Source organism: Novosphingobium indicum (assembly GCF_014645195.1).
Taxonomy (GTDB): Bacteria; Pseudomonadota; Alphaproteobacteria; order Sphingomonadales; family Sphingomonadaceae; genus Novosphingobium; species Novosphingobium indicum.
Map to the genome: position 1 here is coordinate 1 of NZ_BMLK01000008.1, position 108,438 is coordinate 108,438.

Sequence of the window (108,438 nt, forward strand, 5' to 3'; positions counted from 1 at the left end):
GGGCGTCGGCGCGACCAGCCCGGCGGACTACGACTACCAGGGCGGCTTCGCCTCGGCCCTGATGCTTAAGGACCTCGGGCTCGCCATCGCCGGAGCCGAGGACAGCGGCGCGACCGTGCCGATGGGCGAACACGCGCTAGAAATCTACAAGGCCTTCGTCGAAGCGGGCAATGGCGGCAAGGACTTCGGCGCGATCTTCACGACGCTTTGAGGGCGTCTCAGATCACAATAAGCCCGCTCGTGTCGAGCGAAGTCGAGACACGTTGATCCCGTGCTAGCGTGTCTCGACTTCGCTCGACACGAACGGTTAGGCTTGCGTACTGTCTTTGGTTGCTCGCCGCCGCTCGATCTCGAAACCTGGCAGTTTCATTCCTTTGGTGCGACTGGTCAGATGCCAGTTCCGGCATAGCTCGCAGCGATAGGGGCGAAGCGGGAAGGGCGCTTTGGCGGCGACTTCCTGCGCGGCCTTCTCGCTCGCGTACCGGGCTTTTCGTCGGCAGATGCCGGGTCGGGTGCGCATGTCAGCCCATCAGCTTCGCGCCCATCAGCATGAGCATCTTCACGTCGATGGCATAGCCCTCGCTGCGCCACTTTGCGATGTGGTCCTCGATGCTTTCAAGCGGCACGCGGTGGACGACGATCTCCTCGCTGTCGACACCGCCACCGTCTCCGACCTTGGTCAGGTCGTGGGCCTGGAACAGGGTGAAGCTCTCGCTGACCATGCCGGGGGAAGAATAGAACTGCCCGATCTTTTCCATCCGGCCTGCGTGGTAGCCGGTTTCTTCTTCCAGTTCGCGGGTCGCGGCAACGCTCGCGTCTTCGCCGGCGGTATCATCGTGGTCGCCAACCAGACCGGCGGGCAGTTCGATGCAGCGCTTGCCCAGCGGAACACGGTACTGGTCGACGAGAATGACGTTATTGTCCGCATCGACCGCAAGGATCACGGCGGCATGGATGCCGCGCGCGCGGCCGACGTATTCCCACCGCCCGCGTTTCTTGGCGGTGATGAAGCGGCCTTCCCACATCACCTCTTCGGGCTTGTCGGAATCGTAGTGATCGGCCTGCGGCATTTCGGTTGTCATACCTCGATGAGTCTGTCGGGAAGTTCGTTCACATCGTCGTCGGCGCGCGGGAAATGCGGGGCGATGATCGCGCCGACCTTCTCGACGGCGGCGGACATGCCCTCGGCAACGCGGCCTTCGCGAACATGGGTGAGCATTGCCGCCATGGCGTCGCCCCAGACTTCGGGCTCGACCTTGGTGGCGATGGCCTCGTCGGCAACGATTTCCGCGCGGTGTTCGCGCATCGAGAGATAGATCAGCACACCGGTGCGTCCGACGGTGCGGCGTTCGGCGCCGATCTTGAAAGCACGGATAGCGCGGTCATGCACGCGTGCCGTCTTAACCGGCGGTGGGATCAGCCAGAACTTGAGCGGCTGCCAGAACTGCAGCAGGAAGACCGCGCCGAACTTGAGCGCGACCAGCCCGGCGCCCAGCGACAGGATCGCACGCGGCGTCCATTCGTGGCCCCAGCCGGCGAAGAACTGGTCGTAGAGGCCCATGTAGAACGCGGGTGCCACGACCAGTGCGCACAGCACAAGCAGCGAGGCCGCCGCCGACCAGACAAGCTGGATGTCGGTGTAGCCGTCCGAGCGGTCGGCGAGGATCGTCACGATCTCGCCGGCGCTTTGCAGCTCGGCCTTGGCCACGGCCTCGCTGATGCGCGCGTGGTCTTCCTGCGAAAGATAGGAGGGGGAGGGCATTCTCGTCTCCTCTACCAGCTGCCGCTCGCGCCGCCGCCGCCGAAGCTGCCGCCGCCGCCCGAGAAACCGCCACCGCCGAAACCACCGCCACCAAACCCGCCTCCGCCGCCCCAGTGATCGTCGTTGCCGCCGAAGCCGCCGGGCATCCAGATGATCGGTCCGGCGCCATAGCGACGCCGCCGGCCACCCGAGCGGGCCTCGTTGATCATCGGCATGACCACGAAGAACAGGATGATAAGGATGAAGACGACGGTGCCGAGCGAGATACCGCCGCCACTCTGACGTTGATCGTCGGCCTGCGCGGCGATCTTCTGCGCCTCTTCGGGGGGCAGCATGAGTTGCTGGATGATGGCGTTGGCACCGGCCTCGATGCCGCCGGCCATGTCGCCCTTCTTGAAGCGCGGCAGGATTTCCTTGTTGATGATCAGGAAGCTCATGCCGTCGGTCAGGATCGGTTCGAGCCCATAGCCGGCCTCGATGCGGACCTTGCGCTCATTGGGCGCGACGATCAGCAGGGCGCCATTGTCCTCGCCTTTTTGCCCAATGCCCCACTTGCGACCGAGCTGGTAGCCGTAGTCGGAAATCTCGTATCCCTGCAGGCTGGGCACTGTTGCCACCACGAGCTGACGGTTGGACTGCTGCTCGAGCGCTGCCAGCTTCTGTTTCAGCCGGGCTTCCTCGGCATCGGGAATGATATTGGCCGCATCCACGACGCGGCCGGTCAACTTGGGAAATTCAGGCGCCGCCCATGCCGCCGGTGCCCCTGCAAGCAGGGAGCACAGGGCCAGCAGGAGCGATGCAATCAGGGTCCGGAAACGGCTCACCGGATTACATCTTGCCTTCGAGGCTCGGCGCGACTTCCGCGCCCGGCGTCACTGCCTTGTAGGGAACCAGCGTTTCGGCCCCGCGCAGGCGCGCGCCAATCATCGTCGGGAAAGTGCGGACCTCGGTGTTGTAGTCCTGCACGGCCGCATTGTAGTCGCGAATGGAAATGCGGATGCGGTTTTCCTGCCCTTCGAGCTGGCTTTGCAGCATCTGGTAATTGGTGATCGACTTGAGGTCGGGATAGGCCTCGAAGCTGGCCATCAGACGGCCCAGGCCCTGCGAAAGCTGGCCCTGCGCGGCGGCGAACTGCTCCATCTTTGCGGGGTCGTTGAGGTCGTCACCGGTGATCTGGATCGAAGTGGCCTTGGCACGCGCTTCGATGACGCCGGTCAGGATTTCCTTTTCCTGCTCGGCTGCGCCCTTGGCGACGGCGGCGAGGTTTGGAACGAGGTTGGCGCGTTCCTGGAATGCGGCCTCCACGTCGGCCCACTTGGCCTTGGCGGCCTCCTGCTTGGTGGGGACGGAATTGAAACCGCAAGCGGTAAGGCTCATCGCCGCAAGCGTCACGAGCGCAAAACGGCCGAGGCGCGAAACGAGACCGCGCGACGTGTTCGAAGCTGACATGCTGTTTTCCTACTTCTCACCGGTCGCATCCGGCGACCCTCCGACCGTCAATGTAGCGGTGTACAGTGTCGGTTCAAGGACTTGCCCTTTTTCAGGGTGCCTTGCATTGAATTAGCTGTTTCTAACGGGCGCACGCAGGAGAGCCGGATGCTTCAGGAATTCAAGAAATTCATCGCCAAGGGCAATGTCATGGACCTTGCAGTCGGTGTGATCATTGGCGCGGCTTTCGGTGCTATTGTCAAATCGCTGACCGATGAAGTGATCATGCCCGTAGCTGGCGCGATCTTCGGCGGGTCGGACTTTTCGAACAACTTCATCCTGCTCAGCCTGCCCGACGGCTATACCGGCCCGACGGACGACTACGCGGCGCTCAAGGAAGCGGGGGCAGCGATGATCGGATACGGCTCATTCATCACGGCGGTCATCAATTTCCTGATTCTGGCCTTCATCGTCTTCCTGATGGTGCGCTACTTCAATCGCATGATGGAACGCTTTGAAAAGAAGCAGGAAGAAGCCGCACCTGCGCCTGCGGGCCCGAGCGAGATCGATCTGCTCACGGAAATCCGCGACGAATTGAAGAAGCGGGGCTGATTTGCCGGGGGAGCGTGTTTCTTGAAGCGCGCTCACTTCACATTCAGGCACGATCGCCTATATGGGACAGTGCCGGTTCGCCGGCTATGACGATAAATTGCGACGTGCAATAGGCGCAGCGGACCCGGGGGCGGTACCCGGCGGCTCCACCATCACCCGTTCCGCATGGAACGCCCTGTTGTCGCAGGGGTGATGACGGGGCCGAACTAGGATCGACGTGTGTTGAAAAGCGTTGTTTTCGTCCGGGCTGAGTAACCCGTTCAAGGCTCAAAACTCATAAGTGCCAACGACAACGAAGCACTCGCTCTCGCTGCGTAATTCTAGGGGCTAACGCCCTGAAGTTACAAAGCTAAAGCGCGGTTGGACCCACCGGGCAACAGAAGCGGATTCCAGGGGCCCGGGGTGAGCCTGGCAACAGAATCACCCCACTTCGCATCATCGATATTGTAGCATGGCTCGCGGGGACAAACCGTCATCGCAGCGAAAGCTGGGATCGCTCTCGTTTGCCGGAAAATCTCGAGGGCAATCTGCCGAGGTTCTGCAATGCCGGCAACGATACCAGCCTGCGCTGGGATGACGAATGAAACTCAGGCCGCTTCTTTGCGATCTGCCTCTGAATCGGCGGTGACCGCCAGAGCCTGTTGTTTCGCGGCTTTCTCGTACTTGATGCAATCGAGGATCTTGGCGCCGGCCATGAACACGGCGCCCGTACAGGCCAAAAACAGCAGCTTGCCACCCCAGCCGGGGAATCGCGTCAGATAGACGCTGCCACGCTCTATGGCGCCCAGAGCGAGAGCGTAAATGATCATGTACGCTTCCCAGTGGGTCTTGATCGTAAACAGGCGACCGATTTTTCGAAGCATTCTCATCCTCTTATCGTGACCTGCACCTAGCAACGTCCATGCCAACCCAGCGTTCCCGCCGATTTGGATGCTTAACGTTTCAGGCAGTGTAAGTCATTCCGACGCATGATGTAAGCTTGGGCTACACAGCTCGCCGCGAACCTGCTGTTGCCAATCGCGCGGGCATGCGTCATAGGGCAGCCATTCCTTCCCCAGGGCAGTTTTGGTTATCGTAAGTGCGTCGTGCGCCATTATCGGGTGTACGCGTCCGGAAAAGTGCGAGGAAAGATGACTGACAGGGTTGAACGTTCGGGCCTTCAGGTTGATGCCGGTCTGGCAAAGTTCGTGGAGGAGCAGGTTCTGCCGCCCATCGGGCAGGAGGCCGGGGTCTTCTGGAGCGGCTTTGCGGCGGTGGTGAATGACTTCGCCCCGAAGAACCGCGCTCTGCTGGACAAGCGCGACAATCTGCAGGCGAAGATCGACTCCTGGCATCTGGAGTATGCGAGCAAGCCTATCGATCAGGGCGAATATCAGGCGTTCCTGAAGGACATCGGCTATCTGGTGCCCGAGCCCGATGCCTTCACGATCTCCACGCAGAACGTCGATGCCGAGATCGCGACGATGGCCGGCCCGCAGCTCGTGGTGCCTGTGCTCAACGCCCGCTTCCTGCTCAACGCGGCCAATGCGCGCTGGGGCAGCCTTTACGATGCCTATTACGGCACCGACGCGCTTGACGCTGCACCGGCACAAGGCAAGGGCTACGATCCGATCCGCGGCGCAGCGGTTATCGCCGAAGGGCGCAAGTTCCTCGATCAGGCTTTGCCGCTGGCTTCCGGCAGCTGGGCCGACGTCGAGAGCGCCGAGGTGACGCTGGCCGATCCTTCGCAGTTTGTGGGCACCACCGAAAAGGGCCGGCTGTTCAAGTCGAACGGGCTCCACATCGAAGTCGTGGTCGATCCCTCCAGCCAGGTCGGCAGCACCGACAAGGCGGGCATCGCCGACATCAATCTGGAAGCGGCGATCACCACCATCGTCGATCTGGAAGACTCGATCGCCGCCGTCGACGCCGAGGACAAGACACTGGCCTATGCCAACTGGCTGGGCGTGATCCGCGGCGACCTGACCGACACCTTCGAGAAGGGCGGCCAGACGATGACCCGCGCGCTAGCTGGCGACAAGACGGTAACGCTGGCGGGTGGCAGCACGCTCAGCCTGCCGGGCCGCAGCCTGCTGTTCGTGCGCAATGTCGGGCACTTGATGACCAACCCGGCGATCCTGCTGGCCGATGGCAGCGAGATTCCCGAGGGCATCATGGACGCCGTGATCACCAGCGCCATTTCGACGCAGGACGTGAAAGGCCTGACCAGGTACGGCAACAGCCGCGAGGGCAGCATCTACATCGTCAAGCCGAAGATGCACGGCCCGGAAGAATGTGCCTTTACCAACGACTTGTTCGACGCCGTTGAGGATTTGCTGCAACTGCCGCGCAACACCATCAAGGTCGGTGTGATGGATGAGGAGCGCCGCACCTCCGCCAACCTGGGTGCCTGCATCGCGGCGGTGAAGGATCGCATCGTCTTCATCAACACCGGCTTCCTCGACCGCACCGGGGATGAGATCCACACCTCGATGCGCGCCGGCCCGATGATGCGCAAGGGCGACATCAAGGGCTCGACCTGGATCGCCGCCTACGAGAAGCGCAATGTCGCTATCGGGCTGCAGCACGGCCTCTCGGGCAAGGCGCAGATCGGCAAGGGCATGTGGGCCGCGCCCGACAAGATGGGCGACATGATGGTGCAGAAGATCGGCCATCCCAAGACCGGGGCAAACACCGCATGGGTGCCGTCGCCCACGGCCGCGACGCTGCATGCCACGCACTACCACCAGGTCGATGTTTTCGGCCTGCGCGACGAAATCGCCGCAGAGCCGGTGCCGGGCGTCGACCTGCTCCTCACCGTGCCGCTGGCGGACGGGACGAACTGGTCCGAAGCTGAAGTGCGCGAGGAACTCGACAACAACGCGCAGGGTCTGCTCGGCTATGTCGTGCGCTGGATCGATCAGGGCGTCGGCTGCTCCAAGGTGCCCGACATCAACGACGTGGGCCTGATGGAAGACCGCGCCACGCTGCGTATCTCCAGCCAGCACATGGCCAACTGGCTGCTCCACGGCGTCTGCACGACCGAGCAGGTCATGGATTCGCTCAAACGCATGGCCGCCAAGGTCGATGCCCAGAACGCCGGCGATCCGCTCTATGAGCCGATGGAGGGTAACTGGGACACCAGCTATGCCTTCAAGGCGGCTTGCGATCTGGTGTTCAAGGGCGCCGAACAGCCCAGCGGTTACACCGAACCGCTGCTCCACGCCTGGCGCCGAAAGAAGAAGGCATCTCTGGTCGACGCCTGAGCCTGACGAAAGGAACCGGGCGCTCTTCATAGAGGGAGCGTCCGGTCTCCTTCGAGTTTTCCTAGACGAACAGGATGTCCGACGAACTCACGATTTCGTCGTAGAACTTCACGGTCGAGCCGCCGTATCGCAACGTGCTGTGATCGCCATCGTAGGCGAGCGTGTAGGTGCCCCCGCTCGTCAGCAGAATTCTGTCCAGACCGGATTCGAAATCGAAGACCTTGTCCTGACCATCGTCGTCATCGAAGACGAAGGTGTCGGCCCAGCCTTCCGCGTCATCGGCATCCGCCGGATTGTCTCCATAGAGTACATCGTTGCCGTCGCCGCCGATGATCGTGTCGCTGCCGTCACCGCCATAGATGCGGTCGTCCTGACCGCCGCCATCGAGTGTGTCATCGCCGCTGCCGCCGACCAGCTTGTCGTTTGAGCCCTGACCCAGGAGGATGTCGTCGCCGTCCTCTCCATAGAGCCGATCCGCGTTTGCGCCGCCCTTGATTGCGTCGTTACCGCCCCGGCCGTGGGCAACGTCGGCACCGCCCCCCATGTTGACGGTATCGTCGTTGTCCGAGCCGATGAAGCGGCTTTCCGGGTAAGGGTCCGTGGGTATCTCCGGAATGCACACCATGCCCGGCGGGCAGGTTCCAGCATCTGGATAGGCCATGGCAATACTCCCACATGACGTCGTCGACCGGAAGCGGCCGGACCACGGCGAGCCTATCGAAGCGCGGGAGAATCCGGAAAACCGGACACATCGAAAATGAAGCGAAAGTACCTAGGGGAGGATTGCGCGCAGCGAGCAATCAGGACAGCGCGCGGGCTATCGTCACGAATTCCCCGACGCTCAGCGTCTCGGCGCGCCGTTGCGGATCGATGCCGAGGCTTTCCAGCGCGTTCAGCGCACCGGGCACGCCTTTCAGGCTCTGCCGCAGCATCTTCCGGCGCTGGCCAAAGGCGGCTTCGGTCACGCGTTCGAGGACGCGCATGGATACGCCTTCGGGCGCTGCACCGGGCACGACATGGACCACGGCGGACATGACCTTGGGCGGTGGGGTAAAGGCGCTGCGGTGCACCTTCATCGCGAGCCGGGCCTGCGAACGCCACTGCGCGAGCACGGCAAGGCGGCCATAGGCGGAAATATTCGCCGTCGCGACGATGCGGCGGGCCACTTCCTCCTGGAACATCAGCGTGAGCGAGCGCCACTGCGGCGGCCAGTCCTCACCCGAAAGCCAGCCGGTGAACAGCGCGGTGCCTACGTTGTACGGCAGATTGGCGACGATGTGATAGGGCCCGTTGAACAGGGTAGCGGGCGCGATCTTCATCGCATCGCCCTCGATCACCTTGAGCTGGCCGGGAAAGGCTTCTTCCACTTCGGCAAGCGCGGGCAGGCAGCGCCGGTCCATCTCGATGGCTGTAACCTTGGCGCCTGCGCGCAGCAGCGCGCGGGTCAGCCCGCCGGGGCCGGGGCCGACTTCGAGTACGTGCTCACCCTCGAGCGAGCCGGGGATGGCGGCGATCCGGTCGAGCAGTTGCTCGTCGAACAGGAAGTTCTGGCCCAGCGCCTTGCTGGCGGAAAGGCCGTGCCTGGCGATGACTTCGCGCAAGGGGGGCAGGGTGGTCATAAAGAGTTCACGCGGAGGCGCGGAGGCGCGAAGCAGAATCGGATCGCGCAAGGGTGCAAAGGCGCAAAGGGCTGGCCTTCGCGGCGAAGCCGCTTTGCTTTCACGGGCCTGCGCTTTACTCCGCGTCGAGATATGAAAAGCGCCTGCGGCGCGGCGTGACGTCTTTGCGCCTTTGCGCCTTTGCGCGATCCTCCTTCCACCTTACCTTCTCCGCGTCTCCGCGCCTCCGCGTGAACCATATAGACTTTCACGCTGCCGTCCGCCTCGCTGCACATTCACCCGCCATGCGGATCGCGGCAATCATCGCACCGGGGCTGGCGACGTTCTTGCCGGCAATGGGGAAGGCGGTGCCGTGATCGGGAGAGGTGCGCACGATGGGCAGGCCCAGCGTGACATTGACGCCCTGATCGAAATCGAGCGTCTTGATCGGGATAAGCGCCTGATCGTGATACATGCAAAGCGCCACATCGTAGCGGTCGCGTTCGTGAGCGGCGAAGAGCGCATCGGCCGGATGCGGGCCTGTCGCAGCAATGCCTTGGGCCTGCAGTGCGGCAATGGCGGGGGCTATGATGTCGCTGTCCTCGCGCCCCATGCGCCCGTCCTCGCCCGCGTGCGGGTTGAGGCCGGTCACGGCCAGGCGCGGCTTTGACAAACCGAAATCGCGGGCAAGGGCGCTGGCCACGATCCGCGCCTTGTGCTCGATCAGATCACGCGTGATCAAGCCGGGCACGGCGCTTAGCGGTTCGTGGACCGTCAGAGGTACGGTGCGCAGCGAAGGACCAGCCAGCATCATCACGGCATCTTCGTGCGGCAGCCCGCAAGCGTCGGCGACGAACTCGGTCTGGCCGGGCTGGGTGAAGCCGACGGTCGCCAGTCTGGACTTGGCGATAGGGCCGGTGACGATTGCGCCCGCGTCTCCCGCCAGGGCCAGAGCGGCTGCTAGTGTGAGCGAATGCAGCGTGAGTTCCGCACCGTTTCGGTCCGGCGTGCCGAAAGAGGGCGTGCAGTCCCGGTCTCCCAGTACCGGCAGACCTGAGGAAAACGCAGCGGATGCCTCATCGGGGGCGGTTATGGGAATGATCGGTACGGACAGCCCGCGCGTCTGTGCTGCAGCGGTCACAACACTGGCACCGCCCACCACGAAGAACGGCGCCAGCCCGGCGATTTCCCGCTGCGCCCACGCTTCCGCGATCAGTTCAGGAGCAATGCCGGCCGGATCGCCCAGCGAAACGGCAAGCGGGGCCGCCATGACCATGTCAGGTGCCCCGCCGCGGATCAGTTGTATTCGATGATCGCGTCACGCCGCAGGTCGCGCAGGTACATCTGCGCGCGCTTGTTGATGCGGTCGTCTTCCATCTGCGCCTGCAGCTGCTCGAAGCTCGGGCCAATGTCGGCCTGCGGATCGTCGCGGCCGCACAGCATGAGGATGCGCACCCCGTCTTCGAGCGAACCGAACGGCGGGAGCGTCTCGCCCGGCGAAAGCTTGAGGATCGAATTCTGGATCGGTCCGGGCAGATCGCGCGCCTTGACCTGATCGTTGGTCACGACCTGCGCGCCGACCTGCGAGGCCACGCGTTCCACGTCGCCGCAGCCCTTGGCCGTATTGATGGCGCTGGCAAAGTCTTCGGCTTTCTGGCCGGCCTGCGCCTCGGAGATGCCCTTGGGAAAGGCCAGCGAAATCTGCTTGAGCGACAGCACCGCATCGCGCGGATCGGCAGTGAGAACCTGGCGCTTGTCGATCAGGTAGAGGATGTCGAAGCCGCCTGGGACCTCGATTGGACCTACCAGCTGGCCGGTTTGCATCTCCCGCGCGACCGAGGCGAGTTCGCCCGGAAGCTGGGCAAGGCGGATCCAGCCCAGGTCGCCGCCGACCGCTGCCGTCGAAGCCTGCGAATACTGGCGGGCATAGGCCACGAAGCTGCCGCCCTGACGGAGTTGGTCGACGATCTGCGATGCGTTCTCGTAGACTTTCTGGCGGGTCTCGGGCGTTGCCGCCAGATAGATTTCGCCAAGCCTGTATTCGTCGGTACCCTTCGCGGCCTTGAGGCGCGCGAGGATCTCATTCACTTCGTCTTCCGAGACGTTGATGAACGGCGCGATATTGCGCTGCATGAGGCGGCGCCAGGACAGTTCGCCGCGGATCTGGCGCTTGAGCGAAGCCGGCGAGGAACCGATCCGCTTGAGATAGGCGTCCATTGCACTGGTGTTCTGGTTGAAGTTCTGCGCGGCGACGCGGGCATAGGACTGATCGACTTCGGCTTGCGCAACCTCGATGTCGGAAGCCTTGGCTTCCTGAATCTGGAGGGTTTCGTCGATGAGGTTGCGCAGCACTTGCAGGCGCAGGCGCTTCATCTCGTCCTCTTCGACCTTGCCCTTGTTGGCGGCAATGATCAGCGCGAGACGCTGGTCCACGTCGGTGCCGGTGATGACGTCGCCGTTAACCACGGCGGTCGCCCGGCGCACGTTGGGATTGTCGTTGCCGAAGATCTTCACATCGTCGGGAATGACGATCTGGCCCTGCGGCGCGCTCTGGGCCAGGGCCGCAGGTGCTGCGAGAACGCCGGCCAGTGCGGCCAGGCTCCCGATCGACGTCAATACGCGCTTGAAGGACCTGTTGCTAATGACTGCTTGCACCGTGATCACAATCCCGTTTTCGACCGGCGTCGCCGGACATATTCATCGGCAGGAAACATCTTGCGCAAAATCCTGCCGCATTCGTGCCTGCTCTTGCCGCGCCGCGGCTTAACCCAAAATGAGCGCTCCCGATAGCGGCTTTGGACCGGCCTGCCAACGGGCGCGGGGCTGCGGATCGGCAGCAATCCCCGGTTGAGCGCCAATTAGCGCAGGCCGATGTTCTTGAGGCTGAAGCGGATCTGGAACGAGTTGCCCTTTTGCGCGTCGCCCGTCGCCTGATAGTCGCGTCGCCAGGTGAGGGCGATCTGCAGGCAGTCGTCCTCATAGGCGGCACCGATGCGCGTGCGCAGCGGCTGGAAACCGTCCGAGCCATAGATCGGGTCTTCCTGCCGGTCGGTCAGGTTGACCACCGCCGAGCCGAACAGCGACCAGTAGTTGGCGAAGGCGAAACGGCCCGCGGCGCGCACTTCCTCGCGGTCCTGAAGATCCTCGATCGAGCGGGAGATGTCGCGGTTGAGTTTGGTGTAGCCGAGTTCGAGGTACGTCCGGGTATTGCCGAATACCGCGTCGAACTCGTTGCGGCGGATCGCGAGGCTGTCCTTGTCGACGCGAAAGCGATGGATCACGTTGATGAAGTCGCGGTAGCGCACTTCGGTTCGGCCAACGATATCGGATGCCTTGCCGGAAAGGCCGGTGCCGTCGGGCAGCAGCGTCGGCTTGTCGTTGAGCCGGATCGACTGGCCGATGGTCGTCTTGATCCGCCAGCGCGGGGCTTCGAACTTCCAGTCGAAGCCGTAGGTGAAGCGGACGCCGTCCTCGATGCGGTCGTAGCCGGGGAAGCGGTTCAGCGAGAAGAGATTGCTGCTGGCCAGTTCGATGGCACGCGAATCCTCGTTGGGAATGGCAAGGTTGCGGATCGTCGGGCTGGCGACGAGCTGGACGCGCGGCGTCAGAACCTGCGTGCCGCCGAAGACTTCGCCCACAAGCGGCCATTTCACATCCACGGCCGCAAGTCCGATGGCGCGCGTCTGCCAGCCCGGATCGCCGCGATAGATCACCGTGCTGGTCGCCGCGTTCTCGTCGGAATGGTAGACGTCGCCGCGGGCCAGGGCGGTCAGCGTCACTTCCTGGCCCATGCCGGTGATCCGCCGCAGCGACCACTGGGTGCTCGCAAAGGCGCGCTGGGTATCCTGACCATCGGGCCGCGAGATGCCCAGCGTGTTGACCTGGGTTTCGATCTTGCCGCCCAGCACAGGGTCATCGAAGCGATGGCGGTAGTCGACCACCGGAAAAGCGACCGGAATCAGGCCCTGATCGCGGCCGGCCTGCATCGTCTGCGTGGCATAACCGGCGAACGAAAAGTAGCTGTCCTGATCGATCCGCTCGACCTCTACCAGCGAGCGCAGGCGGTCGTCGCGGGTGATGTCGTAGCGGCGCAGGAACGTACGGTCGGTCGCGCGGCGCAGCGAGGCGGTGACGCTCCAGTTTTCATCGAACTGGAACCGGCCGTTGGCGAACACGTACCCGCGAAAGGCGCTGACGCTGTCGTTGGTGGTAATCGAGTTGGACCCGAAAATCGGGATCTTGTTACTGGCCGTGGCATAGCCGGTAATCTGGTAGGCGCCCTTTTCGGTCAGCGCGCGGTACTGAACCGAGGCCATCGGCGCTGCCTTGGTATAGGCCGAAAGGGCCGCAGTGAGGTCGCGGTTCTCGTCGATCTTCCAGTAGTAGGACTGGCTCAGTTCGATCCCGTTCGACGGGCTGGAGCGCAGGTCCGGAATGAGGAAGCCGGATACGGCGTGTCCGTCGGTGCTCACGGTCAGGCCCAGCAACGGCAGCTGCACGGCGCTGAACAGTTCCAGCCGCGCATTCTTGAAGCGGATGCGCTTTTGGGAATCGCTGTAGATCACGCGCTTTGCAATGATCCGCCAGCTTGGATTTTTGGGGCAGCCGTCGGTATCGACGATATCGCAGCCGGTATAGGCGGCCTGGCTCAGAATGACGTCGCCATTGGCGATCCGCTCGCCCTTGAGCGCTGCAAGCCTGCCGCCTTCGCGGATGACCAGCAGCATGTTTTCCATCATGCCGGTCTTGAGTTCATCGGTCAGCTCGACGCGGTCTGTGAACAGCTGGTTGCCGTCCTGATCGACCAGCCTGACATCGCCCTCGGCGATGATTTTGCCCGTCTGCCGATTCCAGATGACACTGTCTGCGCGCACCGACTGGTCCTCGCGGCGCAGCACGACGTTGCCGTTGGCCGTGACCGTTTCGGCATCTTGCGCGTACTCGACCGTATCGGCTTCGAACGCGATGTGCTCTTCTTCGGCCGTGGCCGGAGGGGGCGCAGGCGGTTCGCCTTCGATCGGCGTATCGTCCACAGGGCGCGCAAGGTCCTGCGCCCAGGCGCCGGACGGCAGCGCGCAGCCCGCAACGCCAATGGCGAGCGCGCTCAGCATGGCGGGGCCCAAGCGGTGAACCGGAGCTTGCGGAGAGGTCTGCGACGCAGGGAGCATGGCTTGCCTATCGCATCGCCTGTGCCTAACTGCAATCCAGTGATGCGGTGAAGCGCACAAGTTGGGCGCCCCGCAGGAAAGTTCCAGGAGATTTCATGCTGATCCAGTTCCTTGACGCGTCGGCCGCTACCCCAGCGCGTCTCGTTGCCCGTCTCGTAAATCAGGATGCCGTGCCCGCCGATCTCGAGCCGGTGCTGGCCGAGGCCGCCAAGATGGCCCGGTTTTCCGGCAAGGCCGGGCAGATGTTCGAAGGGTTCGTGGAGCGCGATGGCAAGGTCATCCGCGTGGCGCTGGCCGGGATCGGCGGTGCGGACGCCAAGGATCGCCGCGCCGCGATCGAGAAGGCCGGCGCTGCCGTCGTCGCCAAGTACCTGACCTCGGGTGAAACTTCTCTGGCGCTGGACGTCACGGGCGCCGGACTCTCGGCGGAAGAAGCCGTTGCCGCGCTGTTGGGTGCTGTGCTGCGTTCCTGGCGCCACGATGTCTATCGCACCAAGCTGGGCGACGACAAGAAGCCGAGCCTGACCGAAATCTCGGTTGTCGGTGCGCCCGAGGGTGCCGAGGCCCTGTGGGGCGTCGAGCAGGCGGTCGCAGCCGGTGTCTCGCTCACCCGTGAACTGGTGACCGAGCCGGCGAATACGATCTACCCCGAGACCTTCGTCGAACGCTGCAAGCCGCGCATGGAAGCGGCCGGCCTCAAGCTGCGCGTGCTCGATGACAAGGAAATGGCCGAGTTGGGCATGGGCTCGCTGCTCGGCGTCGCACAGGGTTCGGTCCGCCCGGCGCGCCTGCTGGTGATGGAATGGAACGGCGGCGGCGATGGCGACAAGCCCATCGCCTTCGTCGGCAAGGGCGTTACCTTCGATACCGGCGGTATCAGCCTCAAGCAGCCCGGCGGCATGGAAGACATGAAGTGGGACATGGGCGGTGCGGGTGCCGTTGCGGGTGCCATGCTTACGGTTGCCCTGCGCAAGGCCAAGGCCAATGTCGTCGGCATCTGCGGCCTCGTCGAGAACATGCCCGATGGCAATGCCCAGCGGCCGGGCGATGTGGTGACCTCGCTGTCAGGCCAGACCATCGAAGTGATCAATACCGACGCCGAAGGCCGTCTGGTGCTGTGCGATGCGCTCACCTGGGTGCAGCGCGAGTATAGCCCGGCCAAGATCGTCGATCTCGCGACCCTGACCGGTGCGATCATCGCGGCTCTGGCGCACGAACATGCCGGCCTGTTCTCGAACAACGACGATCTCGCCGCCGCGCTCTCGGCAGCAGGCGAGGCGACCGGCGATCTGCTGTGGCGCTTCCCGATGGGCCCGGCCTACGACAAGCAGCTCGACAGCGCGATTGCCGACATGAAGAACGTCGGTTCGCGCTTCGGCGGCTCGATCACCGCGGCGCAGTTCCTCAAGCGCTTTATCGAGAACGACACCCCCTGGGCCCACCTCGACATTGCCGGCACCGTATGGTCCGACAAGCCGGGCGCGACCTGGGACAAGGGCGCGACCGGCTTCGGCGTGCGCCTGCTCGACCGCTTCGTGCGCGATACGGCCGAGGCTTGAGACCCGGTAGTCCAGCAAGGGGCAGGGGACGCGGCTGATGCGCGTGGATTTCTACCAGCTCAGCCGCGATCCTGCCGAAGCGGCGCTTCCCCTTATCGCGCGTAACGTGATGAAAGTGGGCGAGCGTCTGCTCGTCGTTGCCGAGGACCCGCAGCAGCGCCAGCGCATCTGTCAGGCGTTGTGGTCGCTTGGCGAGGACACGTTCCTCGCCAACGGCATGGTGGGTGAGGGACAGGAAGATCGCCAGCCGATCCTCCTGTCCGAGGCGACCGAGCCGCTCAACGGCGCAAAGTTCATGGCCATTGCCGATGGTCGCTGGCGCGAAGGCGATACCCCCTTCGAGCGGACGTTCTTCCTGTTCGACGATGCCACCGTGCAGCATGCCCGCGACACCTGGCGGATGCTCCGCAGCCGCGAAGGCGTGGAGCATTTTTACTGGAAGCAGGAAGGCGGGCGCTGGGTTCAGGCCGGCTGAAGCACCGCTTGCCGCGCGGCACAATCCCGGCTAGGGGCGCGCGCGACAATAACACCCCAATTTCGCAAGGAACAAACCATGGCGGTTACCCGCACCTTCTCGATCATCAAGCCCGACGCCACCAAGCGTAACCTGACCGGCGCCGTCACCAAGATGCTGGAAGAAGCCGGCCTGCGCGTCGTGGCTTCCAAGCGCATCCAGATGAGCAAGGAACAGGCCGAGGGCTTCTATGCCGTTCACAAGGAACGTCCGTTCTTCGGTGATCTCGTCTCGTTCATGATCTCGGGCCCGGTCGTGGTTCAGGTCCTTGAGGGCGAAGACGCCGTGAAGCGCAACCGCGACGTGATGGGCGCCACCAATCCGGCCGATGCCGCCGAGGGTACCATCCGCAAGGCCTTTGCCGAATCGATCGAAGCGAACTCGGTTCATGGTTCGGATTCCGAAGAAAATGCCGCGATCGAAATCGCGTTCTTCTTCAAGCCGGAAGAAATTGTCGGCTGAAGCAGGGTTAATTCCTGTTAAATATAGGCAAGGCCACCGGTTTCGGTGGCCTTTTCCTTTTGCGCGAATCGCGGGCCTGCATAGGCTCCCCTTCGGCATGACTGTACCGGGGGCTGTTTGGGAACGTCCCGGTGTTCCAGTTGCATGATCGGGGGAATTGAACGTGATTCGCAGGACGATCCTTGTTGCAGCCGTGATTTCCTTTCTCGGGGCCTTTGCCACCTCCCATGCCTCGCGCATGGGCGAGGCAGTATCGCCCGGGCCAGCGGCAGCGAATCTGGCTGCAACGCCCTGAAGGCTCGCGTTTCAGTCCTCGCAAGACCGCTTGCCTTTGCGGGCACGGTGACTTCCGCACTGGCGGATTTGCATTTGATTCTGCCTGTATCACTGCGATAGACTCGGCCGCAAAGGAGAGCTGAAATGCAGGATATGGGCGAGGAAGGGGAAGCATGTCCCTTCGAATTCAACTTCGATGAAAAGACCTTCAAGGTCGGTGATACGGTCAGCTTTCGCGTGAATGGTAGCCTTGAAGGCTTTCCCTTCGTTGGAACGCTGGTCGAGGTGTATGAAGACCACGTGATGATCGCCGGCGATCCGCAGGAACCGGAAAAGCTCTATCGCGGTACGCGAGAGAGCCGGCCCCTGGTCGATTACGCGGAAATATAAGCGAATAGCGCGGCAGGGTTGATTTCGCGCAACGCGCTTGTCGCATTCCGGGGCTAGGCAGGAATCAAACAATCCCCACTGGGAAAGGACCTTACATGTCGCACAAACCGCACGATCTTGCCGCCGAATTCCCCGAAGACGTCGAACTGCTGCACCGTCTGAAGGGCAAGGGCCATTTTGCGGCCCTTTCCGAGCGCTACACGGAAGTGAACCATGCGATCACCCGTATCGAGGCGGAACTGGATGCCGCTTCGGACGATCGTCTCGAAGAGCTGAAGAAAGAACGTCTCTCGTTGCTCGACCGCATCGCCGAAGTTCTGCGCGAAGCCCGTCACGCGCAGGTGTGATATCCGGCGGGGCTCCGGCCCCGTCACATCGCGTCGAGCAGGGCTGTCAGTTTCCTGGGGGCGACGTTGCGCCAGCTGCGCATGATCCAGTCGCCTAGCGAATCCCAGTCGTTGTCACCCAGATCGAGGCGAATGCCGATCCAGCCGTCGCCGAAGTAGGCCGGCCGGAAATAGCGTTCTTCGTCCTGTTCGATCAGCATCGTCTGTTCGTCCACGCCGCTGATCTTCACGAGCAGTGCGATCCGGCCGTCGCCGTGATGGTCCGACGTGAAATAGGCGAACTTCTTGCCCTTCACGATGCCGAAGCAGGGCATGCCGTGGCTGACGATCTCATCGGCCTCCGGCATCGCCATCGCACGTTCGCGGACCTGTTCAAGCAGCCAGTCGGCGGACGTCTCGCGCGTCACGAGCCGGGCGAGGCAGCGCGAATAGAGCTGGTGTTCGGCAATCAGCACGCGGGCAGCGAGATCTTCCGGCTTGTCTCCTGGCAGGATCGCTACGGGTGTCTGGCCGAGAATCGGGCCTTCGTCGAGTTCCGCCGTCACCAGATGGACCGTGACGCCGCCGTGGCTGTCACCGGCCTCTATGGCCCGCTCGTGCGTGTGCAGTCCGGTGTACTTGGGCAGCAGCGAGGGGTGGATGTTGACCATGCGTCCTTCCCATTTCCTCACGAACTCGGGCGTGAGAATGCGCATATAGCCGGCGAGGGCGACCCACACGGCACCGCTTTCACGGATCGCCGCGTCCATCGCCATGTCGTGTTCGGCGCGCTTCATGCCCTTGTGCGAAAGCGCGAAGGTGGCAACGCCTTCGGCCTCTGCCAGGCGCAGGCCCTTGGCCTCGGGATCGTTGGCGGCAACGAGAACGATCTCGTACGGGCAGTCCTCGGCGCGGCTGGCATAGAGCAGGGCGGCCATGTTGGTGCCGCTGCCCGAGATCATTACCGCAACTTTCGCACGCGCCTGCGCCATTGTCGTCTTTCCGTATCGATGTGTTCGAGAGGAACAGAGCGGCCTGCGGATCGTTGCTATCGGCTATGTCCAACATTCCGCCAGTTACCCCCGGCACGTCCCCCCTATGCGTTCGCTCGCGCGCGGGCAACCGCAGGGTGCAGACCGCATGAGCGGCGCCCCGTTCAGGCCCGGTCCCGAAGACTTGCGCTACTTGCGCCGGCTGGGCTGGACCGTCCTTGTCATGGGCGTGCTGCTGATCATATGGCGCGCGTCGGACCTGCTCTTGCTGGCCTTCGGCTCGGTGCTGGGCGCGGTCGTGTTCCGCAGCGCCGGGCGGATGCTGCAGAAGGCAGGCATCCGTAACTGGAATCTGGCGCTCGGGCTGGGGATCGCACTGGTGCTCTCGGTGCTGGGCGCCATGGGCTATCTGCTAACCGTGCAGTTCGGCAGCGAGATCGGCGGGATGCTGGGGAACCTCCCGGGCACGCTTGCCACGGTCGAGAACGGTCTTTCGACAACGCCGGTAGGCAAGGCCGTGGTGCAAGCGGCCGAGGCCGCCGCCGGCGGCAGCACGATTGCCGATCGGCTGGGCCAGTTCTTCGCGGGGGCCGGAGAGTTCCTCGTAAATCTGGTGATCGTGATCGTCGGCGCCCTGTTCATTGCGGGCGGACCGGGTTCCTACCGTAGGGGTATCATCCTGCTGACTCCTCCGCCTGCGCGCGCGACCATGGACCGTGCGCTCGACAAGGTCACGCTGGCCCTGCGGCTTTGGCTCAAGGCCAAGTTGATTTCCATGGTGCTGATGAGCGTGATCATAGGCGGCTCACTGTGGTGGGCAGGGCTCGATTCATGGGCCGCGCTCGGCTTGCTTGGGGGCCTGAGCGAATTCGTGCCCTATGTCGGCCCCGCCATTGCCATGCTGCCTTCCATCGGGCTTGCCGCGGCGGCGGGCGGCGATCTTTTGTGGCGGACCGTGGTCGCCTATCTCGCCGTCCGCGTGATCGAGGCGTGGATGCTCACGCCGGTGATCAACCGGCAGGTGGTGCATATCCCGCCCGCGCTTACGTTGTTCACGATTCTCGGCGTAGGTGCAGTCTTCGGCGTCTATGGCGTGTTCTTCGCCGGCGCGCTGCTGGTCGTTGCCTTCGTGGGCGTGCGCGAGTTCTACCTGCGCGATACGCTCGGCGAAGAGGGCGTGCCCGCTATCCCTGAACATCCGCTGCCGGACCATCCGGAAAACGAAGGCCGGGAGTAAGTCTGGCGGCGCGTGAGCGCGCTTACGCGATGTGCGTGGCTTCCCACTGCGCCAGTGCGGCCCAGTCGTCGGCAGTGCCTTGCACGGTGCAGCCCTTGTCGCCCGGTTCGATGGCGCCGATCACGAAGACTTCCTCGCCGGCGGCCTGCAATTCGGCCTGAAGCGCCCCTGCATCGTGAGCATTGACCGCGAGAACCATGCCGATGCCGCAGTTGAAAGTGCGGGCCATCTCTGCCGGTTCGATGTTCCCCTGCGCCTGCAGGAACGCCATGAGCCGCGGCTGCGGCCAAGCGCCGGCATCGATGCGCGCATGCAGGCCATCGGGCAGCACGCGCGGCACGTTTTCGAGCAGTCCGCCGCCGGTGATGTGGGCCAGCGCATGAATGCGGCCCGCGCGAATGAAGGGCAGCAGGCTCTTCACATAGATGCGCGTGGGCGCGATCAGCGCGTCGATCAGCAGCGTTTCCTGATCGAACAGGGCAGGGCGGTCGAGCTTCCAGCCCTTGTCGGCGGCCAGACGACGCACCAGCGAATAACCGTTCGAATGCACGCCTGAAGAAGCAAGACCCAGCAGGACGTCACCGGCCGTCACGCGGTCACCGGTCAGCTGCTCGCCCCGTTCCACGGCGCCGACGCAGAAGCCGGCGAGGTCGTAATCACCCTCGGCATACATGCCGGGCATTTCCGCTGTCTCGCCGCCGATCAGCGCGCAGCCGGCCATCTTGCAGCCCTCGGCAATACCAGCGACGACGCGTTCGGCGACGCCGTTCTCCAGCTTGCCGGTGGCAAAGTAGTCGAGGAAGAACAGCGGTTCCGCGCCCTGAACGATCAGGTCGTTCACACACATGGCGACAAGGTCGATGCCGATGTGGTCGTGCCGGTCATGGTCGATAGCGAGCTTGACCTTGGTGCCCACGCCGTCGTTCGCGGCGACGAGCAGCGGGTCCTTGTAGCCTGCGGCGCGCGGGTCGAAGAATCCTCCGAAGCCGCCCAGATCGGCGTCAGCGCCCGGGCGGGCGGTCGATTTCGCGAGCGGCGCGATGGCTTTGACAAGCGCATTTCCGGCGGCAATCGAGACGCCGGCCTGCTCGTAGCTGTAGCTCTTCGGAGAGTTATCGTCGGACATTCGCGCCGCGTAGCGCTTTACTTCTTGGATTTCCATCGCCGTTTGGGCAAAAGGCCCCCGGTTTCGACAATGGCGATCACGATCTCCCCCAAAATCCTGCGGCCCGACCGCAAGGGCCCCCGTAGCGGACAGCGGAAACGCGTGGCCGTGATGCTGGCTGCCGTGGCCGGTCTGGCGCTGGCCGGTATCGGCGGCCCGCGACTCGTCGCCCAGATCGAGGGTGATCGCGGTATCCCGCCGCTTGCCAATTCCGAAGACATCCAGGTCAACGGCATCGACGTCGACGTGACAGCCAAGACGGGCGCCGAAGCACGGCTCGAAGGCTGGAAGCAGGCTGAAAAGCTGGCGTGGAAGAAGCTGGGCGGTCCGGACATGCCGGTCGAATCGATCGATGCCATGGTGGCGTCGATTGTGGTCGAGCGCGAACAGGTCGGTGCGCATCGCTATGTCGCGCGGCTGGGTGTCATTTTCGACAAGACCAAGTCCAGCCAGTTCGTCGGCAAGGATGGCGGCGGCATTCCCCGCTCGGCGCCTATGCTGGTCATTCCGGTGCTCTACTCGGGCGGCGTGCGGCAGGTTTTCGAAGTGCGCGGGCCGTGGCAGCGCGCCTGGGCCGAATTCCAGGCGGCTGCGAGCCCCGTGGATTATGTCCGTCCCATCGGCTCGGGCGGCGAATCGCTGGTGCTCACCGCAGGCCAGACCGGACGCCGCAGCCGCTTGTGGTGGAGCACTGTGCTCGGCCAGTTCGATGCGGCCGATGTGGTGATCCCCGTTGCGCGCCTCGAGCGGCAGTGGCCGGGCGGCCCGATCAAGGGTACCTTCACGGCGCGCTATGGCCTCGACAACAAGTTTCTCGGCAGCTTCACGCTGACCGCCAGCAACGAACAGGAATTGCCGGCCATGCTCGGCAAGGCTGTAGAGCGCGTCGACGGGCTCTATCGTGATGCTCTGGTGCAGGGCATGCTCAAGCCGGACCCGACGCTCAACAGCAGCCGTGTGGCGCTGGACCGTGCCTTTGGGGAACTTCGCAATGCGATGATGCCCAAGGAAGAGCAGGGGCCGGTCGCCGCCGCGCCAACGGCAGGCCCGACTCTGGCGCCGGAAGATGTCAGCGGCACGCCGGTTGAGAATGTCTCGGTACAGTTCGCGACTCCGGATGCCGCCGCCGTCGATGCGGCGCTTGCGGCCGTGCGCGGGGTGCCCGGCGTACAGGGCGCGGCGACTGTCAGCCTCGCGATCGGCGGTACCTCGGTCATGCGCGTGAGCGTTTCGGGCGGCGCGGATCGCATTGCCAACGCCCTGCGTGCGCAAGGCTGGAAGGTTTCCGGCAGCGGCTCTACGTTGAAGATCAGCCGCTAGGAACGTTCCGCCATGAGGCAGATTGCGTTACCCCTGTCCGCTGCCAGCGAGAATCCGCCGCGCATTGTCGTGGGTAGCGCCAATGCTGCGGTCATCGACGCGCTGGCCGAGCCTGAGAACTGGCCTTTCCGTACGGCGATCCTCACCGGGCCGCCGCGTTCGGGCAAGTCGCTGCTCGCCCGCTGGTTCGAGCAGACGGGAAAGGGGGATGTGGCCGACGATGCCGATAGCATGGGCGAGGACGCGCTCTTCCACCGCTGGAACCGCGCGCAGGAAAGCGGTCGCCCGCTGCTGATCGTCGCCAACCGCCGACGCGGTGCCGGGGAGGAGGCGTGGCAGGTGCGTTTACCCGATCTGGTGTCCCGGCTCGGCGCGGCGCTCGACCTCGAAATCGGCGAGCCCGACGACGAGATGCTGATCGCGCTGATGGAGCTGCATGCCGAAGTGCGCGGTATCGTTCTTGACCATTCTGCAACCCGATACCTTGTAGGACGTTGTGAACGTAGCCATCTGGGCGTGGAACGTCTGGTCGCCGCGATCGACCGGCTCAGTCTGGAGCGCAAACAGGCGCCAACAATGGCGATCTGGCGCGACGCACTGATCGAGACTAAGGGCGGCGATCTCAAGGAGCTTTGAGTTCGCATGTGCGCAATAGTTGCATCGCGGGCCGATTGATGGGAGTTTCGGGCAATGTTCGGTAATCTTGTCCGCTATCTGGATTCCATCGTTGCGCGCGATCCCGCGCCGCGTTCGCGCTGGGAAGTGCTGCTCTATCCCGGTGTCTGGGCGCTGTTCTGGCACCGCATCGCGCATGGCCTGTTCAAGGCGCGGCTGTTCTTTCTGGCGCGGGTGGTCAACCACATCTCACGCTTTCTGACGGCTATCGACATCCATCCGGGTGCCACGATCGGCAAGAATTTCTTCATCGACCACGGCTTCACCGTGATCGGAGAAACGGCCGAGATCGGCGACAACGTCACCATCTACCAGTGCGTGACCCTGGGCGGCTCGAATCCGACCAACGGCGTTGGCGGCAAGCGTCACCCGACGCTGGAGGACAACGTGATCGTCGGTTCGGGGGCGCAGATCATCGGGCCTGTCACCATCGGCAAGCGGGCCCGCGTGGGCGCCAGCGCGGTCGTGACGGAGAATGTGCCCGAAGGCGCGACGATGATCGGCGTCAAGGCCCGCTCCACGCTCGTTTCCGCCGAGACTTGGGCCAAGCAGTTCATGCCTTACGGCACGCCGTGCAAAGAGCCGTGCGAACCGGCGCCGAACCAGCGCGTCGACGAGCTGGATGAGCAGATCGCGCTCCTGCGTCAGCAGGTCGAGGCATTGATTGCCGCTCAGTCCGAGCGCGAGGAAGCCCAGTCCGACGGTCCGGCTTGCAAGGGCGTCTGATCTGAATGGCGGCAGGCCCGACCGGTTCCGCGAATTCCGCTTCGTCCAGCGTTGTAGCCTTTCCCGGACGAGGCCCGCAGCAGGTGGGCTTCGACCGGTTCGAACTCCAGCGCATTCTCAATCTTTATGGCCGCATGGTCGCTGCCGGGTTCTGGCGCGACTACGCGATGGACTTCGGCAAGGACGCGGCCAATTTCGCCGTCTTCCGCCGCGCCGCCGAACGGCCTCAGGCCCGCATAGAAAAGCGCCCGAGCCTGCGCAGCAAGCAGGGCATGTGGACGCTGTTCGGCGAATCCGGCCAGATTCTCAAGCGCGGGCACGAGCTTGCTGGTGTGCTCAGCCCGCTTGAGCGCAAGTTGCTGAAGGTCGTCGAAGGGTAGAGGCTAGCGCGGCGCAGCGAGCCGTCGCCAGGCGAGATGCTTGCTGCTTCATTTCATGACGGCCTTGCCGGCTTCCTCCAGCCGCGCAATTCGCGCTCGGCGTTCGTCTGGCGAAGTGGGCGCAAACCCCGGCAAGTCGTCCGTTGCCCCCCAATTGTGTACGGGACCGAGTGCGAGCCTTTTCAGCGCCGTTTCCGCCACATCCTGTGGTGCAGCCAGGCCGGTCGGCAGAGGAAGGCCCTTTTCCGCAAGGGCGCGCCGAAATGCCGGTGTGTCGGTCCGGCCCAGCATCAGATTGAGAACATCGACGCCGTAGGGCTTCAGTTCGGACCAGAGGCTTTCGCCGAAGCTGAGCAGAAATGATTTTGCCCCAGAATAGACGGCGAGCGATTTCATGCCCCCGTAACTCACGCCGGTGCCAAGCAGAATGATGCCGCCGTGTCCCCGCTCACGCATATGGCGACCGAAGTGGTGGCAAAGCTTCAAAGGCGTGGCGACGTTGAGCGCGACAAGATCGAGCCAGGCAGGCATATCAGCATCGAGGAATTCCTGGCCGTTGAGGTCGGCGCCCGCATTGGCCACGAACAGGCCGACCTCTCGGGAACCTACTGCCTGCACGATGATGTCACAGGCATCCTCGGCCGTAAGGTCGGTGGCGATCGTCAGGCTTTCCACTCCGTGCTCGCGTTCGATTTCGGTCGCGAGGTCGTTCAGCGGCTCTATCCGTCGCGCAACCAGAATGGGGCGTATACCTTCGGCAGCGATGCGGCGGGCAAAGGCAGCCCCGGTTCCTTCGGATGCGCCAGCAATCAGAGCCCAAGGCCCATATCGATCGATGAACATGGTGTCCCTTCAGAAGCAATTGCGCGCGGATTGCCACTCTCTGCAGGTGGAGCCAATGACCGGGGATTGCTAATCGGCATGACGATGCCAGCGATGCTGCATGCTCTTTGATCGTGCCGCAAAACGCCTGAGAGTCGCTACTGAAGCTGATGCAGGGCTTGAGCCTCAGGCGAAAGTGTGGCGGGCGGACAGAAGATCGCTTTGAGCCTGCGTCACCTTATTGATGATCTGCAGCAGGCACCATGCCGATGCGATGCACAGGGCGAGCGAAAGCAGCCCGAACAAATCCTGCTTGTCATGTGCTGGTGAAAACGCCGTGATGAAGGACAGGGTATTGGCCGCGATAAACGTCGTCCACCACGGGGCCATTTCGGGAGCGTCCCGCACGGCCCCAGATTCGAGAGAGTGGCTGCGTCGCCAGAGTTCGCGCATTGCGCGAAATGGTTCGATCAGGTTGGCGATGGGGATGAAATACCATCCGACAGCCCATCCTGGCGAGTACTTCAGGTCGGGGCATTTCATCGCGACCAGGTTCGCGTGCGCCCGGTATATCCACATTACAATCGGGATGGTGGCGGCAATTTGCAGGAACCAGTTAAGCAGTCCGACGACGAGGCCCACCATACTCAGCGCGTCCAGGTTGCCGGTATCTTCATAGTTCAGTTGCCCCGCCATCAGGCCAAAGACTTGAAGGATCTTGAACGCAGATACGCCGATGTATGCATAGATGACATAGGTCGCGAAGGCGCGGCGCGCCTCCAGGACTCGCAAGCATTTCCAAAGCGTGGTTTCTGGCATGTCCCTCCTGCGCGATGGCTGGTTGTCGTTGCCAGCGGCGTCGTCTTAAATGGCGTTTCTAACTGTTAATGCTGCGATTTCATCAGCATCCGCAGCGCATGGTGCGATTGTTCCATGCCGTTCTCGAACACATGATCTCCCGTTCGCTCGCGGATGCGCGGCCAGGCCTTGGCGAAGCCTTCGGCGGTGCGTTCGTTTTCGGGCAGCAGGATGCCCTCATTCATGGTGATGAAGGCACTCTGGAAGACGCCGCCGCCGGCTGCGACAATGGCGTCCGTGGGTGCGTCTTCGGACACGAGGAAGATCGCTGCGGGGACCACGTTTTCCGGCTCGAAGGCCTTGTAGGCTTCCTCGGGGAAGATGTCGGCGGTCATGCGCGTGCCGGCGGTGGGAGCGATGCAGTTGACGCGCACGTTGTACTTGGCGCCTTCCAGCCGCAGCGTGCGGGCGAGCCCGAGCACGCCGGCCTTGGCCGCGCCGTAGTTGGCCTGTCCGAAGTTCCCGCCGAGCCCTGTGGAGGACGTGGTCATCAGCACGCGGCCATAGGTCTGATCGCGCATGATGTTCCACACCGCCTTGGTCGCATAGGCGCTGCCGAGCAGGTGGACGCGCAGGACCAGGTCGAAGTCGGCCGGGTCCATCTTGGCGAACGTGCGGTCGCGCAGGATGCCGGCATTGTTGATGAGGATATGAATGCCGCCCCATTTCTCCATTGCGCGCGCGGCCATCGCCTCCATCTGCGCGAAGTCGGAAACGTCGCCGCCATCCGCCATCGCCTCGCCGCCTGCGGCATGGATTTCCTCGATCACGGCCAGCGCAGCGTCGGAATGGCCGGTGCCGTCGCGCGCGCTGCCTAGGTCGTTCACGACCACTCTGGCGCCGCGCCGGGCCAGTTCCAGCGCATAGGCACGGCCCAGACCGTTTCCGGCCCCGGTAACGATGGCAACCTGCCCGTCGAGGGAAATGGACATGAGGGACTCCCGTAAGTGTTATTGGCGGGATGGCAGGTTGCGGCGGGCCGTTCAATCGAGAGTTTTGCGCAATGCCGTGCGGTCCCGTGTCAGCCAAATCCGGCGGACATCCCGAGACAGCGACTTGCCCCGGCGCGCCTCCCGAGTCATAGGCGCTGCTAACGAATCTGCCCGCTCCCTAGCGAAAGGCCCTGCGATGAAAGTCCGCGTCCACGTCAGCCTCAAGCCCGGTGTTCTCGATCCGCAGGGTCGGGCCATCCACCATTCGCTCGAGGGACTGGGCTTCACCGGTGTCAATGATGTGCGTGCCGGCCGCCTGTTCGAGCTCGATGTGGCGGACAGCACCAGCGACGAAACGCTCGACGACATGTGCCGCAAGCTGCTCGCCAACATGGTGATCGAGAACTACCGCATCGAGAAGGTGGCCGCCTGATGGCCTTCCGCTCCGCCGTCATCACCTTTCCCGGCTCCAACTGCGACCGCGACATGGCGGATGCGCTGGAGAAGGTTTCGGGCACCGCGCCGCACCGCGTGTGGCACGGCGACCACGACCTGCCCGAGGGGCTGGACTTCATCGCGCTCCCCGGTGGCTTTTCCTATGGAGACTACCTGCGCTGCGGCGCCATCGCCTCGCGCTCGCCGGTGATGCAGGCAGTGATCGCCGCCGCCGAAAAGGGTGTACCGGTGCTGGGCGTGTGCAACGGTTTTCAGGTGCTGACCGAAAGCGGCCTGCTGCCCGGCGCGCTGCTTCGCAATTCGGTGATCCGCTTCGTCTGCCGCGACGCCACGCTCAAGGTCGAGAACGCCCAGTCGCTGTTCACCAGCGGCTACGAGGCAGGGCAGGAAATCGTGATCCCGGTGGCGCATCACGATGGCAATTACTTCGCCGACGACGAGACGCTCGACCGGCTCGAAGGCGAGGGCCGGGTTGCCTTCCGCTACGCGGAGAACGTCAACGGCTCGGCCCGCGCGATTGCCGGCGTGCTCAATGCCGCGGGCAATGTGCTGGGCATGATGCCGCATCCCGAACGCGCCATCGAAACGACGCATGGCGGCACCGATGGCCGCGCGCTGTTCGAAAGCGCGATCAAGGGACTGGTCGGCGCCTGAGCAGCCCCTCGCAGTGAGCAGGAAGGCCGGGCTCTTGTCCGGCCTGATTTGCTTTTGCGGCGAAAGCCCCGTATCCGGCGGCCAGGCCACAGACAGGAAGGTGCGATGAACAACTAAGTAGCCAGCGCGGATTTCCTCCCCATGCTTGCTTGGTGTTCTCATGTCATACCTGACTCTCGATGGCGTTGCCTGTGCAACGCCGGATGGCTCTCTTCTCTTTTCCGATCTCAATCTTTCGCTGGCGCATGAAAGTGTCGGGCTTGTCGGCCGCAACGGGTCTGGCAAGTCGACCTTGCTGCAGGCGATTGCCATGCAAGGCCCTGTAGCACAGGGAACTATCACCTGCCGGGGCAGGGTCGGCTTCCTACGCCAGTTGCCGCCGGTCGGTACGCAGACTGTCGGCGATACGCTAGGTGGAGGGGCGTTAGCCTGCCTGCGGCGCATCGAAAGCGGCACTGCCGCCGATGCCGATTACGAGCAGGCGGACTGGACACTGCCCGCGCGCCTCGATGCCGCCACCGCTTCGGTCGGGCTGCCACCGCTCGACGTGGAACGGCCGCTCGCCGCGCTTAGCGGCGGGGAGCGCATGCGCGTGATGCTGGCGGGGCTGCTGCTCGACCACACCGATGTCCTGCTTCTCGATGAGCCGACCAACAATCTGGACGATGCAGGCCGCGATGCGGTGCTCGATCTGCTGCAGCGCTGGCATGGGCCGGTACTGGTCGCCAGCCATGACCGTGCCTTGCTCGAGCATGTCGACCGTATCGTCGAATTGACCCGGACCGGCATTCATGTCGTCGGTGGGGGCTGGAGCGTGTTCGAACAGCAGCGGAGCGCCGAGCGGGCGCGCGCGCTCGACGCGCTCGACAAGGCGGAATCGGCGGTGAAAAGCGCGCGGCGCGACCGGCAGCGCGAGGCGGAAAAGCAGGCCCAGCGCGACAAGCGCGGGCGGGCCGTAGCTGCCCGGAAATCGGAACCGAAGATCCTCCTACATGCGCGCCAGCAGCGGGCGGAGCAGACCGCGGCGCGTTACCGCGCCGTCGGCAATGACAGCGTGGCGCAGGCAGGGGATGCGCTTGCGCAGGCACAGGCGGAGGTCGAGCGGGTGGTGCCGATCCGGATTGCCATGCCTTCCTGCGGATTGCCGACACGCCATGTGCTGGTCGAGGCGCGGCACGTGATGTGCGAACGTGAAGGACGAAGGTTGTTCGGCCTGCTCGACCTGACCATTCGCGGCCCCGAACGGATTGCGCTCACCGGGCCCAATGGTTCGGGCAAGACGAGCCTGATCCGCCTGCTGCTGGGCGACGAGCCGCCGCAAGAGGGAGCCATCACCGCCGACCGCGGTGACATGGCTTTGCTGGACCAGCATATCTCGTTGCTGGAACGCTCGGAAACCGCGCTGGGGGCCATGCGCCGTCTCAATCCGGAGATTACTGCGGCGCAGGCTCACGATGCTCTGGCGTCCTATGGATTCCGCAATCGCTGGGGAGACCGCACCGTGGAGAGCCTTTCAGGTGGTGAGCGCGTCCGTCTGGCACTGGCCTGCCTGTTCTCCCGGCCAAGGCCGCCGCGTATGCTGATCCTCGACGAGCCGACCAACCATCTCGACGTGGAAGCGACGATGCTGCTCGAAGAAGCGCTTCAGGCCTATGACGGTGCGCTGCTGTGCGTCAGCCACGACCGAGGGTTTCGCGATGCGCTTAAGCTGGAGCGGGAAGTCAGCCTTTCGGCGGAAACCTAGGCGGCGCTCTGCTTGGCGAGGTAATGCGGGTTGCGGAACAAGTCCTCGGCGTCTTTGGCCGCCATCGGGCGTCCGAAGAAGTAGCCCTGGATCTTCCGGCAGCCGAGCTGGCGGATGAGTTCCACTTCCTTCTCGGTCTCCGCGCCTTCGGCCGTGGTCGACATTTCGAGGCTGTCCGCCATGGCGACAACGGCGCGGATGATGGCGAGGCTTTCGACGTTGCCGGTCGCGGCGCTCTGCACGAAGGAGCGGTCGACCTTGATCGTCGAGAACCGCAGCTTGCGCAGGTACCCGAGCGAGGAATAGCCGGTGCCGAAGTCGTCCAGCGCGATGCCGCAGCCCAGCGCCATGATCTGCTCGAGCGCGGCCTGTGCCTGGCTGGCATCGCGCAGGAAGATGCTTTCGGTGACCTCGATTTCGAGGCGGCGCGGCGAAAGACCGCTTTGCGTGAGGGCGCTGATGACGCTCGCGGAGAAATTGGGGTCGAGCAGCTGCTCGCCCGAGGCGTTGACCGCAACGCGCACGTGCTCGGGCCAGTTCATCGCCTCGCGGCAGGCCTGATGCAGAACCCATTCGCCGATCGGAACGATCAGGCGCGTGTCCTCGGCCAGCGGGATGAACTTTCCGGGGCTGACGAAGCCGTGTTCCTTGCTGTTCCAGCGCAGCAGCGCCTCGAAGCTGACCACGCCTTCCGTATGCGCATCGACGACAGGCTGGTAGACGAGCTGGAATTCGTTGTTGTCCAGCGCCTGTCGCAACGAGAATTCCAGCTGGCGGCGCTCCTCGGCATGAGCATGCAGCGCGGGCTCATAGGTGAAGTGCGCGTTGCCGCCGGTGTCTTTGGCCCGGTAGAGTGCAAGGTCGGCATTGCGCATCAGCGTTTCGACCGTGGCGCCGTCGCGCGGGCCGAAGGCCGAACCGACCGAGGCGCCGACGTAGAGCGTGTGATGCTCGACCTCGTAGGGCTGTGAGAGCCGCCGGATCACCTGCTGCGCCACCGCCTTGACGTGCTCCAGATCCGAGGCGTCGCGGATGACGATGGCGAACTCGTCGCCGCCGAGGCGGCCGCACAGTTCGTTCTCGGTCATCTGCTCCTTGAGACGCTCGGAGACGCGGGCCAGCAACTGGTCGCCGACGAGATGGCCGAGGGTATCGTTAACGGCCTTGAAGCGATCGAGGTCGATCATCAGGAAGGCGCAGCGTGTACGCCACTTTTCCGCGTAATCGAGCGCGTCGCCGAGCGCTTCGGTGAGCATCATGCGGTTGGGCAGACCGGTCAGCGTGTCGTAGCGCGCCATCCACGCGATCTTGTCAGAGTTCTCACGCGCCTCGGTCACGTCCGAGCCGACGCCGCGGAAGCCGTCGAAGATGCCGTCTTCATCGAAGCGCGGCGTGCCCGAAAGCTCCCACCAGCGCGATTCGCCATTGATGGTCACCCGCACCAGCAGGTTTGAGAAGTTCTCGCGGCGCTTCAGCTTCTCGGCGAGGTCGTGAAGGCTCGAAGGGAACTGCCCGGTTTCCCAGGCAGGGCCGGAAATGAGCTGAATGAACGACTTGCCGTCGGCTTCCTTGGCGTTGCAGCCAAGCGCGAAGGCAAAGCGGGGGGAAACCGAACGCACGCGGCGGTTGGTATCGGTCTGCCACAGCCAGTCGGCCTCACCTTCCTCGAATTCGCGCAGGAGCAGCGAGACGACCTCGTTCTTTTCCAGAATGCCGGCTTCCGCGATCTTCGTCGCGATGTAGCGCTTGGCGCCTTCCACCGCGCCGACGAGGATCGTGCCGGTAAACACGACAGTGATCGCAGCCATGTCGTAGGTATGGGTGAACAGGAAATAGACGATCGTGGAGCCGCCGACGATTCCGCAGAACAGCAGGGTGCCCATCGGGACAGCCGGCAGCAGGATGGCCGATGCCGTCATCAGCATGGCAAGGACCGTCCAGATCTTCACCTGCGTCGCCGCATCGACGAACAGGCCGAAACAGCCGAGCGGGACCGCCCAGACGAGACCGCTGAAGATCGAGGCGACCATCTGTGCCTGCACTTCGCCGCGCGACATGCGGCGGCGGTCGGCATCCGCGAGCGAGCGGTCGATGCGCTGGCCATGCCACAAGGTCAGTGCGACCACGGTGATCCAGCCGGCCATGAACACGACGGGAACCTGTTCCATCGTCAGTGTGACGATTGCGAGCATCGCCGCGACTTGTGTGGCAATGCGCGAGAACGTGCCGCTGCGCAGGCTTGAATATTGCAGGCCCCGCAGCCGTGCCCAGTCGCCGTTGTCCGGGTCGCTCAACCCGAGTACGGCCATGACCGGAAGCTTCCTTGGGAGGGCTTTGTTCTGAAGAGACCTTACTTGCACCCGGTCTCCATACCCTCAGGAGGGTTATTACCGGGTAAAGCCGCGATGGCCTTTGGCGGATTATTTTGCGGCGAATGCTGCGCGGAAGCGACTTATTCGACGGTGACGCTCTTGGCGAGATTGCGGGGCTGGTCGACGTCGGTGCCTTTCACGCAGGCCACGTGATAGGCGAGGAGCTGCACCGGTACGGCATAGACGAGCGGGGCAATCAGCGGATGGACCTTCGGCATTTCGATCGTTGCGATGCAGCCTTCACCCGCTTCGGCGATGCCCTCCGCGTCGGAGATCAGAACGACCTTGCCGCCGCGTGCGCGCACTTCCTGCATGTTCGAAACGGTCTTTTCGAACAGTGGTCCGGATGGGGCCAGCACGATCACCGGAACGGCTTCGTCGATGAGCGCGATGGGGCCATGCTTCATTTCGCCCGAGGCATAGCCCTCGGCGTGAATGTAGCTGATTTCCTTGAGCTTTAGCGCTCCCTCGAGAGCGAGCGGGAAGTCCGGTCCACGGCCCAAATAAAGCACGTCGCGCGCTGGCGCGATCAGGTGCGCCATGTCCGCGATTTCCTCGTCGTGGCCCAGCGCGGCATTGAGGCACGCCGGCGTCTCGACGAGGTGCTTCACCACGGTCATTTCCTCGGCCCGGTCCATGCGGCCGCGCAGCACGGCAAGCCGCGCGGCGAGGGCGGCGAGTACGGCAAGCTGGCAGGTGAAAGCCTTTGTCGAGGCAACGCCGATTTCCGGTCCGGCGTGGGTCGGCAGCAGCAGGTCCGCCTCGCGCGCCATCGTGCTGGTCGGCACGTTGACCACGACCGCAATGGTCTGTCCCTCCGCCTTGCAGTGGCGCAGGGCGGCCAGCGTATCCGCCGTTTCGCCGGACTGGGAAATGAACAGGGCAAGGCCGCCCGGCTCGAGCACCGGATCGCGGTATCGGAATTCGGAAGCGACATCGATATCGACCGGGAGCCGCGCGAACTGCTCGATCCAGTACTTTGCGACCATACCGGCGTAGTAGCTGGTGCCGCATGCGACGATGGTGATCCGCTGGACCTTGGACAGGTCGAAATCGATCTGAGGCAGGGCCACCGACTGGTCGACCTGCCGCACGTAGCTGTGCAGCGTCTGGGCGACCACGGTCGGCTGCTCGAAGATCTCCTTCTGCATGAAGTGGCGATAATTGCCCTTCTCGATGGCGACTGCAGAGGCACCCGAGGCGACGATTTCGCGCTCCACCGGATTGTTGTCGACATCGAAGATCTGCGCGCCGTCGCGGGTGATGACGACCCAGTCGCCTTCGTCGAGGTAGGTGATCTTCTGGGTCAGCGGCGCGAGCGCCAGCGCATCGGAGCCAAGGTAGGTTTCGCCGTCACCATAGCCGACGACCAGCGGCGAGCCGAGACGGGCGCCGATCAGCATGTCGGGAAAGCGGCGGAAGGCAATGGCCAGCGCGAAGGCACCGCGCAGCTGGGGCAGGGCTACCTTCACCGCGTCCTGCGGCGAAAGCCCGGCCTCGATCTGTTCGGAGACGAGGTGCGCGACGACTTCGGTATCGGTCTGGCTTTCGAATGTGCGTCCCCGGCCTTCCAGACCCTCCCGCAGGCTGCGGAAGTTCTCGATGATGCCGTTGTGGACGAGGGCCAATTCGCCGGTCGCGTGGGGATGGGCATTGGCCGCGGTCGGTGCGCCGTGGGTGGCCCAACGGGTGTGGGCGATGCCGGTCAGGCCCTGGGCCGGGTCCGTGATCAGTTCCTTGACGAGGTTGATCAGTTTGCCTTCGGCGCGGCGGCGCACGAGCTGGCCGTCATGGACAGTGCAGACACCGGCGCTGTCATAGCCCCGATATTCCATGCGCCTCAGGCCGTCGACCAGCCTGTCCGCGACTTCTTCCTTGCCGACGATGCCGATAATTCCACACATGTGCCGTGTTCGCTGCCTTAACCGTGTTGACCAAGCAATTGCAGGCTCAAGCCTGCCGAAACAAGCTTGAGAAGTGGTTTAGACGCGCAGCAGGCGTGCACGCTTGTGGAAAGTCCGATCAGTCGCCGTCGAGAAGGTCTCCGAAGCTGCCGAGGATCGAGCCTTCACCGCGCCGCTGTCCGCCGGGCAGGGCCGCCGAGAGCATGCGGCCGGCGAGGCGAGAGAAGGGCAGCGACTGGATCCAGACCTTGCCCGGTCCGCGCAGCCGCGCGAAGAACACGCCTTCGCCGCCGAAGATCATCGACTTCACCGACCCGGCGCGAACCAGATCGAAATCGATCCCCGAAGTGAAAGCAGCGACGCAGCCGGTATCGATGTGCAGTTCCTCGCCGGCGCGCAGTTCGCGCTCGACCACCATGCCGCCCATCTGCACGAAGACCCAGCCATCGCCCTCGAGCTTCTGCATGATAAAGCCTTCGCCGCCGAACAGGCCGGTCATGATCTTCTGCTGGAAGTGGATGCCGATGGACACGCCGCGCGCCGCGGCCAGAAAGGCGTCCTTCTGGCAGATCAGGCGTCCGCCCACGTCGTCGAGCTTGATCGGCAGGATCGAACCGGGGATCGGCGCTGCAAAAGCCACGCGGGCTTTTCCATGGCCATGATGGGTGAAGACCGTGGTGAACAGGCTCTCGCCCGTGACGAGGCGCTTGCCCGCGCCCAGCAGCTTGCCCATGAAGCCGCTGCCTTCGCCGCCCGACCCGTCGCCGAACACGGTCGACATCTCGATGCTCGAATCCTTCCAGACCATCGCCCCGGCCTCGGCGACGGCGCTTTCGCCGGGATCAAGCTCGATCTCGACGAACTGGAGTTCCTGCCCCTTGATCTCGAAATCGACATCGTCGGCAATCGAGGAACTGCGGGTATGGCTCCAGGGGCTGTTGGACATCGGGTCACTCCGTATTGCGCGAAAAGGGATGAACGCTGTGATCACTGCGGTGTGTGACGGTGTGATTTCCACGCTGTGACTTGTCAAACCGCGCTGGTCGGATATTCTTGTCGCTTGAACGAACACCGTCTGACGAGCGAGGCCCATGAAGAGGGTCCGGCCCAGACCTAGGCAGTATCGGTGTTCCGGGGAGAGGAAATTCGTCGATGTTCAAGAGAAGTGCGTTTGCAGGAGTAGTGGGCCTGTTGTTGGCCGGAACGGCTCATGCAGCGCCTGTAGCCGACACATCTTCGTCCGCGATCCCCGAAACCGCTGCACTCGCGATGGCTTTTGGCCACGACGCGAAACCGCAGGCCGGCCTGGATGTCGGTGCGCAGGTGGACAAGGGCTTCGATCTGATCCGTAGCGGCAAGCAGGCGAGGGCCGTGAAGGTCTTCGATACGGTCATCGCCTCGGCAGACCGCTATCTCGCCAGCGATCCGCGTACGCCGCTGTGCAATTCGGATCGCACCGCTCCCGATGCCGCTGCCGACAGCGTGGTGCTCGTCGACGGCGCCCTATGCGATGCGCATTTCGGCAAGGGCTTTGCGCTGATCGATCTCGGCCGGGGCGACCTTGCCGAAGCGGAACTGCGCAAGGCGACGGAGATGGCGCCGGGTAATGCGCATTTCGCCAACGAGTACGCCGAACTTTTCAAGTCGCGGCGCCAGTGGCAGGAAAGCTACGATCTTTTCGCGCATGCCTGGGCCATCGCCAGCAAGGACAAGGATGGGCCGGACGCGTCGCTGGCTGCACGGGCGCTGCGCGGGATGGGCTACAACAAGATCGAGATGGGCGATCTCGATGCGGCGGAAAACCTGTTCCGCCAGTCGCAGGAATACGATCCCGGCAGCGAAGCCGCGAAAGTCGAGCTCGGCTACATCGCGCGCAAGAAAGCTATTGGTTCGTAAGAGACGGCCTCAGAGCCTAGGCTTCGAAATCAGATCAAGGCCCCGCTAACCCTGAGCTTGTCGAAGGGTGCCGATGCAGCGTGATACCGGCGTCCTTCGACAAGCTCAGGACGAACGGCGCCTGGGCCTTGGTCCCTACTTCTTCGCTTCGGCTTTCTTCTTTTTCATCGCGTCGTGAAAGCGGTCGGCCCAGCCGGGCTTGACCAGCTGTTCGCCGCGCACGAGCCGCAGTTCGCCATCGGCCACATCGCGGGTTACGGCGCTGCCGGCGGCGACGATAGCATCGGCTCCGATCTTGACCGGTGCGATTAGAGCGCTGTTCGAGCCGATGAAGGCACGCTCGCCGATCACGGTCTTGTGTTTGAAATAGCCGTCGTAGTTGCAGGTGATGGTGCCCGCGCCGATGTTGGCGTTGGCACCCACGCTGGCATCGCCCAGGTAGGTCAGGTGGTTGGCCTTGGCGCCTTCACCCAGCACGGCGTTCTTCATCTCGACGAAGTTGCCGATCCTGGCGCCTTCCTTGAGCACCGCACCTGGCCGCAGACGGGCGTATGGGCCGATCGATGTGCCGGTTTCCAATGTCGCGCCTTCGAGGTGCGAGAAGGCATGGATCGTCACATTGTCGGCTATCGATACCCCGGTGCCGAACACTACATTGGGTTCGATGGTGACATCGCGGCCGAGCTGCGTGTCCCAGGCGAAGAAGACGGTTTCCGGCGCGATCAGCGTCACTCCGTCCGCCATGGCCTGCACGCGGCGCTTCTTCTGCCAGCGGGCCTCGGCCTCGGCGAGTTCGCCGCGGCTGTTGATGCCGCCCACTTCGTCTGGATCGTCGGTGACGATCACCGCGCAGTCGCGGCCTTCGAGCGTGGCGATATTGACGATGTCGACGAGGTAGTATTCGCCCTGCGCATTGTCGTTGCCGACCTTGCCGAGCAGATCGAACAGGTCCGCCGACTTCACCGCCATGAGGCCCGAGTTGCACAGACGGCAGGCGCGCTGTTCCTCGTCGGCGTCCTTGTATTCGACCATCATCGCGATCCGGCCGTCATCGTGAGCAAGGACGCGACCGTACTGCAGCGGGTCTTCCGGTTCGAAGCCGAGCACGACCACGGCGGGCGCGTCGGGCGCGTGCAACCGCTCGATCATCGCGCGCATCGTCTCGGTGCGCACGAAAGGCACGTCGCCGTAGAGGATCAGTACGTCGCCGTCGAAGCCGGCCAGCGCCTGTTCCGCCTGCTGCACCGCATGGCCGGTGCCGAGCTGCGGTTCCTGCACGGCGATGGTGGCGCGGTCTCGCAGCGCCTTTTCAAGCTGCTCGCGTCCATGCCCGGCGACCACGACCTCCCGCTCCGGCGTCAGCTTCCGGGCGCTGTCGAGCAAGTGTTCCAACATCGGCCTGCCGGCGATGGGGTGGAGCACCTTGTGCAGGTCGCTCTTCATGCGGGTGCCCTTGCCGGCGGCGAGGACGACTAGGGCGAGAGGCTTACTGGCAGAAGTCATGGGGACCATCTGCCAGCAAAATGTTGCGGTTTCCACACCAAGACTGCACTGGGGCGATCATGACTGCATTTCCTTTCGACATCGTCGGTTTCGACCTCGACGGAACCCTTCTCGACAGCCACGGCGACCTGGCCCACGCGGTGAACCACGCCCTTGCGATCGAGGGCCGCCCGGCGATCCCCGCCGGGGATGTGCGCGATCTGATCGGAGGCGGTGCCAAGAAGATGTTGGCCAAGGCGCTGGAACTGACGGGCGGGGCCGTTCCCGATGCCCGCTTCGACGAACTGCACCAGTCGCTGCTGACGTTCTACGAGAACAATATCGCGGTAGAGACGCAGCTGTTCCCGGGCGGCGAAGAGATGCTCGACGGACTGGCCGAGCGCGGCGTGAAGCTGGCCGTGGTGACCAACAAGCTGGAGCGCTTCGCGGAAAAGATCTTCGCCGAGCTGGGCCTGACCGATCGCTTCTTCACGATCATCGGCGGCGATACGCTGGGCCCAGGCCGCGCCAAGCCACGCCCCGATCTGCTGCACCTGATGCTGGAGCGCTCGGGCGGGGGCACGGCGGCTTATGTCGGCGATACGACCTACGACACCGGCGCTGCCGCAGCTGCGGGATTGCCCTGCGTGGCCGTGAGTTTCGGCTTCAACGACAAGGCTCCGGCGGATCTGGGCGCGGCGAGCGTGATCGACCATTTCGATGAATTGATCCCGGCGCTGCAGCGGCTGGGGTAATCGGAACGACATGGACGATCGTCGTTCGCGAGACGGTGATCTCCCTTTGGAACATTATTGGTATCCGAAAGTTGTAGGATTGGCTGTTCGTCGAACACGACGGCAGAGCCGTTTTCTCGAGGGAGAGCACTTATGTTTCGTTGGGCCATTATCTTCGCCGTCGTCGCTCTTATAGCGGCTCTTTTGGGCTTTGGCGGCGTCGCAGGGCTTTCTGCCGGACTGGCAAAGATTTTCCTGATTGTCGCGGTTGTCATCCTCGTCCTTGGTTTCCTGTTCGGACGCGGTCCTCGGGTGCGCTAGACGGAATCGCCATTCGAGTTTGTCTTGAATTGACCAGGTGTTGTGCGAAGGGCTCTGCTGACAAGCAGGGCCCTTCGAACTGCGTTACCGGGTTCGCACAAATCTTCATTTGCCCCCCACCGCCCCACCGATAACCGTCTCAGGCAAGTGCGATGCCTTGCCTCGCGCGGACGGTCATGCCAGCCCTGAGCCAATAGGTTTTAGTGAGACAAGACATGCCGACACCGGGAGAGAAACTGCGCAGCCTGATCGAGAACGGCGAGCACTTCGTGTGCGGCGATGTGTTTTCGGCGCTGACCGGGCGCATCGTTGAGCATGTCGGCTTTCCCGCGGCCTATCTCGGCGGTCACGCCTGTTCCGCATTCCACTACGCGGTGCCTGACAACGGCGTGTACAGCCAGGTCGAGCAGATCGAGCAGGCCGCGCGCATAGCGCACGTCATGTCGATCCCGCTGATCGCCGATGCCGATACGCTGGGCGAGACAGTGGCCGATGCCTATCACTTCACGCGCCGCTATATTCAGCAGGGCATTGCCGGCTTCCATGTCGAGGACGAGCGCAATCCCAAGCACTCCAAGCACGTCAACGGACTGTGGTCGATCGAGGACCAGCAGGCGCGTATCGATGCCGCCCGACGGGCGCAGCGCGACAGCGGGCAGGACTTCGTGATCATCGCCCGCTGCGACGAACTCTACACCAGCGAAATGGGCGGTGGCGGCACCGGCAGCATGGACGAGGCTGTCAAGCGCGGCCATGCCTACATGGAAGCGGGCGCCGACGTGCTGTTCTACCCGCCGCGTCCCGACTGGGTGCCCGAAGTGGTGAAGGCGCTGGGATCGAAGATCCCGGTCGCGACCATGGGCTTCACGCTGCCCGATACCGCCTTCAACATGGCCACGGGCGGCTGGGTGACGGCCGCCGCGAACCACCTCAAGCTCATGCGCGAGCTCAAGGAGGAAGGCCGCATGCTATCGGGCAATTTCAACTTCCCCGAGAAGTACGAACTGATCGATCACCCGCTCTACGATGGGCTGATCGAGGAGTGGGCCGAAAAGACCGGACGTCCCACGCGCCCGAACCACGCGCCCTGATGGCCGCGCGTATTTGACCGCAGGGGCAATGCTTCTGGCGTTTCACGCGAAGCGACTTGCAGGCACCGCCCTGCAATTATCCTCTCCCCGCCATGACCGGCCCGCAGCCGGCGAGGGGTGCGGGGGCCTACGACAATCTCGAGCCGCGCCCGCCGGCCGAACTCGTCGCGGAATACGAGGACGCCGGTGTTGGCCGCATTCTCCTCGGTGTGCCTGATCTGGAGAACGAGGATGCCTTCGCCATGCTGGAAGACATTGCCGGCGGGATCGGTTTGGGCTGAAAGGTGTCGCTCAGGGCGATCAGGCCAGGTCGGCCTTGTCCGGATACTTGCCCAGCGACAGAAACAGTACGCTCGCGATGGTGAACAGCGGGAAGATGCCCCACAGCACCGCTTCGTAGGTTCCGGTCACATCGTAGATGGCGTTCGCGATCAGCGGCGAGAAGCCGGAGCCGACAGCCGAGAGCGCGCCGATCACGCCGAACAGCGAACCGAACACTCGGTGCGAGAAATAGCGCGTCGTCAGATAGGCGCAGGCATCGTATTCGGCGCCGCTGGCGAGCCCCAGCAGGAAACACGCCGCCATGGCCGCGCCGGGTGACTGATCGGTCGCCAGCAGGACACCCGCCGACAGCATGGCCGCCATGCCGCATCCGGTCGCAACGAGCCGGCCGTCGACAAGGTCGAGCAGGAAGCCGCCCAGCACGCGCCCGGTGATGGTCCCGATACCCAGCAGGCCGGCGATTTCGGCGGCGCGGACCAGCGCGAAGCCTTCCTGCATGAGAATGGGCACGGCGTTGATACCGAGGCCGGTCGCCCCGACCGAATAGATCAGCGCGGACAAGGCCAGACGGATGAAGCGGGGCGAGCGGAACTCGTTCGTGGCCCGCGGCGCAGCGGCGGAGGCATGGGGAGAGGGCTGTTCCTGCCGGGATTTTTCGCCATCCCGGTCGAACAGGAAATAGATCAGCGGATAGGCGATGACGAAGCTCAGCGCGGCAAGGCCGACATAGCCGCCGCGCCAGCCGAACTCCTCGACCAGCTTTGCCGTCAGGACCGGGACGATTGCCGAAGTGATGCCGGTTCCCGAAAGTGCGATGGACATGGCAAGGCCACGGTTCTTGTCGAAGCGCGTGGCGATGGCGGCTGTCCAGACCGTCGGGAAGATGAGCAACAGGGCCAGGGCCAGCACCACGTAGAGCGCCAGCCACGAGATCAGGCTGGGCCCTGCCGTGGAGAGCAGGCCGAGCGCTACGGAAAAGACCGGAATGCCGATCAGTGCAATCCGCCGGGGGCCATACCGGTCGAGGGCCCGCCCGGCTACTGGTGCCATGAGCAGTGTCACGATCGAGGTGACCAGCGGACCTGCCGAAATCTGCGAGCGCGACCAGCCGAATTCCCGCTCGAGCGGTTCGATCATGACACCCAGAGCATAGGAATGGATTGCCACCAGCACCATGCCGAACAGGCACGCGGGCATGATACCACCGAACTGCCGCCATTCCTGCCATGCTATCAGCTGTTTGCTCTCGCCTGTCTTCGTCTTCATGTTCTCGTGGGTTCCGGGGGGCTTGTATCGGGGGCTTCAGGATCAATCGCGAGACCCTAGGTGCCAACATCTTCTATGTATACAATTGTTCTGCAGGCCGCTGAGTGGATCCGCCGAAACCATTGTATTCGGCGGTTTGTGCCTACTTCTGCGCCGGTGTGGATACACCCTCCGGCAGGACCAGCACTTCCAACCCGCTGTTCGGTGTCAGGTAGCGCCGCGCCATGACTTCCAGATCCGCCGGGGTCAGTGCCAGAATGCGCTGCTCCGCCTGTTCGTAGCGGTCGATCCGCTCTGCTTCGGACTGGGCGCGGTCGACCAGCGAAAGCCAGCCGGAGTTGCTCTTGAGTGCGTTGTGCAGCGATTCCAGCAAAGGCTGCCGGGCGCGCTGGAACACGTCGGCACTGACCGGGGCGGTGTTGAGATCCTGCACTACCGTGTGGATCGCCTCGCGCGTTGCGGGAACATCGCGGACGTCGACCGAGGCGTTGACCGAGAACGTGCCGTATCCCTTCCAGTGGCGCGACAGCCAGCTGTTGGCGGAGGGGGAATAGGCCTTGCCCAGAGCTTCGCGCAGGCGGTCGGTCAGCTGCACGCGCATCACGCGTTCGAGCATTTCCAGCGTCAGCGCCGCAACCGGATCGCTGTCATCGCGCGTGGGCCAGGTGATTCGCAGCAAGGCCTGGTCGGCGGGGCCGGTATGGTGGATCACGCGCGGTGAGCGGTCGGCCGTGAAAGTGCGCTGCGGCTGGTCGTCGTAGCTGCGGAAGGTCGGCTCGCGAGGGGGCAGGGCGCCCAGCGTCTTCGCGACAAGCGCAATGGCCCGATCTTCGTCGATATCGCCGACGATGCCCACTTCGATGGCGCCGTGGGCAAGCCGGTCGCCGATGTCGTCGCGCAGCTTGTCGTAGCCGAGCTGGCGATAGTCCTGGAGCGACTGCAGGCTGAAACGCGCATCGTCGTCCGAGATGATGGCGCCAAGATCCGCCTGCAGGGCCGATTGCGGCGTGGCGCGCAGGCGGGCGAAGTAGTTCGTCACCGACTGGCGGTACTGCACTTCGCCTTCGCGGCGATATCCGGGGTCGGTGATCAGCGCCGTCAGCAGATCGAGCTGCAGCGGCAGGTCTCGCGGCGTGGTCCGGGCCCGTTGGGTGAACGTGGCTGCCCCGCGCGAAAGACCGAAGCTGAGCGTGCGCCCCGCGAGAATGGTGTCGAGCGCATCGCGGCTGTGTTTGCCGAGACCGCCTTCATCGAGATAGGGCGCCATCTCGCTCGCGAGGGGATTGGCCCTGGTGTCGAGCATGTCCCCGCCGTCGATGGCGAGGCTGACCAGCACCTTGTCCTTGGCAATGTCGGTGTGCTTCAGGTTCAGCATCACTCCATTGGCGAAACGCACTTCGCGGATGCCGAGGTGTGGATCTCGCGTGTCGCTCACGACCTTACCGGGCTGGCCGAAGTCGGTGTAGCCGAAAGTCATGGAGCCCTCGTCGGCGGCCTTGGCAACGGGCTCCTGCATCAGGTCCTGCCAGGCCTTGCGCAGAGCCTCGCTGCCCCCTTCCGGCGCCTTGCGTCCCTCGAAACGGATGAGCGGTTGATCCAGTGGCACGGCCTCGTGCTTCATGGCCTCCAGAACGGCATCGGGGGTAATCTGCGGCGCGAAGTTCTCGAAGCGCTGCTGCACCGAGGCGGGCGTGGAGGGAATGGTCTCGTCCGCCACCAGCGCCATGGCAGCGCCGGCGAGGGCACGATTGCTGCGGGTGTCGGCGGAGGCCGCGGCATCGGCGATCGACGTGCGGATTTCCGCGAGCTGTTCAGTGACTTCGCCCTTGGTGAAGCCGTAGGCAAGCGCGCGCCGGTATTCGCGCACCGCTGCCTGAAGCCCGCGCTGCCAGTGGCCATCCACAGCATCGATGATCAGCCGCGAGGAACGCCCCGCTTCGAAGATGTTGCCGGTGCCGAACCCTGCGCCCCGAAAGGGGGGCTCGGCGGTGCGGGCAAGGCGCCGCAGCCGGCGGTTGATGATGGCATAGCCGATGTTGCGCAGGAGGTTCTGCTGGCGCTCGACCACGGAATCGGGCTGATCGAGATAGGGGCCGTTGCGCAGGACGGTCACGCGTTCGGAAAGGGCGGGGTCGATGTAGACTTCGGTCCGTCCACTGTCGTCGCTGGCGACGGGACCGGCACCGGGTTGCGCTTCGGCGTCAGGGCCGGACCAGTCGTTGAAATGGCGGATGATGCCTGCTTCGACCGCGCCGACGTCGAAGTCGCCGATGACGATGAGCGTGACGTTCCCCGGCACGTATTCGCGGGTGTAGAAGGCGCGCAGCGACGCGCTGGTGGCTGCGTTGAGCGTTTCGGTCGTGCCGATGGGAAAGCGCCGGGCATAGCGGGCCTGGGGGTAGAAGAACTGCGTCGAATCGAGGCTGTTGCGATAGTCCCATGTGTTGCGGTCGCGCATTTCCGAGAGGATCACGCCGCGCTCGCGGTCGACGGCGCCCTGGGTAATCGTGAGGTTGCTCGCGGTTTCGCGCATCAGCATCAGTGCGGTGTCCAGCAGGATGTGATCGGAGCGCGGCAGGTCCAGCTTGTAGACGGTCCGCTCGAAGCTGGTCGAGGCGTTGGTATCGGCGCCGAAGGCGAGCCCGTCGCGCTCCAGCAGCTTGACCATTTCGCCTTCGGGCACACGCTTGGAGCCGTTGAAGGCCATGTGCTCGACGAAATGGGCATATCCCAGTTCACTGTCGGTCTCGTCGAGCGATCCCGCGTTCACGACCATGCGCACCACGGCGGTGCCGGCAGGCGTCGCGTTGTGGCGCACGATGTAGCGCATGCCATTGTCCAGCCTTCCGAAGCGGAAGTCCGGATCGACGGGAATGTCGCTGTTCTCGAAAGCCCAGGAACTGTCTTGGGGAACTTGCTTCGCGGCCAGCGGCGTGGGGGCCAGCGCCACGAGGACGGCAATCAGAAAACCTCTCATTGCCGAACACCTGCCCGAGAGGGATCAGGATAACAACCGTGTAATGCCACCTCCCCATCGCTTCGCGACAGGGAGGATTATGCAGTGCTTATTTGCCGCGCAGCTTGCGGTGCTTGGACAAGTCGAAGACCTCGCTCGGCCCGTTATCGTCCTGCAGCAGGCCGAGACGGCGCGCGACTTCCTGATAGGCTTCTTCCTCGCCGCCCAGATCGCGGCGGAAACGGTCCTTGTCGAGCTTTTCGCCAGTGACCATGTCCCACAGGCGGCAGCCGTCGGGGCTGATTTCGTCGGCGAGGATCACGCGGCTGAAATCGCCGTCCCAGATGCGGCCGAATTCGAGCTTGAAGTCGATCAGGCGAATGTTGATCGCCGCGAACATGCCGCACAGGAAGTCGTTCACGCGGATCGCCATGTCGGCGATGTCCTGCATCTCGTCGTGCCCGGCCCAGCCGAAGCAGCGGATGTGCTCTTCGGCAACCAGCGGATCGCCCAGCGCATCGTCCTTGTAGCAGTATTCGATCAGCGTGTGCGGCAGCATGTCGCCTTCGGGAATGCCGAGCCGCTTGGAAATCGAACCGGCGGCGACGTTGCGCACCACCACCTCGATCGGGATGATCTCGACCTGCCGCACGAGCTGCTCGCGCATGTTCAGGCGGCGGATGAAGTGGTTGGGCACGCCGATGTGGTTAAGGCGCGTGAAGACGTACTCGCTGATGCGGTTGTTGATCACGCCCTTGCCCTGGATCGTGCCCTTTTTCTGCGCGTTGAACGCAGTGGCATCGTCCTTGAAGTACTGGATCAGCGTACCGGGTTCCGGACCCTCGTAGAGGATCTTGGCCTTGCCTTCGTAGATCTGGCGGCGACGGGACATGGGTTTCGTCCTTCAAACGTCAAAAAGAGCAAACCCCGGCCCAGTCGAGTCGCGGGCGACTGCACGGGCCGGGGCAATTGGGCGGGCATATAGTGCAAGCCGGGTCAAAAGCAAACTGCGCGCACTGCTCTTGGTGGACACCAGCCGATTGTGCAAGGTGCCCCCGGACAAAAGGAGACAGAGTGTGGGAGAGAATGCGCCGGATACCGTCGAGGACTGGATTGCGCGGGTCGTGGGGCACCCGGCCGTCTCGGACTGGGTGACCGTCGGTCAGGAGATGATCACCGGCTTCGCCGACGTGACGCGCGACTGGAATTTCCTGCATGTCGATGAAGAAGCAGCCAGCGCCGCCGGCATGGACCGGACCATCGCGCATGGCTTCCTGACGCTCTCGCTGATGTCGCCGATGCGGATGAATGCCGGGCTCCTGCCGTGCCCCGGCCTCAAGATGGCGATGAACTACGGTCTGGATGCCGTGCGCTTTCTGGCGCCGGTCTATGCGGGCGATCGTATCCGGGGGCATTTCACCACCGAGGAGATTGTCGAGGCGCAGCCCGGCCGGTATCGCGAGCGGCTCAAGGCCAGCTTGGAGATCGAGGGGCAGGAAAAGCCTGCGCTCGTTGCGACCTGGCTGGCGCTGTACGTGACCTGAGGAGCCGCAGTTCGCATGACCGTTACCGTCCGCGCCCTGACCGGAAAGCAGATAAAGGCCGCGATGGACGATCTCGCGGCGCTGCGCATGACGGTCTTCGCCGAGTGGCCCTATCTCTACGATGGCGATGCTGCCTATGAGGTGGAATACCTGCGCGAGTTTCTTGAGGCGCCCGATGGCATTCTGGTTGCGGCCTGCGATGGGGACCGGATCGTCGGTGCAGCAACGGCCTCACCCATGCACGCGCAGAAAGCCGAGTTCCGCCAGCCCTTCGAAGCGCGGGGCATCGATATCGCGCGGCTCTTCTATTTCGGCGAATCCGTGCTCCTTCCGGAGTATCGCGGGCAGGGGGTCGGCCATGCCTTCTTCGACCATCGCGAGGCGCAGGCACGCAAGTGCGGGGCGGAAGCGGCGACGTTTGCAGCGGTCATTCGTCCCGAGGATCATCCCTACCGCCCGGCGGATTATGTTCCGCTCGACGCCTTCTGGCGAAAGCGCGGTTACGCGCCGGCGGAAGGGTTTGTGACCACGTTCGAGTGGAAGGATCACCGCGACGCGGAGGAAACCTCCAAACCCATGCAGTACTGGATGCGGCGTTTCTAATTGCGTTCCTGCAACAGCGCCTCGACAAGGTTTTGCGCGGCTTCGCTGACCTGGTGCCACGTCACTTCGAAGCCTTCCGGTCCGCCGAAGTAGGGATCCTCCACGTCCTGCCCCGCCATTCCGGGAATGTGGTCGAGCAGCAGCGATAGCCGCGCGCGGGATTGCGCCGGTTCGATCCTGCGCAGATCTGCAAGGTTCGACTGGTCGAGCGCAATGATCCTGTCGAAGCGCGTAAAGTCCTTCGGGCCGACCTGCCGGGCGCGATAGGCGCCGATATCGATGCCATGGCGCAGCGCCTCGGCGCGCGAGCGCGGATCCGGGCACTTGCCGATGTGCCATGAGCCGGTTCCGGCGGAATCGACAATGACATCGAGGTCCGCTTCTTGTGCATGATGCCGCAAGGCGGCTTCGGCGAGCGGCGAGCGACAGATGTTGCCGAGGCATACGAACAGGACGGAAGGAGAGGGGATCTGATCGGGCATGCCAGCACATCTAGACGCCGGTGATCCCTGCGTCACCTGCCCGAAGGGGCGAGTGCGCTTGTAGCGTAAAAGCCGCCCTGCAAATCACGGTAAATTTTACGTTATCCCAGTTTGATAAGAGAGCGGAGACGTTCGCCAGACCAATATCACGCAGGGTTTCCTTAAGGATTGGAGGGTAGTTCAGGTGTTGAACACCCTCCATCCGGGCGGGTGGGGCTGGTTAACCGATGCGCAAGATCATGAGAATCCTAAGTGGTATTCGTCGTGACACGGCGGGTAATATCTTGCCGATCGCCGCGGTCGGCGCCGTCGTCGCGTCGATTATCGTCGGCTCTGCGGTCGACCTCAGCCGCGCCTATCGCGTGAAGAACCAGCTTCAGGCGGCCTGCGACGCGGGCGTCCTTGCCGGTCGCCGGACGGTCTTGACCAATGGGTTCGATAAGCCAGCCAAGGACGCGGCCGAAGACTACTTCGAAACCAACTTCGCAAGCAGCAACAACGAAACCCGCTCGACGGCGACGTTCGTGGCGAGTTCCGACGATAACGGGAATACCGTCAAGGGCGTCGCCAAGACGGTGCTCGACACGGCTATCATGCGCCTGTTCGGGTTCAACAACTTCGCGCTGGAGGCCACCTGCACCTCGTCTATGGGGGTGGGCAATTCCGACGTCGTCATGGTGCTCGACAACACCGGGTCGATGGGCAGCAACCTGAGCTACAGCGAGACGCGCCTCGAAGCCCTGCAGGGCGCGATGAAGAATTTCTACACGACGCTCTCGAATGCGACGAACGGCACCAGCGCGCGCATCCGGTATGGCTTCGTGCCCTACAGCACGTCGGTCAATGTAGGCCGCATGCTGTATGATCTCAATCCAGACTACATCGCGGACAAGTTCTATTATTCGTCGCGTAAAGCGGTCTACACGACCGAGACCAATACCACCGAAACGGCGGCCGGAACCACGTATGGCGGTCCCGATTATATCAACTACCAGACCGTCGGCTCGTGGCAGGATTACCAGTCGGGCTACTACCCGCAGTCCAGTTGCGAAAACAACAAGATCCCGGTGACCAGCACCTATGCGGACTATGGTTCATCTTCGACGTCCACATCGACATCGACGAACGGATCGGGTCAGAAAGTCAACACGACAACCACAACCCAGCGACAGGTCCAGATCACCGGCGTACGGTGTACGGGGTACACAGCGTACTATTACGGCTGGCCCTACACGGCCTACAAGATGCAGGTGACGTACAAGTCGCGTGACAAGGTGACCTACAAGAACGACCTGTTCAATATCACCACGACCGAGACCAAGAAGTTCGATCACTTCGACTACAAACCGGCGGTCGAGTACGATACCAGCACCTACAAGACCTTCACCTCCGTCTCGGCTCCGACGGGCGATACCCCAAAAGGGGCTGCGACGGTGACGCCGGTGTATTCGACCTGGAATGGTTGCATACATGAGCGCAAGACGGTGGCGCAGTCCAGCTTCAGCTATTCATCGGTCTACGGGATATCGCCGACGGGTGCGCGCGACCTCGACATCGACTCCGCTCCCGATGTCTACGACGAGGACACGAAGTGGGCGCCGATGTGGCCGGAGGTTGTCTATACACGCGAGGTGATCGAACGAGATAGTTGGGGGCAGCCTAAAACAGATAAGTGGGGCCGGGTTATCGCTAAGGATACTTACGGCACCGGTGACTACGGAACCCGTCCATCCTCGCCCTGTCCGGCGGCTGCGCAGGGTCTGAAGGAAATGACCCAGAGCCAGTTCAACACTTATGCCAATTCGCTGTCGGCTACGGGCAACACCTATCTCGACATCGGCATGATCTGGGGCGGGCGCCTGCTTTCGCCCGACGGCATCTTCTCCAGCACCGTCAATTCGCCGCCGGCGAATGGTGGCGAAGTGTCCCGCCACATCGTGTTCATGACCGACGGCGTGATGGAGCCGAACAAGTCGGTGAACCAGGCGTGGGGTCTGGAATGGTGGGATCGAAAGGTCACCTCCGACGGCAGCAGCGGCGATACCGCGCGCCACACGTCGCGCTTCCTCGCCTCGTGCGAAGCGATCAAGGACAAGGGCATCCGGATCTGGGTGATTGCCTTTACGTCCGGCCTCTCTGACGACCTCAAGGCTTGCGCATCCGACAATAGCTCCTTTACCGCAGCCGACTCGAGCCAGCTCAATGCGGCGTTCCAGGAGATCGCCAAGCAGGTCGGCGAGCTGAGAATTACGCAATGATCGCGGAATCGCTCCGGGTCGGGTGGCAGCGCGCGCGGGCGGTGCTGCGGCAGTGCCGCGACGATCGGCGGGGCGTGACCATCGTCGAGTTCGCTATGGCGGCCCCGGTGCTGATCATCCTTCTGCTCGGTATCTTCGACCTTGCGCAGATGGCCTACGTCAGTGCCGCGCTGCACGGCGCGGTTCAGCGCGCGGCGCGTGACAGTGCCATTGAATCGGCGGATACCGCGACGCAGGACAAGTTCATCGAGACTCTCGTTCGACGCGCCGCTCCGGCCGCCACGGTAACGACCAAGCGCAAGAGCTACTACGACTTTGCCAATATCGAGCAGCCGGAAGCCTGGAACGACGCCAACAACAACGGTGTCTGCGACAATTCCGAGAGCTACACCGACGAGAACAAGAACGGTCACTGGGATGCGGACGTCGGCAAGAGCGGCAACGGCGGTGCGAACGACGTCGTCGTTTACACGGTTGATGTCACGTACAAGCCGCTTTTTCCGATCCCCTGGGTGGATGGCAGTGGAAATAACCGTACGCTCAGTGCCAGCGCCGTTCGAAAGAACCAGCCGTTTGCGCTTCAGGGCAGCAAGGGTTCTGCAGCGGGAACATGCAGTTGAGCGCGGGCGGACTGACACCTAGCCGTATCCGGCAGGTATTGTGCCGCCGGGCGATCTGCACCGGCAGGTTCGCCCGCAGGCTGCGCCACGACAACAGCGGTGTATCGCTGCTGGAACTGGCTCTGTCGCTGCCCTTCCTGCTGACCCTTGGCCTCTACGGCACCGAAATGGCCTATATGGCCACCGTGAACATGCAGGTCGGCGAGATCGCGATCTCTGTGGCCGACAATGCCTCGCGTCTTGGCCAGACCGACAACAGCTCGGTGACGCCGACAGTCACCGAAGCGCAGATCGATTCCGTGATGATCGGCGCGCTCTTCGAAGGCGATGCCTTCGACTTCAAGAAGAATGGACGCATCATTCTTTCGAGCCTGGAAAAGGATTCTATCACCGGCAAGCAGTACATCCACTGGCAGCGTTGCACCGGCGATCTCGATCGCGATTCCACCTACGGCCCGGCAGGTACCGGTCTCTCGGTACTCACGCTGCCGGGCATGGGGCCGGCCAGCAACAAGATAACGGCCAACAGCAGTTCGGCGGTGATGTTCGTGGAGGTGTTCTACGATTATCAGCCGCTGTTCGGTACGATGTTCGCAGGCGACACCGTGTTTCACCGCGAAGCCGCCTTCATCATCAGAGACGATCGCAACCTGACATCCGGCGTTACCGGATCGGGCGGCAATTCCTCCTGCAGCTGATCGCAGAGGCGGTGCGCTAGGGCGATCAATCCGCCTCTTTGCGGTTCGGGGTCTTTGCTACCGCTGTCGCTGCCTTCATCCTGCCTCTCAATACGATAAACGGGAGAGGAGGCAGCCATGCTCGAAGCGGATACGATCATTGCCGATGCCGAGGCGCGCGTCGGCATGGCGGACAGCGACGCCGGGATAGGCGGCAACCTGCAAAGGCTGGTCTTTGCGCTCAATCGGGATTTTCCGATGTCCGAGCAGGGCGAGGCCTCGGTCCGCGATGCCCTGCTGCGCGACACGCTCAATCGGCTGGAAGCCCTGAAGTGGCTCCGCGACTATCCCGAGATCGCCGAGGAGCCGATTGCTGAGCCGGTATTCCTGATGGGGCTGCCGCGGTCGGGCACGACCTATTTCCAGTACCTTTTCGACCGCGACCCGCGATTCCGGCTGATCCGGACATGGGAATCGGTCATGCCGTCACCGCCTCCGGGTTATGATGCGAAATCGGTGGAGAAACGCCGGGCCCTGTTCTCGAAGATGCAGAAGCAGCGCCCCCACTTCGAGGGCTTCGAGGCCCTCCATCTCTATGACGAGGACGGGTCGGACGAATGTCACGCCTTCATGGAGCAGAGCTTCGGCGCGGCCGGCCTGCACAACCTCTACCGCGTTCCCGGCTATTTCGACTACCTGCTGGATGAGGCCGATCTGGTCGAGGCCTACCGCATCCACAAACGCCAGTTGCAGTTGCTCCAGTGGCGATCACAGCCCAAACCGTGGGCTCTCAAGTACCCCAACCACGTCGCCGGGCTCGATGCGATCCTGCAGGTCTATCCCGATGCGCGCATGGTTATGACTCACCGCGATCCGGTGCAAACGCTGGCCTCGATCGCCAAGATGACGTTCAATCTGCGCTCGATGCGGGCCGCCGGTCCGCTCGACAAACACGAGGTCGGGCGGGACATGCTGCACTTCGTCGGGCGCCATATCGACCGGATCATGGCCTTCGATGCTGGCCCCGATGGCGGAAAAGTCGTGCATGTCGACTACTATGCGCTGGTGGCTGATCCGGTGGGCGAGATGCGTGCGATCCACCGCGGGATCGGCATCGACACACCCGATGCGGTGGCTGGCGCGGTTGCGGATTGGCATGCCGCCAATCCCAAGAATGCCCGCGGCCGCAACGAGTACACGCTGGCCGAATACGGTATCGATGAAGACGCAGCGCTCGCCCGGTTCGCGCCCTACATGGAGCGGTTTGCGATCCCGCGTGAGGCTGACGGACTGGCGCGGCTGGGGGCTGCATGACCCGCCCCGGGCGGGGTGTTTGACCGGCGTCGATGTACGCCAGCGGAAAACCTTTAAGACATGCGCTGACAAGTCGCGGCGCGGCTGTGGCCGTACCATGAGCGTAACAGTCCGCACTCTTTTCAAGCTAAGGATCCGCGAATGGCCAGCATCCCGTCCTCGTCGCTGGAGGCAGCTCCGCCCGTAAAGACCGCCGCGGCGTGGCGGGGGGACGAGCTCGAAAAGACGGGCGAGTGGATCTACCTCCTTTCCGACGACCAGGTGGCCGAACTCGAGGCGCTGGGCGAGCGGTTCCTGGCCGAAAACCCGGATCTGCGCACGGTGCAGGCCGAGGACTATCCGCTTGTCGCCTGCGCCGATGCGGTCAAGGAATGGGGCAGCGATGTCGACTTCGGGCGGGGTTTCGTGCTTGTTCGCGGGCTGCGCACGCATCTCTACTCGGACGCGCTGTCCTCGGCGATCTACTACATTCTCGGCCTGCACATGGGCGATCCCATCCGGCAGAACGAGATGGGCGACCTGATCGACCACGTCTACGCGACGTCGGACAAGACCATGGACGATCCTACCGCGCTGTCCGCCAAGGTGCGCGACAAGCTGGTCTATCACTCCGATAGCTCTGACGTCGTGGCGCTGATGTGCCTGCGTCCGGCGAAAGAAGGCGGCCTGTCCTGCCTCGTGTCCGGCGCGCAGATCTACAACGAGATTCTCGAGCGCCGGCCCGATCTCGCGCCGCTGCTGCTCGAACCGTTCCACTGGGACTGGCGCCGGCAGGATCACAACGCACCGGCCGATACCTATACTTCGCCCATCGTCAGCCTCGTCGACGGGGTGTTCTCGATGTACGCGGGCTCGCTCTACATCCTCACCGCGCAGGAATACGAGGGCGTGCCCAAACTGACGCCCGAACAGATCGAGGTTCTCGAGCTCTTCGACACGATCACATATGAAGAGGGTATGGCCATCGCGATGGACTTCCGTCCCGGTGACATCCAGTGGCTTTCGAACTACGCCGCGCTCCATGCCCGCACGACCTTCTGGGACTGGCCGGAACCGCAGCGGCGCCGCCACTTGCTGCGCCTGTGGCTGAGCCGCGAAACCGACCGGCCGGTTGCGCCCGGCTTTGGCAAGAACGGCGTGGTGCAGCATCGCTCCGCGCCGCGCGGCGGGGCCGAGGAGCATCCCGAAGGCCACTTCGATATCTACTCGGTCTCGGTGCCGCGCCTGCTTTCTTGAGGCCGCGTTGGCGCTGCTCGCTCAGAGCAGCGCCAGTACCTCGTCGGTCGTTTTCACATCCGCGAAATTGAGCCGCAGGTTGAGCAGCGCGGCGTTGTGTTCGGCGTCTGTCACGGCCGCGCAGGCATCGGCTACGACGATCACCTTGTAGCCGCGCATGTTTCCTTCGCGGGCCGTCGATTCCACGCAGACATTGGTGAGGGTGCCGACGAGCACAAGCATCTCGATGCCGTGCAGTTCGAGCACTTTGGCCAGGGCTCCGGCGGGGCAGGAAAAGGCGCCGTAGCGGAACTTGTCCAGCACCAGATCGTCATGCCCCTTGGCCATGACCGGGTGAATACCCTGCGAATCCGCGCCCGCCTGGAGGGCTTCCACCGCGCGCAGGACGAAGGGATCGGACATGTCGTATTGCCATTCCGGCATCGCCACATGCGGTGCATCGCCCACGGTCTGGCGTGTCCAGATCACCCGCGCGCCAGCATCGCGCATGGCCTTGGCCAGAAGGTTGATCGGCGCCATGACGTCACGGGCATGTTCGTTGCCGAAGACCTCGTCCTCGGCAACGAACACCGACTGCATGTCCACCACGACGAAGGCCGTACGTGCCGGATCGATGCGGTCGAAGGTGTTGTAGCCTTTGCCGCGTTCCACTGCCCAGTCGGGCAGGTCGATGCGATGCATCAGGCGTCCTCGAAGGCAATGGACAGCGAGAGATCGCGCCATTGCTCGATCTGCGCCGAGACGAAGGCGTGCTGGTCCGTGGCGTAGTGCAGGGCATCCTCGCCGAGGAAGAGATTAAGCGGCGGTTCGGGCGCATCGAGCGCCGTCAGGATCGCCATCGCGGCCCGGTCGGGATCGCCCTTTTCCTTGCCGGCGTTCTCGGTGAGGCTGCGGCGCGCGAAATGGGCAACGCTGTCGTAGTCGGCGATGTCCTTCTCGGCGAGGCGCAGGCCGGCAGCCGCAAACTCGGTCCGCATGCCGCCGGGGGCGACATTGGTGACGCGGATGTTCATCGGCGCCACTTCCTGCGCGAGCGTCTGGCCAAGGCATTCCAGCGCATACTTGCTGGCGCCGTAGGTTGCAGTGCCGGCCCAGGGAGCGTGGCCGCTGACCGAGGTCACGTTGACGATGTGCCCGGCCCGTCGTGCGCGCATGACCGGCAGGATGGCCTGCATCATGCGCATCGCGCCGAAGACGTTGATGTCGAACAGCGCCTTTGCGTCCTCGATGGAGACTTCCTCGATCGCCCCGATCAGACCGTAGCCGGCATTGTTGACGAGGTAGTCGATACTGCCGGTAAGCTCTTCTGCGCGGGTGACGGCGTCGTGAACAGAACCCTCGTCGCGCAGGTCGACCTGGATCAGGTGGGCACGGCCTGGCGCCATGCCCGTGAACCCGGCATCCTCGGCCTGTCGTGAGGTGCCGACGACCGTGTCGCCGCGTGCGAGCGCTGCCTTGGCGAGGGCCCGGCCCAGACCTGCACCGATTCCCGTGATGAGCCAGCTTTTCATTATCGTACCCTCCGTTGTTGCACGGAGCCTAGGGCCTGGGCCGGTTCGCTCTCTTGGCACTGACGACCGCAAATCTTGTGTCAGGGCGCACGGGGGCGTCTCGCGCTTGACCGGAGGACGGCGCCCATGCTGCACCGTTGTTTCAACTGTATAAAGACGGGGCGCGCACTTGGCTGTTCACATCGTCGGGTCCATTAATATCGACATCATTACCTCGCTCGACCGGCTGCCTTTGCCGGGCGAAACTGTGCTGGCGGATGCCACGGCACGGCTGCCGGGCGGCAAGGGTGCCAATCAGGCCGTGGCGGCAGCACGCATGGGCGCGCAGACGCGCATGATCGGCGCGGTCGGTGACGGCGATGCCGGGCGCTGGATGGTGCAGCGACTCGCGGCCGACGACATCGACGTATCGGGTGTGGAAACGCTGGCGGGCGAGGAAACCGGCACTGCCTATATCGCCGTCGATGCCGAGGGCGAAAATCAGATCATCGTGGTTTCCGGCGCCAACGCGAGGCTGAAAGCGCCGGCCCCGGTGAATGAGGGCGTGTTGCTTTCGCAACTGGAAGTGCCCGTCGCGGCGCTGCTCCCGGTCTTCGCGCAGTCTAAGGCGGTGCGCATTCTCAACACGGCGCCGGCGCTGTCCGAGGCGAAGGCGCTGTTCGAGCACGTCGATATTCTCGTGCTCAACGAGCATGAGCTGGGCGTCTATGTGCCTTCCGACAGCGGAACAGTGGATTGCGAAGACTACATTGTCCGCGCACGCCGTCTGCTGGCCCGCGAGGATCAGGCCGTGGTCGTGACGCTGGGCGCGAATGGCGCTATTGCCGTGCGCAAGGACCGGCATCGCCACGTAGCGGCTGTACCGGTCATCCCCGTGGACACGATCGGCGCGGGCGACTGCTTCTGCGGCGCGCTGGCCGCGCTGCTGGATGAGGGGCGCTGCCTCGAGGATGCCCTGTCCTGCGCCAGTGCCGCTGCTGCGCTGTGCACTCTGGGGCAGGGGGCGGCGCCTTCGATGCCGACGCGGGCGGCGGTGCTGGACCTGCTTTCGGGACCGGCAACAGAACATGCGCCGCAAATCAAGAACCGGGAGAGCGCTTCCCTAAGCTGAAATCACACGCCGCGTTCACGCAAGGGAGTTCCAGATGACCGAGTTCCAGCCTACCCCTTTCGACATCCCGTCAGATACCGGGGGCAAGGACATCGGGATCTTTCTGCCGATCGCCAACGGCGGCTGGATTCTCTCGAAGAACAAGCCGGAGCTAGACGGCTCCTATGCCTATAACCGGCAATGCGCGATCCTGGCCGAAGAGGCCGGTTTCGACTTCGTGATGTCGATGTCGAAGTTTCGCGGTTACGGCGGCGAGACCGATCACTGGAACAGCTCGCTCGATCCGGTGGTGCTGATGGCCGCGCTAGCCGAGGTGACGAGCAAGGTGAAGGTGTGGACCACGATCCACACGATCCTGCAGAACCCCGCGGTGGTCGCCAAGATTCTGGCGACACTCGATCAGGTGTCCAAGGGGCGCTCGGGCCTCAACGTGGTGACCGGCTCCTACAAGGGCGAATTCTCGCAGATGGGCGCATGGCCCGAAGGCGTCGATCACGATGCCCGCTACGACCTCGCCAAGGAGTGGGTCACGGCGGTGAAGCGCCTTTGGACCGAGGATTCGGTCACCATGGACGGCAAGTATTTCACGATGGACGAGTGCGAATCCTGGCCCAAGCCCGAAAAGCGCCCGTTCCTCGTCTGCGCCGGCTCCTCGAAAAAGGGCATGCGTTTCACCTCCGAGGAAATGGACGCGATCTTCCTCAGCGGCGGCGAACCTGCGGAGCTGGCCGAAGCCAGCCGCGCCGCCAAGGACGATGCTGCCGAACTGGACCGCTATGTGCGCACCTATTCGATGATGACCGTGGTCTTCGGCGACACCGACGAAGAGGCCGAGGCCATCGCCAGGCACTACACCGACGGGCTCGACGAGGGCGCGCTCCACGGCATGCTCAAGGCCTACGGTTTCCTCGACGAGGAGATCGGCAAGGAAAACGCCTTCGTGAAGAAGAGCCGCTCCGGCTTTATGGCCGCGCACGTGGTCGGCTCGACCGAAACCGTGATCGAGAAGCTGAGCGAGATCTTCGAAGTCTCGAACACCGACGGCCTGATGATGATCTTCCCGGATTACATGACCGGTATCCCCAAGTTCGGCAAGGAAGTGCTGCCGGTGCTGCGCGAACGCTTTCCCGGCAAGGTCAAGCTGACCGCCCATGGTTGAGGCCGCCGACCTTCCGCATATCGATGCGGGTGCGCTCAAGGACATGCTGCCGCCGGCGAAGACGGCCTTGGTGGTAGTCGATATCCAGACCGATTTCGCCGCGCCCCACGGTCTCGTTGGCAGCTTCGGCGCCGACATGACTACGGTCGAGGCCGCGATCGACCGGATCGAGGAACTGATCGCCGCCGCCCGTAAGGCCGGTGCCCATGTCGCCTTCATGCGTGTCGTCACGCGGCCCGAAACCGACACCGAGGCGCTCAAGACGCTGATGGTGCGCCGGGGCAGCCCGGGCGGCGAAGGGATCTGCCGCGCCGAGGGCGGCGGGGCAGATTACTATCGCGTCACGCCAGAACCGGGCGATATCGAGATAGAGAAGCTTATGTACGACAGCTTCCACGGCACCGATCTCGACGAGCAGCTCAAGGCGCGCGGTATCGACACGCTGGTGATGACCGGCGTCAGCACCGATTGCTGCGTCGATTCCACTGCGCGCACAGCGTTTCACAACGGCTACAACGTCTTCGTCGTGTCCGATGCCTGCGCGGCCTACGAGCCCGATCTGCATTCGGGCACGCTCAACGTCCTGCAGAAGAATCTGGCCCTGCTGGTCACCAGCGACGCCGTCGCCGGGGTCTGGTCTTGAAGCTTTCGGCCGCCACTTTCGTCGCGCGCGATGTCGATGCCCTTGCGGGTTTCTACGGCGCGGCACTGGGGCTGGCCGAGACTGTCGATGATTCCCCGCGCTATCGCGAGTTGGAAGGCGGAGGCGTGCGGGTCGGTTTCGCCTTTACCGGGGCCTACGAACTGCTGGGGCTTCAGGACGATGCCGAGGTTTCGGGCCTGCGCTCCTTCCTGACTTTCGAAGTTCCCGAAGCGGACATGGCTGAGGCGGTCGCACAAGCCGTGGGGCAGGGCGCCGCGCTGGTGAAAGCGCCGTATCGCACGCACTTCGGTGCGTTGCTGGCCGTCCTGCGCGATCCGGAGGGCAATGCGTTTCGCCTCGTCGGAGGCGCGGCATGATCCCCTACACGCCGCCGCGTGCCGCAAAGGACATTCCTGTCATCGATCTGACCGGCACCTTTGTCTCGGACGATGCGCGTGAGGATGCCGCGCGGCTGATCCATCGGGCCTGCCGCGAGACCGGATTTTTCTACGTCTCGGGCCACGGTATCGATCCTCTGCTGGTAGAGAGCCAGCTCGCCGCGGCGCGCCGGTTCTTCGCTCAATCGGACGAGGCCAAGCAGGCCGTGTCCAAGGCGCATTCGCCGCACTGGCGCGGCTATGAGGGCGTGGGTGCGCAAGTGCTCGATGCGGGCTCTGCGGCGGACCACAAGGAAAGCTTCGCCATTGCCATCGATCTCGCCGAGGACGATCCGCTCGTCGTCGCGGGTGTGCCGGGGCAGGGGCCGAACCTCTGGCCAGAGCATTTGCCCGGCTTTCGTGAACAGTTGCTCGCCTATCAGGGGGCCATGATCGACCTCGGTCGGCACCTCATGGGGCTGATCGCGATGTCGGTCGATCTCGACTACGGCTATTTCGCCGCGGGGCTCGATCAGCCGCAGTGCGGTGTGCGCTTGTTGCGCTATCCGCCGCAGCCGCAGGACAGCGCCGACAACGTGCTGGGCGCCGGCGCGCACTCGGACTGGGGCTCGATCACGATCCTGCTGCAGGATGGCAAGGCCGGTCTCGAAGTGCGCAATGCCGCGGGCGACTGGATCCTCGCGACGCCGATCCCGGGCACCTTCGTAATCAACATCGGCCAGATGGTCGAGCGCTTCACGGCAGGCATCTATCGCGCCAACCTGCACCGCGTGCGCAATGGCTCGCCCGATGCCGCGCGTTATTCGATCGCGAGCTTCTTCGAACTCGAACCGCTCTACCGCATGGGCCGCGCGCCGAGCTGCCCGCCCGATCGGGCCTATGAGGCCTTGGCCGACCTGACCGTGAGCGAACACATCGACCAGATGGCGCGCGCTTCCTACGCAGATGCCGGAGCCGATCAGCAATGAGCGAAACCCCGCCTGTTCCCGTCGACCTGCTGGTGCGCCATGCCTGGATCGTGACGATGGACGCGGAGCGCCGCATCTTTCGCGATGGCGCCATCGCCATCAAGGATGACCGCATTGTTGCCCTAGGGTCTTCCGATGAAGTCGAGCGATCGGTTTCTCCCCGCGAAGTGATCGAGGGAGCAGACCGCTTCGTGGTCACGCCAGGCTTCGTGAACGGCCATGTCCACATCACTGGCGAGCCGATCACGCGTGGCTCTGTGCCCGACAATACCGATTGGCGGACCAATGTCTTCGACTGGCTGATCCCGACCTACATGGCGCAGACGCCCGAGGACGAAGCGCTGTCGGCCACGCTCGCGGCACTGGAAATGCTGCGCACGGGCACGACATGTTTTGTCGAGGCGGGAACGATCCTCGACCTGCCGGCCGTCTTCGATGCGCTTGCCGCCACAGGGATTCGCGGACGCATTGGCCAGTGGGTGCAGGACCGGGCCTTTGCGCCGGACGACGATCAGGCAGCTATGACCGCGGGCGCTGTCGCCAAGCTGGAAGACCAGCTTTCGCGCTGGCCCGCTGCGGGCGATCCGCTGCTGGCGGGTTGGCCCTGTCTGGTCGGCCACAACACTGCCACCGATACGCTGTGGCGCGAGGCGACGGCGCTGGCCCGCGAGACCGGCTGCGGCGTGACCGCGCACATGAGCGCCGATCCGGCGGATCCCGATTTCTATCTGGCCGAAACCGGCCAGCGCCCGATCGTCCATCTCGCCGCGCTCGATGCGCTGGGGCCGCATCTCTCGCTGACCCACGGCATCTACCTCGATGCACAGGAAGTGGAACTGCTGGCGCAGAGCGGAACCACCGTCACGCATTGCCCGATGACGGCGATGAAGGGCGCTTACGGGGCCAGCTCGGCAGGGCGCTTCCCGGACATGGTGGCGCAAGGCGTCAACATTCAGCTCGGTACCGACGGCAATAACAACGGCAACGCTTCCGACATGATGCGCGCGATGTTCGCCAGCGCGGGGCTGTTCAAGGATGCGCTGCGCGATGCGGACATGTTCCCCGCCACGCGCGTGCTGGAAATGGCGACGGTCAATGGCGCGAAGGGCGCGCAGCTCTCGCATTGCATCGGTTCGCTCGAACCCGGCAAGAAAGCCGACTTCGTGCTGCACGACCGCAACCGGCCCGAGTGGCGGCCGCTGTTCAATGTCGTCAACCAGCTCGTCTATTCGGCGGATGGCAGAGGCATCCACAGCGTGTGGGTCGATGGCCAGCGCGTGGTCGACAACTATCGTTCGACGCTGATCGACGAAGAAAAGCTCTACGCGCAGATCGAGAAGGCAGGGGCGGCCGTTCTTGCGCGCGCAGGCATGGAGGTTCCCAGCACATGGCCGGTTCTTTGACGTCGCCCGTTCCCGGATACAGGAAGGGCTCGCCTCGCAGCGTCCTGATAGCCTGCACACTGGGCAATGCCGTGAGTGTGACACCGGCTGTCCATGCCGTCTTCGGGCTCTTTCTCGTGCCGCTCTCAGCACAGTTCGACTGGTCGCGCGCGAGCATTTCGGGTGTGCTGGGCATCCTCGCCCTGGTCGGAGCGGTATCCTATCCGATGATCGGGCGTTATGTGGACAAGCATGGCGCACGCGGGATGCTGTTGACCGGCGTGCTGGGCCTTGCCCTCTCGATCAGCGCGCTCGCCGCGACCACTGGCAGCCTGTTCCAGTTTTATGCGACCTTCACGGTTCTGGCGGTTTTCGGGGCGATGGCCGGCACGCCGATTTTCCAGAAAGTGATTGCCGACTGGTTCGAAGAGAACCGGGGTACGGCACTGGGTCTCAGCGCCGGTGGCGGCAATGGTCTGGGCTCGGTTGTGCTGCCAGTGCTGGCCGCGGTTCTGGTGCAGACATGGGGCTGGCGTGCTGGTTATCTGGGCATCAGCGGATTCATGCTGATCGTGGCGCTGCCGCTGCTCTGGCTGCTGCTGCGCGACAAGGCCGGCTCCGGCCATCATTCCGAAACGGCTGTCGCTCGCGAGGGCATGACCCTGGGCGAAGCCCTCCGCACGCCGGCCTTCTGGCTCACGCTGATTGCCGTGGCCGCAGGCGCTGGCGGCACGACGGCCGTGTTCAGCCACGTCGTGCCGATCCTCAGCGATCGCGGCTTCTCCGTCGCGACCGGCACGGCCGTGGTGAGCGTTTTCGCGCTGGTGACGTCGGCCTGGCAGGTTGCCACGGGGCGTATTATGGACCGGATCCAGACGCCGCGCGTAGCGGTGCCGATGTACCTCATGGCCGTGGTCGGCCTCATCCTGATCGAGACCGGCGGCAGCATGCCCGAACTGCTGATTGGCGGCGCGCTGCTGGGTGTGGGGCTCGGCGGCCAGTTCGGCGCCTTGCCCTACTTCGTCGCCCGCTATTTCGGCACACGCCATTTCGGCTCGGTGATCGGAGCGATGTATTCGGCGGTGATCGCCGCGCAGGGCACCACGCCGATCCTGCTCGACGCCGTATTCGACGCACAGCATTCCTATCGGCCGGCACTGCTGGGCGTGGGCGGAGCGCTGGTGGCCGGCGCGCTGCTGCTGATGTTCCTGCCGCGCTATGGCCGTCCGGCGGATACCGCCGAAGGCCTGATGGCCGTCGGCCATTGACACGAAGAACCACACCGATCCTGGGAGCTGCTGGTGGCTGACTATTCCGAACGAGACCTTTCCGGCGCGACTTTCAGCGATCCGGCCAAGGCCCCTTACACCGTCAGCGAGGAAGAGCGTGCGGCGATTGCCGAGGCCATCGATACCAAGGAGCTCGTCGAACTCGCTTTGACGCTGGGCAACATTCCCAGTCGCTCGCGTGAGGAACTTGCGGCGGCCGAATTCGTCCACGACTGGATGGCGAGGGAAGGCTTTTCGCCGCGCAAGGTTGGCGCGACCCCGGAGCGGCCGAATGTGATCGGCGAATATGGCGGCTCGGGACGCGGCGCGAATCTGCTGTTCACGGCGCATCTCGACACCGAGAGCCCGAGCGGCATGCGCGAGCATGACAAGTTCCGCTACCGTGAGAGCACGCTCGCCGATCCCGAGTGGACGCAGTGCTGGCAGGATGAGGAAGGGTGCATTCGCGGCTATCCGGTCACCAACGACCGCGGGCCGATGTCGTGCTTCCTGATCGCCGCCAAGGCGCTGCGCAAGGCGGGGATCGGCCTTGCCGGCAAGTGCTGGCTCACAGCTTGTCCCGGCGAGATCGGCCCCGAACCGATCGAGGAATTTTCCGGCATCGACTGGAATGGCAAGGATATCGGCGCGCACTACCTGTTCCACCACGGCGGGGTCGCACCCGACTATGCGATTGCAGCGGAAGGGACAGACTACGGCCTGACGTGGCAGGGATCGGGCTATGCGCTGTTTCGGGTGCGCATCTTCGGGCAGGGCGTCTTCTCGCCGATCCTCGATGCTCCCGCCGATGCGCGGGCCCATCCCAACCCGATCTATCGTCTGGGACCGGTGATCGACGCGCTTCACGCCTGGGGACTGGCGTTCGAACAGAGCAGCCGGATCGAAACCGAAAGCGGCCCGGTTGCGCCCAAGGTGCAGATCGCCTCGGTGCGCGGGGGCATGCCGATAGATTTCGGCGCGGGCACGGAAGTCTGCGCGCTCTACATCGATGTGTCGCTCAACCCGCGCCAGAAGGCGGCGGATGCCTGGCACGGTATCATGGAGGCCATGCGCGGGGTCGATGTCGAGGGTTTCGATGTCGAGCCAGTGGTTGTGCGCCACGGTTTCGAGGCGCGGCCGGACGAGGTGGCGCCGCTGGTCGGCGCAGTCGATGCGGCTACCCGCCTTGCGCGAGGCGCTCCTCTGGAACCGGCGCACCCGGTCTATTCCAGCATGTGGCGCGATCATAACGTGTTCAACATGCACCGCGTGCCTGCGGTTACCACCGGCATGCCTCGCTGGCGACCGACGCCGGAGGACATGGCTTCCAGTGCGCTGGTCTATGCGCTGACGATGCTGGCGGTGTGCGGACGGGGAGAGGCGCCGGCGCTGTCGGGAGGCAGCACGAGCGTGTATGGAAACGAAACACCGTTTGCGAACAGTTGATCAGGAGCCTTGCCGGTTGGGGCAACGCTGGATAGACGGTCCCCAAGGTCGTCAAATTAAGAAGCGTTCACTGCCGGGACAGGATGCCGCCAACTATGGGTGGGTTCTGGATTGCGAATAACAACCAACGTCTATCCGAAGGAACAGCGGCGCGATGCCTGGCGCTTCGCGCTCAAGCGCCTGTCGCTCACGCTCGATGAAGCGGACGAGGCGACGCTTTATGGCGAACTGATTCATTTCCGTTCCAGTACCAATATCGACTTTATCCGCGTGACCGGCACACCGCAGTCGTGGTCGATCGACTTTCGTGAACAGCCTCAGACTTACTGGCTCGCCATGATTCTCGACGGCACGGCCACCATGCGCGACGGCGCGCAGGAGATCAGGCTGGGCGATGGCGAGATTATCTGCGGGCGCGGGGATTCGCCGGTCCATCTCGCGTTCGCGGGCGACAACCGCAGCCTGATCGTGCAAGTGCCGCACAGCGAACTGTCGATGCGCCTGAAGACACCGATCGGCGGCACACCGCGCAAGATTGCCACCGACACCGGCACCGCCCGCGTCTTCGCCGGCATGCTGCGCTCGCTGGCCGAAACGATCTCTGACATCACCACCGACCAGGCCCGGCCGGTGGAGCTGGCCTTTCCCGAATTCCTCGTCACCAGCCTGCTCGACAACGCCCCGGCCAAGGCGCTCGGCGGCGCGGCGGGCATGCGGGCGGCGCTGCTCGAACGCATCTTCCAGACCATCGAGATCCGCTTGTCGGACCCCGATCTCAACTACCAGCAGGTCGCCGCCGAACACGGCATTTCGCCGCGCTATCTGCAAAAGCTGTTCGAATCGATCAACGATTCCTTCGGGCACTACGTCAAGGTCCGCCGCCTCGAGCGTTGCCGGCTCGATTTGCGCAGCCCGCTTCACGTGCAGAAGTCGATCTCCGACATCCTGTTCGAATGGGGCTTCAACGATTCCGCCTCGTTCAGCCGCGCCTTCCGCGAGCAGTACGGCATATCCCCGCGCGAATACCGCAAGGCGCAGCCGCAGGAACAGGAAGCGGTCGAACTTCTGCGCCGCGGCCGTCCGGCAAAGGGTGAACGAGTTGCTGCCAAAGCCGGGCCTGCAGCCGACGAGAAACCGTCAGACACCGTCGAGGAGCCGGAATACCAGGCTGAACCGGAGAACGAGGATGATGACAGCTGCACCGCGACGACGGTCGATGCCTCGCAATTCACCGATGGCCAGCCGGTCCGCCACCACCATCTCCCGGTCTCGCCGGAGACGGTGCATTGGGGTTACTTCAGCAAGGATCTGAAACCGGCCCTCCACGTTCGCTCGGGAGACTTCGTCACCATCGAGACGCTGACCCATCACGCCAACGACGATCCGGAACGCATGGTCAGTGGCGACGAAGGGGCGGAGAGCGTCTACCACTGGGATGAGAACGGCAAGGCGATCGAACGGCGCGGCGCCGGGCCGATGGATGCCAGCGCGTTCGGACGCGGGCCGGGTGAGGGGTTCGGCGTGCACATCTGCACCGGCCCCATCGCGCTTGAAGGCGCCATGCCCGGCGACCTCATCGAAGTGCGCATTCTCGATCTCAAGCCGCGGCCGAGCGGGAATCCGCGCTTTGCCGGCAAGTGCTTCGGCAGCAATGCGGCGACCTACTGGGGCTTTCACTACCACGATCTGCTGACCGAGCCGAAGATGCGCGAAGTCGTGACGATCTACGAGGTCGAAGCGACCGGCGCGCGCATGCCCACCGCCCATGCGGTCTACTCCTATCGCTGGACCGAGCAGATCGATCCTTCGGGCGTGAAGCATCCCCGCTACGACTATCCCGGCGTTCCGGTCGATCCGGCGACGGTTGAGCGCAACTACGATGTGCTGCGCAACGTGGAGATTCCGATCCGCCCCCACTTCGGCGTGATCGCCGTGGCCCCTGCGCACAATGGCCTGATCGACTCCGTTCCGCCGGCCTCCTACGGCGGCAACCTCGACAACTGGCGAACCGGGCCGGGCGCACGGGTGTTCCTGCCGGTACAGGTGCCGGGCGCCTTGCTGTCGCTGGGCGATCCGCATGCCTCGCAGGGCGACAGCGAACTGTGCGGGACTGCCATCGAATGCTCGATGACGGCGCTGATCCAGATCGTGCACCACAAGGCTGCCGGGCTGATGGACCAGCTCAAGGATGTCGACTACCCACTGATCGAGACCGAGACCGAATGGGTGATCATGGGCTTCAGCCATCCCGACTATCTCAAGGAACTCGGCCAAGACGCGCAGAGCGAAGTCTACAAGCAGAGCTCGATCGATTCCGCCATGCGCGATGCCTTCCGCAAGGCGCGGCGATTCCTGATGACAGCAAAGCAGCTGAGCGAGGACGAGGCGATCTCGCTGCTCTCGGTCGGTGTCGACTTCGGGGTAAGTCAGGTCGTGAACGGCAACTTCGGCGTGCATGCGGTGATCCGCAAGGCGCTGTTCACCAGCTAGCGCTTTGCCATCGCGAGAGTCGCGCGGTCGATGGCTGCGCGCAGCTTCCACGTCCGAGCCATGAAGGGGCCGGGCGTGAGCTCGTTGGTCATTAAGATGGTGACGATCTTGTGGACGGGATCGGCGAAGAAATAGGAGTTGGCCGAGCCAGACCAGCTTCCCGCGCCGACGGGAACCCCGCCGCGCGCTTCCGTTCCGGCATCGCCGATGCCGAGGCCCAGGCCGAACGGGATGTCGAGATCGGGGCCGCCACCGGTGCGCAGGCGCGGTGAGAACATGGCATCGACGCTGGCAGCAGAAAGCACGCGCTGACCGTGCCACACACCCCGGTTCGCCAACATCTGCGCGAAATGGCGGTAATCTTCCAGCGTTCCGGCGAGAGCCCCGCCGCCATCGCGCAGGCGGGCAGGGTCGCGGTATTCTGAGGTTTCCAGCCGGTCGACGGCCTTGAGCCCCTGCGCCGTGGCGCTGTACTCGACGACAAGGCGCGAGGCCTTTTCGTCGCTGACGACGAAGGTCGTATCCGTCATCTCCAGGGGATCGAAAATGTGCGTCTGGAAGTAAGCGTCGAGCGTTTCGCCGCTGACCTTTTCGATCAGGGCGCCGAGCACGGTTGTCGAGAAACCGTAGCTGAAGCGATCGCCTGGCTGGTGGAGAAGCGGTGCCTTGCCCAGCCGCGTGATGAGTTCGTCCAGTGATCCGGCGGGGCTGACTTGCGATTTACCGCTGGTGACCGGGGTCGCGCGACCTACGCCGTGCGTCCGATAGTAGCGATGGACAGGCGTATCGCCCATGAACTCATAGGTGATGCCCGAGGTGTGGGTGAGCAGGTCGAGGATGGTGACGGGGCGTTCTGCCGAAACGGTCCGCACCGGATCGCTGGCTGTGCCATCCCATACCTGCAGGTCAGCCAACTCGGGAAGATAGACACCGATTGGGTCATCGAGTGCTAGCTTGCCCGCTTCCGCGAGTTGCAGGATCGCGACGGTCGTGATCGGTTTCGACATCGAATAGAGCCGGAAGATCGCATCCCGTGCGATCGGCTTGCCTCTCTCGATGTCCGCAAAGCCCGTTGTGATTTCGATGAGGGGCTTTCCGTCCTGCTCAATCAGTACCAGAGCTTGCGGCAGTTCCCCCGCAGCGATCATCGCATCGAGCGTCGCGCGCAGGGTTTCTTCCGCAGACGCTGTAGTCTCGGTGGTGGCAGCAGGCGCGGCACAGGGCAGCAGCGCCGTTGCTGCGAGCAGCCAGGGCAGTAACCTCAGAACGGCTTGTCGCCCGCAATCGTCACGCGATAGCCGGAGCGGGTCTCGGGGAAATAATCCCACACCGCGAAGTGTTGCGTGCAGCGGTTGTCCCAGAACGCGATCGAGTGCGGCTGCCAGCGAAAGCGGACGTGGTAGTTGGCGTTCTTGATGTGCTCATAGAGGAACGCGAGCACGGCATCGCTCTCCTCCTGTGACAGTTCGTTGATCTTCGTCGTGTAGGACGAGTTCACATAGATAAGTTTCTTTCCGGTGACCGGATGGACGCGGATGACCGGGTGCGAATTGCACTCGTAGGTCTTGTCCACGTCGGGGAAGAGCGCCTTGTAGACCGGATTGGCGTCATGGACCGCGGTGAGCGGTTCGAGGAACGCCTTCATCGGCTCGGAAAGGCCGTCGTAAGCGGCATACATGCTCGCGAACAGCGTATCGCCACCGAATTCGGGCAGCGTGTGCATGTAGAGGATCGAGCCCATCGGCGGATCGGGATCGCACGAGAGGTCCGAGTGCCACTTTTCGCCGGCGACAAACTTGCTGTGCTCGTCGGCATGGATGGCGACGACTTCCGGATGATCGTCGAGGCCCTTCACGGCGGAATGCATGTGCAGGTCGCCGAAGGCGCGGCCAAGAGCCTTGTGGGCTTCGTGATCGATTTCCTGATCGCGGAAGAACACCACCTGATGCTTCATCAGCGCATCGTGGATTTCCGCATAGGTCTGATTGCCCAGCGGTTCGCGCAAGTCGACGCCGAAGATTTCCGCGCCGATCCGCTTGGTCATCGGGCGCACATCGATCAGTTCGTAACCCATCGTCATTCTCCGTAGCCGCCTTGCGAGGCAGGTGTGTGCCGGGTGGTTGGGACCGCTTTACCCGGCACACGTTCAGTCAAGTCGGACCGTGGTTCCGGTCGTTAATCGGGATCCTTGACGGTGCCCTTTTCAGGGAAGATCCGCCGTTCGATCTTGCAGTGGATGCCCTGGGTGCCATCGACCACCTGGGTCACGCCGAAGTCGGCGGCGACGCTCATCAGCGAGTAGCCGTCGTGGCGCGAAAGGCCCTGATGCTCGGTGAGCAGGTGAAGCATGTCGAGCGAGGCGCCCTTCATGGCTTCGTCGAGGTCCTCGCCGAAGCCGTGGACGATCCAGCAATCGGGCGTTTCCAGCAGCGGCGACGGGAAGGCGAAGTCCTTGCGCAGGATGATCTGGAACAGCACGTCGAGCGAGGCCTCGATGGCGGTCCCGCTGATCTCGCCGTCGCCCTGGCTGACGTGGGGATCGCCGATCGAGAACAGCCCGCCCTTCACCTGCACCGGATAGTACATCGTTGCGCCGGCGCCGATGCGCCAGTTGTCGATGTTGCCGCCATGCAGACCCGGCGGGATCGTGCTGACACGCTCGTTCACGGCCGGCGCGACACCGGCGGTGCCAAGGTGCGGGCGCGCGGGCAAGGTGATGCCGGGTAGCGCCGGCGAGCGGTCGCATTCGGGGCAATGGGTGATGCGGCCCGGCTCCGTGTAGACGCCGTCCACATCGTAGGCATAAAGCGCGCTGGCCGTATTCGCATTGGGATCAAGCTTGTAGATCGTCACGCGCTCGGTCTTGCCGAATTCCTCGTAGAGGTGGCCCCAGTTGGCCTGCAGGTTCGACCCGTAGTTCATGCGCGGGCGCATCTCGAAATAGCGCACTTCCAGCATGTCGCCGGGTTCGGCACCTTCGACGTAGATCGGCCCGGTCATGATGTGGCAACCCGGCGCGCGCGTGGTCGGATCGACCTCGGTGAAGATGCGCTTGATCTCGTCGTCGAACATCAGGTCCGGATCGTCGCCCGCGTGATGGGTAACTGCCTGCGCCTGGATCAGGTCACCGCTCTTGACGGTCAGCGCCGGTTTGATCTCCGGCGAGAAATAACCCCAATGCACCGTTTCAGGCGTTGCCCTGAGGTGGTGGAGCGCGCTCGGCTGAACGGCCTCCTTGGCGGCATCGGGCTTTAGGCTGATCAGTCCCATCTGAACTCCTGTTGGGCAGGTTGAAAGGTGCGACCCGAAGTCATGCAGCGTCGATGAGGATGCTTGTCATGCTCAGGGACTTGTGTTGGATGAAATGCGGTGCGAATTCGGCCTTCTCGCCTTCGTGGCGGGCGCCGAGAACGTAGAGCAGCGGCAGGAAATGGTCGGAACTGGGCACCGAAAGGCGCGCGGCATCGCCCATCGCCTCGTAATCGATCACCGTTTGCGGCGTATCGCTGGCAATGGCTTCGCACATCGTCGCGTTGAACTGTTCGGCCCAGGGATAGGGCGTTGCTGCCGGGTTGCCCCAGTCCATCGCGGGCAGGTTGTGGACGATGTTGCCGGTGCCCATGATCAGCACGCCTTCATCGCGCAGCGGGCGCAGCATGCGGCCGACTTCCCAGTGCTCGGCGGTCGACTTGCCGACGTCCATGCCGAGCTGGATCACCGGAATGTCCGCTTCGGGATAGGCGTGGACCAGCACCGACCATGTACCGTGATCGAGGCCCCAGTTGGCATCGAGCTTGACCGGCATGGGGGCGAGCAGTTCCTGCACGCGGGCGGCCAGTTCCGGATCGCCGGGGGCCGGGTATTGCATGTCGAACAGGGCCTGCGGAAACGCCCCGAAATCGTGGATCGTGCGCGGCTGCGCCATTGCCGTCACTGCAGTGCCACGCGTCTGCCAGTGGGCCGAGATGCACAGGATCGCCTTGGGCTTGCCGATGCGGGCAGCCATGTCGTTCCACGTCTTCGTGACGGCATTCTTTTCCAGCGCGATCATCGGGCTGCCATGTCCGAAGAAGACAATCGGAAGACGGCTCATCGTAAATGGCTCCATTCGCATTTCCGCAGCGTGCTGACCCGGGGCTCGCGGATGTTATTTCCGTGTTTCGAGGGAAGGCTATGCCGGGGGTGGGCTCCGGTCTTGCGGCGATGCGCACAAGAACTTGTCGCGCTGCAGCAAGACCGAAGCCTGATCCGACCTATTCGCGGGTGAAATTGTCCGGAATCTGGGGGTTGTCGCCGCCCTTGATCCACAGGATGATTTCATTGCCCCAGGGGTCGCGGAAGGCCCAGTTGAAGCCGTTGAATTCCTTCCAGTAGTGATTGCGCCACAGCACGGTCGCACCCAGCTTTTCCGCCGTTTCGAGAATGCGCTCGGGCGTGTCGTCCTCGCTGACCAGAATCCAGACGCGCGCCTTGCGGCCTTCGGTGGCAAGCGTGCGCGGTTCGACGCCTTCCGGATCGGGGTGGGGGCGGGAATTCCGGGCATCGGAAATACCGAAGTGAAGATTGCCGATCTCGCTGTCGGAACCGTCCTTGTTCTTGAAGAAGCCGCCCGGAACCATGCGGTGGAACAGCCCGCCCATCCGCGGATCGTCCTCCCAGCCGAAGACTTCGGCGTAGAATTTGCCGGCCTTGTCCGGGTCGTCCGAGGCGAAGTCGAAGAAAATCAGGCTGTTGGTCATCAGGAACTCCCTTGTCGTTGGACCAAGGCCTAGCCGAGGGAAGGAACTTTGCTCGGCACCGCGCGCACGAATCCTTGATTGCCCGCGCCAGCCCGTTGTCACGCGGACGGCACGTAAAAAGGCGGCGTCCGAACTGGTCGGACGCCGCAGCCGTCGGGAATGAAAAACCGGGTTGGTGCGCTCAGGCCGCGCCGGTCCGCTTGATCTGGGTCACCGGAGCCGAGGGGCCGCGACGGCGGTCCCTCTCGGCCCAGTAGCGATCGACCAGCCAGACATTGAGCAGGCGCTGGGCGCCTTCCTGCCAGGAGTAGCGGCCGCGCGGTGCGTGCTTGGAACGAAGGCCTTGCTGGACCAGTTCGTCGACGTGGAAATCCTGGCCGACGATCTGCTCGACCGCTGCATCGTTCATCTTCATCTTCTGCTCGTAGAGCGGATCGTCCATCGCTTCGGGCATCATCAGCGTGCCGATGGTCAATGCGTGCGACTCCGCCGAACGCGGGTCCATGATGAGGTAGAGCACGGTGTCGTTCAGTACGACCAGCGAGAGGCTGGGCGGGAGATTGACGAAGAGCAGGCGGTTCTGTTCTTCCTCGGTCAGCTTCGGGAAGACCGGGAAGACCGCACGCTGCGTCGCGTTGAAGGCGGCGTTCTTGTGAAGCGTGCCGTTGAGCCGGTAGTAGGCGGCGGAATCCACCGGAACTTCGGGGAAGCTGGCAAGGCCGCTCGGAATGAAGTCGTGCAGCGGGCCCGCGTGCAGACGACTGGCGTGATAGCCGTCGTTGTTGTTTTCCAGCATGACCTTCCAGTTCCATGGGAAGATCGTCGGTTCCTCGGGGCGTGGGCCGCGCAGCGCGGCGAAATCGTAGTTGGCAACAACCGGCTCCAGCGCGGCAAGGCGCGGGGTGAGCGGCTCGGCCTCGGGATCGAGGTTGATGAAGACGAAGCCGTGCCAGATTTCGTGGCGGATTTCGGGCAGGGCGGCGGCCTTCTTGTCGAAGTTGCAGGTGCGGTTCATCGCCGGCGCGCCGACGAGGGCGCCGTCGAGATCGTAGGTCCAGTGGTGATAAGGGCACACGAAAGCGCGGGTATTGCCGTGGCCCTCGGCCACCAGCATCGCGCGGTGCTGACAAACGGCGGAAAGCGCCTTGATCGTTCCGTCGCGCGTCCTGGTGACGATGATCGGCTCGTCCGCGCGGGTGACGGTGAAGAAGTCACCCGGCTCCTCGAGCCATTCCTCGCGGCCGACACAGAGCCATTCGCGCTGGAACAGGGCGTCCATCTCGAAGTGGTGGAATTCCTCGCTGGTGTAGCAGACCGGAGGCAGGGTTTCGGCCTCCAGCGTGTCCAGCCTGGAGCTGGCGAGACTGTCGAAGAACTGATCTGTGAGGATGGTCATTGGGGCCTGCTTCCGTTTTGCGCGAACCGGTGAAATGCGCTTCGTGCGCGACTTGCTATGTCGGTGACGTTAGCGGCATTGTCGGGAAGCGGCTTTGCGCTGGGCGCAGTGTTTTTTGGCACGGGTTCCGGGGCTCATTCCGCCGGGACCAGGTCCCCCACTTCTTCGCCGTTTTCGCTGACTGCGGCGGCTTCCTCGTTCTCCTTCGGCGCGCGCAGGAACAGGATGGCGATGCCGGTGGCGGCAAGAAGCAGCATGGAGAAGATCAGCATGGCCGGCGCGTAGCTGCCGGTCACGTCGGCTATCCGGCCCGCCCCGATCGGGCCGAGCACCGCCAGCGTCGTCGCGGTGGTGGCCATGGCGGTCATGTCGCCTGCGATAGCGGCGCCGAAGTAGCGCAGGATGAGGACATGGGCCGAAAGCCAGGCCATGCCCCAGCCGGTGCCGAACAGAACGGCGGCGACGCAGGCGATGAGCACGACCGGGGTGGACCACAGCAGCGCCATCGCCGCAGCCTGCAGCGCAAGCCCGGCGATCAGGATGCGGCGCGGATCGTGGCGTTCGCACACCGCGCCGGTGATGCCCTTGGCGCCGGTTCCGGCAAAGGCCAGCAGGCTCATGGCGATCGCGCCGGGCGCCGCGCCTTCGCCAAGCGTGGCGATATGGGCGACAAGGGTAGAGTGCGTGGTGGTGACGACCATCTGGACCACAGTCATGATCGTGGCGAGCACCATGAAGGTCGGGCTGCGCAAAGCCTTGCGAACGGTCCAGCCGGTGGCATTTCTTGTCGCCGGATTGGCGTCGCCGCCCGCGACGCCCTTCACCTGTTCGACGGTTTCCACCTTGGTCGCATCGCGCACGCAGATTAGACAGATTAGACCGACGAGGGCGGCGCAGATCGCCATGACCAGCCAGTGCAGCCGCCAGTCGCCGGTCAGGCCGACGATGGTGCCGACGATCAGCGGACCGGCAATGCCGCCTGACGAGCCGATCATGAAGTAGAAGCCGATCATGCGGGCAGAGGTGCGCGGAAACCACGTCGCCAGCAGGTAGACGGCAGGCGAGGGGGCGGCGAGCGTGAAGCCGATGCCCATCAGCGTGGTCGCTACGAAGAAAAAGGTGAGATCGCTGATCATGGATGCGATCAGGAAGCCGGCCGCCAGAACCAGGCACCCCGCGAACATGGTCAAGCGCGTGCCGATCATCTTCATCAGCACCGGTGGGAGCGGGCTGGCGATGCCGCAGGCAAGCCCCAGCAGCGAGAAGCTGAGGCCGGCGGCCGCCTTGGACCAGCTCAGCTCGGCGACCATGGTGTAGAGAACGTATCCCAGCGAGGTGAAGGTCGTGGCCGTTACGAAGAAGAAGGCAAGCGAAGCGGCAAACATGACCTGTGCGTTGCGGGGCATGGTCTCTCCAGCATTGGGGGGCGGACGAATCCGGGAAATGCGTCAGTAAGCAGGCTGTCACGGGGTGGGCGCGCACTCTTGATAGTATGCGCCTGAAGATTTGATCGTGGCCTTTAGGGGCAGGCTTTGCCCCGTACACGCGAAAAGGGCGCGGTGACTTTCGTCACCACGCCCTCCTCCCTGTCTTCCGAAAGCGTTCCGGCGGATCAGAACTTGTAGCCGAAGGACACGATCACCTGCCGCGGCGGGATATAGGTGTCCATCACTTGGGCCGAACCGTAAGGATCGGAGAAGCGCGAGTTGATACCGTTCTTGTCGAACAGGTTGATCACGCGCAGGGTGATGTCGGTGTTGGTGCCTTCCGGCTCGTACTTCGCCATCAGGTTGACCTGGGTGTAGGACGGCGTGAGGTCGATCGCGCCGTCGTTGAACAGACGGTACTGGTACTTGCCGCGATAGATCAGCTGGGCGCGGCCGGTCAGCTCGCCCGGACCGACCTTGCCGTTCCAGGTCGCGGCGATGTTGCCCTGCCAGCGCGGCAGCTTGGGAACGCGGTTGCCCTTGATGTCGGCGCGGGCCGCATCGCGAGCGACCGATGCCGCGTAGAAGTTGTTCCAGAACAGCCAGTCGGGATAGCCCGCCGTGTTCTGCGCCGAGGTGGCAGCGGCCGGGTCGAGCGCCAGATAGTGCGAGGTGAACTCGCCTTCGAGCCACGACAGCGAGGCGTCGAAGCGCAGCCCGTCGGTCGGGGCCCAGATGCCTTCGACCTCGATGCCGTAGACGCGGGCCTTGGGCGCATTGCTGATGCCCTCACCGTAAAGCACGGGATCTTCCTCGAGGAACTGCATGTTCTTGTAGTTATAGAGGAAGCCCGAAGCGTTCAGCTGCAGCGTATCGCCGAGGAAGCGGTTCTTCGTACCGATTTCGAAGGAGTCGACCGTCTCGTCCTTATAGGTCGGCTTGATCGAATCTTCCCAGCCGAAGATGCAGTAGGCACCGCCGCAAGCCGAAGAGGCGCTGTTGATGCCGCCCGGCTTGAAGCCGCGCGTCCAGCTCGCATAGAGCATGTTATCGGGGCTGAACTGGTATTCCAGCGCCACCTTGCCGGTCCATGCATCGGTCTTGCGCGAGCCGGTCGAGGAGGGCTGCAGGAACGCGCCCGAGGTCTGGCTGGAGGCACCGCCCGAAGCGCTGTCGAACATGCCCGAGGCCTTGTCGTGGTTGTAGCGCGCGCCGGCGGTCACCTTAAGCTCGGGCGTCAGTTCGTAGGTGCCCTGGGCGTAGAACGCGTAGAGTTCACGCTTGATCGAGGATAGCTCGGCATAAGTGATGATGCCGACGGCCGGATCGTTCCACGGCGTGTCCAGCGGCAGCACCGGGCGCAGGATCTGGTCGTCCGAGCCGCGATACTCGTTGATGTACTGGCTGTTCTTCGAGTGCAGGTAGACACCGCCGACGACCCAGGAGAGCGGACCGCCATGGTTGGAGGTCAGGTTGACTTCCTGGCTCCAGCTTTCGGTGTCCGCTTCCCACAGCGGAACGTGGTCGTAGGTCGATCCGCCATAGGTGAGGGGGCTGAACGTCAGATCGTAGAACAGGTCGGAGTCGAGGCCGTCCGCGTCCCAGGCCTGCTCGGAATGCAGCTTCTGGTAGCCGGTGATCGACTTGATCACGGCGAACGGCGTCTCGTAGCGCATCACGCCCGAATAGAACTGCGTCTTGACCACCGAGCGGCCCGGATAGTCCTGCGTCAGCACGCGCGGATCGGGCTCGGGATCGAGAATGTTTTTCTGCGCCGGGCCGTTGGTCTCGCTGTTATACTGGATCGTGTTCAGCGTGATCGAGAAGTTCGAGGTGGGCGACCACTTCGCGCCGAGGCGCCAGCCGGTGTTGTCCTCGTCGTCGAGATCGTACTTTTCGAAGCCGGGCACTTCGGTTGCATAGGCGTAGCCGTCGTGCTTCGTGAACTGGAACGCGCCGCGGACCGCCAGCGTGTCGCTGAGCGGAACGTTGAGGGCGGCGCTGCCTTCCTTGTAGTTGTAGTTGCCGATGCCCGCCTTCACGTAGCCGGTCGTCTCGTCGGTGGTCGGTTCGATCGAGACCACGTTGATAGTGCCGCCGGTCGAGCCCTGGCCGAACAGCGTGCCCTGCGGGCCGCGCAGTACTTCTACTTGAGCCACGTCGATGAAGGCCGCGCTCGCGGCGATCGAGTTGAAGATATAGACGCCGTCGATGTGATAGGAGACGCCCGGCTGGGTGTTGGTGTTCTCGGGCGTTTCCGAGCCGATGCCGCGGATCGAGATGATCCGCTCGCCGCCACCGCTGCGAGCGACGACAAGACCCGGAACCGTGCCGTTGAGGCCGGTGATGTCGTTGATGTTGGCCGCTTCGAGCTGGTCGGACGTAACCGCGCTGACGGAAAGCGGCGCGTCCTGCAGGCTGACTTCGCGACGTTCTGCCGTCACGACGATGTCGGTAATGCCGCTGGCGGCTGCTGCGGCTCCGGCAACCGGAGGGGCGGCAGTCTCGGCTTCGTCCGCATGTGCGGTGCCCGATGCGAGCGCGAGAAGGGAAATGCCGGATGCGTATGCGAAGGCTATGTAGGACTTGCGAGTCATGAATGCTCCCCGAACTGGACGTCTGAACGATTCCCGGGCTTTGCGGCTCGTGGTTGTGTGACAGTGGCCGCTTGCAGGGAAACTTGGCCGCAGTGCGGAGCGCGGTCTTGTGCAATTGCGAATAAGTACTTGACTGGAGAGCCCCGGAGGCAGGGCGTGAGGCAAGAGATTGTGGCAGTTTTTCGCCATTTTTCGTGATTTCGGGGAATTTCTTGCTGCTCGCGCCCGTTTGGTTGCACTGCGCAAGACCGGGCCATGGCGCCTCGCGTCAAGGGAGCAGCGTGCTCAGCGACAAGACCTGCGGGGGCAGGGCTGCCACAGGCGGGGCAAGGCCCAAGACCTTGCAGGAGGATGCCCCGCCATGACGACCAGTCCCTTATCCCAGCCGCTCGCAACCCGCATGCTTGGCCGCACCGGTATGGAGATCACCCGCGTCGGTTTTGGCGCCTGGGCCATTGGCGGACCCGACTGGGCGGTCGGCTGGGGGGCGCAGGACGATGCCGATTCCATCCGCGCGATCCGGCATGCGGTCGATCGCGGGGTGAACTGGATCGATACCGCGGCGATCTACGGCCTCGGTCACTCGGAGAAAGTCGTTGCCAGGGCATTGGCGGAAATGCCGGCGGGCCAGCGGCCCTATGTCTTCACCAAGTGCGGGCAGGTCTGGGACCCGGAAGACCGCAACAGCAAGATCCGCGTCGGGCGGCGCGAGTCGATCATGCAGGAATGCGAGGATTCGCTGCGCCGGCTGAATGTCGATGTGATCGACCTGTTCCAGATGCACTGGCCGGCCGAAGACGGCAGCGCGCTCGAGGAATACTGGGAGGCGCTCCTGGACCTGAAGGCGCAGGGCAAAGTGCGGGCCGTCGGGCTTTCCAACCACAGTGCGGATCAGCTCGAGCAGGCCGAGAAGCTGGGGCACGTCGATACGCTGCAACCTCCGCTCTCCGCGATCAAGCGCGGCGCCATCGAGCGCGAGCTGCCGTGGTGCCTCGTCCATGACACCGGTGTGATCGTCTATAGCCCGATGCAGTCGGGTCTGCTGACGGGCGGCTTTTCCGTCGAGCGTGTCGCGGGCCTGCCCGATGACGACTGGCGCTCCAGCCATCCCGACTTCACCGGAGAGGCGCTGCTGCAGAACCTGCAGGTCGCCGAAGCGCTCAAGCCGGTTGCCGAGAAGTACGGCGTGTCGCAGGCTGCGGTCGCGGTGGCCTGGGTCCTCGCGGTGCCGGGCGTGACCGGCGCGATCGTCGGCGCGCGCAGTCCGGCACAGGTCGATGGCTGGGTGGCTGCGGCTGGTCTCGAACTGACCGGAGAAGATCTCTCGCATATTGCAGACGCCATTCGCGCGTCAGGCGCGGGCATCGGCCCCGGTTTCGGTTGAACCGCCCATGCAGCGCCTGATCGCCCGCCTCAATATCGATCCCTATCTGCTGCTGCTGGTCTCGACCGTGGCGCTCGCCTCGGTGCTGCCGGCGCGGGGCGTCTTCGCGGACATTGCCGGCGGTGTGGTCGATGCGGGCATCGCGCTGCTCTTCTTCCTGCACGGGGCGAAGCTGTCGCGCGAAGCGATCCTGGACGGCGCGCGGGCGTGGAAACTGCACCTCTCGGTCGCGTCGCTCACATTCGTGCTGTTCCCGCTGATCGGCCTCGCCATTTCATCGATACCGGGCCTTGGGCCGGAACTGGCCATGGGGCTGATGTTTCTCACGCTGCTGCCATCCACCGTGCAGTCTTCCATCGCCTTCACCGCGATCGCCGGCGGCAATGTGGCGGCGGCGGTGTGCAGTGCATCGTTCTCTAACCTTGCGGGTATATTTCTCACGCCGCTGCTCACAGCCCTGCTGATCACGGGCAAGCAAGGGGGCTTCTCGACCGATCCGGTGGTGGCGATTTCGCTGCAGCTGCTGCTGCCGTTCCTGTTCGGACAGGCCCTTCGGCCATGGATCGGCAGCTTCGTCACGCGGCACAAGAAAGTGCTCGGCTACGTGGATCGCGGATCGATCCTGCTGGTGGTCTACACCGCTTTCGGCGCCGCGGTCCTCGAAGGCCTGTGGAGCGAAGTGACGCCGAGTGAACTGGGACTGATTGCCGGGCTCTCACTCGCCATGCTGGCGCTGGTCCTCATGGCTGCGGTGCTGATGGGCCGGGTACTGGGCTTTTCACGCGAAGACCGCATTGTTCTCGTCTTCTGCGGCTCCAAGAAGAGCCTGGCCACGGGCGTGCCGCTCGCCAGCGTGCTGTTCGCCTCGTCGCAGGTTGGCGCCATCGTGCTGCCGCTGATGTTCTTTCACCAGATCCAGCTGATGGTCTGCGCCGTCCTCGCCCGCCGCTTCGCGAAGGCAGGGTAAGCGGCGGTTTCCCGCGCTGGGAATGATCAATGGAGGAATTGGTCGGGGAGACAGGATTCGAACCTGCGACATCCTGCTCCCAAAGCGAGACGTTATCCAATCAAATCAATAAGAAGCATGTAAACCATGCCACCAATGACGCCAATGGATTCAATCGCTTACAGAACCCGTGTAAACTTGGCGGAGGCTCAAGCCAAGGCCTGATCGTCGACAATTTCGCCGGCGGCGGCGGTGCCTCCACCGGGATCGAGGCCGCGCTTGGCCGCGCGGTAGACCTCGCCATCAATCACGATGAACAGGCGATCCGGATGCACGAGGCCAACCACCCCGGCACCATGCATGCCCGCAACAACATCTGGCAGATCGACCCGGAAGAGGTCGTCCGCGACGTAGCAGCCCGCCTGCGCGAAACCGATCCGTCTCGGCAGGTCGATATCAACCCGGCCACCCGACTGCCGCGCGTCGATCTCGCGTGGTTCTCGCCCGACTGCAAGCATTTCAGCAAGGCTAAGGGCGGGAAGCCGCGCGAGAAGTCGATCCGCGATCTGGCGTGGGTTGTGGTCCTGTGGGCGCAGCGCGTCCGGCCCGACGTGATCCTGCTCGAGAACGTCGAGGAGTTCCGCACCTGGGGCCCGCTCTGCAGCGAGGGCCGCCCGATCAAGGAACGGCAGGGAGAGACGTTCGACAAGTGGCAGCGCGAACTGCGCAAGGCCGGGTACAAGCTCCAGTGGAAGGAACTGCGCGCCTGCGACTACGGCGCGCCCACGATCCGCAAGCGCTTCTTCATGATCGCCCGCTGCGACGGCAAGCCCATCGTCTGGCCCGAACCCACGCACGGCAAGCCCGGCACGCCCGAGGTCGAGAGCGGGAAGCGAAAGCCGTGGCGCACCGCCGCGGAAATCATCGACTGGTCGATTCCCTGCCCGTCGATCTTCGAACGCAAGAAGCCGCTGGCCGAAAAGACCCTGCGCCGCATCGCGCACGGCATCATGAAGTTCGTCGTCAACAACCCGTCGCCGTTCATCGTGCCGCTCACCCACCACGGCAGCGCGGGCCGGTCCTATGGTCTGGACACACCGCTGCCGACCGTCACCGGCGCCAACCGCGGCGAAATGGCGATAGTCTCACCCACGATCGTGGGTTGCGGCGGCAGGCGTGGGCAAAGCGGGCCAGTCGGGCCGCAGCAGCCATTCCCCACGGTCACGACAAAAGCAGATGCATGTGTCGTAGAAGCAGCGCTGGCCCCCATCGTCACCTATGCGCAGCAAGGCGGCGCGAACCGCTCTGTCGAAGATCCGCACCACACCATCTGTGCCAACAACAAGGACCAGAACTGCGTTGCAGCAGCGCATCTGGTCCACATCGGCAACGGCGAGCGCGAGGGTCAGGCTCCGCGCGCCATGGATATCGAGAAGCCGCTAGGCACGGTCGTGGCGGGCGGAACGAAGCATCACCTCGTCACCGCTCTGCTTGAACGGCAGTTCGGCAAGAGCATGGGCGCCGATGCGAGCGAGCCGGCGCCGACCATCACGGCGGGCGGCGGAGGCAAGACTGCGGTCGTCTGCGCCCACTTGGAACAGGCCAACGGCGGCCCGAATAACGAGAACCTCGCCGGTCGCCGTGCGGACGATCCCCTGTCGACCATCGCCGCCAAGGGAAGCCAGCAGCGCCTCGTCACCAGCAACCTCGTGAAGCTGCGCGGAGGTGAGGACAGCCATGCGGCATCTTGTGGCGTCTCGGTGGAGGAACCATTGCACACCGTCTGCGCCGGCGGCACGCACATGGCCGAGGTCCGCGCCTTCCTGATCAAGTACTACGGCAACGAGCAGGACGGCCACGGCCTCGACAACCCGCTCGGCACCGTCACCGTGCAGGACCGCTTCGGCCTCGTAACAGTCACGATCGCGGGCGAGGAATACGTCATCGTCGACATCGGCATGCGCATGCTCACCCCGCGCGAATTGTTCAACGCGCAGGGCTTCCCGCCAGACTACATCATCGACACCGACGCCCACGGCAAGCCGATCACCAAGACCGCCCAGGTCGCCAAGTGCGGCAACAGTGTCTGCCCGCCGCTCTCCGAAGCACTGGCGGGCGCGAATGTCGATTGCAGGATGTCAGAGCTCAAGGAGAGGGCGGCCTAGCGACCCGCCAGAGCCACCTTAATTGCGCGTATCCACAACTTGTGTATGTCGATGCTTTGGAGATTTCAGCGCGCAGTGGCATGAATAAGGGGAACGGTGAGCGGCGCGATTACCCTTGTGGAAGGGGTAAAAGGACTTCCCGGTCGGTGCGCTCACCGTTCCCGCGGTCAGGGTTGAAGCCGACCGCATTCCCAGATCATAGCCGATTCGTGGCGCAAGGGGAGTGACCTTGGCGCAACCTTCCACAGTTCCGTTGGTGTATATCTTGCGGCGATACGCCTCGCGCGATTGTCGAATCTGAGTGCAATAGGACGGTATACCCCCGATTCCCGCTGACTTCCTCTACCTTGTCGACATCGAAACCGACGAACCTCTTGCCATCTTTTCACTTGAGGATTGCCGCTCCGCTCTCGAGGCTAATTCCCTCGAGGCGAGGATCCGTGTTCAGCATGGCGTGGATGACCCAGCCAGCGGCCTCGCGGTTCGGCACCGCTGCCGGCCGAGGTCGTTGCCGATGTGATCCGAAGGATGAGGCGAGCATGAAGGCTGAGGCAGAGTTCGCAATTCTTTCGATTTTCAGCGCATTGGCCCTTGTCCGCTGGGCCTTCGACGTCATTCCGCAGATCTGGTAGTCGCCCGCGCATGCCACTTCTTCTTGCCGCTGCTGCAGGCCTCTGCATCGCCTATGTCCACGATGGCGACACCGTGCGCGCCTGCGACGGCGAACGTATCCGCATCCTCAACATCGATGCACCCGAACTGAGCGATTCCTCGCGATGTTCGGCGCGGTCGAGGCAGCGGCTCGCTGGGTCAAAGAACCCGCCATGGTGCAACTTCGCACTCGGCGAGCGTTCGCGTGACGCCCTCAGGGCCTTCCTCTCGCGCGGGTCGGTGACGATATCCCGTAGCGGTACCGATCGTTACGGCCGGACGCTGGCAACGCTGTCGGTAAATGGCCGCGACGCCGGAGTCTATCTCGTCTCGATAGGGCTCGCGCGCGTCTGGAAATAATCATGCGCCGGACTTGCGCGCCTTGAACCAAGGCTCTGGCGTGCGATCCACTTTCAGTTCGGCATCCCAGACCTGGCAGAGCTCGAACGCCTCCTCCGGAGTGCCGTCTGTCCACTGTATCCAATCTTCCGGCCGTAGGATCGTCGGCATGCGATCGTGCACATCGGCCATCTGCTCGCAGCCGTCGACCATCACCATGGAATAGACCTCGCCCCACTCCTCGCTCTGCCGCCAGATGCCGGCGACGGCGAAGACGGGTTGGTCCGGGAGGGAATACCATGTCCGGGTCATCTTGCCCTTTTCCCCCTCAGCCTCGGCCCATGCTGTAACCGGGATAAGGCATCGGCGCTTCGCAAAGCTGTCGCGCCAAAACGCGGTGTGCAGCTTGTCTTCGCGGGTGTTGTTGACCGGCTTGGGCTTGAGTGGTTTTCCCGTGCGCTTGCTCTTCAGCGACAAGGGGAAGCCCCACGACATCGTGCGGATGCTGTCGCCCTCCACGACCAAGCCAGGGTAGCCCGGATAGACCTCCGATCCGAAATTCGCGCCGGCAGCAGCGTGCCGCTCGAACAGGTGGGCGATTTCATCGACGGCGGCCGACATGCGGTAGAGGTTGCACATGACCGACATGATGGGCGCTTGAGGGCGCGAGTCAATCTTGGGCCGCTTGCGCGTTTGTTCTCTTTGTGTTCTCGGTAGAGAATTACCGAATCAGAGGGAACGATGCGATGGTCGCAAGACGGCTTGATGGTGCCGACGAACATATTCGAAGCCGCCACGCTTCACTTTGCGGTGCAGGTCGAATGCTCTTGCAAGCACACGGTCCGGTTCGAGGCGCACTGCTTGTGGTGGCATTTTTATCGCCGAGGCTGGGATGACCGGTTTGCTCAGGCGCGCCAACGCTTCTGGTGCCGCGTTTGCGGATCGAAGCTGCGCAGAAAGGTCCGGCCGATCCGCATCCAGCCGGTGCCGGAAGGCCAGCACGACTTCGAATTGCCCTGGCCAGACGTACGAACATGGAAGCAGGCTGTGAGGCGCGTGCGATGACGGACAGAGCCAAAATACTCGACGACCTGCGCCGGGAGGTCGACCGGATCTGTGAAGGCAAGGGAGACTGGCAGGACATTACGAAGCCGAAGGACTACCGGGAATTCACGCCTGCACCTCGCACAAACGTCGAAACCACGGATGGGCGAACGCTACCACCTGCTGAGCGAGGTCCGTTCGGTCGATGGCTGGTACGGCAGCCATCGACCGGAATTTTGGGCGCGCTGGCGCGTGCAGCGAAGGCAGACCCGCGCTTCCCCCTCGACGGCGATCCGGAGGCTGTGCGCAATCATCTACGAAAGTGCATGGCCGATGGCGACATGTTCGCCGCTGTCGATGACGCGGAATTGGACTGGATGAGCTACTGAGCCTCCGGCGTCAGATGCCCCAAGCCCTCCAGCGCATCCCGCCACCGATGGTGTTCCCGTCCTGATGGCTCTGCAGGTAGAGCGTGGCGGCCGTCTTTGAGAGCGAGATTTCCTGCGCGGTCGGGTTGCCGTGGTTCGATTGTGTCGTGTTCCGAAATACGCCGAAAATGCCCAGGCACTGCGAGGGGAAGCCGCCGAACGGGAAGGTCACGGTGAAGGGGCCCTGTGTGGTGCGCACGGGAGAGAGAATGCCGCCCATTTCGATAAAGCCATCTGGCGCCACGCGCTTCCAGTTGCCGGAGACGTCGGTGGAATAGGTCTGCGGCGCGAGCCGTGACCAACCGGAAGGCGATGCACCATCAGGATCCGTGGTGTTGTTCTCGACCGTCGAAATCCACTGAACGCCTGCAGTGACCGTCGATGTCAGCACGGCCCCTTTCGGGTAGCCGCCGATGCTCGTGGCAAAGGTGGAGTTGTAGACCGCTGGGCCGCCCGCAGCGAGCCAGCGAAGGCCTGCCGTGATCTGGTTCAGGATGCCGTTGAAATCGGCGCCGCTGGGCGGGATGCCGCCGCTACCCGAGGGCTGGAACGTCTCGGGCGGAAAGCCATCGTAGAGGCTCGCAGGCGCGTCCGAGGTGGTCGGCGTCTGCGCAGCCTGCGGGATGTCCCGGATGTAGCTCGCCCCCGCGTTGTTCGCGAAGGGGATCGGGAAGCGGGTGGGAAGGTCACTCTGTTGCATGTCAGGGCTGCTCTACGGTGAAGGACACACCGACCGGCTTCGGCAGCACACCGGACTGCGAAACGATCGCGTAATCTACTTTCGACAATGCGGCGCCGAAGACATAGGTCATGGTCATGTCGTTGTTGTCGCGCACGTACACGTTCCCATGCTCGGGGAAGAGCGCGCGCAGGATGGCGTTGATGGCTGGAATGGAGCCGTTCGTGATGTTGAGCGCAGCCTTGGCCATGATGAGCCGGCGATAGGCGTCATCGCTGAGCTTGTAGTTCGGCGTGAGGTTGCCCCCGCCGTAAAAGATGCCTTCACCGAACGGGAAGTTCTCGGTCGATTCGGAAAAGCCGAGGTAGTCCTGATCGGAGACGTAGAGGGCTCGGCTGACCCCGACGATGCGCCCCCAGATATCGAGCCCGAACCCTACGGCCGTGTCGACGTTCCAGACGTTGTCGTAGAAGTCGTTAAAGCGCTCCTGCATGTCGACCGCTTCGTTGAGCGCGCCGATCAGGGCAACGAGAATGGGGCTGTTGGCGTACTGCGACAGCAGGACTTGCCGCGCATCGAAAAACAGATGCTCGCCGCCATCGTCCTCGCCGGTGTAGCCCAGCGGCTGACTGACGAAAGGGACCAGCGTTGTCATGCCAGGACCAGAGACACGTTCGCGGCAGTGATCGTCGGCATCTTGTCGATGCCTACAGCGACCTCCGAACCAGTCGGGCTGGCGCTGGTGCCGATGGTGATCGACACGAGCTGGGACCAGCTACCCACCGATGCGACGGCGCCGGCAAAGCGCAGGGCATAGAGCGTGCCGCCGATGCGTGCCGCAGGTCCGCCGTCGCCACCACTGAAGGCAGCGACCACGGCTTCGCGGATCGTCTCCTCCGCATCGGCCGGGACAAGGCCGTTATCGGCAATTGTGACCTTGATGTAGATCGGCAGCGCTGTAGCCCGCTGGAACGTCACGTCGTATTCGGGGTAGGGCAGGGAGTACCCGGAGGCACTATCGCTCACCGTGACCGTCGTGTCGCCGGTATAGGCGCACCCCGGAGGCTTCTTCGACCAGATCGCGGCGGCGACATCGGCGTCCGATCCGCCATAGACCGCGACATAAAGCGAGTTGGGATCGATATCGACACTGCCGATGGCTACTGTGGCTCCGGTGTCGTTCTCCCGAACGTGCGCATCGATCACGCCATCGACCGCCAGTACAGCGCCCCGGATCGCCGGAAGGATGCCCGCGGCGTTACCTGCGACCGAAGCCGCACGCCGGGCTTCGAACTCTGCCGGCGTTTCAACATCGCGCCCGACCGTGCCGTCCGCGTCGTTCGTGATCGCATCCCACCCGGGCACGACCCTGTAGATCGTCGTGAGCGTTCCGGCCGGGCACTCGATAGGCCCGGTCGTGATCGCCTGAAAGCTGGCCGTGACGCTGCCGGTGCTCGGGATCGTGATGCTCGACAGGTTCTGATAGATCGTGCCGTCCGCCGCTTGGGCGAGTGATCCGGCCGGAATGACGGTGCCGTTGGCGCCGGTGCAGGTCGCCTCTACGACGGTCGCCTGTGCGGACAGGCGCTCCAGATAGTAGATGCGCCCGATGCCCTCCTGCATGCGGCCCGACGTGAACGCGGGATCGATCAGGTTCACGTACTGGAGAAGCTGATCGTTCTTCGCGCCAATGATGGCGGCGAGGGCCGCGACCAACTGCCCTTGCGGAGTGGCGTCGGATTCGTTGAGGTTGCCCCCGAACGCGCCCTGAAAGTCGGACCAGAGCCCGGCTTTGACTTCCGATTCTGCCGGGACGCTCAGGCCTGTCGTGGCAAACACGGGAGCAGGGACATTGGTGGTCATAGCGTCGTGGTCCCACGCGAGAACTGTACCTGCCCGCCGATGCTGCGGGGCGTGAGTTCAGAAAGGTAGACCGTGACATCGCGAACATCGGGCACGCGCTTGGCCGCGGTGGAAAGGGCTTCCTTGTACAGCTGCACCGGCACCGGGCGGCCAAGGATCGATGTCGGGTAGGGTATGCCACGCGTCGTGTCGTAGTAGCACTCACCCTCGAACACCCGGCACTCGGAGGCCACGTCCTGCTCAAGGCTATAGGGCTCGCTCGCAACCGCGATGTCGCCGTTTGCGGTGAGGCACAAATCCCAGCTGTCGCGATCAAGGAGAAGGGTGGTGGCCATGTAATCTAGGCTACGACGCTATGAGGCCATGCGCTCTCAGTGCAGTAAGGATGGAGCCGAGCGTCGTCCGCGCCTCGCTGTCGATGGTGGAGCCGCCCGAAGGATCCGTGATGGCGTCCTCCTGCTCGCCCACGACCTTCGTGTCGTTGATGCGGTATTCGGTATCGCTGTCGACCGGGCCAGTAACCGCCACCTTGTCCGTGACGGTGACGTTCATCGTGGGCGCTGTGATCGCGACATTGTTGTCGGCGTCGATCTCGATGATGGTCGTGGCGGCCGTCTTCGGCATGATGCCGCCGTAGTAAACACCATCGGACCAATCGAAGCGGCGCCGGCTCGAAGGGTTCGCCACCGCCTTGGTCTTCTTCACGGTCGAGATGTCGTTGTGGCAGAACATGACCTGCCCGATATCGCCGACGCGCGGTGCGATCCGGATCACACAGGGGCCGGCGCGCATGGCGTGGACGGGCAGGCCGTGGATTATGCCGTGCGCGATCCCGGTGCCCGCGCCATCGATCTGGTTCACGAGAGGCTTCACATCGACCGCGACGTCGTCCCCGTCGACGTGAACCGCCTTGACCTCCACAGGCGTGGACGTGGCCATGCCGTTCATCACCTGGCGAGCGATGAACTCCATCATGGAGTATTCGTCCTGTGTGAACGGCAGGTCGCCGAATCCGGTGACGTTCTCGCTCATGCCTGCTGATCCAGATAGGTGCACTCGACATCGGTCGACCAAAGGCCGCCGGGCACATTGCTCTCGAGGCGGTGAGCGAGTTGGTAGACCTTCCACTGGCCACTTGCCGCGGCAAACTGGCTCTCCAGCTTGACCGGCGCACCGAAGACGAGGTTGGGGTTGTAGAGACAGGAGAACTGAATTCCGCCCTGCGTGAAGCTGGGATAGCCGATCAGACCGCTGTCGGGTGCAATGCGGATCGCCTGCGACCCGCGCGCCTTGTCCTTGGGCCAGACCGCCACGACCCGCGTCGAATCGTCTATGTCGGACTGGCAATCGATATCGCGGCAAATCGATGCGATCTGGGCCTTTGGCGTGCCGGGTTTGTACGGATCGTTGAGCACTGCGCTGATGCCGCCGTTCTCGAAGCTGTAGCCCATTTGCTCGGCGATGCCGGAAAGCACGAGGGCGGCATCGACCGATCCCTTGAAGCTGACCGGTGGCACGGGCTTCATGAGTTCAAATGCCCCGGACTGCGCCGAGACATAGAACGCGACATCGGGCGCCTGCCTGCCGTCCGCCCACGCCTCCATGATCGCGCCGCCGAAGCACATGGCCATGCCGCTGTCTTCATCCCCTGCGCTGACGATGACTTGGTTGTAGCGACGCTGCTCGAAGAAGAACTTCTGCGTGACGGTCAGCTTGTTCATCAGGTCGAGCGTCATGCCGTAGACGGTGATGTCGGCCTGCGAGTAACCTATGCCGGCGCGCACGATGTTGACGCTGCACCGCAGGTTTTCGAGCGTCACCGTGTCGCTTCCGCTCTCGCCGAAATCGCCTTGGCCGAGCATGAACTGCAGGGAAATCTTGCGCTTGGCGAAGGCCATTCAGCCCTCCCAGAGAAGCTGGAAGCGCGCGTCGAGACCCGTGTATTCCGGATCGCTTCGACCCTGCGTGTCAATGAAGGCCAGATCGCCGGGGAAGCCGTTCGCCTTGGAGCGGACTATCCACACACGATCACGGCACAGCGCGCCGGCAAGGACCAGAGCGTCATTCACCCAGGCATCCAGATAGAGGCCGGTTCGCTTCTGGTAGACCTTCAGGCGACACGACTTCTGGCCGAGGCGAATGCTCAGCATCTGCGATGGCTGCGCGGCCAGCGGGACACGGATAGCCGTCATTGCACACCGTCCGTCGAGGCTGCCGAGGTAGCGGGAAGAGTGCTTCCGTTGTTCACGGTGTCGACACTGGCGGCGTCGCGCGTGTTAGAGAACGAGGATGATGCGTCCTGCCTGATCTCTTGCAGGACGATATCGGCCCGGATCATTCCTGCACCCGCCTCGGGGCTGCGATCGATACTCACCCGAGCGATGTTGACGTTGAGATAGACTTGCTCCGGCGTGACGACAGAGTAGAGCTCGGTATCCTTGCGAATGTCCTCAAGGGTGCGCGAAAAGGCGCTGCGCTCTTCGAGCGTGCCACCCTTGCTCAACAGGACGCGGGAAAGGAACGGCAGGGCGACCTTGTCGTAGGTTTCGAAGCCGCCTTCTTCGATGGGATAGTCGGCAATGCGGTACTCGGCGTCGAAACCGACCGAGATCACGCTGTCGGCTTTCAGCGCGAGCTCCTTGGTCCCGGCTTTGTAGATGCCCCACTCGTCATCGCGATATCCGGTGACCGTGATGGTGTCGCCCGACATCTTCGACTGTGCCGCAGTGCCTGGGTTCTCAGCCGAGCGCTTCACGGCCGGGACGCCCTCGGTCTTTGGGACGTCTGGATAGATTGGTCCTGCCATCAGGGAGCAACCCCCTGATCAGCCTTGGCCACGGTGTGCCGGCGGGTCTTTGCCTTCAGGTCGGTGGAAAAGCTGTTCGCGTCCTTGGTCTGCACCGTCATCTGATTGATGTAGATGCCGCCGTTCCCGCCACGTGCGATGTAGCGCTGGGCACGCTGCCAGTCGCCCCGCGTTTCAGCACCAGCTGCGGGACGAAGGAACTTGCTGATCATCGCTCGCGCTGCACCACGCGACGATTTCTCGGCCAGCACATCGTCACCGCCATGATCGCCACCATTCAACTCCCACCAGAGGAAGTCGAGCTGCTGTTTCAGTGTCGGGTTCGGGCCGTACTTGGCCATCAGTGTCTTCTTGCGCGAACCAAGCCACTGGTTGATCCCGTATGCGCCCGAGGTCGGATTGACGGCGCGCTCGTTCAGGTTCGATTCTGCGTGCAGGGCGGCCATGATGCCGAGGCTTTGCGCATGGGCCAAACCCTTGCCTCGAAGGAACTGGTAGATGGTTGCCTCGTTGCCTGCCGTCGATCCAGCGGGGCCCTGACCCATCTTCCTCGGGTCGAGATTGACAGGCATGCCGGTGAAGCCTTTCACCATGTTTTCCGCCATCGTGAACGGGTCCACACCCGCGCCTTTTCCTTGCGGCTTGTCGGCATAGAGAGTGAACAGGCCGCCGAAAGTCTTGTCTTCCCAGACGACCTTGCGGCCTTCGGAGTTGTTGTGCCCCACGGATCCTCCGCCGGGCAGAAGCGAGACCAGCTTGTCGAGGCCATCTGCAACCCGAATGAGCACGGGCACGAGAGCGCTTTGTATCTTAGCGTTGAGGTCCGCAACCTGTTGCTGGAGGTCTTCGGTCTTCTTCGCCAACTCCTCTTGCTGGTCAGCGCTTTCCTCATACTTCGATAGGAGTTTTTCGACCGCATCCTGCCCTTTCATCAGAAAGTAGGTGACGGGTCCGTTCAGGCCGATCTGCTGCATAAGGCTGGCGAACAGTTGCGGGTTCATGCGGTCCTGCGCCGCGGACAGTTTCCGGAGGATATCGCCCGGGTTGCCGCTGCGCAGGTCTCCACCGCTGATGCCAAGACGGGCCAGAGCTCCCGATTGATCGGCACCAAGTGTGCCAAGCTGATAGCTCATCCGCAGGCGCTGGATGGACTGCAGGGCAGCGTCGGCATCGCCATCCTTCCCGCCCACGCCACGCATCGCCTGGCGCCATGACCAGACCTGACGCGTGGTCATGCCCATCGTCTGGCCGAGGCGCTCTGCGGTGGCAGCGCCGGTGGCCATGCCTACAATCAGGTCGGTGATCGATCGCGCGCCCATGAAGGCGAGGCCAAGCCCGACCACCTCGTTGCGAACGGACTTGAGTGCAGCGCCGACCTGCTTGCCTTCGCGCTCCATGCCATCGAAGGTCTTCTTCGATTCCTCGCGCAGACGCTTGGAGCCCTCGCGGACCTTGCGCTCCCCTTCCTCGAAATCCTTAGTTTCGAGCCCGAAAGAGACCAGGAATGCATCTAGAATGTTAACGGACATGGGCACCCCGAGGCTGTAACCTCAGGGTAGATCAAGGGCGCTTGCTATCGTTAAAAGCTTACGGATTGGCTTTCTGGCAGTCGTGCCAATCGTATTCGAATGGGGGGACGTCTGGATCGCTGTAGGCCCAGCAAACCCCTTGAGTTCTCAAATCGTCGAAGGCTTTGTCCCTGGCACGGCACGTCTCATCATTCGGCGTATGGTTGCCGCCCCGGCACTCGCGATCAAGCGCTAATGCACTTTGCTTCTGGGCTGCAATTGCCGAAAACCCCGCTTTTCCCGTCTGACTTTCCGCCTCTCGCTCTTCACCCGGATCTACGAATGTTCCAAGGATCGCGAGGCCAATAAATGCTGCTATGATCAGGCCAAGGCATCCCATGCAGCTTTGAAAACTGTTCTTTCGTGGACCTTGGTAGATTATGATCGGGCGCCGACCCTCATCAGAAGCGTTCATCAATAGCCCTCACAGTGATGGTGCAGGCTATTCTCAGAATTGGCCACTTTCAACCGAAAGTCAGTTAACACTTGGTAGTCTAGTACGCCTAGAAGCGGTCTCGGGACCTTTCCGCCGCCGTTTTGGCTCGGCTTTCGTTCTCGCCTATCACAAGCGCCACTTCGAGCAGGAGATGCACGTCCTCAAGGCTGTAGGAGGTCTGCAATTCGCTCAGGCTGCATCGGCCTGAGGCGATGGCTGATCCGCAGCTGGGGGGGATGTTGACGAATTCTGCAGGCTCGAAATCCGGGCCGCCATCTCCACCATATTGAACAGGACGGCGGCGACGGAAAAACCCAGGTGCAGTTCGAGCGCCTCCCCACGCAGCTTGAGCAACGTGGACACCTCTTCGATGTCGCCGTCGTTGGCCTCGGTCGGCTGCATCAGTGCACGGGTCATTGGGCGGCCCGTCATCGGATCCTTGTCGGCCGGGTTCGGCACGAAGTGTACGCAGGCGAGCATCTCCTCGAGAAGGGGCTCAGCATCTTCGAAATCCATCATCCGGAAGGCGTCGAGGCCCATGGCAAGGATGCCCAACGCCCCCGCTTGCATCGCCTCGTCTGGGACCTCGACGCCAGCCTTCGAAAGCGCGAGCAGAGCGCGAATAGCCCATCGCTCGGCATCGAAGGCACTCTTCTCGAGGATCAGGAACGACTTACCCTTGTCGCGCCCCTCTGCCTCGATTGTAACGACCTTGTGTTTACGCATGCCTCAGCCTCAGATGTATGGCGCCGGGACGACGCGTTCCCACTCGATGGTGTAGCGGCGCGGCTGCGCGGACTTGCGCAGCGCCGGAATGGGCGGGAAGCTGCGCAGGAAACCGCGCGTCATCGCCCACTGCGTCTTTACGCCGGGCACGATCAGGGTGCCGGTCGCAACGACCTTTTCGCGCTTTCCGCGCTCGTAGGTGTGCCAGAAGTCGAAGAAGTCGTTGCTCTCGCTGTCTGCCTGCAGCGTGATGTTCTGCCGCGTCGGCACGGGCACAAATCCGGCACTGAGGCGGCCATCGATGCCCATGGCCGTTTCGACCGGCTCGACATTGTCCATGTCGGTGAGATCGTCAGTCGAGAAACCCTGAATGCGCTGGGCGACCGGAAAGATCAGATCGACCCCGATCAGCAGGATCGCATTGGCGCTGGTGAGAGTGCGGTTGTTCATGTGCCGGGCCCCTTACTGGACAAGGACGCTGGAGAGCGTGATCTGCTGCACCGACTGGCCGTCCGTGTACCAGACGAAGATCGGGGGCGAGCCGCGCGCGGCGCGAACCGTGGGGTTGGCATCGGCCACCTGCACAAACCAACCGCGCTGCTCGACCGTGTCGGCCACATTGCCGCCGGCAGCGTTGTTGATCTCGGCCTTCTGCTGGGCGCTCAGCGTCACCCCGGCGCGGATCGCCCCGAAGTTGACCGCCGTGTCGATCACGCTGCGCAGCGATGCCTCGATCAGTGCGTAGCCGTCCTGATTGTACGGGATCGACCCGACACTGGTCAGGAGCTCCATCAGGGCCAGTTGGAACGCGTTGTTCATCCAGACCTGACAGACCCAGCTGTCGATCCATTCGAAGTCGCCCGTGACCTGGCCGGGATAGAGGAACACGAACTGGTCGTTGGCCGTCGCGTAGGCACCGACGAAGTTGTAGCCGTTCGCCTTGAGGTTCGCGGCGATGGTCTGGTTCGTCACGCCAGCATTCACCGAACCGGAACGGAAGGCGAGGGTGGCGCGCCCGTTCGTGGTGTTGAAGTCGATCGAAGCGATGGCGCCCATGAGGAAAGCGGCTACCGACGCCCCGTTGTTGGGATCGTAGACGCCCGCAACCGAGCCGTAGCCTTCGGCGATCGCGAGTGCGAGGAAGCTGGAGGTGTCGCCGGCGGCCTTCGCGGCGACATTGTCGTCCCAAGCGACATAGAGATAGCGCTGGTTCTGCGCATCGACCCATGCCGAAAGGAGCAGCTTGTCCGCATCGCTGGGCTCGAACGTCGTCATGAAGCTGACGAAGTCCTGAGTGATCGAGATCACCTCCGCCATGGCCGTACCGGGGACCATCTGGTCCGCGCCCTGGCTCAGCACCGCGCCGTTCGCCTCGGTGAGGTTGAGTTCGGTCGCCAGCGTGCCCGAGACGAACGTGAACGTTGCGCTCGCGCCTGTGTCGTCGGAGGTGAAGACGAAGCCGCCCGAGATGGAATCGTAGGTCACTGCGAAGTTCGGCGTGGTGAATGCCGCCTCGATGATGCTGGCAGCGTTGGAGAAGCTGCTCGCGCCGGAAAGGTCGATGGCCGCCGAGGTCTTTTCCGTACCGCCCACGGTGAGGGTCAGGGTTCCGGTCAGGGCCTGCAGTTCGGCCAGCGTGAGATCGGCAACGCTGCCGCCGCGCACGTACCCGGCCACATCGGCCGTGGCGTAGCGCCAGAACAGCAGCGATGCGGGCTTGATGGTCGAACCGTCGTAACCGGCGAAGTAGATCGCGGCGAGAGTGGCTTCCGTGGAAAGCGGGCCGAAGTACACCGACACGTCGGCGGCCGATGCGAATGCCAGCTTCGTGCCGACCGGGATCTGTTCATTGTCGGTGAGCATCAGGCCGATGATGTCGAGCCCGGAGCCGCCAGCAGAGATGACGGCGGGCAGGACGTTCACGATTGCCGATGCAGGAATGCTCGTCATCTTAGGTGACCTCCACCAAGGTTGTAATCAGATTGTCGGCGAATTCCGCAGGCACCGTCACGATCAGGTTTGCGTGCAGGGCAATCGAGATCACCCGGCGCTGCACGTACTGCATCTCACCAGCGATCAGCGGCATGCTGACCGGGTCGGTTGCATAGAGTGGGGCGATGTTGTGCGGGGCGAGGAAATCGACGCCCCAGGCATCGCGCAGCAGGTTCGTGATGACCTGCGCCGTGTCGCCGGCCGTCTCGCCATAGACGTCCAGTTGAAAGTGCACCGCAGTGGATCGTGCGATGTCTTCCTTATCGTCATCTGGCCGGTACGCGTGCGTCGTCTGGGCCATCTGCTCGCGCCGCAGTTCGGTCATGACCACGAGAGTGCCAGCGGCGGGCATCGGCACACGGTTGCCAAGCCCTTGCACTACTTCGGCGCCGGAGGGGGCAACCGCCAGCAGGAAGGCGCGCAGGCCGGTGAACATGGCGCTTTCGGTGATCGCCGGTGTCATGGCATCTGCCCCGTTACTGCGGCCTTGCACCATCCCGAGCCGGGCCAGCCCTCCAGCATGGCGACCACGAGCCATTTCGTCCCGCGCAGCGTGGCAGGGATCTTGGCGTCGGTGCCGAATTCGATGAGATCGCCACCGGTCTGGCTCGGACGGTCGCCGTTGCTCAGTTGGGTATCGGCGAACACGCTGGCTTGCGCATTGCTGATATTGAGCCGGTCGAGATGCTCGATCTCTGACTTCTGTAGCGCCTGCATCTGGATCGAGATCGGCTCAGGATCCGAATATGCCGGAACCTGCTTGCCATCGGGCGCAGTGGTGTAGCCTGTGGATCGCTTTAGCGTTGCAGGCACGTTCTCATTGACGCGGCGCGTGTAGCGGTTGGCCATGTTTCGCAGGTTCATTCGACCTCCGAATCCACACTGTTGAGCATGTGCCCGGTCCACTGCAGGGGCTTGCCTGCCGACGCTGTCACGCCGCCCGCCACGTCGGCACGGGCCTGTTGCACGTCCGCGAAGGTCATCTCCGCACGTCCACCGGCGTCCGGGAAGCGCTGCTTGAGCAAATCGGTGACCGGCGAGTTGGGCGGGCTGTCCGTGTCGATGATCGACTGGCGAAGCTGGTCCGCCATGCCGGTGCCCATGAGCTCGAACGCGGTCTTCGCGTCGTAGTCCGCGGCTTGGAGCACGACGGCGAACCGCTCACCCCATTCCGGCGAGTTCCGCGCGATCATGTTCGTGAAGAACGGCCGTGCCGGGATACCCGCCTCTGGCGCACCGAAGTTGTTGATCGCAGCCACGGTCGGCACGTTGAGGTTCCCGTCCGGGTACTCCGCTCCCTCGAGGAATCCGACGCGGACCTCGTGAGCATTGAGGATGCGATCTCGCAGATTGCTCAGCGCCGCATCCAGTTTATCGCCTCCGCTCACCTGCGCCATACCGCACCTGCCCACGGCTCGGTCACGCGCGCCGGCGCCGCGACATAACTGGCGCTGCGCAGGTTCTTCGTGGCCTGCCAGAACGACAATCCGTAGCTGGTCTGCTGGAACCACGGCGCGGTGCCGGGCTGCATTCCGCTGTCGATGCCGATCGAAACGCCGCCCTCGGTGGCCGAGTTGACCCGGCCGACCATACCGGAAGGCTTGCCATCAGGCTCCAGTGCGCCCGACAGGACCGCGATATGGGCCGTCAACATATTGAGCAGCATCGCCCGCAGGTTGACATCCGACACCGGCGAGGCGTCGGTATTGTCGAGGTAAAGCCCGGCCTCGGCAAAGAACAGGGCGGCCAACGCTTCGTCGACCGCCCCGAACTCAGGATACCGAGTTGTCCAGGCCGAGTAGTTGAACTCGGCTACGGCCATGGATCAACCCTTCTTGCCGGACTTGCCCGCAGTGTCGGTGTCGGTTTCGACGCCCTTGGGAAGATCCTTCTCGGGATCGAGGCCTCCGAGGCCGGTCTTTTCGCCTTCGAGCGCCTGCGCTTCCTTCGAAGCGTCATTCTTGGAGCTGGCAACGAAGATCAGGCCGGAGCGAACCGGGCCGGGACCCTTACCGCTGGTTTCGAGCCAATCCTTGAAGGGCTCTTCCTGATCGGGCGAAAGCGTGGTCAGGCCGACCCCGCTGGTCCGGTCGTAGTTGTCGGGCGAGGCGCCGTTCTTCCACGGGTTGTCGGCATCGTAGCCGACGTTTGCACCGTTGAGGACGATGGTCGCGTCCTTGTGCGTGACCTCCAGTCCGTGCGGGAGTTTGCAACCGACGATCATGGGCATGGTGGGTGCTCCTTCAGATACCCAGCATCTGGGCGATGGCGATAGGGCGGCGGATGATCGAGCCCCAGCTGCCGGCGCTGTTCTTCTGCGACCATGCCGAGGCTTCGGTCACGAGGGCATGCGCGCGCTGCTTTTCGGTGTAGGCCGGATAGGCGGTCTTCACGCCGTCCACGGTGGGCAGCATCAGCTGCATGAGTTCGCCGCTTTCCGTGGTGTACTCCGGCGCCACCTTGATGGTCAGGTTTGGGAAGGCCTTCTTGAGAAGGTCCTCCACGTTCAGACCGAATTCGTTGGTGGTCAGGAGCGCGGGCTGACGAGTGCTCGACATGACGAGGGTCATGGCGTCGGTCATCTCGACATTGCCGCCCATCTGGGCAACGATCTTGGTGTAGAGCGCCTTCACGTCGTTGAAGATTTCCAGCGCCGTGGCGACCAGCCAGGTCACGCCCTGCGAGTTGTCTGCCTTCGTGCCCGGCGAGATCGGTGTGATCAGCGAGGGATCGTTGAGCAGACCGTAGTTCACGAGGCCCGAGACGCCGTAGAAATAGGTCTTGTTGCTGAACTTCGAGAAGGTCAGCGCCAGCGACACGTCCAGTTCGGAAGCGTAGTTGAGACCAGCCGCTCCCCAGCGTTCCAGCTGCTGTTCGCCGTAACGCTTGAAGGCCTGCCAAGTGTAGGGCTGGCGATAGTTCCAGCTGGCGTTCGCATCAACGTTGCCGTTTTCGCTGTAATCGCCGTAGGTCGCGACCTGACCGATCGATTCAGCGACCGGGAAATAGGCAACCTGATCGATCCAGCTGCCCTTCTGGGCCTCGCCGCCCATGATCTCGGCAGCGCGCATCGGCGTGAAGAGAACGCGGACCACTTCCGGATCGATGATCGACACCGCCGAGAGCAGCACGCCGGCGTTGGGCGAGGTGACTAGACCCGGCTGCGCGTCGAGCGCCATCTGCAGGTGCGGATTGGAGTCGAGCGCAAGGTTGTAGTCGCGCTTCCACAGGTCGTAGCGCTGCTTGCCTTCGTTCGTGCCGTCGTGGCCGAAGACCGCATTGCCCGGGAAGAAGACGCCGCGCTCGGCGAGTTCCTGGCGAAGAATTGGATCGCGCATTTTCAGTTACCCCCGAACGCTCATCTTGGCGAGCTCGCCCGCGCCGGCCGTGGATCGGACGACGAAGTCGGTCTCGTAATTGGTGGTGAAAGTGCCGGTCACGGTGTCCGAGGCCGAAGCGTTCGCGCTCATGACGGCCGTGCCCGCATCGGCATCGACGCTGACGATATAGGCGCCGGCCGGAATGCCCGTGCCGCTCACAGGCTGGCCGGCATAGATCTGGCCGCCGGTGTAGCTGATGTTCGCCGAGCCGTTGGTCGTGGTGACCGATCGAGTGACGGTCGCAGCCGAGCCAGTCGCCGCGGAGACAAGCGCGCCATCGGCGTAGTTCGCATAGACCTTCTGGTCGATCACCGCACCCGCAGCGAAGCGACCCCAGACCGGCGCGTCGGACACGAGATCGATGCCCTGACCCGCAACCACAGTGTTCGAGGCGCCGACCAGAAGGCCAGCGATAACGGCGCTCTGATCGCGGTGCACGAAGCCGACGCGAACCGTGGTGACGCCGGGGTGAGCACTAGAGACCTGGCCGTTGGCGGTGTTGGCCCATGCGAAGCGGCCGATGGTCACGCCATCGGGGCCAGCGACCCACATGCCCTCGTCGGGATTGGTCAGGGTGTAATGCGGGTTTGCGCCATAGAAGCCGCCCTCGATGCCGGGGCTCTGCTGCGACGCGACGGAAGTCTGGAAAGCCATTGCCTTAGCTCCGGATCATGTTGGGAAGGTTGGGGACGATCTGGGCGAGCTTGCCGCCGATGACCGGCTGCTTGCGGTCCTGCGCCATTTCGGTGCCGGGCTTGGGCAGCATGGCGACCATGGCCTTGAGCGCGCTAGGATGGACGCCCTTGGTCGAGACACCGGCTTCGTCGAGGGCGAAGCGGTAGATCGCCTCGGCACTGTCCATGCCGATGACTTCGCCGACATGAGGCTTGACGTCAGCCTTGGCGATTTCGATGGCCGCGGTGCGCTTGGCGCCGCGCTTCTCGGCATCGGATATCAGCTTGCGGACCGATGCGCTGTCCATCGCAGGCTTGTCGTCGTCTTCTTCTTCGCCATCTTCGTCCTCGGCGATGTCGTCCTTCTCGGCGTCGGGATCCTCGTCCTGCGCCTGCTTGTCGTCATCGTCATCTTCGTCCTCGGCTTCCTCGATCTTGTCTTCGTCGAGGGCGAGGGGCGTGATCGAGCCGATGATGCTGGCGAGCGCGGCATTGTCGAGCGTCTTGTCGGAAGCGAGGTGCGGCTTCACGATCACGGCGACCTTGTCGGCAAGCGATTTGGGCGCTCCGTCCATGGCGAGCGATGCGGCATCGGCAGCGGCAAGGGCCGGCGCAATGTCGACCTTCGCGTCAGCTGCGAGGAGCGGGCGAATGTGAGCCTGCAGGGCCCCCGAAATCATGAGCGCGGTGCGCGACTTGAGCTTCATCAGTTCATCTCCGACCACAACATCCGGGCCTGCTCGCCCTTCGATTACCAAAGCAACGTGGTTGCCTATGATCTCCCGCATTACACCGTCGTAACGCAAACCTTCTTCGGTCACGCCGGGGGTCATGTCGGCGCGGTATCGATAGCCGCAGGAAAGCTCGCGCTGGCGCCGCGTTTCGATGGCTTCTTGATGCTCGCCGCACCAAACAACGAGGCTGTTGCTGAGGTACTCGCCGTCGAAGCTGGCGTTCGTGCCGGTCGAGCCGATGATCAGATCTTCGGGCAGGTCGTGCGGTACGACCGGCAGGTGCTCTGAGAGCAGAGGGACGTTGTTGAACGTCTCGGCAGCCTTGGCCAGTTCTTCGGGGTGCCGGTAAAGCTGGTAGACGCGGTCCGCTTCCAGTCCCAGCGCCTGCCAGTTCGGAATTTCGCTGCCGTAGTACGGGCAGATGTTCGCCTTCGAGATATTGCTGATCTCGACGTGCATGAACCCGTTCGCATCGCGGCGGCGTACCGATGCGCGGTCCATGGCAAGAAGAACGGTGGTCATTGGCAGTCGCTCCGATCAGCCCCCGAGGCTGTAACCTCAGGGTATCGGAGGGGCGGGACTTACGGTGCTGTTTCGGCCAGGTTCTGGTTGATCAGTCCTTGGGCCCACTGATGCGCGGCTGCGGCGTAGGAGTAGTCGGCGTCGCATCGCTCGAGGTCGGCTTCACTGACCGCCACGAGGGCGCCGGGGGCGGCGCCAGCAGGAACGCCGGCAGCATGATCTTCGTCGGCTCCGGTGGCGGGCAGGGGACGCTCTTGACGTCGTCCGTCCCGCAGGCGGTGAGCAGCAATGTAATCGCGCAGGCCATCGTTATCGGCCAGCAGCACTTCGTATTGCGCTTGGGCGTCATGGGCAGTCTCCTTCGATTTGCGTTCGGCTTCCATGCGTGCCTTGGTCGCGGCAACGGTGCGTGCCAGCCATTCACGGCGGGCATCGGCGAACAGGTCTTTCGTTTCGCGATGATTGGCGGCCTCGCGTTCGGAGTGATCGTGCCACGCCTCCGCCCGGCGACACTGCCACGCGCCCCAGCACAGGGCGGCGATGACCGCGCATTGCCACGGGTAGCGCCGCACCAGCTCCGCCACGAAGCCGATGAACTGCAGGGCGATGGCCTTGGCGCCGGGAACGAAAGCGATGGCGGCAGCTATCCCGCTGGCACCAAGGGCGCCGATGATCCATTCGAGCATCAGGCTTCCCCTTCCGGCATCGAGCGCGCTGCCTGTTGGGCTTTGTCGATCGCGGCTGCAGCAGGACCACCGCCTCCCTCGATCATGATCCCGCTCTTTCCGATGGATATTTTGCGACGGTTGATTGCAAGCCCCTGGGCCATGAGGACAGCGACGATCCCCACCAAGAGCAGCATCAGTGCGCGTCCGAGGATCTGGACCCGCGCAGCCTCTGTGGCGGTCGACCATTCATCCGAGAAGGCGATGATCCACACTACCCATGCCGCGAACACGGTTAGCGCCGCGCCGCCGGCAATGCCCGAGAGCAGGGCGGCCCATGCGCGCCAGTCGTGCGGCGGCCAGTCCGGCCAGCGGATCGTTGGCAGCTTCATGCCGCCCTCCGATACAGCGCCGCTTCATCCGCGCGACGGTTTCGCAGGCCGTTCATCGGCTTGCCGTCGTTGTAGATCCACTTGCCGAACTCGGCGGCTGCCCCGGCATAGTCCCCGGCAACGTGCAACTTGGTCAGCGTCGCCGAACCGATCTCGCCCGTGTTATAGTGAAACGATACCAGCGCATCGAACTGGTTCTGTGTCGTGAGGGCATCACCGATGGCGAGGGAAACACCGCGCTCGAACTTTACCAGATCCCGTTCAAAACGCGCATCCGCCTGCGCCTGCGTCCAGATCGTGCCGGGCCCAATATCCGGGCCGGTAGATCCCCAACCGATGGTCCACGGCTTGCCGTTGCTCGATCCGGGATCGGGATAGGCCTGCAGGCTACCGTCATCGCAGCGCTTCCCGCATCCCTCCCACTTGTGCATCAGGGCGATGCCCGCTGCGGATGTGCGCCGCGCCCCAGTCTTTGGCTTCTCGATACCCAGCGCCTCATCAATCGCATCGTCGAGCAGATCGATGTCGGACCGTGTAAAACCGCGCCCCATAAGAACGCGCGCGGCATCGAAAATCGGCTTGCGCTGAAAGGTAGTCACGAACGGTCCTTCCTGATTTCCACGATCTCGGCTGCGCGCTCGGTCTGCACTCGCTGCCGGGCATCCCCGTATCCCTGCTGCATCGCCTCGAGGTGCTTCACCCGTGCCTCGGCCTCGGCGTGCTTGCGGTTGCAGTCGTCGAGTTCCCTGCGCATCTCGTCGATACGCGCGAAGGCATCATCGAGCCGCCGAGCATCTTCGACCCGCTCGTCCTTGAGACGCTCCACTTCTGCGCGCAGATTGTCGATCACGAAGCGCGTGTCTTCGTCGAGCCGGTCGGCCCTCTTGTCCATTCGGCCCCCGACGTACTCGAATACCCACTTGATGATGCCGAAGCCTCCCCCGGCAGCAGCGCCGGCGCCGATCCACCCCGGCAGGGCCGAGGGGATCATCGACAGGATGGAAGTTGCGTCCGCCATGCCGTTCCACTCAGAGCGTGGAAACGCCGAGCTCATCGGCAAAAAATGTCCGGATGGCGTCGAAGTTCGATGCGATATCGGCATCGGAAAGCGCGCCATCGAAGAGGAACACGCCTCCGATCACCGAGTTGGGATCGTTGAACGTAGTCAGCACGGAATAGGCGCTGCCGATCAGGAAGTTCGCCGCAACCGGAGCGCGGGTTCCAGCAGTTGATTTGCTGATCGTTTCTACGGTGCCGTCATGGCTCCACCAGACCTGGCGCTCCCCGGTCGCCTCGATCCGGCCGGCGAAGATGTTGTAATCTCCGGGCGTCGAGTTCTCCATAACCCAAGCGCTGGATGCAGTTGCGGTGCTGTACTTGCCGTAGACGAGGATCCGTGGATCGGTCCCGCTGAGATCGAGCACAAGACTGTCACCCGAGGCTGCACGGTTCGAGAGAAGAATTTGCCCCCGGTTCGCAGCCTCGGCAGCGGCGGGCATCTTTGCGACGACAATTGCCGTCCAAGCCGCCCCTGGCTCGAATCCGCTGTCGTAGTATTTCGACATCGGGGTGAACGATGCGCCGATGTCGGTGAGTGTCGGCACGCCCGTCTTTTCGAGCAATTCGCCATCAACCCGGTTCAAGCGAGACAGGGTATCCGCGCCGCCGAAAAGAGCATGTAGGGCAAGGCCGGTTACAACAGGCATGACCACCTGCTTCGCGTTGATCGGCTTGCCATGGCCGGTACCCGGCAGTGACACGTCCGCCTGCTTCAGAATCGCACTCATGCGCTAAGCCTTTCCGGATTCGGGAATGTGGAGATGAGAAAGCGGCCGATGCGATAACCGCCGATGTCGCCGGGATGCAGGTTGCCGAGCGCGCCGGCAGCGTACTGGCCATTGGCGTTTTCGTCGGCCCAGCCACCCCAGGTGTCGCACAGGTTCGCGAACTCGCGACCGTACGTGATGCAGGCCTTGTAAAGCGCGTCGCGATAGGCCGGGATCTCGTACCCGCTGCCTGCGGCGGCGTTGAGCAAGGAGGGGCACACGGTTATGACCGCCGCTCCCGGGCAAGCCGCCTGCCAGTTGCTTGCGACGGCATCGGCAGCGGCCGCGCAGGTGTCTGGGGTGTTCGCCACGCCGTTCGATGTGGCGAGGCGGAAATCGTTGGCGACCGTGTTGTCTATGATGACATCGGCGCCGATCTCGGCTGCACAGGGTTGGATGTAGTCGTCGGCCCAGAGCAGATAATCGTTCCCGGCAGCGCCGCCGTTGCCCATCTTGTTGATCACGAAGCCCGAAACCGTCGTGTCGATCGCATGGAAGCCGTAGAGCACCACGGTATCGGTGTTACCCGTCAACGCGATTTTCAGCGTGTGCTGGCCCGAGCCCAGGCCCTCGATATGCACGATGCCAAGATCGCCCGAACCGTCGCCGGTCACCGGGTCGGACCACGTTATCCCGCCATCGGTCGACCACACGAAGGCGCCCAGCGTCTTGCGGTAGAAGATGCGGAAGTCCGTGCCCTCTGCCGTCAGGTCGAGTGTTGCTGTCGTCCCGGTGGCCCAGAGCGCGTGGCCATCCGGTCCGCAGCCGTAAGTGTCGGGCGGGCCGGCATCGACCACGTCCCAAAGCGACCATCCCGCCGAGAAGGACAGGTTGACCTCGGGCCACTGGTTGTCGTCGATCCCATCGCCGGGGCGGACATAGATCCAGCCCGGCCCAGCACAGGTGTAGCCTAGCCGCTCCAGATAGGTGCGCATGCCCGTGGCGATAGGAAGCTGTTCGGACCAGCTGTTACCGGTCAGCACAATACTGAGCAGCGCAGTGCCGCCATTCGCCAACGTCGCTAGTTTGCCGCGCGCCTTCCACAGCGTGCGCCCGTCCGTGACGACAGGCGCGGTGGCAGTAGTCGGGGAATTGCGCAGCGCGAAGTCTTCCGGGGCAACCTTCAACTCCGACTTGATGACCGAAATCATCTGCGGGCCAATTCCGGTCGCATCTAGGTTGCCGTTAAGCAGCCATACCGGAATATTGCCATCGGCGTCGATGACGAGCGGGACGACGTAATTCGGGGGTGCGAAGCTGCGGTCGATGGACCCGTCTACTGCGCCCGCGATGTCACCTGCGATGATGCCGCGGATGTTGGGCCCGATACCGGTTCCATCGAGGAGGCCTTTCAAGAGCCAAATCGGAATATTGCCATCGGCGTCGATGACGAGCGGAACCGCGTAGTTCGGTGGAGAGAAGCTCGCGTCGATGGATGCGGTGAAAAGTGAGGCGAGCCCATCGAGGCCAGAGGCCACATACAGCTTGATTTGATCGCCATTGGGATCAAGCACGGCTGCGGGCGTGCTGGTCCCGTCATTCGTCCACATGTCCAGAGTGGCGCCGTCGTCGGACACAGCCCAGTAACGGTCGCCTTCACCAACTCGGCTTCCCACAGAAGCGGTCGGCACAGTCGCGCCGGTTATGGAGCCGCTGGGATAGGACAGTGTCGGCGCGGTGCTCGAAGTCGAAAGACCTCGATTTGTGATGCGGTAGTCCGCAATCGATCCGTCGTCGCCGATATCGTAGGTCCATGCGAAACCGGAAGGCCCCCCAGACACACCGCCCTCATACGTGCCGGGCGTTCCTCCAGTTCCCGAACCGAGGCCATCATCGCTGAGATAGGTCACACCGAGAGGCAAGGTAGTGGCGTAGGCGTTCGGATAGGCGGGCTCGCCGCTGGTAACGTTCGCGGCAGCCGCTTCGACCACTTCGCGATCCTGAGCTACTTGCGCCGCATCGACCTGGGTCTGCGACGCCGCTGCGAGCGCGTTGTTGCTCAGCTGTACCGCGTCGAGGTCTTCCGACAATGCCACGAAGGAAATCTGCGAGTTGGCCTTGATGTTGATCGCAGCGCCGCCGTCCGACGAATCTATGGGCGTCCTGATGAACTGGCTGGAATCGGATAGGAAAGTTCCGCGTCCGAACTCCCATGCGCTCCCGTCCTGGATCGAATAGCTGTACACCTCGCCATTCGTCAGGGCTTCGATGCCGCGATACCCTTGGACCGCCGGGCCGAGCGAAATTGCCCCCGTCCCTGTGCTGGCGGACGAGATTTTAACAAGATCGACGAGAGTGGACGCCATGCGTGAGGTACCTCCGTAATCTCAGGATACGGGGGACGCAGAGCGCGTGGCATCAATCGAAGCCGGGCACGATCGCTCGCCAGGTGCAGTGGCAATTTATGGCTTGTCCGGGCAGCACCTTGCCGAACCCGTCGCCAAAGTCGTGACCCTCCGACAGCTTGAAGCGCTTGCCGGAAAACGCCTTGTGCGCGGGCCGTGGATGTCTGCCCGCGCCGCTGTGGACCCACTCGCCTTCGGTGATGCCGAGTTCGCGCTCGCGAACGCTGCGCATGGTCGAAGTGGCCATGTTGTTCTGATGCAGGGCGATGTTGGCCGCCCGGCGCTTGGAGATGCCCGTCTGCTTGGTGAGCTCGCTCGTGAGCGTCTTGAGGTCGCGGCCACGGCTGACCGACTGCATGACCAGCGTCTCGACCTTGGAGAGGTGCTGCTCCGCGACCGAGCGTATCAGGCCGACATTCTCAGCCCGGATCGCGGCATAGGCATCGCGCATCGGCTTGGTCATCTTGAAGCGCACCGAGAAGCCACCCTTTCGCAGGTCTGCCTGCAGGGTGCGGTCGCAACGGGCGAACACCGCCTTGGCGAAGTAGTCGGCGAGGTTTTCGGACAGTTCGTCGAAGCGCTTGAGCCATGATCGCGACAGCTGGTTCATGACCTTCTGCATCGCGGATGCCGAGGTCTCATCCTCACCGAACATGACCGTCTCGGGCGTGTTGCGGCGCCACTCGGCGGCAATCTCGCGCGCAATGCTGCGGTGCATTTGATCCACGGCCGCCTTGAGCCGGGCCTCGTACTTCTCGCGGATCGGGGCTGCGGGGCGAATTGGCCGCAGGGTGAGGGGTTTGCCGCGGCGGGGCATCAGAGCGCCTTGAGCGTGGCTGCCACTCCGGGGTGCAGGGGGCCGGGCACGTCGAGCGGATGAGCCCAGACCGCGTCGTCATGCTCGCCGTTCAGTTCCGGATCGAAGGGGGCGGGCAGGTCGGCACGGTAGGTGACGAAACCATCGCGAATGTCGACAGGGTTGCCGAGCAGGACATCGTCGAACCCCGTCTCCTCGCGCAACTCGCGCATCGCCGCCTCGTATGCGTCTTCGCCCTCGTCGATACTGCCGCCCGGCCAGCACCACGTTCCCGGGTGCGATGCGGCGTCACCGCTTCGGCGCAGGAAGAGCATCCGGCCATCGGGCAGGGCGCACATAACGCCGGCGGCATGTGTGGTGCGTTCATCCATTGCGCTGAAGGGATCGCGCTCCTCGCTGGTGCGGCCGCCAGCGTTTGTGTCGATGTCGATATCGTCGACCTCCGGCTCGGGTGCGGGGCCGGTCAGGTCCACGCCATGATACAGCGACGTCTCATCGTTGCGCAGCCGCTCGCGGACCTCCTCGGCATCGACAACGCCCGCATCGATGTAGATGGCATCGGCCTCCGCATCGGACTTGCGGATGTCCGCCTTGTCCTTGTCGCTCATCTCCCAGAGGGATTCGAACTCGAAGGTGATTTCCGGGTCGATCTTACCCCAAAGGGAAAACTGCACCGCGTCCATGATTGTGAGCATGGGCTCGGCAACGACGCGCTGCAGGTATGCCATGATGCGGTCGTAGAAAACGCGGATTTCGCCCTCGGAGGAGGCATTGAGGCCAGATGGCGTGATCCCGAGCAGGATGACGAGCGGAATGCCCGAGACGCTGGACATGTGCTCCTGCGACTGCGCCTGCAACTCGTGCAGACCGGCAATCGGTGCGGAGACGTTCTCGAACTCTTCGGAGTTTTTGTCGACGACGAAGGTGCCGCGGTTGTCGCGCATCTTGTTGAACAGATCGATGCGCGTGAACAGATTGTCGCCCGGGCCGCCCTGCAGGACCTGGCCCATGTCTGTCTTGAGCACCATGACCGAGAAGGCATGCACGAGGTCGGACACGTCCTGCCGGGTGCGCAGCCAGTTGTCGACATAGGGCTTGCAGAGCTGGGTCAGGGCGAGGCCGCCGAAGGCATAGGCGGGCTTGAGCATGTTCGGGACGGAATGGCCCACGAGGGTCAGCATGCGGCTCGCATGTACCGTGCGCCCCGACACATACCAGGTCGATGGCTTGTAGAAGCTCGGCGCGAGCGGGTTCTGGGCGTTGTACGGGCCGGGGTAGCTCCACATCGGCTCGATCATGCCGATGCGCTTGAGCGGACGGGTCGGGCCGATCTTCTCCGCCTTCATGGCAAGCGGCGCGGCCATCTCGATGTCATCGTCCCAATCGCCGAAGTCGAGGAACATCTGCATGCGCCCGAAAAGGCATTCCTTCTCGATGGCTTCCCGGAACAGGTCGCGCACCTTCAGGTCGTCGAGAGCGGATTCGAGCTCCTTGACCTTCTCGTCGTCGCCCTTGATCCGGATCCACTTGCGCGTGCAGTGCTCGGCCCAGATCGAGGCGATGGTGCGATATTCGGCGCGCTGGGACAGTTCGGCGAGATAGGGATAGCCGAGGAAACCAAGGCCCTCGTGGAACATCTGCTCCATCGCGTAGGCATTGAGCACATCGACCGAGGGCAGGGCCGCGTCGAGCGCCATCCCGGCCGGAAGCACGCCGGGCAGCGGTGCGGGGCGCTGGAACACCTTATCCGGCATGACAGCCGGGGCGCCGTGGCGCGATGCCTCCCACATCACCGCATTGCTGATACGCATGTCGGGGGCGGGCTCTTCCACGACCGCGACGGGTGCGGCGGTGCCGTACCAGAACGCGCGCCACGCGGCCTTGATGCGCTCGAACATCAGCGCACCTCGAGGCGCATCTTGGAGACGATTGCCTTGCCAGCGGCATCAAGGTCGATGGGGATGCCGAGCCGTGCCGCCGCCTTGCAGGCCCACAACATCAACCGGGCGCGAACGGTGAACCGGTAGCGGATGGTCGCTTCGATCTTTGCCATGGTCCCTCACTGCGACGGTGTAAGGTCCATGTTAGCGGGCGCGGCCCTATGCTATGCACCGGCCATGGTGGTGAGTCTTGCAGACCTGCTGGATGAAGCGATTGCCGCGGTGGAGCGGGCCGAGATCATGCGGCAGATGCGCGAGGCCGGTATCGAACTGCCGGAGGGCGAGGACGAGCCTACGCCGCCCGAAGCACCTCAGGATTGATCTTCATCGCCCGCGCGCCGGGTAGCTGCGACATCACGAACGCATCGGCCAGGTTTGGCGAGGGGCGCGGGCCGCCTTCGCGGTTCGGCTTGGCGAGGTCCTTCTTGCTCTCGACCTTCACCCGCCCCGCATTGTCGAAGTCGCGCTTCGGCGTGCACAGTTCGTCGATCAGCTTCGACAGGTTCGCCATATCGCCATCGATGAACAGGAGCTCGCCCTGATCGATCTGGCACGGATCGGGCCCCGCGTTCTTCACCGCGTTGTACGTGTTGCGGGCACGGTCGGCCACACCCCACCATGCCTGCGCCTTGATGTTCGAGAACATGTCCTTGTTCGTGCGCGGCGGGTGTGAGCGAGCGTAGACCGCATCGGGCTTGTCCACTGCGCCGCCTGCGTTGAAGCCGGTGTGCCTGACATGGAACTTGCGGTGCGCCTCGTGCTGGGCCGCGTTCAGTTCGTTGATCTTCGCGCCGACACCAGCGCCCACGCCGATGCTGTCGTACACGAGATCGGCCTCGTTCTCCTGACACAGGTTCCACGCCCGCGTTGCCGACTTGAGGAGTTCGTCCTCACCGCCCTTCCACAGATCGGACTGCATGGCGAGCGATCCGTGGGAGAGGATGAGCGCGTTGCGGTCGGGGCCATCGTCGGCCACGTCGAACCCGACGCGCCTGCTCCCGGCCGGTTCGATCCGCAGCACCTTGTGCGCATCAATGCAGGCCATGATCCAAGAGCGCTTGATGACAACCGCGTCGTCGTCGTCACGCGGCACGCCGAGGTAGATGTGCTCGAACTCCTCCTCGTCCTCGGCGCGGGCCGCCGCGATCACGTCGAGCATGGTCTGCGAGAGGAAGGGGTTCTCGGTATAGTTGATCAGCCGCTTGATCGTGCCCGGTGGCGGGTTCACCACGAACCGGCGCCAGGCGAAGTCCGTGGACAGCATCGGGTTGAAGATGACCCAGAACTGCGAGCCCTCCTTGCGGACGGTCGGTTCCAGCACCTTCCACTGCTCCTCGGTCAGCGCGTGCGCTTCTTCGAGCCAGCAGATATCAATGCCCTCAAGCGACTTGATCTCGTTGATGTGCCGCCACAGGCCGTAGAACAGGAACTCGCTGCCCGTGCGCTTGTGGATGATGCGGTTGTCGAGGATCCTGAACTGGTCGCGCAGCCCGAAGCGATCGATCTGCACCACGAGCAGGGCGTAGACGGATTCGTCGATCTTGTTCTGGAACTGGCGGGCGCAGAGCACGCGCACCTTGACGTTGCAGGCGAGGAAGATCGCGAAGCCTGCCGCGTCCCATGACTTCGACGATGCACGGCCGCCGTAGAGCACGCGGTTGCGGATCGGCTCGTTGCGTTCGTTTGTTGCCGCGAGCCAGAAGGGTTGCAGGACGGGATTGAGCGTCGGGCCGCCGTTGTGGCCGATGCCGGGGAGGGTGGTCACGGGCTTCGCTGATCTTCCGGAAGGGCGTTCCTCGCTACGGTGCGGATCGTGTCATAATTTGCCTGCCAAGGCAGGTCGCCGAGGCTGCCTTCGGCGATGGAACGCAGTGCCTTATGAGCATCAGCGAGACGCTCGCGCAATTTCGCGATCTCGTTCACCTCTCCAGTCACGATCTCCCGAGCGTGATCGATGTCATAACTGCTGACTGGCGTCGTTTGCCCGCCGCGCCTGAGAGCAAGAGCCAATGCCTTCTCTTTGACCACGGGGTCCAAGTGCTGATCGTCACCGTCAAAGAAATGGTCGGTCACCCGTCCCTCCCTTCATCGGCTTTGCCCATCCCGCCGTAGAAGTCCTTCAAGCTCGGCGGGGACATGCTGCCGTCGCTGGATCGGTGGTCGAGGTTCTCCTTGAAGGCGTTCACGTCGACATGCTTGCCGATGAGCTCGAGCCGCTTCACGCGGTCGGACAGCTTGAGCTTGCGCACATTGCCGATGGTCACGCCCTCGACGCGGATTTCCTCGACGTCGATCCCGGCAACGAGGCCTTGCCGCCAGATCAGCGGCCATTCTCCGATCGGCTTGAGCGTACCCTCCGCATCGTACAGATCGCCGAGGTCCGCCTCTGCTTCCATCGCGAGGCGCCGGAGCACCCATTCGGCGTCGATAGCGGTGCGCTCGGAGCGTTCGGCTTGGGCCGCTGCAACGGCGTCCAGAACCTTGGCATTCCTCAACAGGCGCGATGCCTGGGATTCTGCAGTGCGCGCGCTGTAGCCCGCCCGGATCGCTGCCTGCGTTCCGTTCAGGTCGACGAGGTATTCCTCGACAAAGCGCTGCTGTTTCGGCGTCATAATCTCAGCCTATCCTCAAACGTCGAACGGCTCGAAACCGAGGCGCTTGGCCCGGCTCACAATCTGGTCATCGCTCAGGATCGAGAAGTTGCGTTTCCAGTGCGTGCCCTTCGCATTGGGCTTGCCGCTGGCATCGCAGCGGTAGACCGAACCGTAGTGCCGCAGGAACTCGGCCGCCTGTCCCGCCAGCGTGAAGTCGCGGTTGGTCATGAGTGGGCGCTCCACGAAACCGCGTGTCCGGAACGTGCCGCCGCCCGAGAAGCTGGGCCGCTTGGCGCGCTCGTGCTTCACCATGCCCATTTCACGGCGCCAGCGCGTCACGGTGCTGAGCGAGGTGTGGTAGTGCCGGGCCGCGCCCTGCGATCCCATGACCCGCACGACCTTCGCGAAGTCGTCGGGGGCCTCGCGCTTCAACCCCTTGTATCCGCAGGACCTGCACCGACCGCGAGAATACGGGCTGATCGGCGTGCCGCAATCGACGCAGTGGTGCCCCCGAAAGCTGGCCGGCGGTGTGGTCTCTTTCATGGCTATGGCTCCCCTTGCGTACATTCAGCCCCTCTTGCTCCAGTTTGCGATGATCTCGGCCCGCACGCGCTGGCGGTAGCGATGCGCTTCGGAGCTCAGCTTGCG

The 108,438-nt window shown here is 63.7% G+C and carries 112 protein-coding genes and 1 other RNA gene (1 of these 113 only partly in view); 44 read left to right on the forward strand and 69 right to left on the reverse strand.

The genetic code is table 11. The features are described 5' to 3' along the window. A partial coding sequence (locus tag IEX64_RS09590; protein WP_188819451.1) for an NAD-binding protein occupies positions 1-211 on the forward strand: 211 nt, incomplete at its 5' end. Positions 212-521: 310 nt separating this feature from the next. Here the strand turns inward: IEX64_RS09590 and IEX64_RS09595 are convergent. The 4 genes from IEX64_RS09595 to IEX64_RS09610 are packed head-to-tail and all read right to left on the reverse strand — an operon-like array spanning position 522 to position 3,211. Beyond that, the gene (locus IEX64_RS09595; RefSeq protein ID WP_229710172.1) at positions 522-1,082 is read right to left on the reverse strand and encodes an NUDIX hydrolase; all 561 of its coding nucleotides are present in this window, start codon (positions 1,080-1,082) and stop codon (positions 522-524) included. Further along, on the reverse strand, positions 1,079-1,762 hold the full coding sequence (locus tag IEX64_RS09600; protein ID WP_188819452.1) for a TPM domain-containing protein: 684 nt from the start codon (positions 1,760-1,762) through the stop codon (positions 1,079-1,081). Before IEX64_RS09600 ends, IEX64_RS09595 begins: the two co-directional genes overlap by 4 nt. Before the next feature lie 11 nt (positions 1,763-1,773). Next, on the reverse strand, positions 1,774-2,586 hold the full coding sequence (locus tag IEX64_RS09605) for a TPM domain-containing protein (protein ID WP_188819453.1): 813 nt from the start codon (positions 2,584-2,586) through the stop codon (positions 1,774-1,776). Positions 2,587-2,590: 4 nt separating this feature from the next. Beyond that, complete coding sequence (locus tag IEX64_RS09610; RefSeq protein WP_188819454.1) at positions 2,591-3,211, reverse strand: LemA family protein; 621 nt, start codon at positions 3,209-3,211, stop codon at positions 2,591-2,593. 147 nt (positions 3,212-3,358) lie between these two features. On the opposite strand from IEX64_RS09610, the gene mscL reads away from it, so the two are divergent. Both mscL and ssrA read left to right on the forward strand, forming a co-directional pair. Continuing rightward, positions 3,359-3,802 carry a large conductance mechanosensitive channel protein MscL gene (mscL, locus tag IEX64_RS09615; RefSeq protein WP_188819455.1) on the forward strand — a complete coding sequence of 148 codons (444 nt, stop codon included), beginning with the start codon at positions 3,359-3,361 and terminating at the stop codon, positions 3,800-3,802. 32 nt (positions 3,803-3,834) lie between these two features. Further along, positions 3,835-4,193: a transfer-messenger RNA gene (gene ssrA / locus IEX64_RS09620) on the forward strand. A gap of 196 nt (positions 4,194-4,389) precedes the next feature. Here ssrA and IEX64_RS09625 read toward each other — a convergent pair. Continuing rightward, the gene (locus IEX64_RS09625; protein ID WP_188819456.1) at positions 4,390-4,665 is read right to left on the reverse strand and encodes a hypothetical protein; all 276 of its coding nucleotides are present in this window, start codon (positions 4,663-4,665) and stop codon (positions 4,390-4,392) included. Positions 4,666-4,932: 267 nt separating this feature from the next. Between IEX64_RS09625 and IEX64_RS09630 the strand changes: the two genes are divergently transcribed. Then, on the forward strand, positions 4,933-7,047 hold the full coding sequence (locus IEX64_RS09630) for a malate synthase G (RefSeq protein WP_188819457.1): 2,115 nt from the start codon (positions 4,933-4,935) through the stop codon (positions 7,045-7,047). 61 nt (positions 7,048-7,108) lie between these two features. On the opposite strand, the gene IEX64_RS09635 is transcribed toward IEX64_RS09630, so the two are convergent. From IEX64_RS09635 to IEX64_RS09655, 5 genes are all read right to left on the reverse strand, one after another. Beyond that, on the reverse strand, positions 7,109-7,708 hold the full coding sequence (locus tag IEX64_RS09635) for a calcium-binding protein (RefSeq protein ID WP_229710173.1): 600 nt from the start codon (positions 7,706-7,708) through the stop codon (positions 7,109-7,111). Positions 7,709-7,847: 139 nt separating this feature from the next. Then, the gene (rsmA, locus tag IEX64_RS09640) at positions 7,848-8,666 is read right to left on the reverse strand and encodes a 16S rRNA (adenine(1518)-N(6)/adenine(1519)-N(6))-dimethyltransferase RsmA (RefSeq protein ID WP_188819458.1); all 819 of its coding nucleotides are present in this window, start codon (positions 8,664-8,666) and stop codon (positions 7,848-7,850) included. A gap of 247 nt (positions 8,667-8,913) precedes the next feature. Beyond that, positions 8,914-9,921 carry a 4-hydroxythreonine-4-phosphate dehydrogenase PdxA gene (pdxA, locus tag IEX64_RS09645; protein ID WP_188819459.1) on the reverse strand — a complete coding sequence of 336 codons (1,008 nt, stop codon included), beginning with the start codon at positions 9,919-9,921 and terminating at the stop codon, positions 8,914-8,916. Between the two features lie 20 nt (positions 9,922-9,941). After that, the gene (locus IEX64_RS09650; RefSeq protein WP_188819460.1) at positions 9,942-11,300 is read right to left on the reverse strand and encodes a peptidylprolyl isomerase; all 1,359 of its coding nucleotides are present in this window, start codon (positions 11,298-11,300) and stop codon (positions 9,942-9,944) included. 203 nt (positions 11,301-11,503) lie between these two features. After that, positions 11,504-13,813 (reverse strand): LPS-assembly protein LptD, encoded by a 2,310-nt coding sequence (locus tag IEX64_RS09655; protein ID WP_188819461.1) that lies wholly within the window; start codon positions 13,811-13,813, stop codon positions 11,504-11,506. 95 nt (positions 13,814-13,908) lie between these two features. On the opposite strand from IEX64_RS09655, the gene IEX64_RS09660 reads away from it, so the two are divergent. The 5 genes from IEX64_RS09660 (at position 13,909) to IEX64_RS09680 (ending at position 17,361) form a co-directional block, all read left to right on the forward strand. Further along, positions 13,909-15,372: a leucyl aminopeptidase gene (locus IEX64_RS09660; RefSeq protein WP_188819462.1), complete on the forward strand. Its 1,464-nt coding sequence runs from the start codon at positions 13,909-13,911 to the stop codon at positions 15,370-15,372. 37 nt (positions 15,373-15,409) lie between these two features. After that, positions 15,410-15,847, forward strand: a complete 438-nt coding sequence (locus tag IEX64_RS09665; RefSeq protein WP_188819463.1) for a DNA polymerase III subunit chi — start codon at positions 15,410-15,412, stop codon at positions 15,845-15,847. A 78-nt stretch (positions 15,848-15,925) separates the two neighbouring features. After that, the gene (ndk, locus tag IEX64_RS09670; protein ID WP_188819464.1) at positions 15,926-16,348 is read left to right on the forward strand and encodes a nucleoside-diphosphate kinase; all 423 of its coding nucleotides are present in this window, start codon (positions 15,926-15,928) and stop codon (positions 16,346-16,348) included. Positions 16,349-16,768: 420 nt separating this feature from the next. Further along, a complete protein-coding gene (locus tag IEX64_RS09675) occupies positions 16,769-17,014 on the forward strand; it encodes a hypothetical protein (RefSeq protein ID WP_188819465.1) in 246 nt (81 codons plus the stop codon). Positions 17,015-17,109: 95 nt separating this feature from the next. Beyond that, on the forward strand, positions 17,110-17,361 hold the full coding sequence (locus IEX64_RS09680) for an HP1242/YdcH family protein (RefSeq protein ID WP_188819466.1): 252 nt from the start codon (positions 17,110-17,112) through the stop codon (positions 17,359-17,361). A 23-nt stretch (positions 17,362-17,384) separates the two neighbouring features. Here the strand turns inward: IEX64_RS09680 and purN are convergent, their stop codons facing one another. Continuing rightward, entirely contained in the window at positions 17,385-18,332 is a 948-nt protein-coding gene (gene purN, locus IEX64_RS09685; protein ID WP_188819467.1) for a phosphoribosylglycinamide formyltransferase, read from the reverse strand. A 148-nt stretch (positions 18,333-18,480) separates the two neighbouring features. Between purN and IEX64_RS09690 the strand changes: the two genes are divergently transcribed. After that, positions 18,481-19,569, forward strand: coding sequence for an AI-2E family transporter (locus IEX64_RS09690; protein WP_188819468.1), 1,089 nt, complete (start codon positions 18,481-18,483; stop codon positions 19,567-19,569). Between the two features lie 22 nt (positions 19,570-19,591). Here the strand turns inward: IEX64_RS09690 and purM are convergent, their stop codons facing one another. Then, positions 19,592-20,695: a phosphoribosylformylglycinamidine cyclo-ligase gene (gene purM / locus IEX64_RS09695; RefSeq protein ID WP_188819469.1), complete on the reverse strand. Its 1,104-nt coding sequence runs from the start codon at positions 20,693-20,695 to the stop codon at positions 19,592-19,594. 69 nt (positions 20,696-20,764) lie between these two features. On the opposite strand from purM, the gene IEX64_RS09700 reads away from it, so the two are divergent. The 4 genes from IEX64_RS09700 to IEX64_RS09715 are packed head-to-tail and all read left to right on the forward strand — an operon-like array spanning position 20,765 to position 23,835. After that, positions 20,765-22,054, forward strand: coding sequence for a heavy-metal-associated domain-containing protein (locus tag IEX64_RS09700; protein ID WP_188819470.1), 1,290 nt, complete (start codon positions 20,765-20,767; stop codon positions 22,052-22,054). 12 nt (positions 22,055-22,066) lie between these two features. Then, on the forward strand, positions 22,067-22,690 hold the full coding sequence (locus tag IEX64_RS09705) for an HdaA/DnaA family protein (RefSeq protein ID WP_188819471.1): 624 nt from the start codon (positions 22,067-22,069) through the stop codon (positions 22,688-22,690). A 54-nt stretch (positions 22,691-22,744) separates the two neighbouring features. After that, positions 22,745-23,455, forward strand: a complete 711-nt coding sequence (gene epsC / locus IEX64_RS09710) for a serine O-acetyltransferase EpsC (protein ID WP_188819472.1) — start codon at positions 22,745-22,747, stop codon at positions 23,453-23,455. Between the two features lie 5 nt (positions 23,456-23,460). Continuing rightward, on the forward strand, positions 23,461-23,835 hold the full coding sequence (locus IEX64_RS09715) for a DUF2794 domain-containing protein (protein ID WP_188819473.1): 375 nt from the start codon (positions 23,461-23,463) through the stop codon (positions 23,833-23,835). Positions 23,836-23,883: 48 nt separating this feature from the next. Here the strand turns inward: IEX64_RS09715 and IEX64_RS09720 are convergent, their stop codons facing one another. The 3 genes from IEX64_RS09720 to IEX64_RS09730 all read right to left on the reverse strand — a co-directional run bounded on the left by IEX64_RS09720 (position 23,884) and on the right by IEX64_RS09730 (position 26,447). Next, positions 23,884-24,678: an SDR family NAD(P)-dependent oxidoreductase gene (locus tag IEX64_RS09720; RefSeq protein ID WP_188819474.1), complete on the reverse strand. Its 795-nt coding sequence runs from the start codon at positions 24,676-24,678 to the stop codon at positions 23,884-23,886. A 165-nt stretch (positions 24,679-24,843) separates the two neighbouring features. Then, positions 24,844-25,476: a DUF4328 domain-containing protein gene (locus tag IEX64_RS09725; RefSeq protein WP_188819475.1), complete on the reverse strand. Its 633-nt coding sequence runs from the start codon at positions 25,474-25,476 to the stop codon at positions 24,844-24,846. Positions 25,477-25,541: 65 nt separating this feature from the next. After that, positions 25,542-26,447, reverse strand: a complete 906-nt coding sequence (locus IEX64_RS09730) for an SDR family NAD(P)-dependent oxidoreductase (protein WP_188819476.1) — start codon at positions 26,445-26,447, stop codon at positions 25,542-25,544. Positions 26,448-26,643: 196 nt separating this feature from the next. Between IEX64_RS09730 and purS the strand changes: the two genes are divergently transcribed. From purS to IEX64_RS09745, 3 genes are all read left to right on the forward strand, one after another. Continuing rightward, positions 26,644-26,880 carry a phosphoribosylformylglycinamidine synthase subunit PurS gene (gene purS / locus IEX64_RS09735; RefSeq protein WP_188819477.1) on the forward strand — a complete coding sequence of 79 codons (237 nt, stop codon included), beginning with the start codon at positions 26,644-26,646 and terminating at the stop codon, positions 26,878-26,880. After that, positions 26,880-27,557: a phosphoribosylformylglycinamidine synthase subunit PurQ gene (gene purQ / locus IEX64_RS09740; RefSeq protein ID WP_188819478.1), complete on the forward strand. Its 678-nt coding sequence runs from the start codon at positions 26,880-26,882 to the stop codon at positions 27,555-27,557. Before purS ends, purQ begins: the two co-directional genes overlap by 1 nt. Before the next feature lie 160 nt (positions 27,558-27,717). Beyond that, a complete protein-coding gene (locus tag IEX64_RS09745; RefSeq protein WP_188819479.1) occupies positions 27,718-29,301 on the forward strand; it encodes an ABC-F family ATP-binding cassette domain-containing protein in 1,584 nt (527 codons plus the stop codon). On the opposite strand, the gene IEX64_RS09750 is transcribed toward IEX64_RS09745, so the two are convergent. From IEX64_RS09750 to IEX64_RS09760, 3 genes are all read right to left on the reverse strand, one after another. Further along, positions 29,298-31,610, reverse strand: a complete 2,313-nt coding sequence (locus IEX64_RS09750; RefSeq protein WP_188819480.1) for a putative bifunctional diguanylate cyclase/phosphodiesterase — start codon at positions 31,608-31,610, stop codon at positions 29,298-29,300. The two genes, IEX64_RS09745 and IEX64_RS09750, sit on opposite strands and share 4 nt — an antisense overlap. 143 nt (positions 31,611-31,753) lie before the next feature. After that, on the reverse strand, positions 31,754-33,577 hold the full coding sequence (gene glmS, locus IEX64_RS09755; RefSeq protein WP_188819481.1) for a glutamine--fructose-6-phosphate transaminase (isomerizing): 1,824 nt from the start codon (positions 33,575-33,577) through the stop codon (positions 31,754-31,756). Between the two features lie 118 nt (positions 33,578-33,695). Beyond that, positions 33,696-34,523, reverse strand: a complete 828-nt coding sequence (locus IEX64_RS09760; protein WP_188819482.1) for a TIGR00266 family protein — start codon at positions 34,521-34,523, stop codon at positions 33,696-33,698. A gap of 206 nt (positions 34,524-34,729) precedes the next feature. Here IEX64_RS09760 and IEX64_RS09765 point away from each other — a divergent pair, with 206 nt between their 5' ends. After that, on the forward strand, positions 34,730-35,473 hold the full coding sequence (locus tag IEX64_RS09765) for a tetratricopeptide repeat protein (protein WP_188819483.1): 744 nt from the start codon (positions 34,730-34,732) through the stop codon (positions 35,471-35,473). Between the two features lie 135 nt (positions 35,474-35,608). On the opposite strand, the gene glmU is transcribed toward IEX64_RS09765, so the two are convergent. After that, positions 35,609-36,976 carry a bifunctional UDP-N-acetylglucosamine diphosphorylase/glucosamine-1-phosphate N-acetyltransferase GlmU gene (glmU, locus tag IEX64_RS09770; protein WP_188819484.1) on the reverse strand — a complete coding sequence of 456 codons (1,368 nt, stop codon included), beginning with the start codon at positions 36,974-36,976 and terminating at the stop codon, positions 35,609-35,611. A 59-nt stretch (positions 36,977-37,035) separates the two neighbouring features. On the opposite strand from glmU, the gene IEX64_RS09775 reads away from it, so the two are divergent. The 4 genes from IEX64_RS09775 (at position 37,036) to IEX64_RS09790 (ending at position 39,382) form a co-directional block, all read left to right on the forward strand. Further along, positions 37,036-37,710 (forward strand): HAD-IA family hydrolase, encoded by a 675-nt coding sequence (locus IEX64_RS09775; RefSeq protein ID WP_188819485.1) that lies wholly within the window; start codon positions 37,036-37,038, stop codon positions 37,708-37,710. Between the two features lie 132 nt (positions 37,711-37,842). After that, a complete protein-coding gene (locus tag IEX64_RS09780; protein WP_188819486.1) occupies positions 37,843-38,010 on the forward strand; it encodes a DUF1328 domain-containing protein in 168 nt (55 codons plus the stop codon). Positions 38,011-38,225: 215 nt separating this feature from the next. After that, positions 38,226-39,101 carry an isocitrate lyase/PEP mutase family protein gene (locus IEX64_RS09785; protein WP_188819487.1) on the forward strand — a complete coding sequence of 292 codons (876 nt, stop codon included), beginning with the start codon at positions 38,226-38,228 and terminating at the stop codon, positions 39,099-39,101. A gap of 92 nt (positions 39,102-39,193) precedes the next feature. After that, positions 39,194-39,382: a hypothetical protein gene (locus IEX64_RS09790; RefSeq protein WP_188819488.1), complete on the forward strand. Its 189-nt coding sequence runs from the start codon at positions 39,194-39,196 to the stop codon at positions 39,380-39,382. Positions 39,383-39,401: 19 nt separating this feature from the next. Here the strand turns inward: IEX64_RS09790 and IEX64_RS09795 are convergent, their stop codons facing one another. From IEX64_RS09795 to purC, 3 genes are all read right to left on the reverse strand, one after another. Beyond that, positions 39,402-40,649, reverse strand: coding sequence for an MFS transporter (locus IEX64_RS09795; protein WP_188819489.1), 1,248 nt, complete (start codon positions 40,647-40,649; stop codon positions 39,402-39,404). Positions 40,650-40,791: 142 nt separating this feature from the next. Continuing rightward, positions 40,792-43,626: a M16 family metallopeptidase gene (locus tag IEX64_RS09800; RefSeq protein WP_188819490.1), complete on the reverse strand. Its 2,835-nt coding sequence runs from the start codon at positions 43,624-43,626 to the stop codon at positions 40,792-40,794. 88 nt (positions 43,627-43,714) lie between these two features. Continuing rightward, positions 43,715-44,497, reverse strand: coding sequence for a phosphoribosylaminoimidazolesuccinocarboxamide synthase (gene purC / locus IEX64_RS09805; RefSeq protein WP_188819491.1), 783 nt, complete (start codon positions 44,495-44,497; stop codon positions 43,715-43,717). 184 nt (positions 44,498-44,681) lie between these two features. Between purC and IEX64_RS09810 the strand changes: the two genes are divergently transcribed. Both IEX64_RS09810 and IEX64_RS09815 read left to right on the forward strand, forming a co-directional pair. Beyond that, positions 44,682-45,149 carry a MaoC family dehydratase gene (locus tag IEX64_RS09810; RefSeq protein ID WP_229710174.1) on the forward strand — a complete coding sequence of 156 codons (468 nt, stop codon included), beginning with the start codon at positions 44,682-44,684 and terminating at the stop codon, positions 45,147-45,149. Positions 45,150-45,164: 15 nt separating this feature from the next. Next, on the forward strand, positions 45,165-45,752 hold the full coding sequence (locus IEX64_RS09815) for a GNAT family N-acetyltransferase (protein ID WP_188819493.1): 588 nt from the start codon (positions 45,165-45,167) through the stop codon (positions 45,750-45,752). Here the strand turns inward: IEX64_RS09815 and IEX64_RS09820 are convergent. After that, positions 45,749-46,234: a low molecular weight protein-tyrosine-phosphatase gene (locus IEX64_RS09820; RefSeq protein WP_188819494.1), complete on the reverse strand. Its 486-nt coding sequence runs from the start codon at positions 46,232-46,234 to the stop codon at positions 45,749-45,751. The two genes, IEX64_RS09815 and IEX64_RS09820, sit on opposite strands and share 4 nt — an antisense overlap. A 284-nt stretch (positions 46,235-46,518) precedes the next feature. On the opposite strand from IEX64_RS09820, the gene IEX64_RS09825 reads away from it, so the two are divergent. The 5 genes from IEX64_RS09825 to IEX64_RS09845 all read left to right on the forward strand — a co-directional run bounded on the left by IEX64_RS09825 (position 46,519) and on the right by IEX64_RS09845 (position 52,339). After that, entirely contained in the window at positions 46,519-48,492 is a 1,974-nt protein-coding gene (locus IEX64_RS09825) for a Tad domain-containing protein (protein WP_229710175.1), read from the forward strand. Beyond that, complete coding sequence (locus tag IEX64_RS09830) at positions 48,489-49,112, forward strand: TadE/TadG family type IV pilus assembly protein (RefSeq protein ID WP_188819496.1); 624 nt, start codon at positions 48,489-48,491, stop codon at positions 49,110-49,112. Before IEX64_RS09825 ends, IEX64_RS09830 begins: the two co-directional genes overlap by 4 nt. Beyond that, the gene (locus tag IEX64_RS09835) at positions 49,103-49,810 is read left to right on the forward strand and encodes a TadE/TadG family type IV pilus assembly protein (RefSeq protein ID WP_229710176.1); all 708 of its coding nucleotides are present in this window, start codon (positions 49,103-49,105) and stop codon (positions 49,808-49,810) included. The genes IEX64_RS09830 and IEX64_RS09835 overlap by 10 nt, the downstream gene beginning before the upstream one ends. A gap of 117 nt (positions 49,811-49,927) precedes the next feature. Further along, positions 49,928-51,103, forward strand: coding sequence for a sulfotransferase family protein (locus IEX64_RS09840; protein ID WP_188819497.1), 1,176 nt, complete (start codon positions 49,928-49,930; stop codon positions 51,101-51,103). 141 nt (positions 51,104-51,244) lie between these two features. Further along, entirely contained in the window at positions 51,245-52,339 is a 1,095-nt protein-coding gene (locus IEX64_RS09845; protein WP_188819498.1) for a TauD/TfdA family dioxygenase, read from the forward strand. A 21-nt stretch (positions 52,340-52,360) separates the two neighbouring features. Here IEX64_RS09845 and IEX64_RS09850 read toward each other — a convergent pair whose 3' ends face one another. Next, positions 52,361-53,020, reverse strand: a complete 660-nt coding sequence (locus IEX64_RS09850) for a cysteine hydrolase family protein (protein ID WP_188819499.1) — start codon at positions 53,018-53,020, stop codon at positions 52,361-52,363. Beyond that, complete coding sequence (locus IEX64_RS09855) at positions 53,020-53,850, reverse strand: oxidoreductase (protein WP_188819500.1); 831 nt, start codon at positions 53,848-53,850, stop codon at positions 53,020-53,022. The genes IEX64_RS09850 and IEX64_RS09855 overlap by 1 nt, the downstream gene beginning before the upstream one ends. 169 nt (positions 53,851-54,019) lie before the next feature. Here IEX64_RS09855 and IEX64_RS09860 point away from each other — a divergent pair, with 169 nt between their 5' ends. The 9 genes from IEX64_RS09860 (at position 54,020) to IEX64_RS09900 (ending at position 64,715) form a co-directional block, all read left to right on the forward strand. Then, entirely contained in the window at positions 54,020-54,961 is a 942-nt protein-coding gene (locus IEX64_RS09860; RefSeq protein WP_188819501.1) for a ribokinase, read from the forward strand. 34 nt (positions 54,962-54,995) lie between these two features. Further along, positions 54,996-56,120 carry an LLM class flavin-dependent oxidoreductase gene (locus IEX64_RS09865; RefSeq protein ID WP_188819502.1) on the forward strand — a complete coding sequence of 375 codons (1,125 nt, stop codon included), beginning with the start codon at positions 54,996-54,998 and terminating at the stop codon, positions 56,118-56,120. After that, a complete protein-coding gene (locus tag IEX64_RS09870) occupies positions 56,113-56,763 on the forward strand; it encodes a cysteine hydrolase family protein (RefSeq protein ID WP_188819503.1) in 651 nt (216 codons plus the stop codon). The genes IEX64_RS09865 and IEX64_RS09870 overlap by 8 nt, the downstream gene beginning before the upstream one ends. Continuing rightward, positions 56,760-57,140 (forward strand): VOC family protein, encoded by a 381-nt coding sequence (locus tag IEX64_RS09875; RefSeq protein ID WP_188819504.1) that lies wholly within the window; start codon positions 56,760-56,762, stop codon positions 57,138-57,140. The genes IEX64_RS09870 and IEX64_RS09875 overlap by 4 nt, the downstream gene beginning before the upstream one ends. After that, positions 57,137-58,129, forward strand: coding sequence for an isopenicillin N synthase family dioxygenase (locus tag IEX64_RS09880; RefSeq protein WP_188819505.1), 993 nt, complete (start codon positions 57,137-57,139; stop codon positions 58,127-58,129). The genes IEX64_RS09875 and IEX64_RS09880 overlap by 4 nt, the downstream gene beginning before the upstream one ends. Next, complete coding sequence (locus tag IEX64_RS09885; RefSeq protein ID WP_188819506.1) at positions 58,126-59,532, forward strand: amidohydrolase family protein; 1,407 nt, start codon at positions 58,126-58,128, stop codon at positions 59,530-59,532. Before IEX64_RS09880 ends, IEX64_RS09885 begins: the two co-directional genes overlap by 4 nt. Then, positions 59,517-60,779: an MFS transporter gene (locus IEX64_RS09890; RefSeq protein ID WP_229710177.1), complete on the forward strand. Its 1,263-nt coding sequence runs from the start codon at positions 59,517-59,519 to the stop codon at positions 60,777-60,779. Before IEX64_RS09885 ends, IEX64_RS09890 begins: the two co-directional genes overlap by 16 nt. Positions 60,780-60,812: 33 nt before the next feature. After that, positions 60,813-62,225, forward strand: a complete 1,413-nt coding sequence (locus tag IEX64_RS09895; protein WP_188819507.1) for a zinc-binding metallopeptidase family protein — start codon at positions 60,813-60,815, stop codon at positions 62,223-62,225. 111 nt (positions 62,226-62,336) lie between these two features. After that, positions 62,337-64,715, forward strand: coding sequence for an acetamidase/formamidase family protein (locus tag IEX64_RS09900; RefSeq protein ID WP_229710178.1), 2,379 nt, complete (start codon positions 62,337-62,339; stop codon positions 64,713-64,715). On the opposite strand, the gene IEX64_RS09905 is transcribed toward IEX64_RS09900, so the two are convergent. From IEX64_RS09905 to IEX64_RS09940, 8 genes are all read right to left on the reverse strand, one after another. Then, positions 64,712-66,043 (reverse strand): serine hydrolase domain-containing protein, encoded by a 1,332-nt coding sequence (locus IEX64_RS09905; RefSeq protein WP_188819509.1) that lies wholly within the window; start codon positions 66,041-66,043, stop codon positions 64,712-64,714. The two genes, IEX64_RS09900 and IEX64_RS09905, sit on opposite strands and share 4 nt — an antisense overlap. Beyond that, positions 65,977-66,789, reverse strand: a complete 813-nt coding sequence (locus IEX64_RS09910; RefSeq protein WP_188819510.1) for a TauD/TfdA dioxygenase family protein — start codon at positions 66,787-66,789, stop codon at positions 65,977-65,979. Before IEX64_RS09910 ends, IEX64_RS09905 begins: the two co-directional genes overlap by 67 nt. A 101-nt stretch (positions 66,790-66,890) precedes the next feature. Continuing rightward, positions 66,891-67,985: an acetamidase/formamidase family protein gene (locus tag IEX64_RS09915; protein ID WP_188819511.1), complete on the reverse strand. Its 1,095-nt coding sequence runs from the start codon at positions 67,983-67,985 to the stop codon at positions 66,891-66,893. Positions 67,986-68,025: 40 nt separating this feature from the next. Continuing rightward, positions 68,026-68,808 carry a 4,5-DOPA-extradiol-dioxygenase gene (gene ygiD / locus IEX64_RS09920; RefSeq protein WP_188819512.1) on the reverse strand — a complete coding sequence of 261 codons (783 nt, stop codon included), beginning with the start codon at positions 68,806-68,808 and terminating at the stop codon, positions 68,026-68,028. Positions 68,809-68,968: 160 nt separating this feature from the next. Beyond that, on the reverse strand, positions 68,969-69,454 hold the full coding sequence (locus IEX64_RS09925; RefSeq protein ID WP_188819513.1) for a VOC family protein: 486 nt from the start codon (positions 69,452-69,454) through the stop codon (positions 68,969-68,971). A gap of 181 nt (positions 69,455-69,635) precedes the next feature. Further along, a complete protein-coding gene (locus IEX64_RS09930) occupies positions 69,636-70,850 on the reverse strand; it encodes an aromatic ring-hydroxylating oxygenase subunit alpha (RefSeq protein WP_188819514.1) in 1,215 nt (404 codons plus the stop codon). Positions 70,851-70,984: 134 nt separating this feature from the next. After that, the gene (locus IEX64_RS09935) at positions 70,985-72,256 is read right to left on the reverse strand and encodes an MFS transporter (protein WP_229710179.1); all 1,272 of its coding nucleotides are present in this window, start codon (positions 72,254-72,256) and stop codon (positions 70,985-70,987) included. Between the two features lie 206 nt (positions 72,257-72,462). Further along, positions 72,463-74,874: a TonB-dependent receptor gene (locus IEX64_RS09940; RefSeq protein ID WP_188819515.1), complete on the reverse strand. Its 2,412-nt coding sequence runs from the start codon at positions 74,872-74,874 to the stop codon at positions 72,463-72,465. Between the two features lie 361 nt (positions 74,875-75,235). Here IEX64_RS09940 and IEX64_RS09945 point away from each other — a divergent pair, with 361 nt between their 5' ends. The 4 genes from IEX64_RS09945 to IEX64_RS09960 all read left to right on the forward strand — a co-directional run bounded on the left by IEX64_RS09945 (position 75,236) and on the right by IEX64_RS09960 (position 80,380). Beyond that, complete coding sequence (locus IEX64_RS09945) at positions 75,236-76,258, forward strand: aldo/keto reductase (protein WP_229710180.1); 1,023 nt, start codon at positions 75,236-75,238, stop codon at positions 76,256-76,258. Positions 76,259-76,265: 7 nt separating this feature from the next. Continuing rightward, complete coding sequence (locus tag IEX64_RS09950; RefSeq protein WP_188819516.1) at positions 76,266-77,225, forward strand: bile acid:sodium symporter family protein; 960 nt, start codon at positions 76,266-76,268, stop codon at positions 77,223-77,225. Positions 77,226-77,470: 245 nt separating this feature from the next. Then, positions 77,471-79,369 (forward strand): DNA cytosine methyltransferase, encoded by a 1,899-nt coding sequence (locus IEX64_RS09955; RefSeq protein ID WP_229710192.1) that lies wholly within the window; start codon positions 77,471-77,473, stop codon positions 79,367-79,369. Between the two features lie 642 nt (positions 79,370-80,011). Beyond that, entirely contained in the window at positions 80,012-80,380 is a 369-nt protein-coding gene (locus tag IEX64_RS09960; protein WP_188819518.1) for a thermonuclease family protein, read from the forward strand. On the opposite strand, the gene IEX64_RS09965 is transcribed toward IEX64_RS09960, so the two are convergent. Then, on the reverse strand, positions 80,381-80,998 hold the full coding sequence (locus tag IEX64_RS09965; RefSeq protein WP_188819669.1) for an SOS response-associated peptidase: 618 nt from the start codon (positions 80,996-80,998) through the stop codon (positions 80,381-80,383). A gap of 422 nt (positions 80,999-81,420) precedes the next feature. Here IEX64_RS09965 and IEX64_RS24415 point away from each other — a divergent pair, with 422 nt between their 5' ends. Next, positions 81,421-81,792, forward strand: coding sequence for a hypothetical protein (locus IEX64_RS24415; protein ID WP_229710181.1), 372 nt, complete (start codon positions 81,421-81,423; stop codon positions 81,790-81,792). A gap of 10 nt (positions 81,793-81,802) precedes the next feature. Here IEX64_RS24415 and IEX64_RS09975 read toward each other — a convergent pair whose 3' ends face one another. From IEX64_RS09975 to IEX64_RS10120, 30 genes are all read right to left on the reverse strand, one after another. Further along, the gene (locus tag IEX64_RS09975; protein WP_188819519.1) at positions 81,803-82,531 is read right to left on the reverse strand and encodes a gp53-like domain-containing protein; all 729 of its coding nucleotides are present in this window, start codon (positions 82,529-82,531) and stop codon (positions 81,803-81,805) included. A 1-nt stretch (position 82,532) separates the two neighbouring features. Then, on the reverse strand, positions 82,533-83,165 hold the full coding sequence (locus tag IEX64_RS09980) for a DUF2612 domain-containing protein (protein ID WP_188819520.1): 633 nt from the start codon (positions 83,163-83,165) through the stop codon (positions 82,533-82,535). After that, positions 83,162-84,373, reverse strand: coding sequence for a baseplate J/gp47 family protein (locus tag IEX64_RS09985; protein ID WP_188819521.1), 1,212 nt, complete (start codon positions 84,371-84,373; stop codon positions 83,162-83,164). Before IEX64_RS09985 ends, IEX64_RS09980 begins: the two co-directional genes overlap by 4 nt. Beyond that, positions 84,370-84,708 carry a contractile injection system sheath initiator gene (locus tag IEX64_RS09990; RefSeq protein ID WP_188819522.1) on the reverse strand — a complete coding sequence of 113 codons (339 nt, stop codon included), beginning with the start codon at positions 84,706-84,708 and terminating at the stop codon, positions 84,370-84,372. The genes IEX64_RS09985 and IEX64_RS09990 overlap by 4 nt, the downstream gene beginning before the upstream one ends. A 10-nt stretch (positions 84,709-84,718) precedes the next feature. Beyond that, on the reverse strand, positions 84,719-85,405 hold the full coding sequence (locus IEX64_RS09995) for a Gp138 family membrane-puncturing spike protein (protein ID WP_188819523.1): 687 nt from the start codon (positions 85,403-85,405) through the stop codon (positions 84,719-84,721). Further along, positions 85,402-86,271 (reverse strand): baseplate hub protein, encoded by an 870-nt coding sequence (locus tag IEX64_RS10000; RefSeq protein WP_188819524.1) that lies wholly within the window; start codon positions 86,269-86,271, stop codon positions 85,402-85,404. Before IEX64_RS10000 ends, IEX64_RS09995 begins: the two co-directional genes overlap by 4 nt. After that, positions 86,272-86,565: a phage baseplate plug family protein gene (locus IEX64_RS10005; protein ID WP_188819525.1), complete on the reverse strand. Its 294-nt coding sequence runs from the start codon at positions 86,563-86,565 to the stop codon at positions 86,272-86,274. It lies immediately after the preceding gene. Next, the gene (locus IEX64_RS10010; RefSeq protein ID WP_188819526.1) at positions 86,562-87,179 is read right to left on the reverse strand and encodes a phage baseplate protein; all 618 of its coding nucleotides are present in this window, start codon (positions 87,177-87,179) and stop codon (positions 86,562-86,564) included. The genes IEX64_RS10005 and IEX64_RS10010 overlap by 4 nt, the downstream gene beginning before the upstream one ends. Then, a complete protein-coding gene (locus IEX64_RS10015) occupies positions 87,179-88,708 on the reverse strand; it encodes a phage tail tip lysozyme (protein ID WP_188819527.1) in 1,530 nt (509 codons plus the stop codon). The genes IEX64_RS10010 and IEX64_RS10015 overlap by 1 nt, the downstream gene beginning before the upstream one ends. A gap of 58 nt (positions 88,709-88,766) precedes the next feature. Continuing rightward, complete coding sequence (locus tag IEX64_RS10020; RefSeq protein ID WP_188819528.1) at positions 88,767-89,162, reverse strand: hypothetical protein; 396 nt, start codon at positions 89,160-89,162, stop codon at positions 88,767-88,769. A gap of 210 nt (positions 89,163-89,372) precedes the next feature. Continuing rightward, positions 89,373-89,909, reverse strand: coding sequence for a hypothetical protein (locus IEX64_RS10025; RefSeq protein WP_188819529.1), 537 nt, complete (start codon positions 89,907-89,909; stop codon positions 89,373-89,375). Between the two features lie 9 nt (positions 89,910-89,918). Continuing rightward, positions 89,919-90,359, reverse strand: coding sequence for a phage tail fiber protein (locus IEX64_RS10030; RefSeq protein WP_188819530.1), 441 nt, complete (start codon positions 90,357-90,359; stop codon positions 89,919-89,921). Between the two features lie 12 nt (positions 90,360-90,371). Further along, complete coding sequence (locus IEX64_RS10035) at positions 90,372-91,859, reverse strand: DUF3383 domain-containing protein (protein WP_188819531.1); 1,488 nt, start codon at positions 91,857-91,859, stop codon at positions 90,372-90,374. Position 91,860: 1 nt separating this feature from the next. Continuing rightward, on the reverse strand, positions 91,861-92,364 hold the full coding sequence (locus IEX64_RS10040) for a phage neck terminator protein (protein ID WP_188819532.1): 504 nt from the start codon (positions 92,362-92,364) through the stop codon (positions 91,861-91,863). Beyond that, complete coding sequence (locus tag IEX64_RS10045) at positions 92,361-92,765, reverse strand: hypothetical protein (protein ID WP_188819533.1); 405 nt, start codon at positions 92,763-92,765, stop codon at positions 92,361-92,363. The genes IEX64_RS10040 and IEX64_RS10045 overlap by 4 nt, the downstream gene beginning before the upstream one ends. Continuing rightward, on the reverse strand, positions 92,762-93,298 hold the full coding sequence (locus tag IEX64_RS10050; protein WP_188819534.1) for a hypothetical protein: 537 nt from the start codon (positions 93,296-93,298) through the stop codon (positions 92,762-92,764). The genes IEX64_RS10045 and IEX64_RS10050 overlap by 4 nt, the downstream gene beginning before the upstream one ends. Then, positions 93,286-93,723 (reverse strand): DUF4054 domain-containing protein, encoded by a 438-nt coding sequence (locus IEX64_RS10055; RefSeq protein ID WP_188819535.1) that lies wholly within the window; start codon positions 93,721-93,723, stop codon positions 93,286-93,288. Before IEX64_RS10055 ends, IEX64_RS10050 begins: the two co-directional genes overlap by 13 nt. A gap of 3 nt (positions 93,724-93,726) precedes the next feature. Further along, the gene (locus IEX64_RS10060; RefSeq protein WP_188819536.1) at positions 93,727-94,131 is read right to left on the reverse strand and encodes a hypothetical protein; all 405 of its coding nucleotides are present in this window, start codon (positions 94,129-94,131) and stop codon (positions 93,727-93,729) included. A gap of 13 nt (positions 94,132-94,144) precedes the next feature. Further along, a complete protein-coding gene (locus IEX64_RS10065) occupies positions 94,145-95,239 on the reverse strand; it encodes a major capsid family protein (RefSeq protein ID WP_188819537.1) in 1,095 nt (364 codons plus the stop codon). A gap of 6 nt (positions 95,240-95,245) precedes the next feature. Beyond that, positions 95,246-95,935, reverse strand: coding sequence for a structural cement protein Gp24 (locus tag IEX64_RS10070; protein ID WP_188819538.1), 690 nt, complete (start codon positions 95,933-95,935; stop codon positions 95,246-95,248). A gap of 4 nt (positions 95,936-95,939) precedes the next feature. Next, the gene (locus tag IEX64_RS10075) at positions 95,940-97,211 is read right to left on the reverse strand and encodes a DUF2213 domain-containing protein (protein WP_188819539.1); all 1,272 of its coding nucleotides are present in this window, start codon (positions 97,209-97,211) and stop codon (positions 95,940-95,942) included. Between the two features lie 59 nt (positions 97,212-97,270). Then, complete coding sequence (locus IEX64_RS10080; protein WP_188819540.1) at positions 97,271-97,897, reverse strand: hypothetical protein; 627 nt, start codon at positions 97,895-97,897, stop codon at positions 97,271-97,273. After that, positions 97,897-98,268 (reverse strand): hypothetical protein, encoded by a 372-nt coding sequence (locus IEX64_RS10085; RefSeq protein ID WP_188819541.1) that lies wholly within the window; start codon positions 98,266-98,268, stop codon positions 97,897-97,899. Before IEX64_RS10085 ends, IEX64_RS10080 begins: the two co-directional genes overlap by 1 nt. Beyond that, the gene (locus IEX64_RS10090) at positions 98,265-98,867 is read right to left on the reverse strand and encodes a lysozyme (protein ID WP_229710182.1); all 603 of its coding nucleotides are present in this window, start codon (positions 98,865-98,867) and stop codon (positions 98,265-98,267) included. Before IEX64_RS10090 ends, IEX64_RS10085 begins: the two co-directional genes overlap by 4 nt. Then, entirely contained in the window at positions 98,864-99,286 is a 423-nt protein-coding gene (locus IEX64_RS10095) for a hypothetical protein (RefSeq protein ID WP_188819542.1), read from the reverse strand. Before IEX64_RS10095 ends, IEX64_RS10090 begins: the two co-directional genes overlap by 4 nt. Before the next feature lie 10 nt (positions 99,287-99,296). Then, positions 99,297-100,055, reverse strand: a complete 759-nt coding sequence (locus IEX64_RS10100; protein WP_188819543.1) for a hypothetical protein — start codon at positions 100,053-100,055, stop codon at positions 99,297-99,299. Further along, positions 100,052-102,400 (reverse strand): hypothetical protein, encoded by a 2,349-nt coding sequence (locus IEX64_RS10105; protein ID WP_188819544.1) that lies wholly within the window; start codon positions 102,398-102,400, stop codon positions 100,052-100,054. The genes IEX64_RS10100 and IEX64_RS10105 overlap by 4 nt, the downstream gene beginning before the upstream one ends. Before the next feature lie 52 nt (positions 102,401-102,452). Beyond that, on the reverse strand, positions 102,453-103,256 hold the full coding sequence (locus IEX64_RS10110; RefSeq protein ID WP_229710183.1) for a phage head morphogenesis protein: 804 nt from the start codon (positions 103,254-103,256) through the stop codon (positions 102,453-102,455). Continuing rightward, positions 103,256-105,154, reverse strand: coding sequence for a phage portal protein (locus IEX64_RS10115; RefSeq protein WP_188819545.1), 1,899 nt, complete (start codon positions 105,152-105,154; stop codon positions 103,256-103,258). The genes IEX64_RS10110 and IEX64_RS10115 overlap by 1 nt, the downstream gene beginning before the upstream one ends. Next, positions 105,154-105,309 carry a hypothetical protein gene (locus IEX64_RS10120; RefSeq protein ID WP_188819546.1) on the reverse strand — a complete coding sequence of 52 codons (156 nt, stop codon included), beginning with the start codon at positions 105,307-105,309 and terminating at the stop codon, positions 105,154-105,156. Before IEX64_RS10120 ends, IEX64_RS10115 begins: the two co-directional genes overlap by 1 nt. A gap of 28 nt (positions 105,310-105,337) precedes the next feature. Here IEX64_RS10120 and IEX64_RS10125 point away from each other — a divergent pair, with 28 nt between their 5' ends. Continuing rightward, positions 105,338-105,517, forward strand: a complete 180-nt coding sequence (locus IEX64_RS10125; protein WP_188819547.1) for a hypothetical protein — start codon at positions 105,338-105,340, stop codon at positions 105,515-105,517. On the opposite strand, the gene IEX64_RS10130 is transcribed toward IEX64_RS10125, so the two are convergent. The 5 genes in view from IEX64_RS10130 to IEX64_RS10150 are tightly spaced (at most 24 nt apart) and all read right to left on the reverse strand, a layout consistent with a single transcriptional unit that may run on beyond the window. Further along, the gene (locus IEX64_RS10130) at positions 105,489-106,961 is read right to left on the reverse strand and encodes a PBSX family phage terminase large subunit (protein ID WP_229710184.1); all 1,473 of its coding nucleotides are present in this window, start codon (positions 106,959-106,961) and stop codon (positions 105,489-105,491) included. The genes IEX64_RS10125 and IEX64_RS10130 overlap by 29 nt on opposite strands. After that, complete coding sequence (locus IEX64_RS10135) at positions 106,958-107,269, reverse strand: hypothetical protein (RefSeq protein WP_188819548.1); 312 nt, start codon at positions 107,267-107,269, stop codon at positions 106,958-106,960. The genes IEX64_RS10130 and IEX64_RS10135 overlap by 4 nt, the downstream gene beginning before the upstream one ends. Next, on the reverse strand, positions 107,266-107,808 hold the full coding sequence (locus IEX64_RS10140) for a terminase small subunit (RefSeq protein ID WP_188819549.1): 543 nt from the start codon (positions 107,806-107,808) through the stop codon (positions 107,266-107,268). The genes IEX64_RS10135 and IEX64_RS10140 overlap by 4 nt, the downstream gene beginning before the upstream one ends. Before the next feature lie 15 nt (positions 107,809-107,823). Next, complete coding sequence (locus IEX64_RS10145; RefSeq protein WP_188819550.1) at positions 107,824-108,333, reverse strand: hypothetical protein; 510 nt, start codon at positions 108,331-108,333, stop codon at positions 107,824-107,826. A gap of 24 nt (positions 108,334-108,357) precedes the next feature. Next, positions 108,358-108,438: the final stretch of a hypothetical protein gene (locus IEX64_RS10150; protein ID WP_188819551.1), read on the reverse strand. It continues 219 nt past the right edge of the window; 81 of the gene's 300 nt are visible here — the last part of the coding sequence; its start codon lies off the right edge, out of view — the gene reads right to left on this strand; its stop codon occupies positions 108,358-108,360.

Excerpts from the sequence above, each read along its gene's own strand:
- IEX64_RS09595 (WP_229710172.1), bottom strand. The coding sequence starts at position 1,082 with ATGACAACCGAAATGCCGCAGGCCGATCACTACGATTCCGACAAGCCC.
- IEX64_RS09600 (WP_188819452.1), bottom strand. The coding sequence starts at position 1,762 with ATGCCCTCCCCCTCCTATCTTTCGCAGGAAGACCACGCGCGCATCAGC.
- IEX64_RS09610 (WP_188819454.1), bottom strand. The coding sequence starts at position 3,211 with ATGTCAGCTTCGAACACGTCGCGCGGTCTCGTTTCGCGCCTCGGCCGT.
- mscL (WP_188819455.1), top strand. The coding sequence starts at position 3,359 with ATGCTTCAGGAATTCAAGAAATTCATCGCCAAGGGCAATGTCATGGAC.
- IEX64_RS09625 (WP_188819456.1), bottom strand. The coding sequence starts at position 4,665 with ATGCTTCGAAAAATCGGTCGCCTGTTTACGATCAAGACCCACTGGGAA.
- IEX64_RS09630 (WP_188819457.1), top strand. The coding sequence starts at position 4,933 with ATGACTGACAGGGTTGAACGTTCGGGCCTTCAGGTTGATGCCGGTCTG.
- IEX64_RS09635 (WP_229710173.1), bottom strand. The coding sequence starts at position 7,708 with ATGGCCTATCCAGATGCTGGAACCTGCCCGCCGGGCATGGTGTGCATT.
- rsmA (WP_188819458.1), bottom strand. The coding sequence starts at position 8,666 with ATGACCACCCTGCCCCCCTTGCGCGAAGTCATCGCCAGGCACGGCCTT.
- pdxA (WP_188819459.1), bottom strand. The coding sequence starts at position 9,921 with ATGGTCATGGCGGCCCCGCTTGCCGTTTCGCTGGGCGATCCGGCCGGC.
- IEX64_RS09655 (WP_188819461.1), bottom strand. The coding sequence starts at position 13,813 with ATGCTCCCTGCGTCGCAGACCTCTCCGCAAGCTCCGGTTCACCGCTTG.
- IEX64_RS09660 (WP_188819462.1), top strand. The coding sequence starts at position 13,909 with ATGCTGATCCAGTTCCTTGACGCGTCGGCCGCTACCCCAGCGCGTCTC.
- IEX64_RS09665 (WP_188819463.1), top strand. The coding sequence starts at position 15,410 with ATGCGCGTGGATTTCTACCAGCTCAGCCGCGATCCTGCCGAAGCGGCG.
- ndk (WP_188819464.1), top strand. The coding sequence starts at position 15,926 with ATGGCGGTTACCCGCACCTTCTCGATCATCAAGCCCGACGCCACCAAG.
- IEX64_RS09675 (WP_188819465.1), top strand. The coding sequence starts at position 16,769 with ATGCAGGATATGGGCGAGGAAGGGGAAGCATGTCCCTTCGAATTCAAC.
- IEX64_RS09680 (WP_188819466.1), top strand. The coding sequence starts at position 17,110 with ATGTCGCACAAACCGCACGATCTTGCCGCCGAATTCCCCGAAGACGTC.
- purN (WP_188819467.1), bottom strand. The coding sequence starts at position 18,332 with ATGGCGCAGGCGCGTGCGAAAGTTGCGGTAATGATCTCGGGCAGCGGC.
- IEX64_RS09690 (WP_188819468.1), top strand. The coding sequence starts at position 18,481 with ATGAGCGGCGCCCCGTTCAGGCCCGGTCCCGAAGACTTGCGCTACTTG.
- purM (WP_188819469.1), bottom strand. The coding sequence starts at position 20,695 with ATGTCCGACGATAACTCTCCGAAGAGCTACAGCTACGAGCAGGCCGGC.
- IEX64_RS09700 (WP_188819470.1), top strand. The coding sequence starts at position 20,765 with ATGGCGATCACGATCTCCCCCAAAATCCTGCGGCCCGACCGCAAGGGC.
- IEX64_RS09705 (WP_188819471.1), top strand. The coding sequence starts at position 22,067 with ATGAGGCAGATTGCGTTACCCCTGTCCGCTGCCAGCGAGAATCCGCCG.
- epsC (WP_188819472.1), top strand. The coding sequence starts at position 22,745 with ATGTTCGGTAATCTTGTCCGCTATCTGGATTCCATCGTTGCGCGCGAT.
- IEX64_RS09715 (WP_188819473.1), top strand. The coding sequence starts at position 23,461 with ATGGCGGCAGGCCCGACCGGTTCCGCGAATTCCGCTTCGTCCAGCGTT.
- IEX64_RS09720 (WP_188819474.1), bottom strand. The coding sequence starts at position 24,678 with ATGTTCATCGATCGATATGGGCCTTGGGCTCTGATTGCTGGCGCATCC.
- IEX64_RS09725 (WP_188819475.1), bottom strand. The coding sequence starts at position 25,476 with ATGCCAGAAACCACGCTTTGGAAATGCTTGCGAGTCCTGGAGGCGCGC.
- IEX64_RS09730 (WP_188819476.1), bottom strand. The coding sequence starts at position 26,447 with ATGTCCATTTCCCTCGACGGGCAGGTTGCCATCGTTACCGGGGCCGGA.
- purS (WP_188819477.1), top strand. The coding sequence starts at position 26,644 with ATGAAAGTCCGCGTCCACGTCAGCCTCAAGCCCGGTGTTCTCGATCCG.
- purQ (WP_188819478.1), top strand. The coding sequence starts at position 26,880 with ATGGCCTTCCGCTCCGCCGTCATCACCTTTCCCGGCTCCAACTGCGAC.
- IEX64_RS09745 (WP_188819479.1), top strand. The coding sequence starts at position 27,718 with ATGTCATACCTGACTCTCGATGGCGTTGCCTGTGCAACGCCGGATGGC.
- IEX64_RS09750 (WP_188819480.1), bottom strand. The coding sequence starts at position 31,610 with ATGGCCGTACTCGGGTTGAGCGACCCGGACAACGGCGACTGGGCACGG.
- glmS (WP_188819481.1), bottom strand. The coding sequence starts at position 33,577 with ATGTGTGGAATTATCGGCATCGTCGGCAAGGAAGAAGTCGCGGACAGG.
- IEX64_RS09760 (WP_188819482.1), bottom strand. The coding sequence starts at position 34,523 with ATGTCCAACAGCCCCTGGAGCCATACCCGCAGTTCCTCGATTGCCGAC.
- IEX64_RS09765 (WP_188819483.1), top strand. The coding sequence starts at position 34,730 with ATGTTCAAGAGAAGTGCGTTTGCAGGAGTAGTGGGCCTGTTGTTGGCC.
- glmU (WP_188819484.1), bottom strand. The coding sequence starts at position 36,976 with ATGACTTCTGCCAGTAAGCCTCTCGCCCTAGTCGTCCTCGCCGCCGGC.
- IEX64_RS09775 (WP_188819485.1), top strand. The coding sequence starts at position 37,036 with ATGACTGCATTTCCTTTCGACATCGTCGGTTTCGACCTCGACGGAACC.
- IEX64_RS09780 (WP_188819486.1), top strand. The coding sequence starts at position 37,843 with ATGTTTCGTTGGGCCATTATCTTCGCCGTCGTCGCTCTTATAGCGGCT.
- IEX64_RS09785 (WP_188819487.1), top strand. The coding sequence starts at position 38,226 with ATGCCGACACCGGGAGAGAAACTGCGCAGCCTGATCGAGAACGGCGAG.
- IEX64_RS09790 (WP_188819488.1), top strand. The coding sequence starts at position 39,194 with ATGACCGGCCCGCAGCCGGCGAGGGGTGCGGGGGCCTACGACAATCTC.
- IEX64_RS09795 (WP_188819489.1), bottom strand. The coding sequence starts at position 40,649 with ATGAAGACGAAGACAGGCGAGAGCAAACAGCTGATAGCATGGCAGGAA.
- IEX64_RS09800 (WP_188819490.1), bottom strand. The coding sequence starts at position 43,626 with ATGAGAGGTTTTCTGATTGCCGTCCTCGTGGCGCTGGCCCCCACGCCG.
- purC (WP_188819491.1), bottom strand. The coding sequence starts at position 44,497 with ATGTCCCGTCGCCGCCAGATCTACGAAGGCAAGGCCAAGATCCTCTAC.
- IEX64_RS09815 (WP_188819493.1), top strand. The coding sequence starts at position 45,165 with ATGACCGTTACCGTCCGCGCCCTGACCGGAAAGCAGATAAAGGCCGCG.
- IEX64_RS09820 (WP_188819494.1), bottom strand. The coding sequence starts at position 46,234 with ATGCCCGATCAGATCCCCTCTCCTTCCGTCCTGTTCGTATGCCTCGGC.
- IEX64_RS09830 (WP_188819496.1), top strand. The coding sequence starts at position 48,489 with ATGATCGCGGAATCGCTCCGGGTCGGGTGGCAGCGCGCGCGGGCGGTG.
- IEX64_RS09835 (WP_229710176.1), top strand. The coding sequence starts at position 49,103 with ATGCAGTTGAGCGCGGGCGGACTGACACCTAGCCGTATCCGGCAGGTA.
- IEX64_RS09840 (WP_188819497.1), top strand. The coding sequence starts at position 49,928 with ATGCTCGAAGCGGATACGATCATTGCCGATGCCGAGGCGCGCGTCGGC.
- IEX64_RS09845 (WP_188819498.1), top strand. The coding sequence starts at position 51,245 with ATGGCCAGCATCCCGTCCTCGTCGCTGGAGGCAGCTCCGCCCGTAAAG.
- IEX64_RS09850 (WP_188819499.1), bottom strand. The coding sequence starts at position 53,020 with ATGCATCGCATCGACCTGCCCGACTGGGCAGTGGAACGCGGCAAAGGC.
- IEX64_RS09855 (WP_188819500.1), bottom strand. The coding sequence starts at position 53,850 with ATGAAAAGCTGGCTCATCACGGGAATCGGTGCAGGTCTGGGCCGGGCC.
- IEX64_RS09865 (WP_188819502.1), top strand. The coding sequence starts at position 54,996 with ATGACCGAGTTCCAGCCTACCCCTTTCGACATCCCGTCAGATACCGGG.
- IEX64_RS09870 (WP_188819503.1), top strand. The coding sequence starts at position 56,113 with ATGGTTGAGGCCGCCGACCTTCCGCATATCGATGCGGGTGCGCTCAAG.
- IEX64_RS09880 (WP_188819505.1), top strand. The coding sequence starts at position 57,137 with ATGATCCCCTACACGCCGCCGCGTGCCGCAAAGGACATTCCTGTCATC.
- IEX64_RS09885 (WP_188819506.1), top strand. The coding sequence starts at position 58,126 with ATGAGCGAAACCCCGCCTGTTCCCGTCGACCTGCTGGTGCGCCATGCC.
- IEX64_RS09890 (WP_229710177.1), top strand. The coding sequence starts at position 59,517 with ATGGCCGGTTCTTTGACGTCGCCCGTTCCCGGATACAGGAAGGGCTCG.
- IEX64_RS09910 (WP_188819510.1), bottom strand. The coding sequence starts at position 66,789 with ATGGGTTACGAACTGATCGATGTGCGCCCGATGACCAAGCGGATCGGC.
- IEX64_RS09915 (WP_188819511.1), bottom strand. The coding sequence starts at position 67,985 with ATGGGACTGATCAGCCTAAAGCCCGATGCCGCCAAGGAGGCCGTTCAG.
- ygiD (WP_188819512.1), bottom strand. The coding sequence starts at position 68,808 with ATGAGCCGTCTTCCGATTGTCTTCTTCGGACATGGCAGCCCGATGATC.
- IEX64_RS09925 (WP_188819513.1), bottom strand. The coding sequence starts at position 69,454 with ATGACCAACAGCCTGATTTTCTTCGACTTCGCCTCGGACGACCCGGAC.
- IEX64_RS09930 (WP_188819514.1), bottom strand. The coding sequence starts at position 70,850 with ATGACCATCCTCACAGATCAGTTCTTCGACAGTCTCGCCAGCTCCAGG.
- IEX64_RS09935 (WP_229710179.1), bottom strand. The coding sequence starts at position 72,256 with ATGCCCCGCAACGCACAGGTCATGTTTGCCGCTTCGCTTGCCTTCTTC.
- IEX64_RS09940 (WP_188819515.1), bottom strand. The coding sequence starts at position 74,874 with ATGACTCGCAAGTCCTACATAGCCTTCGCATACGCATCCGGCATTTCC.
- IEX64_RS09945 (WP_229710180.1), top strand. The coding sequence starts at position 75,236 with ATGACGACCAGTCCCTTATCCCAGCCGCTCGCAACCCGCATGCTTGGC.
- IEX64_RS09950 (WP_188819516.1), top strand. The coding sequence starts at position 76,266 with ATGCAGCGCCTGATCGCCCGCCTCAATATCGATCCCTATCTGCTGCTG.
- IEX64_RS09960 (WP_188819518.1), top strand. The coding sequence starts at position 80,012 with ATGCCACTTCTTCTTGCCGCTGCTGCAGGCCTCTGCATCGCCTATGTC.
- IEX64_RS09965 (WP_188819669.1), bottom strand. The coding sequence starts at position 80,998 with ATGTGCAACCTCTACCGCATGTCGGCCGCCGTCGATGAAATCGCCCAC.
- IEX64_RS24415 (WP_229710181.1), top strand. The coding sequence starts at position 81,421 with ATGACGGACAGAGCCAAAATACTCGACGACCTGCGCCGGGAGGTCGAC.
- IEX64_RS09975 (WP_188819519.1), bottom strand. The coding sequence starts at position 82,531 with ATGCAACAGAGTGACCTTCCCACCCGCTTCCCGATCCCCTTCGCGAAC.
- IEX64_RS09980 (WP_188819520.1), bottom strand. The coding sequence starts at position 83,165 with ATGACAACGCTGGTCCCTTTCGTCAGTCAGCCGCTGGGCTACACCGGC.
- IEX64_RS09985 (WP_188819521.1), bottom strand. The coding sequence starts at position 84,373 with ATGACCACCAATGTCCCTGCTCCCGTGTTTGCCACGACAGGCCTGAGC.
- IEX64_RS09990 (WP_188819522.1), bottom strand. The coding sequence starts at position 84,708 with ATGGCCACCACCCTTCTCCTTGATCGCGACAGCTGGGATTTGTGCCTC.
- IEX64_RS09995 (WP_188819523.1), bottom strand. The coding sequence starts at position 85,405 with ATGAGCGAGAACGTCACCGGATTCGGCGACCTGCCGTTCACACAGGAC.
- IEX64_RS10000 (WP_188819524.1), bottom strand. The coding sequence starts at position 86,271 with ATGGCCTTCGCCAAGCGCAAGATTTCCCTGCAGTTCATGCTCGGCCAA.
- IEX64_RS10005 (WP_188819525.1), bottom strand. The coding sequence starts at position 86,565 with ATGACGGCTATCCGTGTCCCGCTGGCCGCGCAGCCATCGCAGATGCTG.
- IEX64_RS10010 (WP_188819526.1), bottom strand. The coding sequence starts at position 87,179 with ATGGCAGGACCAATCTATCCAGACGTCCCAAAGACCGAGGGCGTCCCG.
- IEX64_RS10015 (WP_188819527.1), bottom strand. The coding sequence starts at position 88,708 with ATGTCCGTTAACATTCTAGATGCATTCCTGGTCTCTTTCGGGCTCGAA.
- IEX64_RS10020 (WP_188819528.1), bottom strand. The coding sequence starts at position 89,162 with ATGAACGCTTCTGATGAGGGTCGGCGCCCGATCATAATCTACCAAGGT.
- IEX64_RS10025 (WP_188819529.1), bottom strand. The coding sequence starts at position 89,909 with ATGCGTAAACACAAGGTCGTTACAATCGAGGCAGAGGGGCGCGACAAG.
- IEX64_RS10030 (WP_188819530.1), bottom strand. The coding sequence starts at position 90,359 with ATGAACAACCGCACTCTCACCAGCGCCAATGCGATCCTGCTGATCGGG.
- IEX64_RS10035 (WP_188819531.1), bottom strand. The coding sequence starts at position 91,859 with ATGACGAGCATTCCTGCATCGGCAATCGTGAACGTCCTGCCCGCCGTC.
- IEX64_RS10040 (WP_188819532.1), bottom strand. The coding sequence starts at position 92,364 with ATGACACCGGCGATCACCGAAAGCGCCATGTTCACCGGCCTGCGCGCC.
- IEX64_RS10045 (WP_188819533.1), bottom strand. The coding sequence starts at position 92,765 with ATGAACCTGCGAAACATGGCCAACCGCTACACGCGCCGCGTCAATGAG.
- IEX64_RS10050 (WP_188819534.1), bottom strand. The coding sequence starts at position 93,298 with ATGGCGCAGGTGAGCGGAGGCGATAAACTGGATGCGGCGCTGAGCAAT.
- IEX64_RS10055 (WP_188819535.1), bottom strand. The coding sequence starts at position 93,723 with ATGGCCGTAGCCGAGTTCAACTACTCGGCCTGGACAACTCGGTATCCT.
- IEX64_RS10060 (WP_188819536.1), bottom strand. The coding sequence starts at position 94,131 with ATGCCCATGATCGTCGGTTGCAAACTCCCGCACGGACTGGAGGTCACG.
- IEX64_RS10065 (WP_188819537.1), bottom strand. The coding sequence starts at position 95,239 with ATGCGCGATCCAATTCTTCGCCAGGAACTCGCCGAGCGCGGCGTCTTC.
- IEX64_RS10070 (WP_188819538.1), bottom strand. The coding sequence starts at position 95,935 with ATGGCTTTCCAGACTTCCGTCGCGTCGCAGCAGAGCCCCGGCATCGAG.
- IEX64_RS10075 (WP_188819539.1), bottom strand. The coding sequence starts at position 97,211 with ATGACCACCGTTCTTCTTGCCATGGACCGCGCATCGGTACGCCGCCGC.
- IEX64_RS10080 (WP_188819540.1), bottom strand. The coding sequence starts at position 97,897 with ATGCTCGAATGGATCATCGGCGCCCTTGGTGCCAGCGGGATAGCTGCC.
- IEX64_RS10085 (WP_188819541.1), bottom strand. The coding sequence starts at position 98,268 with ATGAAGCTGCCAACGATCCGCTGGCCGGACTGGCCGCCGCACGACTGG.
- IEX64_RS10095 (WP_188819542.1), bottom strand. The coding sequence starts at position 99,286 with ATGGCGGACGCAACTTCCATCCTGTCGATGATCCCCTCGGCCCTGCCG.
- IEX64_RS10100 (WP_188819543.1), bottom strand. The coding sequence starts at position 100,055 with ATGAGTGCGATTCTGAAGCAGGCGGACGTGTCACTGCCGGGTACCGGC.
- IEX64_RS10105 (WP_188819544.1), bottom strand. The coding sequence starts at position 102,400 with ATGGCGTCCACTCTCGTCGATCTTGTTAAAATCTCGTCCGCCAGCACA.
- IEX64_RS10110 (WP_229710183.1), bottom strand. The coding sequence starts at position 103,256 with ATGCCCCGCCGCGGCAAACCCCTCACCCTGCGGCCAATTCGCCCCGCA.
- IEX64_RS10115 (WP_188819545.1), bottom strand. The coding sequence starts at position 105,154 with ATGTTCGAGCGCATCAAGGCCGCGTGGCGCGCGTTCTGGTACGGCACC.
- IEX64_RS10120 (WP_188819546.1), bottom strand. The coding sequence starts at position 105,309 with ATGGCAAAGATCGAAGCGACCATCCGCTACCGGTTCACCGTTCGCGCC.
- IEX64_RS10125 (WP_188819547.1), top strand. The coding sequence starts at position 105,338 with ATGTTAGCGGGCGCGGCCCTATGCTATGCACCGGCCATGGTGGTGAGT.
- IEX64_RS10140 (WP_188819549.1), bottom strand. The coding sequence starts at position 107,808 with ATGACGCCGAAACAGCAGCGCTTTGTCGAGGAATACCTCGTCGACCTG.
- IEX64_RS10145 (WP_188819550.1), bottom strand. The coding sequence starts at position 108,333 with ATGAAAGAGACCACACCGCCGGCCAGCTTTCGGGGGCACCACTGCGTC.